The organism is Streptomyces sp. 35G-GA-8 (assembly GCF_023534745.1).
Lineage (GTDB): Bacteria > Actinomycetota > Actinomycetes > Streptomycetales > Streptomycetaceae > Streptomyces.
This window is the reverse complement of the sequence record NZ_JAMHJQ010000016.1, coordinates 115,344-203,207: the sequence shown is the minus strand read 5'-3', so window position 1 is coordinate 203,207 and position 87,864 is coordinate 115,344. Positions and strand designations below refer to the sequence as shown.

Annotated in this window: 72 protein-coding genes, 1 pseudogene and 1 CRISPR repeat array (1 of these 74 cut by a window edge); of the genes and pseudogenes, 46 read left to right on the top strand and 27 right to left on the bottom strand. The window is 69.5% G+C overall.

Annotated features, from left to right (window positions below; all coding sequences use genetic code 11):
* Window positions 1-367 precede the first annotated feature (367 nt).
* Window positions 368-946: a hypothetical protein gene (locus M1203_RS31680; protein ID WP_249953266.1), complete on the bottom strand. Its 579-nt coding sequence runs from the start codon at window positions 944-946 to the stop codon at window positions 368-370.
* Window positions 947-950: 4 nt separating this feature from the next.
* Window positions 951-1,433 (bottom strand): hypothetical protein, encoded by a 483-nt coding sequence (locus M1203_RS31675; RefSeq protein WP_249953279.1) that lies wholly within the window; start codon window positions 1,431-1,433, stop codon window positions 951-953.
* A 580-nt stretch (window positions 1,434-2,013) separates the two neighbouring features.
* Between M1203_RS31675 and M1203_RS31670 the strand changes: the two genes are divergently transcribed.
* From M1203_RS31670 to M1203_RS31660, 3 genes are read left to right on the top strand one after another with little or no spacing between them, the layout of a single operon-like run.
* Complete coding sequence (locus M1203_RS31670; protein ID WP_249953278.1) at window positions 2,014-4,518, top strand: YfhO family protein; 2,505 nt, start codon at window positions 2,014-2,016, stop codon at window positions 4,516-4,518.
* Window positions 4,512-5,513, top strand: a complete 1,002-nt coding sequence (locus M1203_RS31665; protein WP_249953265.1) for a glycosyltransferase family 2 protein — start codon at window positions 4,512-4,514, stop codon at window positions 5,511-5,513. Before M1203_RS31670 ends, M1203_RS31665 begins: the two co-directional genes overlap by 7 nt.
* Before the next feature lie 39 nt (window positions 5,514-5,552).
* Window positions 5,553-6,215: a GPP34 family phosphoprotein gene (locus M1203_RS31660; RefSeq protein ID WP_249953264.1), complete on the top strand. Its 663-nt coding sequence runs from the start codon at window positions 5,553-5,555 to the stop codon at window positions 6,213-6,215.
* Window positions 6,216-6,389: 174 nt separating this feature from the next.
* Here M1203_RS31660 and M1203_RS31655 read toward each other — a convergent pair whose 3' ends face one another.
* Genes M1203_RS31655 through M1203_RS31640 form a run of 4 tightly spaced genes read right to left on the bottom strand, consistent with a single transcriptional unit; the run spans window position 6,390 to window position 9,930 of the window.
* Window positions 6,390-6,995: a response regulator transcription factor gene (locus M1203_RS31655; RefSeq protein WP_249953263.1), complete on the bottom strand. Its 606-nt coding sequence runs from the start codon at window positions 6,993-6,995 to the stop codon at window positions 6,390-6,392.
* Window positions 6,995-8,179, bottom strand: a complete 1,185-nt coding sequence (locus tag M1203_RS31650; RefSeq protein ID WP_249953262.1) for a sensor histidine kinase — start codon at window positions 8,177-8,179, stop codon at window positions 6,995-6,997. Before M1203_RS31650 ends, M1203_RS31655 begins: the two co-directional genes overlap by 1 nt.
* Before the next feature lie 30 nt (window positions 8,180-8,209).
* The gene (locus tag M1203_RS31645) at window positions 8,210-8,977 is read right to left on the bottom strand and encodes an ABC transporter permease (RefSeq protein WP_249953261.1); all 768 of its coding nucleotides are present in this window, start codon (window positions 8,975-8,977) and stop codon (window positions 8,210-8,212) included.
* Window positions 8,974-9,930 (bottom strand): ABC transporter ATP-binding protein, encoded by a 957-nt coding sequence (locus M1203_RS31640; RefSeq protein WP_249953260.1) that lies wholly within the window; start codon window positions 9,928-9,930, stop codon window positions 8,974-8,976. Before M1203_RS31640 ends, M1203_RS31645 begins: the two co-directional genes overlap by 4 nt.
* Before the next feature lie 352 nt (window positions 9,931-10,282).
* Here M1203_RS31640 and M1203_RS31635 point away from each other — a divergent pair, with 352 nt between their 5' ends.
* The 9 genes from M1203_RS31635 to M1203_RS31595 all read left to right on the top strand — a co-directional run bounded on the left by M1203_RS31635 (window position 10,283) and on the right by M1203_RS31595 (window position 19,501).
* Window positions 10,283-10,486, top strand: coding sequence for a hypothetical protein (locus M1203_RS31635; protein ID WP_249953259.1), 204 nt, complete (start codon window positions 10,283-10,285; stop codon window positions 10,484-10,486).
* An 83-nt stretch (window positions 10,487-10,569) separates the two neighbouring features.
* Entirely contained in the window at window positions 10,570-10,755 is a 186-nt protein-coding gene (locus M1203_RS31630; protein ID WP_030350807.1) for a hypothetical protein, read from the top strand.
* 177 nt (window positions 10,756-10,932) lie between these two features.
* Window positions 10,933-12,744, top strand: a complete 1,812-nt coding sequence (locus tag M1203_RS31625) for an alpha/beta fold hydrolase (protein WP_249953258.1) — start codon at window positions 10,933-10,935, stop codon at window positions 12,742-12,744.
* Complete coding sequence (locus tag M1203_RS31620; protein WP_249953257.1) at window positions 12,741-13,349, top strand: hypothetical protein; 609 nt, start codon at window positions 12,741-12,743, stop codon at window positions 13,347-13,349. The genes M1203_RS31625 and M1203_RS31620 overlap by 4 nt, the downstream gene beginning before the upstream one ends.
* Window positions 13,350-13,490: 141 nt before the next feature.
* On the top strand, window positions 13,491-13,658 hold the full coding sequence (locus M1203_RS31615; RefSeq protein WP_249953256.1) for a hypothetical protein: 168 nt from the start codon (window positions 13,491-13,493) through the stop codon (window positions 13,656-13,658).
* Window positions 13,655-14,416 (top strand): class I SAM-dependent methyltransferase, encoded by a 762-nt coding sequence (locus M1203_RS31610; RefSeq protein WP_249953255.1) that lies wholly within the window; start codon window positions 13,655-13,657, stop codon window positions 14,414-14,416. The genes M1203_RS31615 and M1203_RS31610 overlap by 4 nt, the downstream gene beginning before the upstream one ends.
* A gap of 41 nt (window positions 14,417-14,457) precedes the next feature.
* Window positions 14,458-16,116 carry an ABC transporter ATP-binding protein gene (locus M1203_RS31605; protein WP_249953254.1) on the top strand — a complete coding sequence of 553 codons (1,659 nt, stop codon included), beginning with the start codon at window positions 14,458-14,460 and terminating at the stop codon, window positions 16,114-16,116.
* 121 nt (window positions 16,117-16,237) lie between these two features.
* Window positions 16,238-17,776 carry an NAD(P)/FAD-dependent oxidoreductase gene (locus M1203_RS31600; RefSeq protein WP_249953253.1) on the top strand — a complete coding sequence of 513 codons (1,539 nt, stop codon included), beginning with the start codon at window positions 16,238-16,240 and terminating at the stop codon, window positions 17,774-17,776.
* 165 nt (window positions 17,777-17,941) lie between these two features.
* Window positions 17,942-19,501 carry a PHB depolymerase family esterase gene (locus M1203_RS31595; protein ID WP_249953252.1) on the top strand — a complete coding sequence of 520 codons (1,560 nt, stop codon included), beginning with the start codon at window positions 17,942-17,944 and terminating at the stop codon, window positions 19,499-19,501.
* Window positions 19,502-19,579: 78 nt separating this feature from the next.
* Here M1203_RS31595 and M1203_RS31590 read toward each other — a convergent pair whose 3' ends face one another.
* Window positions 19,580-20,053 carry a carboxymuconolactone decarboxylase family protein gene (locus M1203_RS31590; RefSeq protein ID WP_249953251.1) on the bottom strand — a complete coding sequence of 158 codons (474 nt, stop codon included), beginning with the start codon at window positions 20,051-20,053 and terminating at the stop codon, window positions 19,580-19,582.
* A gap of 125 nt (window positions 20,054-20,178) precedes the next feature.
* Window positions 20,179-20,817: a CRISPR direct-repeat array (repeat unit 29 nt; unit sequence GGGACCAACCCCGCGTGCGCGGGGACCAC).
* A gap of 186 nt (window positions 20,818-21,003) precedes the next feature.
* Complete coding sequence (locus M1203_RS31585) at window positions 21,004-22,074, bottom strand: serine hydrolase (RefSeq protein WP_249953250.1); 1,071 nt, start codon at window positions 22,072-22,074, stop codon at window positions 21,004-21,006.
* A gap of 306 nt (window positions 22,075-22,380) precedes the next feature.
* On the opposite strand from M1203_RS31585, the gene M1203_RS31580 reads away from it, so the two are divergent.
* Window positions 22,381-23,592: a cytochrome P450 gene (locus tag M1203_RS31580; protein ID WP_249953249.1), complete on the top strand. Its 1,212-nt coding sequence runs from the start codon at window positions 22,381-22,383 to the stop codon at window positions 23,590-23,592.
* A gap of 65 nt (window positions 23,593-23,657) precedes the next feature.
* Here the strand turns inward: M1203_RS31580 and M1203_RS31575 are convergent, their stop codons facing one another.
* On the bottom strand, window positions 23,658-24,449 hold the full coding sequence (locus M1203_RS31575; RefSeq protein WP_249953248.1) for an SDR family oxidoreductase: 792 nt from the start codon (window positions 24,447-24,449) through the stop codon (window positions 23,658-23,660).
* Between the two features lie 347 nt (window positions 24,450-24,796).
* Here M1203_RS31575 and M1203_RS31570 point away from each other — a divergent pair, with 347 nt between their 5' ends.
* On the top strand, window positions 24,797-26,344 hold the full coding sequence (locus tag M1203_RS31570; RefSeq protein WP_249953247.1) for an alpha/beta hydrolase: 1,548 nt from the start codon (window positions 24,797-24,799) through the stop codon (window positions 26,342-26,344).
* A gap of 267 nt (window positions 26,345-26,611) precedes the next feature.
* Window positions 26,612-27,481, top strand: coding sequence for an NAD-dependent epimerase/dehydratase family protein (locus M1203_RS31565; RefSeq protein ID WP_249953246.1), 870 nt, complete (start codon window positions 26,612-26,614; stop codon window positions 27,479-27,481).
* Between the two features lie 44 nt (window positions 27,482-27,525).
* Here the strand turns inward: M1203_RS31565 and M1203_RS31560 are convergent, their stop codons facing one another.
* From M1203_RS31560 to M1203_RS31550, 3 genes are all read right to left on the bottom strand, one after another.
* The gene (locus M1203_RS31560) at window positions 27,526-28,062 is read right to left on the bottom strand and encodes an SUKH-4 family immunity protein (RefSeq protein ID WP_249953245.1); all 537 of its coding nucleotides are present in this window, start codon (window positions 28,060-28,062) and stop codon (window positions 27,526-27,528) included.
* 89 nt (window positions 28,063-28,151) lie between these two features.
* The gene (locus M1203_RS31555; protein ID WP_249953244.1) at window positions 28,152-28,307 is read right to left on the bottom strand and encodes a hypothetical protein; all 156 of its coding nucleotides are present in this window, start codon (window positions 28,305-28,307) and stop codon (window positions 28,152-28,154) included.
* The gene (locus M1203_RS31550; RefSeq protein WP_249953243.1) at window positions 28,307-28,504 is read right to left on the bottom strand and encodes a hypothetical protein; all 198 of its coding nucleotides are present in this window, start codon (window positions 28,502-28,504) and stop codon (window positions 28,307-28,309) included. The genes M1203_RS31555 and M1203_RS31550 overlap by 1 nt, the downstream gene beginning before the upstream one ends.
* 975 nt (window positions 28,505-29,479) lie before the next feature.
* On the opposite strand from M1203_RS31550, the gene M1203_RS31545 reads away from it, so the two are divergent.
* The 9 genes from M1203_RS31545 to M1203_RS31505 all read left to right on the top strand — a co-directional run bounded on the left by M1203_RS31545 (window position 29,480) and on the right by M1203_RS31505 (window position 41,510).
* Window positions 29,480-30,928 (top strand): MFS transporter, encoded by a 1,449-nt coding sequence (locus M1203_RS31545; protein ID WP_249953242.1) that lies wholly within the window; start codon window positions 29,480-29,482, stop codon window positions 30,926-30,928.
* On the top strand, window positions 30,925-32,967 hold the full coding sequence (locus M1203_RS31540) for an alpha/beta hydrolase family protein (protein ID WP_374404454.1): 2,043 nt from the start codon (window positions 30,925-30,927) through the stop codon (window positions 32,965-32,967). Before M1203_RS31545 ends, M1203_RS31540 begins: the two co-directional genes overlap by 4 nt.
* Before the next feature lie 241 nt (window positions 32,968-33,208).
* Entirely contained in the window at window positions 33,209-35,278 is a 2,070-nt protein-coding gene (locus tag M1203_RS31535) for a RiPP maturation radical SAM C-methyltransferase (RefSeq protein WP_249953241.1), read from the top strand.
* Window positions 35,279-35,316: 38 nt separating this feature from the next.
* Window positions 35,317-36,021, top strand: coding sequence for a DUF5825 family protein (locus tag M1203_RS31530; protein ID WP_249953240.1), 705 nt, complete (start codon window positions 35,317-35,319; stop codon window positions 36,019-36,021).
* A 147-nt stretch (window positions 36,022-36,168) separates the two neighbouring features.
* Window positions 36,169-37,965 carry an LPXTG cell wall anchor domain-containing protein gene (locus tag M1203_RS31525; RefSeq protein ID WP_249953239.1) on the top strand — a complete coding sequence of 599 codons (1,797 nt, stop codon included), beginning with the start codon at window positions 36,169-36,171 and terminating at the stop codon, window positions 37,963-37,965.
* A gap of 441 nt (window positions 37,966-38,406) precedes the next feature.
* Entirely contained in the window at window positions 38,407-38,919 is a 513-nt protein-coding gene (locus M1203_RS31520; protein ID WP_249953238.1) for a helix-turn-helix transcriptional regulator, read from the top strand.
* 53 nt (window positions 38,920-38,972) lie between these two features.
* On the top strand, window positions 38,973-39,479 hold the full coding sequence (locus M1203_RS31515; RefSeq protein WP_249953237.1) for a hypothetical protein: 507 nt from the start codon (window positions 38,973-38,975) through the stop codon (window positions 39,477-39,479).
* Complete coding sequence (locus M1203_RS31510; protein WP_249953236.1) at window positions 39,472-40,734, top strand: MAB_1171c family putative transporter; 1,263 nt, start codon at window positions 39,472-39,474, stop codon at window positions 40,732-40,734. Before M1203_RS31515 ends, M1203_RS31510 begins: the two co-directional genes overlap by 8 nt.
* On the top strand, window positions 40,731-41,510 hold the full coding sequence (locus M1203_RS31505) for an oxygenase MpaB family protein (protein ID WP_249953235.1): 780 nt from the start codon (window positions 40,731-40,733) through the stop codon (window positions 41,508-41,510). The genes M1203_RS31510 and M1203_RS31505 overlap by 4 nt, the downstream gene beginning before the upstream one ends.
* 39 nt (window positions 41,511-41,549) lie before the next feature.
* Here M1203_RS31505 and M1203_RS31500 read toward each other — a convergent pair whose 3' ends face one another.
* Together M1203_RS31500 and M1203_RS31495 are read right to left on the bottom strand one after the other, a co-directional pair.
* Window positions 41,550-42,782: a serine hydrolase gene (locus M1203_RS31500; RefSeq protein ID WP_249953234.1), complete on the bottom strand. Its 1,233-nt coding sequence runs from the start codon at window positions 42,780-42,782 to the stop codon at window positions 41,550-41,552.
* 195 nt (window positions 42,783-42,977) lie between these two features.
* Window positions 42,978-43,898, bottom strand: coding sequence for a hypothetical protein (locus M1203_RS31495; protein ID WP_249953233.1), 921 nt, complete (start codon window positions 43,896-43,898; stop codon window positions 42,978-42,980).
* A 449-nt stretch (window positions 43,899-44,347) separates the two neighbouring features.
* Here M1203_RS31495 and M1203_RS31490 point away from each other — a divergent pair, with 449 nt between their 5' ends.
* Window positions 44,348-46,687: an esterase-like activity of phytase family protein gene (locus M1203_RS31490; protein WP_249953232.1), complete on the top strand. Its 2,340-nt coding sequence runs from the start codon at window positions 44,348-44,350 to the stop codon at window positions 46,685-46,687.
* 336 nt (window positions 46,688-47,023) lie between these two features.
* Complete coding sequence (locus M1203_RS31485; protein WP_249953231.1) at window positions 47,024-47,581, top strand: DUF4232 domain-containing protein; 558 nt, start codon at window positions 47,024-47,026, stop codon at window positions 47,579-47,581.
* Between the two features lie 2,263 nt (window positions 47,582-49,844).
* Here the strand turns inward: M1203_RS31485 and M1203_RS31480 are convergent.
* The 3 genes from M1203_RS31480 to M1203_RS31470 all read right to left on the bottom strand — a co-directional run bounded on the left by M1203_RS31480 (window position 49,845) and on the right by M1203_RS31470 (window position 54,477).
* Window positions 49,845-50,978, bottom strand: a complete 1,134-nt coding sequence (locus M1203_RS31480; protein WP_308404936.1) for a WxL protein peptidoglycan domain-containing protein — start codon at window positions 50,976-50,978, stop codon at window positions 49,845-49,847.
* Window positions 50,979-51,138: 160 nt separating this feature from the next.
* Window positions 51,139-53,115 (bottom strand): metallophosphoesterase family protein, encoded by a 1,977-nt coding sequence (locus M1203_RS31475; RefSeq protein WP_249953230.1) that lies wholly within the window; start codon window positions 53,113-53,115, stop codon window positions 51,139-51,141.
* A gap of 132 nt (window positions 53,116-53,247) precedes the next feature.
* Window positions 53,248-54,477 (bottom strand): HupE/UreJ family protein, encoded by a 1,230-nt coding sequence (locus M1203_RS31470; protein ID WP_249953229.1) that lies wholly within the window; start codon window positions 54,475-54,477, stop codon window positions 53,248-53,250.
* A 176-nt stretch (window positions 54,478-54,653) separates the two neighbouring features.
* Between M1203_RS31470 and M1203_RS31465 the strand changes: the two genes are divergently transcribed.
* On the top strand, window positions 54,654-55,325 hold the full coding sequence (locus M1203_RS31465; protein ID WP_249953228.1) for a hypothetical protein: 672 nt from the start codon (window positions 54,654-54,656) through the stop codon (window positions 55,323-55,325).
* A gap of 35 nt (window positions 55,326-55,360) precedes the next feature.
* Here M1203_RS31465 and M1203_RS31460 read toward each other — a convergent pair whose 3' ends face one another.
* Window positions 55,361-56,143, bottom strand: a complete 783-nt coding sequence (locus M1203_RS31460; RefSeq protein ID WP_249953227.1) for a polysaccharide deacetylase family protein — start codon at window positions 56,141-56,143, stop codon at window positions 55,361-55,363.
* Window positions 56,144-56,233: 90 nt separating this feature from the next.
* The gene (locus M1203_RS31455) at window positions 56,234-56,779 is read right to left on the bottom strand and encodes a hypothetical protein (protein ID WP_249953226.1); all 546 of its coding nucleotides are present in this window, start codon (window positions 56,777-56,779) and stop codon (window positions 56,234-56,236) included.
* A gap of 636 nt (window positions 56,780-57,415) precedes the next feature.
* On the opposite strand from M1203_RS31455, the gene M1203_RS31450 reads away from it, so the two are divergent.
* Both M1203_RS31450 and M1203_RS31445 read left to right on the top strand, forming a co-directional pair.
* Window positions 57,416-59,209: a trypsin-like serine protease gene (locus tag M1203_RS31450; RefSeq protein ID WP_249953225.1), complete on the top strand. Its 1,794-nt coding sequence runs from the start codon at window positions 57,416-57,418 to the stop codon at window positions 59,207-59,209.
* Between the two features lie 250 nt (window positions 59,210-59,459).
* The gene (locus M1203_RS31445) at window positions 59,460-61,061 is read left to right on the top strand and encodes a hypothetical protein (RefSeq protein ID WP_249953224.1); all 1,602 of its coding nucleotides are present in this window, start codon (window positions 59,460-59,462) and stop codon (window positions 61,059-61,061) included.
* 125 nt (window positions 61,062-61,186) lie between these two features.
* Here the strand turns inward: M1203_RS31445 and M1203_RS31440 are convergent, their stop codons facing one another.
* Window positions 61,187-61,660 carry an ArsI/CadI family heavy metal resistance metalloenzyme gene (locus tag M1203_RS31440; RefSeq protein WP_249953223.1) on the bottom strand — a complete coding sequence of 158 codons (474 nt, stop codon included), beginning with the start codon at window positions 61,658-61,660 and terminating at the stop codon, window positions 61,187-61,189.
* A gap of 88 nt (window positions 61,661-61,748) precedes the next feature.
* On the opposite strand from M1203_RS31440, the gene M1203_RS31435 reads away from it, so the two are divergent.
* From M1203_RS31435 to M1203_RS31410, 6 genes are all read left to right on the top strand, one after another.
* Window positions 61,749-62,144, top strand: a complete 396-nt coding sequence (locus tag M1203_RS31435) for a helix-turn-helix transcriptional regulator (protein WP_249953222.1) — start codon at window positions 61,749-61,751, stop codon at window positions 62,142-62,144.
* Window positions 62,141-63,277 carry an ACR3 family arsenite efflux transporter gene (arsB, locus tag M1203_RS31430; protein WP_308404935.1) on the top strand — a complete coding sequence of 379 codons (1,137 nt, stop codon included), beginning with the start codon at window positions 62,141-62,143 and terminating at the stop codon, window positions 63,275-63,277. The genes M1203_RS31435 and arsB overlap by 4 nt, the downstream gene beginning before the upstream one ends.
* The gene (locus M1203_RS31425; RefSeq protein WP_249953221.1) at window positions 63,270-63,686 is read left to right on the top strand and encodes an arsenate reductase ArsC; all 417 of its coding nucleotides are present in this window, start codon (window positions 63,270-63,272) and stop codon (window positions 63,684-63,686) included. The genes arsB and M1203_RS31425 overlap by 8 nt, the downstream gene beginning before the upstream one ends.
* A 267-nt stretch (window positions 63,687-63,953) precedes the next feature.
* The gene (locus M1203_RS31420; protein ID WP_374404443.1) at window positions 63,954-64,640 is read left to right on the top strand and encodes a chorismate mutase; all 687 of its coding nucleotides are present in this window, start codon (window positions 63,954-63,956) and stop codon (window positions 64,638-64,640) included.
* Between the two features lie 54 nt (window positions 64,641-64,694).
* On the top strand, window positions 64,695-65,414 hold the full coding sequence (locus tag M1203_RS31415; RefSeq protein ID WP_249953220.1) for a DUF6232 family protein: 720 nt from the start codon (window positions 64,695-64,697) through the stop codon (window positions 65,412-65,414).
* Window positions 65,414-65,776 (top strand): hypothetical protein, encoded by a 363-nt coding sequence (locus tag M1203_RS31410; protein WP_249953219.1) that lies wholly within the window; start codon window positions 65,414-65,416, stop codon window positions 65,774-65,776. Before M1203_RS31415 ends, M1203_RS31410 begins: the two co-directional genes overlap by 1 nt.
* 321 nt (window positions 65,777-66,097) lie before the next feature.
* Here the strand turns inward: M1203_RS31410 and M1203_RS31405 are convergent, their stop codons facing one another.
* Together M1203_RS31405 and M1203_RS31400 are read right to left on the bottom strand one after the other, a co-directional pair.
* The gene (locus tag M1203_RS31405; RefSeq protein WP_249953218.1) at window positions 66,098-66,931 is read right to left on the bottom strand and encodes a PIG-L family deacetylase; all 834 of its coding nucleotides are present in this window, start codon (window positions 66,929-66,931) and stop codon (window positions 66,098-66,100) included.
* Between the two features lie 326 nt (window positions 66,932-67,257).
* Window positions 67,258-68,106, bottom strand: coding sequence for a LysR family transcriptional regulator (locus M1203_RS31400; RefSeq protein ID WP_249953217.1), 849 nt, complete (start codon window positions 68,104-68,106; stop codon window positions 67,258-67,260).
* Between the two features lie 70 nt (window positions 68,107-68,176).
* Between M1203_RS31400 and M1203_RS31395 the strand changes: the two genes are divergently transcribed.
* From M1203_RS31395 to M1203_RS31360, 8 genes and pseudogenes are all read left to right on the top strand, one after another.
* Entirely contained in the window at window positions 68,177-68,494 is a 318-nt protein-coding gene (locus M1203_RS31395; RefSeq protein ID WP_249953216.1) for a hypothetical protein, read from the top strand.
* 888 nt (window positions 68,495-69,382) lie between these two features.
* Window positions 69,383-69,835 (top strand): hypothetical protein, encoded by a 453-nt coding sequence (locus M1203_RS31390; RefSeq protein ID WP_249953215.1) that lies wholly within the window; start codon window positions 69,383-69,385, stop codon window positions 69,833-69,835.
* Window positions 69,832-71,223, top strand: coding sequence for a hypothetical protein (locus tag M1203_RS31385; RefSeq protein WP_249953214.1), 1,392 nt, complete (start codon window positions 69,832-69,834; stop codon window positions 71,221-71,223). Before M1203_RS31390 ends, M1203_RS31385 begins: the two co-directional genes overlap by 4 nt.
* A complete protein-coding gene (locus M1203_RS31380) occupies window positions 71,223-71,543 on the top strand; it encodes a hypothetical protein (protein WP_249953213.1) in 321 nt (106 codons plus the stop codon). The genes M1203_RS31385 and M1203_RS31380 overlap by 1 nt, the downstream gene beginning before the upstream one ends.
* Before the next feature lie 373 nt (window positions 71,544-71,916).
* On the top strand, window positions 71,917-77,079 hold the full coding sequence (locus M1203_RS31375) for a caspase family protein (protein WP_249953212.1): 5,163 nt from the start codon (window positions 71,917-71,919) through the stop codon (window positions 77,077-77,079).
* Window positions 77,076-77,936 (top strand): hypothetical protein, encoded by an 861-nt coding sequence (locus tag M1203_RS31370; protein ID WP_249953211.1) that lies wholly within the window; start codon window positions 77,076-77,078, stop codon window positions 77,934-77,936. The genes M1203_RS31375 and M1203_RS31370 overlap by 4 nt, the downstream gene beginning before the upstream one ends.
* A gap of 13 nt (window positions 77,937-77,949) precedes the next feature.
* Window positions 77,950-78,255, top strand: a pseudogene (locus tag M1203_RS31365) (transposase); the annotation flags it as partial.
* 693 nt (window positions 78,256-78,948) lie between these two features.
* Window positions 78,949-79,176, top strand: a complete 228-nt coding sequence (locus M1203_RS31360) for a hypothetical protein (protein WP_249953280.1) — start codon at window positions 78,949-78,951, stop codon at window positions 79,174-79,176.
* 3 nt (window positions 79,177-79,179) lie between these two features.
* Here the strand turns inward: M1203_RS31360 and M1203_RS31355 are convergent, their stop codons facing one another.
* Window positions 79,180-79,749 (bottom strand): hypothetical protein, encoded by a 570-nt coding sequence (locus M1203_RS31355; protein WP_249953210.1) that lies wholly within the window; start codon window positions 79,747-79,749, stop codon window positions 79,180-79,182.
* Window positions 79,750-79,849: 100 nt separating this feature from the next.
* Between M1203_RS31355 and M1203_RS31350 the strand changes: the two genes are divergently transcribed.
* Window positions 79,850-80,548, top strand: a complete 699-nt coding sequence (locus M1203_RS31350; RefSeq protein WP_249953209.1) for a TetR/AcrR family transcriptional regulator — start codon at window positions 79,850-79,852, stop codon at window positions 80,546-80,548.
* Window positions 80,549-80,742: 194 nt separating this feature from the next.
* Window positions 80,743-81,423, top strand: a complete 681-nt coding sequence (locus M1203_RS31345) for a hypothetical protein (RefSeq protein WP_249953208.1) — start codon at window positions 80,743-80,745, stop codon at window positions 81,421-81,423.
* A 402-nt stretch (window positions 81,424-81,825) separates the two neighbouring features.
* On the opposite strand, the gene M1203_RS31340 is transcribed toward M1203_RS31345, so the two are convergent.
* Window positions 81,826-83,040, bottom strand: a complete 1,215-nt coding sequence (locus M1203_RS31340) for a restriction endonuclease (RefSeq protein ID WP_249953207.1) — start codon at window positions 83,038-83,040, stop codon at window positions 81,826-81,828.
* Window positions 83,041-83,839: 799 nt separating this feature from the next.
* On the opposite strand from M1203_RS31340, the gene M1203_RS31335 reads away from it, so the two are divergent.
* The gene (locus M1203_RS31335; protein WP_249953206.1) at window positions 83,840-84,979 is read left to right on the top strand and encodes a hypothetical protein; all 1,140 of its coding nucleotides are present in this window, start codon (window positions 83,840-83,842) and stop codon (window positions 84,977-84,979) included.
* Between the two features lie 509 nt (window positions 84,980-85,488).
* On the opposite strand, the gene M1203_RS31330 is transcribed toward M1203_RS31335, so the two are convergent.
* The 3 genes from M1203_RS31330 to M1203_RS31320 form a co-directional block, all read right to left on the bottom strand.
* The gene (locus tag M1203_RS31330) at window positions 85,489-86,301 is read right to left on the bottom strand and encodes a hypothetical protein (protein ID WP_249953205.1); all 813 of its coding nucleotides are present in this window, start codon (window positions 86,299-86,301) and stop codon (window positions 85,489-85,491) included.
* A 140-nt stretch (window positions 86,302-86,441) separates the two neighbouring features.
* Window positions 86,442-87,350, bottom strand: a complete 909-nt coding sequence (locus M1203_RS31325) for a hypothetical protein (RefSeq protein ID WP_249953204.1) — start codon at window positions 87,348-87,350, stop codon at window positions 86,442-86,444.
* Window positions 87,347-87,864: the 3' portion of a hypothetical protein gene (locus M1203_RS31320; protein WP_249953203.1), read on the bottom strand. It continues 1,450 nt past the right edge of the window; the window shows 518 of its 1,968 coding nt (coding positions 1,451-1,968); its start codon lies off the right edge, out of view; it ends in the stop codon at window positions 87,347-87,349. Before M1203_RS31320 ends, M1203_RS31325 begins: the two co-directional genes overlap by 4 nt.

Genomic DNA, 87,864 nt, shown 5'->3' with positions numbered 1-87,864 from the left:
CGGGCCGCCCCCCTCAAAGCTGCACTTGCGGTGGAGGGGCGGGTGTCAAGGGTGACCGGAGGTCATCGGCTTGCCGACGCGACGAAGGAGCGCCCTTGATACCCGACCCGGAACCGCGAAACTGAAACCTAGGGGCGGCCCCCACCCGTCTCTGGACCCTCCGGGTAACCCCGGTTACCCCTCGGCACGAACCCCCACCCAACAACGCACCCCCACCAGCGGGGCATGAGTCCCGGCCTCCCACATGCCGTCAGTCGCTTTGCCGGTGCCGGGCCGCCCCACTCCACTTCCGCGCCCCGCAGGGCCCACCGGGCCGCAGGCCGGGAACCCACCCCCCCCCCGGCTCACCCCGATTACCCCTCGGTCCTCACGTCAGCAGGAACGCCGTTGCCGTCGCCGCGCCCAAGGTCGCTCCGGCGATTGTCTGGGCGGGGGTGTGGTACTTGAGGGCTATGCGGGACCAGCACACCGCCGTGGTCATGGCGTACCCCAGCAGCCACCAGGGGTGGTGGACCACGGCGAGCAGTGTCACGACGGCCGAGGCGACCGCCGAGTCGACCGAGATCTTCCATACGGTGTTCACGGCCAGGAGCAGGACCGTCATCGCCCAGAGGGCGAGCATCGTGACGAGGATGCCCGTCGGGGCGTTGCCGAGCAGCATGATGACGGAGCCCGTGCCGATCGAGCCGAGGATGACGAAGAAGATCGGCGCGCGTTTCGTACGGTCGACCACATGGCGATCGCCCCATCTGCCCCGCTTGCGTTCCCATTCGATATAGCCGGCGGGTATCAGTCCGGCGCACAGGGCGGCGAGCAGGCCCCAGGGGGCGCCGGTCCAGTCCCCTGCCGCGGCGAGGCCGATGGCGAGCATGCCGATCAGCAGGACGTTGCGGGGCTGGAAGATGTCGGTGACGGTGCGGGCCGCCGGGACGGTGGTGGTGCGCATGCCTTTACCGCGATTCCGGGTTCGCTTTCGCGTCCGTGATCCCGCCGACCGTGATCCCGCCGTCCGTGTTCCCACTGTCCGTGTTCCCACTGTCCGTGTCCCCGTCACTCGTCCCCCCGCCGCTCCCGCTCCGTCCGGCCTCGGTGTCCTCCAGCAGCGACAGTGCGAATTGCAGCAACTCCGGAGAGAGTTCGTCGTCGTGGAGACCGCGCGCCGCGATTCCGCTGATCTCTCCCGTGCGGCACTTCGCGAGGAACTGGAGTCCGGCCACGACATCGTCGACGACCTCGGACTTTTCCTTGAAGAAGCGCCAGTCCACGCCGAAACCCAGCCCCAGGGCCCGCAGGATCTCTTCCGACGGCCGAGTGACCTTCCCTGCGAGGATGTTCGAGAAGTAGCTGTGGGAAAGGGAGCCGCCGCGCTCCTTGACCAGGTCCGCGAAGACCCGGCCCGAGATCTTCTGGCCCGGGAAGGTCCTCTCCACCATGTACTCGACCTTCTGACGCAGCGTCCGCAGTTCCCCCACGCGCTCCTCGCGGCCGAGGTCGCCCTCGCGGCCGAGGTCGCCGTCATCGTCGCGGCCGAGGCCGCCGTCCCCGACGGCCGCAGGGTTGACATCGTTGTCCATACTGGCCCCCGATTTCGGTCAGCGGGCTCGTACTGTAACCGGCCCCGATGAGGACGACCCAGGGTCAGAACACGCTTGCACAACCACTTTACGTCACTGTTAACTCGAAAAAACATGGGCAGGGGGCCACGAGGGGAGTCCCCTGTCCATGCGACTCACCGTCGGCGAATTCCGTTGCGGCGCAGGTGAATCCGGTCGTGGCGAATAGGCGTAGCCCTTCACGACGGGGGATGCGCGAAGGGCTACGCGTCCCATTATGACCCCTCGTCAGGGAATTTCGACAGCGGATCGGCCGCGGACTCCCGGACGCGTGGTAGCGCGGGCGCGGTGTTGACGTCGGAATGTGCTCTACATCACGGCAACGCGTGGGGTTCCGGGGACAGATCCCTGTGTGAAACCTATCGGCCGCGCCGCATGTCTCGCCGCCCTGATCACCGCCATGGCACTGTGCGCCGGTGACGCGCTCGCGCGTGTCTTTCCGTTCGGCTCCCGGACCCGCAGCGTCAACGATCTGGGCAACCAGTACATCCCGTACCACGCCTATCTATGGGACCTGCTGCACGGCAAAGCCGACGGCGATCTGTTCGTCAACTGGCGCTCCGGCTTCGGCTCCAGCCTGCTGCCCGATCTCGGTACGTACCTCACCAGCCCCTTCGCCCCGCTGGTCGCGCTCTTTCCACGGGACGAGATCGATCTCGCGGTCTATGTGATCACCGTCGCGAAACTGGCCGCGGCCGGTGCCGTGATGGCCTGGCTGCTGCTCCGGCTGCGCCCCGGGCGCTGGTGGGTCGCGGGGGCGCTGGGCGGCTCGTATGCCCTGTGCGGGTGGGCCATCTCGGACGGCGTGTACAACACGATGTGGCTGGACGGCCTGATCGCCTTCCCGCTGCTCTGCCTGGTGGGTGAGTGGGCGTTGGCCGGCCGTCGGCCGGTGCTCGGCGCGCTGGTGGTCACGGTCGCCTGGACCGCCAACTTCTACACCGCGTACATGGCCACGCTCGGAGCCGGACTCCTGCTCCTCGCCCGGCTGTTGACCCACTCGGGGTCCGTCAGGGAGCGTCTTGTGGCGCTGCGGCGGGCCGCCCTGACCACCGCGCTGGGGATGGGCCTCGCCGCGCCGGTGGTGCTCGTCATCTACTTCGGGACGCGGCACGCGTACCCGGGCCGGACCACGGTGTTCTCCTCGGCCCATTGGACCGATGTCTTCGCCCGAATGCTGCCCACCACATACAGCTTCGGAAGCCCGGCCCTCTACCTGAACACCGCGGCGCTGCTGCTCACCCTCACCCTGCCGTTCAACCCGGCGGTGCCGCGCCGGGTGCGCCGGGTGCTGACGGTGCTCGTGATCGGGGTGGCGGTGTCGTTCCAGTGGGGCCCCACCCACCTGGTCTGGAACGCGTTCAGCACCCCCAACGGGAGCGCTTTCCGACAGGCGTTCGTCCTGTGCGGTCTGATGGTGATCGCCGCTTGGTGTTCGTTCGCCCACGGGGTTCCCGGCCGGCGTCCGATACTGGCCGCGAGCGGAGTGCTGGCGCTCGTCATGGCCGGTGCGAGCGTCAGCGGTCTGGTCAATCGGTGGACGATCCCGATCGCGCTGGTGGGCGCCGCCTCGGGGGCTGTCGTGCTGGCCCTCATGGCCGCCGACCGGCCCCGTCCACGGGCGGTCGTCGCCTTCTGCGCGGCCTTGCTGATCACCGTCCAACTGGCCCAGTCGGCGGGGACCACGGCCCTCGCCAACAAGCTGAGGCTGGCTCACGCGGACGACTACGCGCCGTGGGGCGAGCGGCAGCGCGAGCAGCGCGACGCCATCGCGGGGGCGGACGACTGGCCGCGCGAGCGCACCGAGCCGGGCCGTGGACAGACCGTCGCGAACGACCCGTTGCTCGTCGGCGGCCAGGGCGCTCAGTACTACAGCAGCATGACGTCCGACGTGCTCAGCCGTACGCTCACGGCGCTCGGCGGCGGCTGGACGTCGCGGGGACGGTCGGTGCAGAGCCTGGACAACCCGGTCACGGACGTCGTCTTCTCCGTGGGCGCCCGCGTGCACTCCCCTCCCGACCCGCACCAGTGGTGGAATCCCCAGGAGGGTGGTGCTCCGGTGGTCACGCGGCGGGAGGTACCGCCGCTGGTCACCGTCCGGCCCGCCGGTCCCGTATCGGAGTTCGGCGCCTCGGCCTTCCGCAACCAGGAGAAGCTGCTCGGCGCCCGGGTGTATACGGTGCCCCGGATCCGGCCCGTCACGACGCGCCCCGGTGTCGCCGCCCGGATCACCGCCTCCTGTCCGGTGGGCAGCGATGCGCAGTTGTGGGCGCCGCACTTCTCGGGCACCGCGCGCCTGAGGGAGGCGGCGTCCGCAACGGGTTCCTCGGCGGCGTCCGCTGCAGACTCCGGCGCCGGGTCCGCCGCCCCCGTGGGCCGGTTCGTGGCCGACGCCAACCCCGTCACCCAGATCGCCTCGATGCAGCCACTCGGCACCGTCCCGTCCTCCGGTCGCGTCACCATCGATCTCAGCCCCAACAAGGCGGGCACCGTCCCTGACGGCGCTCTCGGCTGTCTGGACACCCGCCGCCTGCGCGAGTCCGTGCAACGTCTCAGGACCACCGGAGCCACCGAGGTCGACGTCTCCGGCCACACCGTGACGGCCGTACTGCCGCCGGGCGCCGAGAGGACCGCCGTGCTCGCCGTGCCGCGTATCGCCGGCTGGCGGTGTGCCGCGGGCGGCTCCGCGCCGCGCCCCGCGGACTCGTACCTCGGCCTCGTCGCCGTACCACTCGCCGATTCCTCGGCCCCGACCACCGTCCGCTGTGACTTCCGGCCCCCGGGCCTGCGAATCGGCGCGCTCGTGGGCGGAGCCTCCCTGCTCGTCCTCATTGGCCTCATCGTCCACAGCGTCCGGCTCGCACGGGCGTCGCGGCGAGATACCCGTCAGGAAGCGTCATGCTGATCTCCATCGTCGTTCCGTGCTACAACGAGGAAGCGGTGATCGACCGTTTCCACGAGCGCGTCACCCAAGAGACCTCCACGCTCGACCTCGGCTCCGATTCCGACGTGTCCTTCGAATTCGTCTTCGTGGACGACGGCAGCAGCGACGAAACACTGCCCCGCCTCAGCCGGCTCGCCGACAAGGACCCCCGCGTCCGCTACATCTCCTTCAGCCGTAACTTCGGCAAGGAAGCCGCGATGCTCGCCGGTCTGGAACACGCCGCCGGTGACGCGCTCGTCATCATGGACGCGGACCTCCAGCATCCGCCGGAGCTCATTTCGCGCATGGTGGAACTGCACCGCGAGGGATACGACCAGGTCATCGCCCGGCGCACCCGAAAGGGAGACCGGTTCAGCAGGACCCTTACCGCGCGGGCCTATTACTGGCTCATCAACCGCTTCATGGACGTGGAGATCGTGGACGGAGTGGGGGATTTCCGGCTGCTCTCGCGCCGGGCGGCGGACTCCGTCGCGGCCCTCACCGAGTACAACCGTTTCTCCAAGGGTCTCTTCGCCTGGGTGGGCTTTCCCAGCACGACGTTCAACTACGAGAACGCCGTACGTGAGGAAGGCACCAGCAAATGGAGCTTCGGCAAACTCGTCAACTATGGTCTGGACGGCCTGCTTTCCTTCAACAACAAGCCCCTGCGCGCCGCCGTCCATCTCGGTGTCACCCTGATGGTGATCGCCGCCGTCTACGCCGTGTGGATCGTCGGCGGAGTTCTGACGCGGGGCGTCGACACCCCGGGTTACGCGACCCTGTTGGTGGTCATCACGGCTCTGGCCGGGGCGCAGATATCGATGATCGGGATCGTCGGTGAATACATCGGGCGCATCTATTACGAGGTGAAGCGGCGCCCGCACTATCTCGTGAAGGCGTCCAACACCCCGACGGTCGGCGTATCGCTGACGGAGTCGGCCAGGTCGGAGCGGCGAGTGAGCCGGCCCGTACGCTGATGGTGTTTACCCCCCACGGCACCCGGAGAGGCAACAGATATGGAAACCACGCTGGGCGAAGAGCTCTTACTGCTTGCGCTGGATGACAAATGGGGCTACGAGAAGGAGCCGGAGAAGGTCGCCTGGGCGATCGCCGCGGCGTCCCTCCTGGATCTCGCGCTGGCCGGGCGGATCGAGGTGGCCGATGAGGTGGTCGCCGTCCGTGATCCCGCGCCGCTCGGTGTCCCCGGCCTCGACGCCGCGCTCGCCGACATCGTCGGCTACGAAAAGCCGGGCAAGGTCAAGGACTGGCTGCGCCACCTGAAGAAGCCGGCCGTGGCCGGTGCGACGGACGGTCTGGTGGAGAAGGGGCTGGTCCGCAAGGAGACCAAGAAGGTGCTCGGGCTCTTCCCCGTGCGCCGCTATCCGGAGGCGGACGGGTCGGCCGAGGCGGCGGTACGGGAGCGGCTCGACGAGGTGGTGCTCCGGGGCGAGACCCCCGACGACCGTACGGCGGGGCTGGTGGCCCTGCTCCACGGCGCGAAGCTGCACAAGCTGGCGTTCGCGGAGGGCGACGCGCGCGCGATCGAGTCGCGGATGGCGGAGATCGCCCAGGGCCAGTGGGCGTCGCCCGCCGTACGGAGCATCATCGACGCGGCGCAGACCGCACTCACGGTGATGGTCACCTCGACGGCGATCGGGGCGGTCATGGGCGCCAACTGAGGCGCCCCCGCGCCCCGGAGGCCCGCGCCCCGGAGGCCCGCGTCCCGGAGGCCCGCGTCCCGGAGGCCCCGCGCCCCGGAGGCCCCGCGCCCCGTACGCCGACCGGAATCGGCGTACGGGGCGAGTAGGTCCTCGGCAGGGCCCGATAGGGCCCAGGAGCCCCGTACCGCTCGCTCAGATCCAGCCGCGCCGCTGCGCCAGATACGCCGCCGCGTGCCGGTTCTCCACCCCCAGCTTGGTGGTCACGGCCGACAGGTAGTTGCGTACGGTGCCCTGCGCCAGCGCCGCCCGTTCCGCTATGTCCTCGATCGGCGCGCCGTCCGCGGCCAGCGTGAGCAGATCGGCCTCCCGCGAGGTCAGCGGCGAGTCACCGGCGCTGATGGCGTCCGCGGCCAGGGTGGAGTCGATATAGCGGCTGCCGCCGTGCACGCTGCGGATGATCGAGGCGAGTTCCTGCGCGGACACGGTCTTGGACACGAACCCCTGGACCCCGGAGGCCAGCGCGCGCTTGAGATGGCCCGGCAGGCCGTGGCTGGTGACGATCAGCGTCTGACAGCCGGGCAGGCTCCGGTTGAGATCCTCCGCGACGGTGATGCCGTCCTTGCCCGGCATCTGGAGGTCGAGGACGGCGACATCGGGTTTGTGGTGGCGGGCCATGGCCACGGCCTCGGGGCCGGTCGAGGCTTCGGCGACGACCTCCAGGTCGTGTTCGAAGGTCAGCAGCGCGGCCAGCGCGCCGCGTATGAGATGTTCGTCATCGGCGAGGAGGACCCGGATCATTACGATTCCCCGTTCGGTATGCGCACAGTGAGGCGGTAGGTGTTCTTCGGCCCGTAGCCGTGACAGAGGTCGCCGCCGAGGGGCGCGAGCCGCTGCGTCAGCCCGTCCAGACCCGTCCCCTGGCCGGGACCGCCGCCGGCCGTGGCACCGTCATTGGTCACCTGGAGCTGGGTTCCCGCTCCGTCGCGGCGATCCACGGTGATGGTGCAGTGGGTGGCCTGGGAGTGCCGCAGTACGTTGGTGACGGCCTCCCTGACGGCCCAGCCCAGCGCGATCTGGGTCTTCTCCCCGAAGCCGCCCGGCGGCGGGGCGTGATGGATGACGCAGGTCGCGCCCGCCGCTTCCAGGACCGCGCGGGCGCCGTCGAGTTCGGCTTCCAGGTCGGTGGTGCGGTAGTTCCGTACGACGTCCCTGATCTCCTTGTGCAGTTCGCGCGCGAGGCGCTGCACTTCGACCATCTCCGCCTGCGCCTTGGGGTGCTGGGTGAGCCGGGCGGCCAGTTCGCCCTTGAGCGCGATGACGGACAGGTTCCGCCCGATCACATCGTGCAGATCGCGGGCGAACCGGAGCCGCTCCTCCGCCACGACCAGCCGGGCCTGTGATTCCCGGGCCGCGTCCAGCTGCCACATGACGGCCAGAAACCATACGGAGGAGTGCATGAGAAGGCCGATGACCGCCCATCCCGTCGCGGTGACGGTCAGAACGGGCAGGGCCATCCGCGGGTCGAGATAGAGACTCACGGTGGTGGCGGCGACGGTCTCGGCGAGCGCGGCGCTCGCGTAGAGGCGCAGATTGGCCGTGGGCGACAGCGCGAAGGCGAGCGGCAGCGCCAGGACGACCGACAGCGTGGCGATCGACTGCGTTCCGGTCAGCCATCCGGAGTCGTACAGGTAGGGCATCAGCGCGAGTTGGAGCGCGGTGAGCGCCCCGATCCCGAGCAGCAGTGGTACCGGGAGGATCTGCCGTCCCATGCCGTAGGCCACGGCTGTGGTCGCACCGATGCCCTGGACCGTCGTGAGCGCGGCGGCCAGGCCCACGACCGAGGTGGGGGTGCCGCCACGCTGGAGTTGGGCGAGTAAGGGCCAGAGGAGGGAAGCGAGCAGGAACCACGGCATGGAACAGAGCATCCAACGTGTGTAGACCGTGGCCTTGTGCACGTTGGTCTGGTGCAGCGAGGTCCCCATTTCGCTTCCTCTTCCCCGTTGGTCATGCTGTCAGTCTCTGGGCTCCCACCGGAACCAGCGCCGTACACCCCAGGTCGCCAGAGCGGTCCAGGCGAGGATCGTGGCGACCCTGATGAGCGCGGAGCCCAAACCCGCATCCTCTCCGGTCCAGCCTGACTGGACCAGGCTGACGGCGGGGGTGAGCGGGAAGTAGCCGAGGACGTCCCCGAAGATGTCCGGCAGAACACCCATGGGGATAAGGGTGCCTGAGGTCAGCAGGAGGAAGAGGAAGCCCATCGTGCTGACTCCCTGGGCGCTCTCCGCGGTGCGCGCCACGGCGGTGGTGAGCGCGGCCACGGCGGTGGTCAGGAGGGCGCCGAGCAGGATGCCGAGAAGCGCCAGATGGGGGGCCGCGGGGGCGCCGAGACCGGCGATGACGGTGACGGCCGAGGCGATCAGGGCGAACTGGACGACGGCGACCACGATCATGGGCACGGCCGGGCTGGCCAGGATGACGGTGTCGTGGACCTCACCGGTGCGCAGCCGCTTGAGGAGGTGGTCCTCGCGGCGCAGTACGTAGACGCCGGTGAGCGGCGCGTACAGGGCCATGACGAGGACGATGCCCGCGGAGGTGGAGATCATGACCTGGCCCATGGCGAGACCGGCGCCCGCCAGGTCGTACTGGTCCATGAAGGTGGTCGTGCCCATGGTGATCAGTACGGGGATGACCAGCACGTTGAACAGGTTGGTCTTGCTCCGGGCGAAGAGGCGCAGCTCGACCCGGCTGAGCGCGGTGAGGTGTGCGACGGCGGTACTCATTCGGTGCCCCTCGTGGCGGTCCGGGCGACGCGCAGGAACGCCTCCTCCAAGGAGGCGGAGCTGGCGTCGAGTTCCTTCAGGTCGATGCCCTTGTGGCGGGCCCAGAACAGGACTTCGGTCGTGGTGTGCTGCAGGTCCTCGGTGGACAGTTCCATCCGGCCGTCCTTGCCGGCGGTGACGGTGGCCCGCAGGTCGCCCGCCGAGGGGAGGTCGTCGGTGCCGAGACCCGGCGGGAGGCGGAAGGTGAGGGTGGAGGGGTGCGCGGCGACGATCTCGGGCACGGTTCCGGATGCCGCGATCTCGCCCTGGTGCATGATGGCCAGATGGTCGGCGAGCCCTTCGGCCTCTTCCAGGTAGTGCGTGGTCAGGACGATGGTGGCGCCTTCGTCATTGAGCTGTTCGATGATCCGCCAGGTGTCGTGGCGTCCCTCGGGGTCCATTCCGGTCGTCGGTTCGTCCAGGAAGAGGAGATCGGGCCGGCCGAGCGTGGCCATGGCGAGATCGAGCCGCCGCTTCTCGCCGCCCGACAGGCTCTTGACGGTGACATCGCCGCGGTGCCCGAGCCCCACCATCTCGGTGGCCTCCGCGACGGGGCGCGGGTCGGTGGTGACGGACGCCCACATGCCGACGGTTTCGTCGACCGTGAGGTCGGTGGCGAAACCGCCGTGCTGGAGCATGACACCCGTGCGCGGCCGGGTGTGCTTACGGTCGGAAAAGGGATCGTGCGCGCCGAAAAGGCGAATGCTGCCACCGGTGGGGCGGGCGAGACCTTCGAGCAGTTCGACCGTAGAGGTCTTTCCTGCGCCATTTGTCCCGAGCAGAGCGAAGATTTCGCCCTTGGGGACAGTGAAGTTGACGCCTCGAACGGCGGCGAAGCCACGCTTGTCATCCGGCCCGTATCGCCGCCAAAGGTCTGTGACCTCGATCACATTTTCTGCTCCATTGGCATCCATGGGCGAAATCGTCCCCGATGAATGACGTCCATCCCGATGAGAACTGTCATGGCCTCGGATGACGGACGTCATATCGACTTGTGACACATGTCAGAAGACGGACGATCCCATTCCGAATGCCACTGTGACCTACGTCATACTGGCCTTGTTGGCGCGGGTGCTTTCATCCAACCGCACAGCACGGGGGATCGCCGCTGCAGTCGCGGAGGTTTACCCGCGTATAACGCACTGAGGGCCACCAAATGACCGGTATCGGTCTTATGGATGGCCGAATTTCAGTGAGTGCGTCTCGCGCGTGCATCCAGTACGTGGAGCGTGTGCATCCAACACATAGCAGAAAGCGGAGCAGTTCATGGTGGAGATCGTCTCGTACTTCAACGAGAAGCTGGACCTCGGCGCCATCGACCAGGGCGAGTCCAACTCGGAGCAGGCCCCGGTCCTGGCGACCCCGGCCGCCGCCCTCGCCGCCATTGGTGGCGCCAAGGTCGTCGGCGCGTTCGTTGGTGGCGCGACCCTCGTCGGCGGCGCGTACGCGCTCGGCAAGGCTGTCGGCTAAACATTTCCGCCGGTGGTTTCACACCACCTGCGCGAAATCAGCTCATTCATTCACGAAATCGAACTGTTGGTAGGAGGAAAAGCATGAACAACATCATCGAGGCAGTGAACGAGATGGACATTCCGGCGGAGGGAAAGGTATTCCCCGACGCCACCCCGGTGCTGGCCACCCCGGGTGCGTTCCTGGGCGGCGTGGCGGTCTCTTCCGCCGTCATCGGCGCCTTTGAGCTCGGTCGCGGCGGCGGTTCGGCCCCGGCCACGCAGCTCTAGTCACAGGCAGTACCTGAATGCAATTCTGCCGGGCCAGAGATGCGTTCTGGCCCGGCAGAACCCTATCCACTCTACGGGAGCCGTCCCCAGGGCGGTTTTGAAAGGAACCCTGTGAGATTCGCACGAAGGATCGCTTCGGCAGTCTTCGGTCCTGTGCCGGTGTCCCGGGACGGGGCGATGGCCATGTCGGAACGGCTGGCCGCGGTCACCACACTGACCTCGTCGATCGAATATCTGTCCCAGCGCAAGGAATTGCGCAAGGGTGGGCTCAATGACTGGGACATCGTCAAGGATGTCCAGGCCGCCTCGACGCCGCTCGTACGGAAGGCGCTCGGCGCCGTCAGCGGACGGCGCACGACGACCGCCCTCCATGTCGCCCGCGCCGCTGTCAGCGCGGGCATGCTGCTTCCCGGCTCCTCGCGCTGGCGCGGCGCGGGAAGCCTCTTCCTCGGTACGACGTCCGCGCTGCTCTACCCGCGCCACCGCTACGGCACCGACGGGTCGGACCAGGTGGCCATTCTCGTGCAGACCGCCACGGGCGCGGCCCGGCTGGTGAAGTCGCCGGAGGCCAAGGACGCGTTGATCTGGTACGTCGCGCTCCAGTCGAGCCTGTCGTACGCGGTGTCCGGCTGGGTGAAGCTGCTCGGGGAACCCTGGCGGGACGCGTCCGCGCTCGGCGGGATCATGCGGACCAGGACCTACGGCCATGAGCCGATGTTCCGGTGGACACAGGACCATCCGCGGCTCTCGCGCTATCTCACCCACAGTGTGCTGGCGCTGGAGTGCCTCTTCCCCCTTGTCTATCTCGCCGGTGGCCGGCTGGCCCGCCCGGTGATCGCCAGCGCCGCCGCGTTCCATGTCACCAACGGGTTCCTGATGGGCCTGGGGCGGTTCGTCTCCTCGTTCGTGGCCATGCATCCGATGGTGGCGTACACCGCGACCCACCGCGGCCACCCCGCCGTCGAGGGCCGGGACAACCGCGCGCCGCTGACCGCCGCGAGCCTGCTGGCCGGCGCCGCAGCGGTGGCCGGTGTGGTCGCCGTACAGCGTCGCCTCCGTACGCTGGAGGGCTGGCACACCACCCGCACCCTCACCACCCGCAACGGCAACGAGCTCCAGTACGAGATCATGTCGCAGGGCGACGCCGACAAGCCCGTGATGGTGTTCGCCGCCGGGATGGTCGCCACCTCCGAGCACTTCTCCTGGGTCACGGAGAAGCTGGCCAAGGAGACCGGCTACGGCGTCGTCACCTACGCACGCGCCGGATACGCCGGCAGCCGCCGCGAGACCGACGCGCCCTACACCCTGGCCGAGTCCGTCGACGACCTGGTCGACCTCGTGGGCACCGTCTCACCGCGGCGCCGGGTCATACTCGTCGGCCACTCGCTCGGCGGCGAACTCGCCCGCCGTGCCGCGCTCCAGCTCGGGGAGCGGGTGGAGGGCGTGGTCTATCTCGACTCCTCCCACCCCGACGAGCTGAACCGCTCCAAGCAGCAGAGCGACACCGCGAAGCGGCTGAGCGAGTCCCTGACCCAGATGGTGTGGTTCCTGCGCGCGGGCACCGGCATCCTGATGTCGCGTCCCATCTGGGTGGACGCGCTGCCCGAGGCGTATCGCAAGAAGGCGTTCGCGCAGTACACGGACGTCCGGATGTGGAATGCCGGCCGGCGCGAATGGGCGGCGGTGGAGGAGGACTTCCGGGCGTTCGAGGGTGAGCTGGAGCCGCTGGAGACCCACGCGCTGGTGGTCTCCGCGCAGCAGACCGTCGACCGCGACCCCGACCAGCTGCTGATGCACAACGAGCTGGCGGGGGCGCACCGCGGCCAGGGCCGGCGGACGGAGGTGGTGGTGATCGAGGGCGCCGACCACGACACGGTGCTGACCCAGAGCCGCTTCGCGCATCAGGTGACCGAGCGCATCGTGGCGTTCTGCGACGCAGGACTGGTGACCGACGCGACCACGGACGAGCACGAGGGGGCGGCCAAATGAGCACATCACCGAAGGAGATCGGCAAGAGCCTGTTCACCGGGCCCGGCGCCGGCTGGCGCATCGCCGGGGCCGTGATGCTGGTCAGTACCGTCGCGACCCAGCACCCGAACCAGCTGTTCAACCGGCTCCAGCTGAAGGACACCTTCTCGCTGCTGCCCAACTGGCGCTTCTTCGCGCCGACTCCGGCCATGCACGACTACCACTTCCTCTACCGCACGCGCGGCACGGACGGCGTGACCTCCGCCTGGAAGGGCGTCGATGTCATCGCAGGCCGCAAGATGCGCCAGATCGTCTGGTTCCCCACGCGGCGGCCGGAAAAAGCGATCTTCGACATCTGCAGTGAGATCCTCCATGTGATCGACAAGGGGTTCTCCGTCATCGTGCGGACCTCCGCCTACCGGACACTCACCGAGTATCTGCGGGCCACGATCAACGAGCAGGAGGAGGCCCGGCGGATCACGGGATTCCAGTTCGCGCTGGCCCGTGCCACCGGATACGACGCGAGTCACGACCCCGAGGTCGTGTTCGTGTCGCCGTACACCCCGTTGGACCCCCACACGGACACGCCAGTGAAGTCGGACGTCAAGAAAGCGGTCAAGGCATGAGTGTTGGTGCGTACGTCATCGTCGCGATCGGAGCCGCGATCGCCGCGGCAATCGCGATCGGAGTTCTCAAGAGGTAGCCGCCATCGACTGCCGCCCCTCCCCCCACGAGGGGCGGCACCCGCAGTACCCGAGGAGCCCCTGATGAACAAGACCCCGGTCATTCTCTGCGCCCTCGCCGCCGTCGCCGTGCTGGTGTTCCTGGCGATCGGCGACGTCATCAACTATCCGTTCGCCGTCGGGATCGGCACGGCCCTTGTCCTCGCCGCCGGCCTGGAACTGCACAGGAACAGGAAGAGGAGTCACCAGTGAACGAGATAGCTGACATCGGGTACGGCCGCCAGTTCGACGGCTGGTACGACCGGCTGTTCCCGAAGGACGGCGCCGCGGCCGGGGCCGCCAAGAAGCTGGCCGGCCTCCACCCCGACCAGTCCACCGGCACCCTGGAGTTCGGCGTCGGCACCGGCCGTATCGCCGTACCCCTGTCCGGGCATGTCGGCCGGGTGACCGGGGTGGACTCCTCCGAGGAGATGCTGGCCACGCTGCGCGCCGAGCCCGGCGCCGCCGAGGTCGAGCCCGTCCACGGGGACATCCGTACGTACACCTCCGACGAGCGGTACGGCCTCGTGTACTGCGTCTGCGGAACGCTCTCCATGCTGCTCACCCCCGAGGACCAGCAGCTGGCCGTGCGGCGGGCGGCCGATCTGCTGCGGCCCGGCGGCCGGTTCGTCATCGAGACACACAACAAGCCCGCCATCCTCGCGCTCCACGACGGGCGCAGCCGCGACACCTATTTCACGCCATATCCGGAACCGGGCACCGGACTCCAGACCCACTCCACGCTGCTGCCCGAAGGCTCGCTCTGGCTCTGCTCCCACATCTGGTACGAGTCGGACGGCACCACCCGCGTCGGCTCCGAGGCGTCGCGCCTCACCACCCCGGACGAGATCGACGCGTACGCGCGCAACGCCGGGCTGGAGCCCGAGCAGCGGTTCGCGGGCTGGGACGAGGAGCCCTACAGCGAGCAGTCGCCGATGTTCGTCTCGGTCTACGTCAAGGCCGCGGCGTGAATGTCTGGGGGATAGCCCGCGGTCACCGCGTACTCCTGCTGGTGGGCACTCTTCTGGGACTCCTGGGATCCGCTGCCACGCTGGCGCAGCCGCTGGCCATCGGCGAGATGATCAAGGCCGTCGGCGGTGACCGCTCACTGACCGTACCGATCCTGCTGGCGGCGGCGCTGTTCGTGACGGACGCGGCGCTCGCCGCCGCCCACGCCTACGCGATCGGCCGGGCGGGCGAGAACATCGTCTTCGACATCCGCCATGTGCTGACCGCGCGGCTGCTGCGCTCCCGCACCGCCGCGTTCGCGCGCTGGGAACAGGGCGACGTCTTCACCCGCATGGTCACCGACACCTCGCTGGCGCGCATCTGCATGGCGCAGGCCCTGGCGCAGATCGTCACCAGCGGATTCATGGTCCTGGGCGGCATCGGCCTGATGATCTGGATCGATCCGCTGCTCCTCGCCGTGACGCTGCTGTGCCTGGGGCTCGCCAGCGTCGTGTCGCTGCTGCTGGCCCGCAGGGTGCGGAAGGTGGCGGTCGTCAACCGCGAGGACACCAGCGACTTCGGCTCCGCGCTGATGCGGGTGCTCGGCGCGATGAGCACCGTCAAGGCGTCCCGTGCCGAGGACCGCGAGACCGAGCGCATCACCGGCTTCGCGCAGAAGGCACGCCGCTCCGGGGTCCGCGTCTCGGCGCTGTCCGCGATGCTCACGCCCGCCATGAACGTCGGTACGCAGGTCGCCCTCACCGCCGTCATCGCCTGGGGGATGGCCCGGGTGGCGACCGGCGCGATGCCGCCCGCGGACCTGACCTCGTTCATCATGTACCTCTTCTATCTGGTGTCGCCGCTGGTGATGCTGTTCATGTCGATCGCGCAGTTCCAGCAGGGCCGCGCCGCCCTGGACCGGATCGGCGAACTGGCCGGCATCGAGCAGGAGGAACTCGACCCGGACGCCGCGCATGTCGCCACCCGGGGCCACGCGATCACCTTCGACCGCGTCTCGTTCGCCTACCCCGGCAGCGAGGAGCCCGTCCTCGACGAGGTGTCCTTCACCGTCCCCGAAAAGGGCCTCACCGCGATCGTCGGCCCCTCGGGAGCGGGCAAGACCACCATCTTCCAGCTGATCGAACGCTTCTACGGGCCCGACTCCGGCACGGTCCGGATGGGCGGTACGGACACGGCGACCATGCCGCTGGAGCAGATCCGCGCCCAGATCGGCTATGTCGAGCAGGACCACAGCCTGATGCGGGGCACCATCCGCGAGAACCTGACCTACGCCACGCCCGACGCGAGCGAGACGGACATCGCGGACGCGCTGCGCATGGCCCATCTGGGCGAGGTGGTCAGGGCGCTGCCCGAGGGCCTGGAGACCGAACTCGGCGAGCGCGGCGCGGGATTGTCCGGCGGACAGAAGCAGCGCCTGGCGATCGCGCGTACGTTGCTGCAACGGCCGGGCATCGTGCTGCTGGACGAGGCCACCGCCAATCTGGACAGCGAGGCGGAGGACGCGCTGCGGGACACCATCACCGCCATCTCCGGGACATGCGCGGTGATCGCGATCGCCCACCGGATCTCGACGATCACGCAGGCGGAGCAGATCATCGTGCTCGACCGGGGCGGTGTCCGGGCGACCGGCACGCATACGGAACTGACCACGACGGACGATCTGTACCAGCGGCTGTCGAGGCATCAGGAGGTCGCGGCGTGACGTGTGTACCGGCGGGTGTTCGGACATTGGGAGGTCGCGGCGTGACGTCTGTATCGGCGGCTGTTCGGACATCGGGAGGTCGCGGCGTGACGACGAGGACCGGAGACCTGGGGGTCGGGGCATGACCGCGGACGCCGCCGTCGTCGGGACCGGGCCCAACGGTCTGGCCGCCGCCGTCACCCTCGCGAGGGCCGGCCTCACCGTCGAGCTCTACGAGGCCAGGGACACCATCGGCGGAGGGCTGCGTACCGAGCCCCTTTTCGACGACGACGTCGTCCACGACATCTGCTCCGCCGTGCATCCGATGGCCGCGGCCTCGCGCTTCTTCCGCGAGTTCGACCTCGGCGCGCGCGGGGTCGAACTCCTCCACCCCGAGATCAGCTACGCCCACCCCCTCGACGCCGGTGACGCCGGGCTCGCCTACCGCGACCTCGACGCCACCTGCGAGCACCTCGGCCCCGACGGACGGCGCTGGCGCCGGCTCATGGCGCCATTGCTCAACCACAGCGAGGGCATCGTCGATCTGATCCTCTCCGGCGGGCGCGGGCTGCCGCGCGATCTGCTGGCTCCGCTGCTCCTCCCCACCAGAGCACTGGCGCACGGAACCCCGCTCGCCGCGAGGCGATTCGCAGGCGAGCGGGCGAAGTCCCTGCTCGCGGGCGTCGCCGCGCACTCCATCGGGGAACTGCCCACCCTCGCCTCGGCCGGGGTCGCGCTGCTGCTCGGCCATCTCGCGCACGGCACCGGCTGGCCGGTGCCGCGCGGCGGGAGCGCCCGTATCGCGGAGGCGCTGGCGGCCGACATCGCCGCGCACGGCGGTACGTTCCACACCGGCCGCCCCATTGGAGACCTGCGGGAACTCGGCGATGTGAAGGCGGTGTTCCTGGACACCAGTCCCAAGGGCTTCACCGCGATCGCCGGTGACCGGCTGCCCGCGCGCTACCGGCGCCGGCTCGACGCGTTCCGTTACGGGCCGGGGGCGGCGAAGGCCGACTTCCTCGTGTCGGAACCGATTCCATGGGCCCACCCGGAGGTCGGCAGGGCCGGTACGGTCCATCTGGCGGGCACCCAGGCGGAGATGTTCCGCCAGGAGACCCTGACGGCCAAGGGCATCGCCACGTCCGAACCCTTCGTCCTGCTGGTCGACCCGGCGGCCACCGACCCGGGACGCGCCAGGCCGGGCAAGCGGCCGGTATGGGCGTACGCGCATGTACCGAACGGCGACGACACCGATCCGCTGGAGATGGTGCGCGCGCGTATCGAGCGGTACGCGCCGGGGTTCACGGACACCATCGTCGCCCAGCGCGGGATCCCGGCGGCCGAGTACGAGGCGTACAACCCGAACTACGTGGGCGGGGACATCGGCGCCGGGGCGATGACCCTCAAACAGTCGCTGCTGCGCCCCACGCCACGGCTCGACCCCTACCGGACCCCGCTGCCGGGGGTCTATCTCTGCTCGGCGTCGACTCCGCCGGGGCCCAGTGTCCATGGCATGTCCGGCCATCTCGCGGCGCTTTCGGCTCTGCGGCGGGAATTCGGGATCCGGAAGAGGCCGGAGCTGGGGGTTGGGCGGGCGGGGTCAAGGTCTGGGTTGGGGTCGGCGGAGGATTCCGTTCAGCCGGTGTCCATATGGCCGGAGCCCACGTCTTCGCGGGATTGATGGCGGTCCGGGCCGTGCAGCGCGGCCCGAGCGCGCCCCTAGTGTCCGTATCCCGTCAAGGGAGACGGACACGAGGGAGGCGCGATGCGGGAGAGCACCTGGACGAAGCGACCAGCGACGAGAACTGCCGTAGGGGATGGGGCACGACGGCTGACCACGGCGGGGATGCTGCTCGCGCTGTTGGTCGCGCTGCTCGGAGTGGGCGGCCCGGGGTTTGTCTCCGAGGCGCGGGCCGAGGCGCGGGCCGAGGTGGGAGTCGGCGTGGGGGCCGAGGCGCCGACCGCGTCGCTCACCGAAGTCACGGGCTTTGGTACGAACCCCGGCGGTCTGCGGATGTTCCGGTACGTCCCGGACGGCCTGCCCGCCGGCCGGCCCCTCGTCGTGGCGATCCACGGCTGTACGCAGTCGGCGGCGGCGTACGACACGGAGACCGGCTGGACGAAGTGGGCGGACCAGTGGGGCTTCGCGCTGCTGCTGCCTCAGCAGCAGTCGGCCAACAACCTCAACTCCTGCTTCAACTGGTTCGAATCCGGTGACATCGCGCGCGGCGCGGGCGAGGCGTTGTCGATCAAGCAGATGACCGACCGGATGAAGAGCGATCTGGGCAGCGACGCCGCCCGGGTGTACGCGACGGGGCTGTCCGCGGGGGCCGCGATGACCAACGTCATGCTCGCCGCCTACCCGGACGTCTTCGCCGCCGGAGCACCGGTGGCCGGGCTGCCGTACGCGTGCGCGACGAGCGTGATCGGCGCGTACGGCTGCATGAACCCGGGGACGAACCTGTCGCCGGCGGCCTGGGCCGACAAGGTCCGTGCCGCGTACCCCGGTTACGCCGGACCCCGGCCCAGGGTCTCGGTCTGGCAGGGGACGGCGGACACGACGGTCGTCCCGGCCAATCTGACGGAGACGGTGGAGCAGTGGACCGCCGTTCACGGTACGGACGCGACGCCCGACGCCACGGACACCGTGGCCGGTTATCCACACGCTGTGTACCGCGACGGCGCCGGGCGGGATGTGGTGGAGACGTACTCGCTGACCGGCATGGGCCACGGCCAGCCGGTCGACCCGGGCACCGGCGCCGAGCAGTGCGGCACGGTGGGCGCGTACATCCTCGATGTCGGGCTGTGTGCCTCGTACCGGATCGGCCTGTTCTGGGACCTGGCGGGCGACGGAACCCCCGGCCCGGGCCCTGGGCCTGAGCCTGGTGGCGGCAGCGTCGTACTGCCGAGCCTGGCCGCGGACGACGGCTACGTGAAGGCATCCGCCACCGGAGCCGGCCCGGCCGTCGGGGCGCTCGAAGGAAGCCTGGGGGTCGCGGTCGGCCGGGGCACGGACGGGCTCCACAACCGGTCCCTGTTCTCGTTCGACACCTCGTCCGTCCCGGACGGCGCGCGCGTGAAACGGGCGTTCGTGACGGTGACCCGCGCGAGCGGCGCGGGTGATCCATGGGCGGCGGGCAACCGCCTGGTCGTCGACATCAGAACAGGCTGCTTCGGCGCGACCTGCGCGACGGCCGCCGACGACTGGTCCGCCCCGGCGTCGACCGCCGAGGCGGCGGAGATCGGCGCCTTCACCACGGGAACGAAGTCGTCCACGGCCTTCACCACAATCAATCCGACGGGCATCACCCAGGCCCGCCTGCGCCTGGCTTCCGCGCCGGCGGCGACGGCGTATGTCTTCCTCAGGTCGGGGGCGGGGGCGACGCTCACGGTGGAGTGGGAGTAGCGGCCACCGGCGGGGCCCGGGGGAAGGGCCCCGCCGGTGGCACGGTGCGGTCTCGGGCGCCGGGCCGGACAGTCCTCGCTATCCGGCCTGGCCGGGCTGATAGCTGCCGGCGGGCTGCTGGACGATGACGTTCCCGCGGTTGAAGGCGTTGATGACGGCGATGAGCGACACGAGAGCGGCAAGCTGCTCCTCATCGTGATGCTTGGCGGCATTCGCCCAGGCCGCGTCGGTAACGCCACCGGCCCCGTCGGCGAGACGGGTGCCCTGCTCCGTCAACTCCAGCGCCGCGCGCTCGGCCTCGGTGAAGACGGTGGCCTCCCGCCACGCCGCGATCAGATTGAGCCGCACCGAGGTCTCACCCGCTGCGGCGGCTTCCTTGGTGTGCATGTCGAGGCAGCCACTGCACCCATTGATCTGACTCGCGCGGATCTTCACCAGCTCCTGCGTCGCGGCAGGGAGCGACGAGTCGGCGAGCGCCTTGCCCGCGGAGATGATGTGCTTCCAGACCTTGCCGGCGATCGGGCTGTCGAACATGTTCAAACGGGCGCTCATGGCGAACTCCTCGGTCGTTGTCGATGCCTACACGGATCTGACGGGAGCGACCTGGCGGGATGTGACATGGGGGAACGTGACCTGCGTCTCCCCGGGGATGCCTGCGCGTATGGGCGACGGCGGCCCGGAGCAACCCCGCGCGTGCGGGGACCACTACACCGGGCCCTCGACGACGCCCTTGCCGGGGGGACCAACCCCGCGTGCGGCGGGGACTACGCGTGGCTCGACGAGCGCGGACCTCTGCTCGCGGACCAACCCCGCGTGCGCGGGGACCACGAGGACGGCGTCTCGGCTGAAGAGCGCCGCCTGGGACCAACCCCGCGTGCGCGGGGACCACCTGGCACTCCCGTGCGACCCCCGGACACCACAGGGACCAACCCCGCGTGCGCGGGGAACACGAGTACCTGCGCCGCGGCGGCCTCGCGGGAAAGGGACCAACCCCGCGTGCGCGGGGAACACACCTCCCCGCGCATCTCGTCGACGAGGGCCGCGGGACCAACCCCGCGTGCGCGGGGAACACGTCACGGGCCTGACGCTGGCGGCATCTGTCACGGGACCAACCCCGCGTGCGCGGGGAACACGGCGTCACGGGCGGCTCGCTTGACCGCGACCTGGGACCAACCCCGCGTGCGCGGGGACCACCATTCGGCGGGCCAGTTGGGGCGGCGGCTGCCGGGACCAACCCCGCGTGCGCGGGGACCACCCCGCAACCGGGCCTGACCTGCGGGTTTCCAAGGGACCAACCCCGCGTGCGCGGGGACCACAGGGGTCGACCTGGGCCTTTACGCCGTCGAGTGGCCGTTTTTGCTTACTTCTTCGAACTCCGGCATATGGGCGTTTCCTCGCTTCCGGGGTGGCGAGTTGGCGGCTCCGTCGGCTTGACCCGCATGCACCACCGTAGTTGCTTTGCCGTCCGCACGGGCGCGGCGCCGTTACTGAGGAGGCCCGGATCAGCGGCACAGGGCCGCGTCCACGACACCGTCGAGATGCTGCGTGGCCGCCCCGTCGGTCGGGATGCTGGTCACCGCGACGGCGGCGGCGCGGCCGTCGTCGGTGGCTCCGCCTCGGGTCTCGTATCCCGGGATGTCGCCGCCGTGGCCCCAGTAGACACCGCCGCACGACAGCGGCCTGCTCATGAGCCCTAATCCGTAGCCGACGCCCGTGTCTCCGACGGGGACCGTCGTGCGCATCTGCTTGAGCTGGGCCGCCGGGAGGAGGCGGCCGGTCAGGAGCCCGGTGAAGAAACGGTTCAGGTCGGAGTTGGTGGAGATCATCTGACCCGCCGCCCAGCCCGCGGAGGGGTCGATCTCCGTGACGTCGCGTGGAGGCGCGTCCGCTGAATCCCTGTGGTAGCCCGTGGGATGGGGCTCCCGGATGGTCATGTCACCGGGAGCGGGGAAGTACGTGTGCCGCAGCCCGATGCGTTTGATGACGCGCCGGTCCACCTCCTCGGCGAGGGGCCGGCCGGTGACCTTCTGGACGATCAGGCCGGCCACTACGTAGTTCGTGTTGCTGTACGCCCATTCCGTCCCGGGGGAGAACTCGGCCTTGCGCTGGAACGCGATGTCCAGAAGGTCGCGGGGTTCGAAGTACCGGTGCTGAAGGATGCCGTCGACGACGCGGTCTTCGTACTCGGGAAGCCCACTGGTGTGCTGGAGGAGCTGACGGACGCTGATGCGGCGTCCGTCGATGCCCTTCCCACGGACGACGCCCGGCAGATAGGTGTCGACCGTCGCATCGAGGCCGATCTTCCCTTCGCCGACCAGTTGCAGCACGACCACCGCGGTGAACGTCTTGGTGTTGCTGCCGATCCGCACCTGCCCGTCGGCGGGCACCCGCGCCTCGGTGGCCAGGTCGCCCACCCCCGCGGTGTACGTACGGGTGCGGCCTTCGCGATCGTTGACGCCGGCCAGCGCGGCGGGCAGGCCATCGGTGCGTACCAGCGCGTTCAGGCCCTGCTGGACGGTGTCCGGCCTGGCGGCGGCGGACGCCGGGGGCGGCGCCAGGACACCCAAGGTCATGACGCCCAGGGCCACCGTGGCCGCGACCAGAACGGCTCTGCGCCGACCACCCCGCTGCCGCCCGGAAGAACGAAACCTTTGCCATGCCTGCTCACGCACAAGCCAACTCCTACGGTCGCCCAGGGCGATCCTGCCACCCGTGACCCTGCCGTCCGCATGCGCGTCCGTACGCGCGTCCGTACGCGCGCCGATCGTCGAGGCGCGTCGAAGCAGGGGTGGCGGCCCGAAGCGTGGAGATGTCCCCGTTTCTTGGTACGCTCGGCAGTGGAAACGGGGGATGGTCCCCGATTACTCCAGGGAGTCACCATGCGCGCAGACCAGCTCACCGAACTCGCCTCCGCCGCCCCCGACTTCTTCGCCGACCCCTACCCCGCCTATCAGGCCCTCCGGGCCGAGGGACCCGTCCGGCGCGTACGGATGCCCGGGGGTGAAGGGGTCTGGCTCGTGCTCGGGTACGACGCCGTCCGGGCCGGGCTCGGCGACTCGCGGTTGTGCAATGACATCCGGCATTCCGCCGAGTTCGACAGCGACGGCGGTTACGCGATCGGCCGCAACATGCTCCAGGTCGATCCGCCCGATCACACCCGGCTCCGCGCGCTCGTCTCACGGCAGTTCACCGCCCGACGCATCGCGGAACTGGGGCCGCGTGTTCAGCGCGTCGCCGCCGGCCTTCTCGACGCCATGGCCCCCACCGGCGGGGGCGACCTTGTCGACGCGTATGCCTTTCCGCTGCCGATCACCGTCATCTGTGAACTCCTCGGCGTCCCGGCCGCCGACCGCGAGGCCTTTCACCGCTGGTCGAGCGCGATCGTCGCCGTCACCGACGCCGAGGCCGCGATGGCCGGTGCGGCCGCGATGACCGAGTATCTCGGCGGGCTCATCGAGGAGAAGCGCCGTCTCGCCCCCGGGGAGGACGCCGACCTGTTGCACGCCCTCGTCCGGGCTCATGACTCCGACGACGCGGACGGCGACCGGCTCGCGCCCGACGAACTCCTCGGCATGGCCTTCCTGCTGCTTGTCGCCGGGCATGAGACGACCGTCAATCTCATCTCAAGCGCCGTCCATCTGCTGCTCCGGCACCCGGATCAACTCGCCGCGCTGCGTGCCGATCCCGGGCTGATGGAGGGGGCGATCGAGGAGACGCTGCGGTACGAGCCGCCGGCGCAGATCGCCGCGTACCGCTACACCGCCGAGCCCGTCACGCTGGCGGGTACGCCGATACCGCGAGGCGAGCGCGTCGTGCTCTCCCTCGCCGCCGCCAATCGCGATCCGGCGCGCTTCGCGGACCCCGAGCGGTTCGACATCCGCCGTGACCCCGCCGTGAACCGTGCTCAGCTCGCCTTCAGCCACGGCATCCACCACTGCCTCGGCGCACCGCTCGCCAGGCTCGAAGCCTCCGTCGCGCTGCCCGCGCTGCTGGCGCGTTTCCCGGACCTCGCGCTCGACGACGCGTCCGCGGTCGCCGAGTGGCGACCGAGTCTGCTGCGCGGGCTGCGGACACTCCCCGTGCGCTGGTGATCACCGTGATCACCGTGATCACCCGAGCGTCCGCCGCGGCGCGCACCTGGCCCCATACGGGCAGGTCAGCTGGTCTGGCCGGTGGGCATGATGGTGACCTGCTGGAGATTGACCCGGGGCGGGAGCGTCGCGATGAAGCCGATGGTCCGCGCGATGTCCTGCGGGGTCAGCCAGTCCATGGTCTCCTTGGAGCCCTCCAGCCAGTTCAGGGCGCCGTCGTCGGTGACATGGTCCTGTAGTTCGGTGCCGACGATGCCGGGCTCGATCGCGGCGACCCGGACGTTCTTCGGGCCGAGTTCGACCCGTAGGTGCCGGGACAGGTGGGTGACGTACGCCTTGGTGCCCGAGTAGACGGCGAAGTTGGGGAAGATGTTCTGCGCCGCGATGGAGGCGGTGTTGATCAGGTCGGCCACACCGCGTTCGCCGGCGGCTTTCACCAGCTGGGGTACGAACGCGCCGATGACGTTCATCAGACCCGTGATGTTGAGGTCGATCTGCTGCTGCCACTGGTCGGTACGCCGTTCCTCGATCGGGGCGGGAAGCATGACGCCGGCGTTGTTGAACAGCAGGTCAGCGCCACCCAGCTCGGCGTCGATCCGGTCGGCCGCCGCCTGGACCGCGGCGGCGTCGGTCACATCGGCGGCGATCGCCAGCGCCGTGCCGCCGTCCTTGTCGATCCGGGCGACCAGTTCGTCCAAGCGGTCGGCACGGCGTGCCAGGACCGCGACGGTGGCGCCCAGGGCGGCCAAGTGCTCGGCGGAGGCCTCGCCGATGCCGCTGGAGGCGCCGGTGATCACCGCGATACGACCGTTCAGGGGCTTGGCGGAGCGTTCTGTGAACCTGGTTTCGGTGGACATGGAGCGCCACCTTTCAGGAGTGAATGGCAACGGAAACGGAAACGGAATGAAACAGGAGCGAACAGGGGCAAACAGGATCGAACGGAGCCGGGGGCCCGGCGGGGCCGGAAGGCTCTGAGGCCCGTTGCCCTCTCCTCTTCCAGGACACCACCGCACCGCCTTTCCGGCAGCCCGGTAGCGGGCCGGGCTGGGCCGGGCTGACGGGCGACACTCGCGGCCGGCGCGTGCCGCACCGGGGCGCGGTCGGTTGCGGTCGGTCGCGGTCGTACCGTCGCGGGGGCTACCCCCAGCCGCGCTGTCATGCCTGCCGCATGGGCAGCGGGTCCCGGCTCAACAACCCTTGGGGCATGACGACTTACCACCGCAGAGCCCTCGTCCTCGCCCTCTCGGCCGCAGGCGTCGCCACGACCCTGACCGCCGTCGTGACCCCGGAGGTCCGTGCGCAAGCGTCCACCGCCGTACCCGCTCTCAACTGGCGGCCCTGCGCCGAGCAGGCCGGGGCCGCCGAGCAGGCCCAGTCCGTCGACCCCGCCCCCGTCGCGCAGGAGTGCGCCGAGCTGCCCGTACCGCTCGACTACCGCGACCCGCACGGCCCTCAGCTCACCCTCGCCGTGTCCCGCCTCCGCAGCGAGCGGCCCGAGGCGCGGCGCGGGACGCTGCTGTTCATCCCCGGCGGGCCCGGCGGGTCCGGGGTGCGGCAGCTGGGGCAGAAGGGGGACGCGCTGCGGAGGGAGATGGCGGGCGCGTACGACATCGTCAGCTTCGACCCGCGCGGGGTCGGCGGCAGTACGAAGGCGAGCTGCGGCCTCGACGCGGCGGACCGGGACCTGGTGAACCTCCGCCCCTGGCCGGGGCCGGGCGGCGATATCACCGAGAGCGTCACCCGGTCCCGCCGTATCGCCGACGCCTGTGCCCGTAACGGCGGACCCGTACTGCGCAGCCTCACCACGGCGAACGAGGCGCGCGACATCGACCGCTTCCGGCGGGCGCTGGGCGAGGAGAAGCTGTCCGCCTGGGGTGTCTCGTACGGGACGTACGTCGGGGCCGTGTACGCGCAGAAGTACCCGCGGCACACGGACCGTTGGGTGCTGGACAGCAGCGGCGACCCGGACCCTGCCCGGGTCGCGCGGGGCTGGGCGGCGAACATGGCGGTGGGCGCGGACGACCGGTTCCCCGACTTCGCGGCCTGGGCGGCGGATCCGGCCCGCGAGCAAGAAGAGCCGGGACTCCGGCTGGCCCGACGGACCGAGGACGTAAAGCCGTTGTTCCTCGCGCTCGCGACGAAGCTGGACCGCGAACCGAAGGAGTCGACCACGCCGGGCACCCCGCTGACCGGCAACCGGCTGCGGCAGGCACTCCAGAACGCCCTCTACAGCGACGCCTCCTTTCCCCAGCTGGCGCGGATCATCCGGGCGGCGATGGCCCCGGCCGGAAAGCCGGTCCTGCCGGCCGACTTGGCGCAGCCGCTGCGGGACGAGGACGCGGCGGTGACGGCCGCGGTCATCTGCAACGACGTGCGCTGGCCGGGTTCCGTCCCCGCGTACGAGCGCGCCGTGGCCGCCGACCGCGTCCGGCACCCGCTCACGGCCGGGATGCCGGCGAACGCCTTCGCCTGCTCCTTCTGGAAGGACGCGCCGGCGGAGAAGCCCACCCGCATCACCGCCGAGGGCCCCTCCAACATCCTGATGATCCAGAGCCTCCGGGACCCGGCCACCCCGTACTTCGGCGCACTGAAGATGCGCGAGGCCCTCGGCGACCGCGCCAGGCTCGTGACGGTCGACCACGGCGGGCACGGTGTCTATCTGGGCAATGGCAACGCCTGCGGCGACCGTACGGTCACCGAGTTCCTCACCTCGGGGCGGCGACCGGCGCGGGACATGTACTGCGCGGACTGACGTTTCGCGCGTCAGCGGTACGTTGACGAATCCGTCGATCGCCGACATCACCCGCCCACCCCTTCACCTGATCGGCCGATCCCACCAGCAACCACCTGACCTGGCCTTATACCTGTCGGGTAGGACGGGCGGCGGATGAGGCGCTGGACCGCCGGTCCCGGTCGCGAGCAGAGTCGGTAGTACCGAGATCACCGCCGAGGAAGTCCACCGGTTCACCGGCGGCCGGTTCACCGGCGACCGGGTTCACCGGCGACGAAGGGAACGATCATGAAGGTCTTCATGACGGGAGGATCCGGATACGTCGGCCGGGCGACCATCGAGGCGCTGGTCCGGCGGGGTATCGAGGTCGCGGCGCTGGTCCGCAGCGATGCCGCCGACCGGGTCGTGACCGGCCTGGGTGCGAGCGCGGTCCGTGGCGAGCTGACGGACGTGGCCGTGCTCCGCGAGGCGGCGCGCGGGGCGGACGGTGTTCTGCACCTGGGGCAGCACGCCGGTGCGGACGCCGCCGAGGTCGACCGCGCCGCCGCCGAGGCGATGCAGGACGGCGCGGGAGCCCGCCCGTACGTGCACACCGGCGGGGTATGGGTCTACGGCGACACCGCAGGGGTCGCCGACGAGGACGCGCCGCTGAACCCGCCGAGGCTGACGGCCTGGCGCCTGGCGAACGAGAGGCGCGTCCTCGCCCGGACTGCCACGGGCGAGCGGCCCGTGGTGGTGATGCCGGGCCTGGTGTACGGGCGCTCGGCCGGTCTGATCGAGATGTTCTACGCGGCTCCCGGGCGGGAAGCGGGCGCTGTCCCGGTCGTCGGGGACGGTTCCAACCACTGGTCCCTGGTACATGTCGAGGATCTTGCCGAGCTGTACGTGCTCGCGCTGGCGGCCCCGGCCGGATCGGTCTACGCGGGCGTCAGCGACCGGAACCCCACCGCGCTCCAGGTCTCCGAGGCACTCAGCCGGGCCATGGGGAGGCCGGGCGCGATCCGCCGGCTGACCATGGACGAGGCGACGAAGGAGATGGGGCCGATCGCCGAGGCCTTCGCACTGGACCAGCGATTCACCGGCGCCCGAGCGCGCGGGCAACTGGGCTGGAACCCCGTACGACTGGACCCACTGACGGAACTGGCCGCCGCCCGCTGACGGAGCCCGCGACGAGTTCGTGGTGACCCAGGTCGAAGGTGAGATCAGAAGATTCCGTCCACGATCTCCTCGTACATGCGGTTCCACTCCGACGCTTCGTCGGAGAAAGGAAGCCGGTCGAAGGAATCGATCCTGGCCCGCAGCTCCTCCGGTTCCAGGTCCTCATTCTCCTCCCGCTCCTCACAGAAGTACTTGAGTGTGATGAGGGATCGAACGAGCGACTCAAGGTCACGGTGGATCAGGACGGGCTTGCCGTCACCGTCGTAGGAGAAGGCATAGACATGGTCATCCGCGGGATTCAGGGCCGCGGCCGCACAGGGGAAGTGCCCCACGATCAGCCAGGACCTGCATTCCTCCGGCACATCAAAACTGAAATCCTCGTCGGCGGCCCACGAGCCGACGTGCACGGACTCCTCGACCGCGCCCCCGTCTTCCTCCGGACCGCCCCTGGAGATGAAGAAGTAGTCGTTCGGGACTCCGACGCGACTCAGAAAGGACGACGCCGGAACAGAAAGCGGTGACGATTCCGCTTCCGCGTACGGGAAGAGCACGACGCCCTCCAGGCCGAATGCCGCAATCACGTCCGGCAGGAGGCGTGATCCCGCCCGCGACATCGGCGGCGAGCCTCCTCCGGTCGTCGCACCGCCTCCGCTCGCCGTCCCTCCCGGGCTCACCGACCCTCCCGCGCCTGCCGGGCGGCTTCAGTGATCAGTTCCTTGAAACCCGCCTCGCGCGACTCCGCCGTCTCTCCGTAGTCGAAGCTGTGGGTGAACTCCGCGTGCGGCAGCACCGTACGCAGCCACACCGCGCCGTAATGGCCCGGCATCAGGCACGGCCGTCGGCGGCGGCGATGCGCGGGAGGGCGCGGTCGAGGGCGAGGAGCGAACGGTTCAGGAGAGCCACCGAGGAACTGACATACATGTCCGGGATCACCTCCGACAGTACGACCGCCTGTACGGCGCCGTCGGGGCGTACGCGCAACTCCGCACCCTTGTCGTCCCCCAGCCGTAGCCAGCGCTGCAACTGGACGGGTGGCGCGGCCCGAAGTGGTCGATACCGGGGTTCGCAGGATCGATCGGCTCGTTCACGGGCTCGTACGCTCCCAGGCGTTGACGGTGGCAAGCGGCAGATCTCAAATCTAGTGCCCCTCCCGGCAATGGCGCCCGCCCCACCTGGGCCGGCCACGACCAGGTGCCGCACGCAGGGCATCGCGTTCGTTTCCGGCCAATAAGTTGGGCGCGTAGCGCGGGCCGGTCTCGATTCGGGGGGTGGGATTCCGGATATCGCGTGGGCCGGGGCGCGTCCGCCGGGCTCCTTTCCGTACGGTCGTGACGCGCGCTCGTGCGTGTCGTGCGGCGGGTCGGCGGGGTGGCTGCCTTCACCACCGGGAAGGCTCGGTACGGCGCCGGGGGCCGGGGGGACGAGGGTGCGCGGCGGTGGTCCCGACGGTGCGCGGCGGACGTGAGCGGGCGCTGTGGCGTGCCGTGTGGTCCGGGCCGTGCGACGGCCTCCCGGCTCGTTCCCCGCGCTGTTCAGACGCCGTACCCCGCGCGGAGCGGGGAATTCCGGCTTATGTCCGGTCCAGTCGTGGACGATCCGGCCGACGATCTCCACGCGGCTCCTTCCGCGCGGATGATTTCTCCGGCGCCGCGAATGCCAAAGCGAAGCGGGAACCCCGGGCGCCGTGCCGTCGTGATCCGAATTCCCCGTGCCGGACGCGTGGTCGCGGGCGCGGGACGCGGTAAGAACCGACCGTTCCGATGCTGCTGTACGAAGGCCCCGGCGTACCCCTGTGCCGGCCGTGCGAAATCGAACCAGCCCTCGTCCGGGCGTCCTTGTTCTTCACATCGGGGCCTGGTTAAGCTCCCGAGCGTTGCAATTCCTGCACGTTTTCTGCGCATCTTTCTCTGCGCATCTTTGTCGAGAACAGCACTGAGAACAGCACTGCTTCGCATGTGACTTCGAGTCTGACGACGGCGGAAACGGGGAGGGCTGCGCGTGGGATCTTCTGTGCCCGAAACGGGTGGCTCGCGCGTCCAGGCCGTATCTCCCGTCCGGAGCAAGGACATCGAGCGTGATGTCCGGCTCTTCTGGTGTGCGAACGCCGCCGACTCCCTCGGCAGCCAGGCGTCCGGCGTCGTCCTGCCCCTGCTGCTGCTCGGGCTCGGCTACTCGCCCGCGGTGGTGGGGCTGGTCGCGGGGGTGTCCACGGCGACCGGGCTGGTACTCGGCCCGCTCGTTGCCGTACCGGCCGACCGGGGCGCGCGAAAGCCGGTGATGTTCTGGTCGGCGGTGGTCTCGGCGCTCGCGATGGGCTCCGTGGCCGTGGCCCTCGCCGTCGCCGAAGGACGGCCGTCGCTGGTCCATCTGCTCGCCGCCGTACTCGTGGAACGTACCGCCACCGCCTGCTACGAGGCGGCGGCGCGCGGCACGGTGGCCCTGATCTCCGCGCCCGAGAACCTGCCACGCGTCGTGGCCGGGCTGGAGGCGGGCGACCGCGGCGCCCTGGTCGCCGGACCCGCCCTGGGCGGCATGCTGTACCAGGCTTCGCGCGCGCTGCCCTTCGTGCTGGACGCCGTCTCGTACGCCGTCACGGCCGTGTGCGTCCGGGCCATGCGCTCGAACCTCAAGGCGGACGGCGCCGCGCCTCGCTCCGGGCGTCCCCCCGCGCCTCGCTCCGGGCCTCGCTCCGGGGGGCCTTCCGCGCGTCGTTCCGTACGGGGCACCTGGTCGGCCCTGGCCGCCGAGGCGAGCGCCGGATTCCGGCTCGTCCGGGCAACGCCCCTGCTACGGCTGGTCCTTGTGTGGACCACCGCCGTCAACGGCGTACTGGCCGCGCTGTACTACGACGCCGTCTTCACCTTGCAGGAGAGCGGCCACGGCGGCACGCCCATGGGCCTGGTCCTGGCACTGTCAGGCGCCGCCGGACTCGCCGGTTCGCTCGCCGCGCCCCGGCTCGTCCGTCGGCTCAGCCCCACGTGGGCGGTCGTGGCGGTGTCGTGGCTGATGATCCCGCTCGCCGCCGCGCTCGCGACGGCCGGGGAACCGTGGACGTACGGAGCGCTGTTCGGCGGGTTCTGCCTGATCATGCCGCTCGCCACCGTGATCCTCCAGGCCCGCGCCATCCATGGGACACCGCCCGAACTCCAGGCCCGCGCCGGCTCCGTGCTCGCCACCGCCGCGGGCGGGGCCGCCGCCATGGCGCCCGCGCTGGCCGGGCTGCTGACGGCACACGCGGGGGCCGCCGTACCCGCTCTCGTGTGCGCCGGGGTGCTGGCCCTCCTGGCGCTCCACACGACGTTCGGCGCCAAGCGCGTACTGGCGCGGGGTGTGCCGACGAGCGACGTGCCGACGGGAGACGTGCCGACGGGGGACGTGTCTGTGAGCGACGTGCCGGTGGGAGACGTGCCGGTGAGCGACGTACCCACGAGGGGGCGAGGCGCGTGACCGGCTCCCGTTATCAGGTCTATCTCGCCGCCCTGCCCGAGGTCTGTGCCGCCGATCCCGCGCTCATGGCGTTCACCGCCGACGCGGACGGCCGGTGCGAGGTCTTCGCGTGGGACGCCGCGACCGGCCGCGCCCGCCAGGTCACCGATCGGCCGGGAGGCACGCTGCACGGGACGATCGACCGGGACGCGAACGTGTGGTGGTTCGACGAGGACGCGCACGGCGAGGGCCGTTGGCGGTTCCAGCCCTTCCACGGCGGACCCGACCTCCCCGGACTGACCGGCGTGCCCCAGGGGACCCCGCGCGGGCTGGCCGTGAGCGACGACGGGACGGTCGCCATAGGGCTGGGGGTGGGGGACGGGCGTACGACCACCGTCCATCTGGGCCGCCGCGGCGGTTCCGCACGCGAAGTGACGCGCGTCGACCAGCACGCCACACTGTCCGGGATCACCGCCACGGCCGGTCTGCTGGCGATCAGTGGCCCGGCCGGTTCCGCGCACGCCGTGACCGTTCTCGGCACGGACGGCACACCGCGCGCCGTGCTCTCCGGCTCCGGGGCACACGGCAGACTCTGGTCGCTCGGCTTCGCGCCCACCGCGGAACGCGACGAACTGCTGCTGGTACGTGAGGACGACGACCGCTATCTGCTGGCCAGTTGGTGCCCCGAGACCGGGATCCGTACGTACGCGTGGTGCGCGTTCGACAGTGAGATCACCGCCCGCTGGTACCCCGGGGAAGGGAGCGGGGGCCGACAAGGGGGCGGGGGCGAGGGGCGCTCCGTCCTGATCAGGGAGGACCGCCACGGCCGCAGCACCCTGCACCGGGCCCGGCTCGACACCGGCACGCTCACCCGTGTGCCGACGCCGCCCGGCAGTCTGCTGGACGCGGCGCCGCGCGTCGGCGGCGACGTGCACTACCTGTGGACGGATACGGCCCACCCGCCACGTATGCACTCCACCGCCGGTACCGCGCTGCCGGCCCTCGGCACCGTGCCGGGGCGCGTACCGGGTGACCACCGCGACCTGTGGACGCCGACCCCGGACGGTCCTGTGCACACATGGCTCAGCCTGCCGGAGGGCCCTGGCCTCGACGAGCCTCAGGATCTCGACGAGGGCCCTGGCCTCGATGAGCGCCGGGGCCCCGGGAAGGGGCGGGGCCCCGGGAAGGGCCGGGGCACGCCGCCACCCGTCGTCTTCCTCGTACATGGCGGTCCCGCCGACCACGACCGCGACGCCTACGACGGCGTCGTGCACTCGCTCGTGGCCTCGGGTTTCGCCGTCGCGCGCGTCAACTACCGCGGTTCCACCGGCTACGGACCACGCTGGCGCCGGGCCTTCGGCGCGGGCGTGGGGCTCACCCAGGTCGAGGACCTGGTGGCGGTCCGCGCCGATCTGATCGGCCGCGGGCTGGCGCGTCCCGACGCCGTCGGACTCTGGGGCACCTCGTGGGGCGGCTATCTCACCCTGCTGGCCCTCGGCACCCGCCCCGGACTGTGGCAGGCGGGCGTCGCCGTCAAGCCCGTCGCCGACGGTGTCGCCGCCTACCGCACGACCACCCCCGCGCTGCGCACCCTGGACGAGCGGCTGTACGGGGGCACACCCGACGAGGTGCCCGAGGCGTACGCCCGCAGCTCGCCGATCCAGTACGCGTCGCGGGTACGGGCGCCGCTGCTGGTGGTCGCCGCGACCCGGGACGCCAAGTGCCCGCCCGGCCAGGTACGCGGCTACCTCGCCGCCCTCCGCGCCGCAGGCGCGCGCCACGAGTCGATGTGGCTCGACAGCGGGCACGACGGTTACGAGGGCGGTGACCACGTCGCCGTACTGCGCCGTGCCGTGGTCTTCCTCGACCGCGAGTTGCGCGGCCCCCGCGCGCCACGGGCGCCGGGCGCCCCGTACCGCGACCCCAAGACGCCCCCCGCCGACCGGAGGGGGGATTCCGGCCGCGCCCGTACCGCGGCGGCGGCCGGGACAGGTACCGCCGGACACACCGAGAGGAGAACCGCCCATGCAGAAGGACATCATCCACAACGACCCGCTTGAGGGTGACGAGGAGAACCGGAAGCCGAGCGTCGGCGTCACGGTCACCATCCCGTTCCGTAACGCGGAAGACGCGGAAGAGGACTGATCCGATCCAGGCCGGCCGGCCCGGCGGCCACCGATGCCGGGCCGGCCGGTCGTACCGCCACGACCGCGACCGCGGTCGGTCGTCCGAAACGCCCCCTGCTTCCGCCCCCTGCTTCCGCCCCCCTTCCGTCTTCCGGCCGTCCCACGAGGAGCTGACATGCGCGTACTGCTGGTCAACATGCCCTGGTCGCCCATCGACCTTCCGTCGCTGGCCCTGGGAATCCTCAAGCGGAGTGTGGACGAGCACGTGCCGGGCGGCAGTGCCGAAGTCCTGCACGCCAACCTCGAATTCACCGACTGGATCACCCGGCGCATGGAATTCACCGCCGAGGACTACGAGTACTACGCGCTGGCCTCCTACTTCATGGGCTGCGGCGACTGGGTCTTCTCCTCCGCGCTGTACGACGACCCCGCCTGGCGGGACGCCGAGTTCGCCGCCGCGATGAAAGGGAAGCTCGGCGCGTCCCGGATGCGGATGACCCGTGAACTGCACCGGATAGTGCCGGAATTCGTGTCCGAGATCGCTCGGCGGATCGTCGACGAGGCCCCCGATGTCGTCGGCTTCACCTCCACCTTCCAGCAGAACACCGCCGCGCTCGCGGCCGCCCGCCAGGTCAAGCTGCTGGCGCCGCACATCGTGACCGTCATCGGCGGCGCGAACTGCGACGGCGAACAAGGCGCCGCGGTCCACCGCAACTTCCCGTTCGTGGACTACGTGATACGAGGTGAGGGCGAGGCCGCGTTTCCGCGGTTACTGGCGGCGCTCGGCGAGAAACACGCGGAACGCGAGAAGCACGGGGAACCCGCGGAAGACACGGGGCACGCGGCAGACAAGGGGCACAAGGAGGACAAGGCACACCCGGACCTCTCCACCGTCTCCGGGCTGTGCCACCGCGACCCGGACGGCGTGAGCACCGCCAACGCGATGGCCACCAGCCCGCTGCCGCCCGCGGCCATCCTGCCGCCCGATTACAGCGGCTACTTCGAACGCCTCGGCGCCTCCGTGGCCCGTAACTGGGTCGAGCCCAAACTCGTGGTCGAGGGCGCCAGAGGCTGCTGGTGGGGCGAGAAGCACCACTGCACGTTCTGCGGACTCAACGGTTCCTTCATGCAGTTCCGCAGCAAGAGCCCGGACACCTTCTACGACGAGATCATGGAACTCGCCCGCCGCCACCGCGTGCTGGACATGTACGTGGTCGACAACATCCTCGACATGGGCTACCTCTCCACCGTTCTGCCCCGGATCATCGAGAGCGGATACGACCTGCGGCTGCATATCGAGATCAAGGCCAATATGCGCCGCGCCCAGCTCCGTACGCTCTCCGACGCTGGCCTGATCTACGTACAGCCGGGCATCGAGAGTCTCAACAGCCGGGTGCTGGACCTGATGGACAAGGGCGTCAGCGGCTGCCAGAACGTGCGCATGCTCCGCGACGGCGCGGAGACCGGCCTGTCGGTGTCCTGGAACTATCTGCACGGCTTCCCCGGGGAGAGCGCGGAGGACTACGACCCGGTCATCGCGCAGATACCGGCGCTTGAGCACCTCAATCCGCCGGTCGACCTCTCCGCCCGTATCGCCATCGAGCGGTTCAGCCCCTACTTCAACCGGCCCGAACTGGGCTTCTCCGGGCTGCGTCCCGAGGCGCACTACCGCTTCACCTACGACCTGCCGGAAGAGGAGCTCCACGGTCTCGCCTATGTCTTCGAGGCGCCGGAGCGCGGCATCGGCAAACCCACGGTCACCGCGCTCAACGCCGCGCTCGCCGCGTGGCGCAAGCACCACGCCGACGCGCGCCTCACGCAGGCCGATCTGGGCGACCGTATCGTCCTGGTCAGCAAGCGCAGGGCGTTCCAGTGGCGGGCGATGGAGCTGACCGACCCGTACGAGATCGCCGCGTTCCGGCTGCTGGACCAGCCGCACGCGCCGTCGGCCCTCGCCCGCAAGGCGGCGGGCCGGGTGCCGGGCGGGGCGCTCCAGGAGGACGAGGTGCGGGAACTGCTCGATCGCTGGGTGGCGCTCGGGCTGGTCTTCACCGACAACGGGCAGTACGTGCATATCGCGCCGTCGGCGGTGAACGAGGACCTGCTGCGGCTGGACTTCATGCGGCACAGGCACGCGGCTCGGGCGGAGGGGGACGCGGCCGATACGGGGGTGCCGGTGCCTGACCCGGTATCCGCCTCCGCCTCCGCATCCGCATCCGCCGAGCCGCACATGACCGTTGTCTGATCCGTCGATTCGTTCAGGCGCACCAGGAGGCCAATCCGATGAGTTCCCGTTCCAGCTCCGGTTCCACCCTCACCCTCGCCCCGTCCGTCACCGTCTGGCGTGACTACGACCCCGTCGCCTGCGCGCTGCCGGGGATGTTCCTCGGCGACATCGCGCTGACCGGCCCCGTCCCCGAGGAGTGCGACCGGCTGTGGGAACTGGGCGCGCGCCGCGTCCGGCTGTCCGGCGTCGCTGATCTCACGGACACCGGAACGCCGGAGGGGGCGGCCCGTGCCGTACGTACCCTCAGCCTCGTGAGAGATCTGACGGCCCGTGCGGTACTGGTCGAGTGGGATCTGCGCCCGGATCCGGAGCGGGGGCCGACGGCCGCCGAGGAGATCGGCCGGCTCCTGAGCCATCTCCAGCCGCCGCAGCGGATCGAGGGGGTGGACCCGGCGGCGGCCGACGACGCGCTGCGGACCTGGCGCAACGGCCACTACCTCGGCAAGTGCCTCTGGCGGCAGGGGCCGGGCTTCGTCCAGATCCGCGACCGCCGCTGGGGGGATCTCCGCCGGTTCACCGTGGACGAGCCGCACTACCAGGAGGCGATCGAGCACTTGGCGTACGGCGCCCCCGCGGCCTCCGTGCCGGCGGACGCGCTCGCCGATTTCCGCGAGGAACGTCTCGTTCTCGCGGTGGGCGAAGTGGAGTGGTGGCTGCCGTACCGCGTCAACCGCTGGATACAGGAGGCGATGACGATCTGAGGGGAGGGGAGGGGAGGGGAGGGGAGGGGAGGGGCGGCGGGGCGCGGGGATACGGAGTGTTCACCTCCGCACAACCATTCATTGAGCCCGTCTGTCGCACAGGACATCTGGAAGCCAACGTCCGGTAAACGGAAAGGTATCCGCGAGATGTCACTCCTCAGTCGCCGTCGATGGCCGGGCACCCCGATCGCCGTCGGGGCCGCCCTCCTCGGCGCCCTGCTCGTCGGTGCCCCGGCCCAGGCGGACCCGGCGAACCCGGTGAACCCGTCGGCCCCGGCGAACCCGTCGGCCCCGGCGAACCCGGCGGGTCCGACGGGGCCCGCCCAGTCGACCGGCGCGCGGGCCGCCCAGGCGGACCGTCCCGTCCTGAAGTTGCACGTCGTCCGGAACGAGGTCGGGCTGCCGCAGCCCGCCGAGAGCGATCCACCGCAGATCAGTTGGGGCCTCCCGGGCGACCCCGGGGGCGGCACCGCCAAGGACGTGGTCGTCAAGATCGATGTGTCCGGCATCTTCGCCTTCACCGAAATCCTCGGCTCCGGCTGCCCGGACGACGTGTGCGCGTGGCCTGTCGGGGACCTCGCTCCGGACGGCTACGAGGGCGGGCTCATCGAGATGAGGGCCAAGCCGGGCGCCGCGCTCGGTACGACGGGTACCGCCCGGGTCTACGCGACGTCCTCCAACGCGACCGTCATCGAGACCACCGTGAAGGTCACCGTCGGCGCGGTGGATCTGGTCGTGAGCCGGCTCACCGACACGGAGACCGCCCGGCCAGGCAGCACGCTCGACGCCCCGATCACCGTCGCCAACACCGGCTCGCTGACGGCCCAGGGCGTGGAACTGCGGTTCGGCACCTCGCACGAACTCGCCTTCGCCCAGCGGTTCTCGAACTGCGTCTACGGCACCACCGACCTTCCGTCGGGCAACGGGCGGCAACTGCCCGAGGCGGTGTGCCGGATCAGCACACCCGTTGAACCGGGCAAGCGGTACCGGCTGTCCACGCCCGTGGGCTTCGACGTCAAGAAGACGGCGCTCTTCGAGTTCGTGGACTACGAGGTGACGCCCCTCGGCGCCACCGTGCCGACGAACGCGAAGAGCGGTGACGGCTCCGGCAACAGCAACAGCAACAGCAACGGCAACGGCAACGGCAACGGCTCCGGCTCCGGCAACGGCTCCGGGCCCGTGCTCGCGCTCGTTCCGGACGGAAGCGTTCCGCCCGGCGGGTCCTTGACGGACCGGTGGCGATGGATCGTCAACGCGGTCAACACCGCCGACCTCGATGTCACCGGGGACACCGTCACCGCCGATCCGGGCGACACCGTCACCCTGGCGGCGAAGATCCGCAACGACGGCCCCGCCTCCGTCGACCTCATCACCACCGATGGCCAGATCTCGCTGCTGGTCAACATCCCCAAGGGCACGACGGCGGTGAAGGTGCCGGAGCGCTGCCGCCTCTCGAACAGCGACGGCATGGGCGAACCTGATCCCGACGCCCCCGCCTACCTCTGCTGGATCGGTTCGCCGTTCCCCGTGGGCAAGGTCGCGACGCTGCCGTTCGTGTTGAAGGTCGACGAGGACGCGCCCGCGACGACCACCGGCGTCGTGCGTCATATGTCCGAGTGGGGCGCGGAGTTGACCTTCGACACCAACAAGGCGAACAACCAGGCGTTCTTCACGGTGAATGTGACGGACGCCGCCGGCACCGGCGATTCGACGGGCGGTTCGGGCGGCAACGAGCCCGAGCCCCAGACCACGGTGAGCGCGACCGCACAGCCGAACACCACCGCGGGCACGGCAGGCACCGCGGGCGGTGGCACCGGCGCCCTGGCCCAGACCGGTGGCGCCGGTACGCCGACGATCGCCCTGGCGAGTGCGGGCGTACTCGCGGCGGGCGCCGCGCTGTTGGTCGTGGCCCGCAGGCGCACGGCGGCCCGTACAGCGGTCTGACGCGCACAGTCAGGCCCCGGGCCCCGTAGCCCCCGGGCTCCGTAGCCCGCAGGCCCCCATAGCCCCCCAGGCCCTCATGGCCTCCCAGGCCCTCATGGCCGCCCTCGCCCGGCCGCAGCCGTGGCGAGCGCGCCATGAGGGCCTCAGGACAGGCCCTGGCAACCCGGCTCCGGGCACTGTTGCCCACCCCCGTGGGGCAGCGGTGCCCAGCGCCCGCGGTGTCAGGTCCCGCTTTGGGGTCTCCCATGACGTGCACGCGCCAGCGTCGTCGATCCTGCTACCTGCGCCGAGCAGAAGTCAACTATTGTTGATTACACGGCTGATGGACGACAGTGATTCCGCACGCGGTGCGCCTTTTGGCCCGCTTATTCGCAACGATCGTGTAAATCGGTACGACGGTGTGATCCCCGCCGATGGCCGAAGAGTTCTATGATCCGGCACATGGCCACCGATTCTCCACGCTCAGAAGCGTCGGCTCTGCGATCCGGCGACACTGGCGACGCCGGCAACAGTGGGGACAGCGGGGCCAGCGGCGAGCCGTCGGAGCCTCTGGACTTCGCCGCTCGCTTCCGGCGTGTGATCTCGGTGATCTACCCGAAGGATCTGGGCCGCCCCTGGCGCGACTCGGAGATCGCCGAGGGGACCGGCCTGAGCGGCACGTATATCGGGAACCTCCGCAAGGGCACACAGAAACCCAGCCTGGAGAACGCGGTGAAGATCGCCAAGTTCTTCGGCATCCCGCTGGACTACTTCAGCGACTCCGCCACTGCCCAGGCCGTCGAGCGGGACCTGCGGAAGATCGAGGCGCTGCGGGACGCCCGGGTGGAACGTATCGCGATGCGGGCGGCCGGCCTGCCGCCGGAAATGCAGGACGCCGCCCTCACTGTTGTGGAACAACTACGGAAGGCGGTCGGACTGCCCGACGGCCGCCCCGACGGCCGCCCCGACGCGTGACCGAATACCAGCAGACGCCATTGGGGCACTGGCGGCTGGCTGATGGGGAGATCGTGCGAGATCTTGGACGTACCCGCCGCCGGATGCGGGCCATGGTCAGAGAGCTGGATCTGCCGCGGCTGAGCACGGTCGAGGAGCTGTGCGCCGCGGTCGCCGACCGGTCAGGGCGTCCCGTACGGCTCGTTCCCCGGCGGATGCGGGTCGACGAGCCGTCGGGGTTCGTCGAACGCCGCGCGGAATCCGACGTGATCTACTTCGAGCAGGAGACCTCGGATCTGCACCAGGCCCACATCATCTGCCATGAACTCGCCCATCTCCTCTGCGGGCATCTGGCCGAGGCCCCGGCGGCCGACGAGGACACGGCCCATGTGGAACTGCCCACGATCGACGCCGACATGATCCGGCTGGTCCTCGGCCGCTCGCACTACGATGGTGCGGCGGAAGAGGAAGCGGAGATCCTGGGGGCCGAGTTGACGCGCATACTCGTGCTGGCGCCCGGTGCCGGGACGACGTCCCAGCTGGCGCCCGCGCTGGAGCACCGCAAGGGACAGCATGTCTGAGGGCGGCGCGTCCGGCATGTCCGAGGCGCCGTTCAACGCGGTCTACCTCGGTATCGGCACGGTCGCCTGGGTCGTGGCCGTACTGAAGTTCCGCGCGTGGCGGCGGGATCCGTCCCACGGTCTGCTCGTCGTCGCCGTGACCATCGCGGCCCCGGCGACCGCGTTCGTGGTGGCGTCCCCGGTGCTCTACCGGCTGATCGACCGCCTCACGGGCCGGGGCAATCTGGCGACCCTGCTCGTCTATCTCGGCATCACGGGCTTCTCCGCCGCCGCCGTGGTGCTGGCGCGGATGTGGACGCCGCCGAAGGAGCGCACCGGCGCACGGGTGTGGGACGGGGCGACCGCCGACACCTGGCGCTGGGTGCGACGGCGGCTCGCGGTGTTCGCGGTGCTGGTCCCGGTGATGATCGTCCTGTTCTTCACGGGGGGAGCGGTCAGCCCGGAGACGCCCCTCACGTTCGACACCACCTTCGCGACGATTCCGCGGATCGCGGTGTTCCTCATCATCTACCAGGCGCTGTTCGGCTTCGCGCTGATCGACATCAGCCGGGTGTGCTCCGGGCACGCCTCCGGGCTGCCGTACGGGTGGCTGCGCCGAGGCATCCGGCTGATCGCCGTCGGTGGGCTGGTGGCCTGCGGCTATGTGGTGTGCAAGCTCATCGCGATCGGTGCGGCCTTCGCGGAGGTCGACGGCGTGGAGTGGCTGAGCACCGCCGTGGGCCCCGCGTTCGCCGCGCTCGGGGCCGTACTGATCACCGCGGGGTTCGCAGGACCGGCCGTCGCCGCCTGGACCCGCCGGCGCCACGACTACCAGGCCCTGCGCCCGCTGTGGGATCTGGTGTACCGCGCGGACCGTCGGCTGGCCCTGGAGGCGCCCCCGTCGGCCTGGACCGAGCGGCTGGCGTTCCGGGACCTTGAGTGGCGTACCGCGCGGCGTGGACTGGAGATACGCGACGGGCAGTTGACGCTGCGGCCCTGGGTCGATCCGGCGGTGATCACCGCGGCCACCGCGGTCGCCGAGCGGGCCCGCCTCGACGACGGCGACCGGGCGGCGCTGATCGTCGCCGCCGCGCTGCGCTTCGCCGGCGAGGCGCTGAACGCCGGGACCCCGCCGCGCCCGCGCGAGGACCAGGCCCCACTGCCCGGCCTGGACGCGGAACCGGCCGAGGAGCGCGCGCACTTGGTACGGGTCGCCCGCTATCTGTACGCCCCGCTGACCCGCGAGGCGCTCGCCGTCGCCACCGCCGCCGAATGACCGCCGGAACGCGCGGCGATTACCGCGCCTACGCGCGACTCGTCCTGGAGACGATGCCGGAGGAGTCCCGGATCGGACTCACCCTCGGCTTCGTCCGTACCTTCGGCATCCCGGACATCGCCCACGTACTGGCTGCCACCGGCCGGATGACGAACGAGCCGCGCGGCCGGGCCAAGGCGACCGGCGTGGCCATGTTCACGCTGATCGGACTGGGCCTGGACAGTGCGGAGGGCCGGCGGGTCGTCGAGGGTCTGCGCCGGGTCCACGACCGGCCCGGCATCACGCCCGAGCTGATGCACTACGTACTGGCCTGCTTCACCGTCTGCCCGCTGCGGTTCATCGACACCCACGGCTCCAGGCCCGTCACCGAAGCGGAACGGGACGCGGCGTACACCTTCCACCTGGCCCTCGCGAACGCGCTCGGCCTGCCCGATCCGACCGGCGACGGGGCCGACGACGGGGACGGGGACAGGGCCGGGGGCCTGGCCGCCGTGGAGGGCTGGATGCGCGACTACGAGACCCGCCACTTCGCCCCCACGGAGGCGGGCCGCGCGCTCTGGGCCGCCACCAGCAAGGGCCTGCTGGCGGCCCGACTCCCGGCCCCCCTGGCCCCACTCGCCCCGGCGGTCGCCGCATCACTCCTGGACCAGCCGCTCCGCACGGCCCTGACGGTACGCCGCCCACCGGCCCCGATCCGCGCCCTGGTCACCATCGCGCTCCGAGCCCGCGCCCGCTCGCGACAACGCGGCGAGGGTGCCGGGAGCGTAGGGGGCTGACCAAGGGACCGCGACTACCTGCGGCCACCCCGAGGGGGCTCAGCGGCACAGCGCCGCGTCCACCGCCTCGTCCACCTCCATCGCCCCGGCCAGGTCCGTGGGCAGGACGGTGACGGAGACGTTGACGGACCGGCCCGAGTCCGTGACTCCGCCGCGGGTCTCGTAGCCGGGGATGTCGCCGCCGTGGCCCCAGGCGAGGCCGCCGCAGGACAGCGGCTTGCTCATCAGGCCGAGTCCGTAGCGGGTGCCGGGGACCGGGTCGCCTTCGGCCGGGACGGTGGTGCGCATCTCCTTGAGCTGGGCCGGCTTGAGCAGGCGGCCGTCGAGCAGGGCGGTGAAGAAGCGGTTGACATCGCTGTTGGTGGAGATCATGGCCCCGGCCGCCCAGCCCCAGGAGGGGTCCTGCTCCGAGACGTCGCGCAGCGGGGCGCCCGGCTTGTCGGCGTAGTAGCCCTTGGGGTGCTTCTCGCGGATCGTCATGTCACCGGCCGGCGGGAAGTAGGTGTGCCGGAGCCCGATCCGTTCGACGACCCGCTTGTTGATCTGCTCGGCGAGCGGACGGCCGGTGATCTTCTGGACGAGGAGCCCCGCGACGATGTAATTCGTGTTGGTGTACTCCCACTTGGTGCCCGGGGGGAAGGATGCCTTGCCTTCGAGGGCGAGGTCGAGCAGCTCCCGCGGTTCGGCGTAGCGGTGCTGGAACTCCGCGAAGTTCTCGGCCACGGCCTGGGAGTACTCGGGCAGCCCGCTGGTGTGCTGGAGCAGCTGCCGTACGGTGATCCGACGGCCGTCGACGCCCTCGCCGCGGAGGAGGTCCGGCAGATAGGTCTCGATCGGCGCGTCGAGGTCGATCTTTCCCTCGCCGACGAGTTGCAGCACCACGACCGCGGTGAAGGTCTTGGTGTTGCTGCCGATACGTACCTGCCCGTCGGCCGGGACCGGAGCGCCGGTCGCCAGGTCGCCGACGCCGGCGGCGTACGTGCGCGTACGGCCGTCCCGCTCCCGCGTACTGATGAGCGCGGCGGGACGCTTGCCGTCGGCCACGAGCCCGTCGGCTATCTTCTGCACGCCCTTCCGCGTGTCCTGCCGCGCCACCGTCTTCCCGGCCCCCGTGCTCTCGTCGGCGTAGGCCGCGCTGTACGCGGCGGGCAGACCCAGCCCGGCGACCAGCGTGAGGGCGATCAGGGCGGCCGTCCTGCGCCGGGGGGCACTTCGCCGGGGGTCACCGCGGCGGGCGGAAGCGGAAGCCGGGGCAAGGGTGTTGTCGGACATGCGGGGGCTCCTCCAGGGCTGACTGGCCGGCCGGACGCGTGTGCACCGGCATGTCCTCAGCTTGTCCGTGCCGGGCATGCCACGGGAATGTGGCCTGCTCCCGGAAGGGGGGTGGAGCAAGGACCACCCCCCAGGGGGTGCGATCCCCAGGCCGTGCGTACAGGGCGGTGAGCGCCGCCCGTCAACTCACGCGGCCTATCGACCGATGCACAGGACGAGCAGACAGAGCCGGTCCGGAGGCGTCGTCGTCGGCGCGGGACTCGGGGGCGGTGTGTCCGCCGCGGAGTCGTCGGCGGGCGGGGGAGGTGCGGGGGCACTGACAGGGGGAGGAGGCGTGGCCGTCTGCGAGGCCGGGGGAGCGGCGGCGGGCGGTTCGTCGGCCGTCACGGGCGTGGTGGTGCGCGGCGGCTGCGTGCTCGTCGTCGCTGTGGGGCGGGCGGCGACGGCGGTCGGACGCGTTTCCTTCGTAGCGGTCCTGGTCACCACGGTGACGGACTTCCGCGGTGGGCCGGTGATCGCGGACGAGTCGGCGCCGCCGCCGGATTCCCGCGGATCGCGGGTGCGCGGCCGTACGGACGACGAGTCGGTCTCGGTGGCGTCCGTCCCGATCGTGGCCGTGGCCTTCGGTTCCGGTGTCATGGACGCCTGTGCGTCGTGTCCGGTCGAAGGCCGGGACGGCAGCACGGCGAGGGTCAGACCGCCCCCGACGAGCGCGACGGTCGACGCGACCACGGCCCGGCGCCGCTGCTTCTTCCAGCGCGCCAGCTGGCGGCGCCGCTCGGCGCGGCCCTGTGGCGCGGGGATGGCGTGCTCCGGGCCGTAGGACGCCCCGGAGCCCGACGCGTCCGCCATCGGGTCCGCCATCGCGTCCCCGGAAGCGATGGGGGCGCCGAAAGCATCGGGAGCGGCCGGGTCGGCATCGGGGTGAGGAGCGCCGTAGTGGTCCGCCGAAGCCGGCAACTCCCGCGTCCGCCACGCCTCCGCCGCCGTCACGGTCGTGGGTGCCGCGACGCCCTGCCGGTGGCCGGGAGGCGCGATGTCCGGTGCGTACGCGCCACACCCGGGGCACACCAGGGCCCCGTTGAGGGTCCGACGGCACGAGGAGCAGTAGTCCATCCGCGATCTTTCTGTGCTGCCTGCGCCGCCAGGAGATCCGGCGGCCTGTTCAAGTTCGCACTCTTGATCGAGCGTGCAACAAGGTAACGGCACCTGCGGGAGGCTGTGCGAAGTCCGTGTGTTGCTCTCGCGAAGATTGTTCGCCGAGCACCATCCGGGCCCAGGCATGCCTCGCCCGGTAGTCGTTGTTGAGTCGGGGGTACCGCCCCCGCGTGAGCAGGGACAGCGCGCCGAGCGGCTGCCGTCCGGGGCGCGGGTGCAGCCACCGGCGACGGTGCCCACCGCCAGGACCACGACCCGCCACTCACCCGTCCGGTGCTGGGCCGCTCCAGCGGAGCGGGTACTCGTCGGCAACGACGATCCTCGTCGGCTGTTCATCCGAGCGCCGTTCCGTGCTCGCCCGCAGGTGGGACGATCCTGCCCGATCACTGTCGTGCAACGGAGAGATGATGCCCCCTAAGAGAACCTACGCCGCGCTCGCAGCCGTAGCTGTCGCCGCCGGCATGCTGGTCGGGACGGGCGCGGCGAGCGCACATCAGGAGTCGCGCCTGGACTCTCACCGGGATTCGCACCAGGAGTCGCGGCGGTCGGTCGCCTTCGACCGCACCGCGACCTTCCCGGTCTTCCAGAACCGGCCGGCCGGCGAGGACCCGGCCTCCCCGACCGTCGCCGAGATCTCGGCGGCCAGTGAGGACGGCCGGACCCTGGTCTACACCGACGCGTTGGCCCGGCGGATCGGCTTCCTCGACCTCAGCGACCCCGACAAGCCGCGCGGGCTCGGGACGCTGTCGCTGGCCGAGCTCGGCAACGTCGAGGACGAGCCGACCTCGGTGGCGGTGGTCGGCCAGTACGTTCTGGTGGTGGTGAACACCAGCGCCGACTACACCCATCCGTCCGGCCGGCTCGACGTCATCTCGCTGCGCGACCGCCGACGGGTCGCGAGCCATGACCTCGGCGGCCAGCCCGACTCCATCGCGATCAGCAAGGACAAGCGGTACGCCGCCATCGCGATCGAGAACGAGCGCGACGAGGAGGCGACCCCGCCCGGCGGTGAGGAGGGCGACCTGCCCCAGCTTCCGGCCGGCTTCGTGCAGATCGTCGACCTCAAGGGCGACTCGCCGAAGCAGTGGCGTACCCGGGCCGTGCCGCTGACCCAGTCGAACGGCAAGGCGCTGCCCGCCCTGGTCGCCGCCGGGATCACCGAGCCGACCGACCCGGAGCCGGAGTACGTCTCCATCAACCGCGACAACCAGCTCGTGGTGACGCTGCAGGAGAACAACGGCATCGTCACGCTGGATCTGCCGACCGGCAGGATCACCAAGGCCTTCAGCGCCGGTACGGCGTCGGTCGAGGGCATCGACACCGTCAAGGACGGCACGATCGACCTGACCGGCTCGATCACCGACGTACCGCGCGAGCCCGACTCGGTGGGCTGGATCGACGACCGCTACGTCGCGACCGCCAACGAGGGCGACTGGCGCGGCGGCACCCGGGGCTGGTCCATCTTCGACAGCCGGACCGGCAAGGTCGTCTGGGACGCGGGCAACAGCTTCGAGTCGATCGCCGTGCGCTACGGGCTGCACAACGAGGACCGGTCCGAGAAGAAGGGCACCGAGCCGGAGGGCCTGGCGATCGCCGAGTTCGACGGTGTGCGTTACGCCTTCGTCGGCTCGGAGCGGAGCAACTTCGTCGCCGTCTACGACCTGAGCCGGCCGACCGCCCCGGTCTTCCGCCAGGTGCTGGCCACCACCAACGGCCCCGAGGGGCTGCTGCCGATCCCGTCGCGCGATCTGCTCGCGGTCTCCAGCGAGGAGGACGACGCCTCCGTCAACGTGCGCTCCTCGGTGAGTCTCTTCCGGCTGGGCAAGGGCGCCCCCGCGTTCCCGAGCATCGTCTCGTCGTCCGACTCCACCGGCGCGCCGATCGGCTGGGGCGTGCTCGGCGCGCTCTCCGCCGTACCCGGGAAGGCGCACCAGCTCTACAGCGTCACCGACGCCGCGTTCTCCACCACCAAGATCCTGACCATTGACGCGGCGCGGCAACCGGCCGTCATCACCCGGTCGTTGACCGTCAAGGACGCCGACGGCCGACCGGTCGGTTACGACGCGGAGGGCATCTACGCCCGGCCGCAGGGCGGCTTCTGGCTCGCGGTGGAAGGCGCGACCGGCGCGGGCAACAAGCTGGTACGGCTCAACAGCGCCGGACAGACCCAGCAGGTCGTGCCCCTGCCGGCGGATGTCGCCGCCGGGCTCGGGAGCCAGGGCTTCGAGGGAGTCACCGCCACCACCGACCGCAATGGCCGCGAGGTGGTCTGGGCCACGCTCCAGCGTGAGGTCAAGACCGACCCGGCAGGGGTCGTCCGGCTCGGCCGGTACGACGTCGCGGCCGGCACCTGGAGCTGGTACGGCTACCGGATCGGCACCACCACGACCCCGGGGGACTGGATCGGCCTCTCCGAGATCACCGTGGTCGGCGACAAGCTCGCGGTCATCGAGCGGGACAAGCTGAACGGCCCGTCCGCCAAGATCAAGCGGATCTACACGGTCGACCTGCCCAAGTCCGCGGCGCCGTCGGGCCAGTTGCCGGTGCTGCCGAAGAAGCTCGCCCACGACGTGCTGCCCGACCTGCGCGCGACGAACGGCTGGACCCAGGAGAAGCTTGAGGGGCTGACCGTGGCCGGTGACGGTGAGGTCTACGCCGTGACCGACAACGACGGCCTGGACAACTCCACGGGGGAGACCGTCTTCCTGCACCTCGGCTCCAGCAGGAAGATCTTCGGGCGCGACTGATCCCACCGCGGCGCTCCCCGGCGCCGCCTCGGACAGCCGTCCCGCACAACAGAATCCCGAACGGCCGCCGGCGATCCGCCGGCGGCCGTTCGCGGTGTTCCCACCGTTTCCGTGTCCCCGCCGTTTCCGTGTTCCCACCGTTTTCGTGTCCCGACCATTTACGTGTCCCAGCCGCACGTCCCAGGCAGATGGCGTCTGTGCTGGTCAGAGGCCATTCCGGCATTCCAGCGTCCCGCAGTTCCTGGCTGTTGTGGCGGGCGGGACGGATCGCGGCAGAAGCTGTGGCCGTCCGGTCAGTCCGCCGGACGACCGCACTTCCACGACATGGAGCTCCCGATGCTTTCGCGCCTCGCCACCCGTACCGCCCGCATCGTCCTGACCGCCATCGCCGCGGCGAGCCTCACGGCCGCCGGCACCGCCACCGCCCTCGCGGACAACAGCGGAGCAGCCGGATCCACCGCCGACGCCGCTCAGAAGGACGGCTGGGGACAGGTCTGCGGAACCAACGACCTGACCTTCAAGGTCCGCGAGGAGACGCAGGCGGGCGGCTACTACCTCGTCACCGCCAAGGCCAAGCCCGGCATCACCTGCTACCTGGAGGGCACCATCCCCTCCGCCGCCTTCGGCTCCGCCCCCGACACCCAGGCATCCCCCGCCGAGCAGGCCGTCACCGACACCATCAAGCTCTCCGGCTCCACCGCCGCCTACGCCGGCATCAGCCCCAAGTCGACCAACACCGACTACGGCAAGGAGTTCCGCCGGCTCATCGTCGCTGTCTCGGGCGACGAGACCAACGCCGTCTCCCTCAAGCTCCCCAGCACCGTCCTGGTCGACGAGCCCATCACCACCAACTGGCACGCCAAGCGGGCCGACGCCGTCCCGTTCGTCAACTGACGCCCGTACGCCGGCCCCATTCCGACTCCGCGTCCGCGCCCAACCCCGCGCCCGCGTCCGCGCCGAGCTTCCCACCATGCAAGGGGGGGAAGCCCGGCGCGGAGGCGGTCTACGTGGGGATGGGCTTGGTCTGAGTGCAGTTCTTCCATTCGACCCAGGGCCGGGCGCCGCCGCTCTTGGGGCCGGTGGCGTAGGTGGGGTTGCCGGTGATCGTCTGGTTCTTGGACTCGTGGGTCATCTCGATGCCGAAGATCTTGAAGCCGAGGGAGATCTGTCCTGCGGAGAGCCCGAAGCCGATGCCGAGCGAGGCGTTCCACCAGTCGGTGTTGGCGTTGTAGTCGAGCCTGCTGAGCTTGCCCTTGTCGTGCAGGAGCCGTTCGAGGTCGCTGGCGTCGGAGTCGGGTACTTCGGCCGCGTCCGAGGGGGAGGGAAGCGGGTTCTTGGCGGGGTTCCCCTTTCCGCGCAGCCAGTCCTCGACGATGGTGCTGTCGGTGTCGTTGTCGAGGAGGAGTTCGGCCGACTCGGTGTGGATCTGCGATTTGGTGGATCCGCCGCCGCCACCGACGTCGATCGTCACGGGACCGGCGTTGGCGCCTCCTTCGATCTTGAGGCCCGTGCCGTCCCCGGCTTCCTGGCTCGTGGTGATGAGCAGTTTCTCCGGGCGGTGGGGGGCGCCGTCCTTCTCCTCCTGGTCGTAGGCCGCCGCGTCGTAGGTGACCGAGACCTGTTGCATCTTCTCGCCGGTGGCGACCCCGCCTATGCCGGCCGAGCCCTTGACGGTGAAGGTGTAGATGAAGGTGATCTTCCCGGCGTTCGGTCCGCTGTGGGACCGCATGACGACGACGTCCTCGGTCATCGTGCCGTTGAGTACTTCGCCGGAGATCTTGCCGAGGNAGCCCTTGACGGTGAAGGTGTAGATGAAGGTGATCTTCCCGGCGTTCGGTCCGCTGTGGGACCGCATGACGACGACGTCCTCGGTCATCGTGCCGTTGAGCACTTCGCCGGAGATCTTGCCGAGGTCCTTGGGGCCGTCGCTCTTCCCGGAGTCCTTGCCGCTCTTGCCGTTGCCCTTGAACTTTCCGCCGAAGCTGGCGTTGCCGGACGCCTCGATGGACGTCTTGGTGATGTCGACGTCCGGCGCCAACTCCGGGTCGAGATCGGGTTTTTTGGAGGCCGCGTCCTGGGTGCAGGCTCCCATCGCCGCCCCGGGGTTGTAGCCGCTCTGGAACTTGCAACCGTCGTTCGCCTTGAGGTACGCGGCGAACTGCTGCGCGTCCTTGAGATTGGCCTCCAGATCCGCCTGCGGATCGTCGCTCTTGTGCCCGTTGAAGAGCCACTGCCCGCCGTTGCCGCTGCCCGCCAGGAAGGTGCCGCTCAGCTTGGCGCTGCCGCCCCAGTCCTTCAGGCCGGGGATGCCGGCGGAGATGCTCGCCGTGACGCCGCCGGAAGTCTCGTTCACCCGCTCCAGGGTGACGGTGCCGTCGGACCACTGCTGGAGCTTGACGGTCTCCGAGCTGCTGATCTTGATGAAGACGATCTGGATGACGACGGTGTCCTTGGTCTGGTCCTGGGACAACAGACACCGCGCGGGCTCGAACGGGTCGCCGTTGGGTACGAAGGGATCGTCGGGACCGCCCCCGCCACCGCCGCCGTCCCCGCCGCCTTCGTCGCCCGCGTAGTCGCCGGAGGAGCACGCCTCGGCGCCGCTGAGGGGGTGAAGTATTCGGCACACCGCGCTCTTCAGTCCGGTCGCCTCGTCGGCGGGCACGCTCAGACCGACGATCGCCGCGATGACCAGTGAGACGACACCGACCATCGCGGCGTACTCGGCCCCGCCCTGCCCCCGGTCATGTCGCAGCCGGTCACTCCAACCGCGTTCGTGCGTATGCCGATGCCGACGTCGAAACCTACGGCCGCCCTTCACCTGTTCTCCCACCCCACGCCGTCGTTGCCCCCGACCGACAGCAGCCTAGGAACGGGCAGGGGCCCATACGCAGGGTCCACGGACCCACTTGAGGGCTCAGCCGGGGCCGCTCCGGCAGGCGTTCACTTGCTGGTTGACCAGCGAACTCTCCGAGGTCGCCTGCCGTTATCCGTACCGACGCCGCTCCCGCCCCGAGGGCCGGCCCGGCCCAGCCGACACCGTCGTCTCGACCCGGACCTGACGGTTCCGAAGGGCATGTCTCTCCGCTCCGGGGGCGGTGCACAGGTTCAGTCGGGCCCCGAGGTGGGTCTCTGGGCCCTGGACTGGGCGTCGCGCCGGTCAGCTCTGCGGGCCCTGCTCCTTGTCGCGGAGCGCCTGCTCGACGGCGTTCTGTACGCGGGCGTCCTCACGCGCCTTGCGGCGGGCGCGGGCGCGGCGGGTGAGGACGAACGTACCGATGACAGCCGCGAGCAGTACGACGATCAGCAGCAGCAGCGTCCAGGGGACGGCCCAGCCGTGTGCGGTGGCCTCGACCGGCTTGAGCGAGGACGTGGAGCCCGACGCGTCGGTGAGCAGGGGCGTGAGGGTCGCTGTCGCGGTCAGGCTGACTCCGGGTGCAACGTCGTGGACGGGCACCTTCATCTTCCAGCTCTCCCCCGGAAGCAGCTCAGGCGGCGGGGCGATGTCGCCCGCTTCGGTCCTGGCCCATCCGAACGGGCCCGAGACCGACACCGACTGCCGCGCCGACAGAAGGGCGTTGCCCGTGTTGTGGATCGTGTAGGTGACGGTGGCGTCGCCCGTGGCGAACGGGTTGGCCGTCCCGGCGTAGTCCACCCGGAGGTCCTCGATCGCGAGCTTCGGCTTGAGCTCGCCGCTGACCCGCAGTTTGACCCGGATACCGAGCCGCCGGTCGACGTTGATGCCCTCGGTCTCGTCGGCCTGCTTGAGGGAGGTGAGTATGCCGCCCACGTAGTCGCCGGGGGTGGCATTGCCGGGAACGCTGACCGTGAAGGGGACTTCGGCGGACTTGCCTGGCTTGATCACGACGCTGTCGCGGGCCGCGTGGGCCCAGGCGCCGATGCCGACGGACTTCTTGTTCTTGGTGAGCAGGTCGAGTTGGCCGGTGTCGGTCGTGAAGCCGTCGGCGGCGTAGACCGTGAGTTCCAGCGGGGACTTGCTGCGGTTGGCGACGACCATGGCGTCCTTGACCTGGCCACCGGGGTTGACGGTGTAGCTGTAGCTGGACCGGTCGTCGCCGTACCCGTTCGCGGCCGTCCTGACCGTCCAGGTGACGTCGCCGTCAGCCGCCTGAGCGGGGCCGGCACCCAGGCCGGCGATCGCGAGGGCCATGAGCAGGGGCAGGGCGGCGGCGCGGCGGGCGACGGTACGGACGAGGGCGGTGACGCCGGTCTTCCGGCTGACACCGGCCTTCCGGCCGACGCCGGTCTTCCGGCGCGTTACGGGCGTGAGCATGTCGGGGTTCTCCTGGAACGGGAGGCGGGGCAGATCACCCGAAGGCGTTCTGCCCCGCCGGTGGAACGGGTCAGATCAGCTGCTCGGATCAGCCGCTCGGAACGGCTGCTCAGGTCAGTTGCTCGGAGCGGCTGCCCAAGTCAGCCGCGCGGATCAGTGCTCAGCTGCTCAGCGCGGTGATCGTGAGAGTGGCGCGGTAGCCACCCTTCTCGACGCTGTCCGGGATCTTCAGCGCCAGGTCGGCGCCCAGCTTGGCCGTACCCCGGGCGTGGCCCTGCTCGGCCGAACCGAGGCCGCGCGAGACCGACAGACCCTTACCCTGGTCGTCGTAGCCGGAGGCAACCTTGGTGCCTGCCTTGGACCCCGCGCCGTTCACGAGCACACGCGGCGTCCAGCCGAGGTAGGAGCCGGAGAACGTCTTGGTGGCGTCCTTGAAGTCGCTCACATTGGCCGAGATCGACCAGGGAGCGAGCGAGCGGCGGCTGTCCGAGACGACGATCGGGTTGATCTTGCCGTTCGCCTCGAAGTGGGTGCCGTTGGTCTCCTCGGCGGTGCCGAGGTCCACCAGGCCGTTGTAGCCGTCGATGGTCCAGCCGAACTCGCCCGGAGCCGCGTTCGGCACGTTGACCTGGAGGTCCTGACCGTCGCCGTGGTACGGGTGCACCGTGACCTTGTCGACGAGCGAGCCGACCGGCTGGCCCTCAGCGGTGTTGTTGCACCAGTTGCCCCGCTCCACCGCGGCGTTGGGAGCCGCGCAGGTGCCGCTGCGGACGTTCTCGACGACGAGCTTGTCGTTGCGCACCTGGACCTTGACGTAGGTGCGGACGTGCTCCTGGTTCTGGACCGAGTTGTACCAGTAGCTGTCCGGGTTCAGCGGGTCCGCACCGTTGCCGGCGCCGCTCGTGCCGCTGTTGTCCGGCTTGGTGATGTCGTAGTACTTCGAGCCCGAGGCGGAGTTCCCCGTCACGTACAGGACACCGCCGGGACCGGCGTAGACGTCGGAGGCGCCGGGCTGCTCGGCCGGGTTCGCCTTCTCGCCGTTCTTGATCAGGTAGCTGCGGGAGTAGCTGTGGTCGTGGCCCTGGAGCACCAGGTCGACGCCGAGCTTGGAGAAGGTGGTCGGGAAGTCGACGCGGCGGGTCTTGTTGTCGGAGTCCTGGGCGTGGTCGGCCGGCGAGTAGATCGCGTGGTGGTAGGTGAGCACCTTCCACTTGGCCTCGGCGCCGTGCTTGTTGATGACGTCGGTCACGTAGGCGAGGTGCGCCGCGTCGCCGCCGCCGCCCTGGGCGGTGGAGTAGCTGTTGCTGTTGAGGTTGATGAACAGCACATCCTTGTAGATGTACCAGTAGTCACCGCCGGACGTGTTGGACGCCGGGTTGCCGTTGGAGTACAGCGGGGCCGAGCGGTCCGTGTTCGGGGTGGAGAAGTGCTGCTCGTAGGCCTTGCCGCCGACGTCGTGGTTGCCGATGGTGGCGGCCCACGGGTACTGGCGCAGCTTTTCGGGCGCCAGGAAGGAGTTCCACTGGGACTCGTTGTTGGCGCTCTCGACCTGGTCACCGCCCGACACCAGGAGTTCGGCGTTCGGGTTGGCCGCGAGGGAGACGTCCACGGTGTCCTGCCAGCCGGCCTGGTCCTTCGCCAGATCGCCCGAGGAGCCGATCTGCGGGTCGCCGTAGAACAGGAAGTCGTACTCGCCCTCGAAGTCCTGCGTCTTGAAGGAGTACGCCGAGGACCAGTTGCCCTCGGTGCCCACGCGGTACGAGTACTGCGTGTGCTCCTTGAGGCCGGTGATCGTGGCACGGCGGTTGAAGCCGCCGCTGGTGGCGATGTTCGCCCCGCCGACGGCGTCGAAGGTGGCGGCGCCGGCCGGGAACGCGCCGTTGACGAGCTCGGCGGTCGGGGCGACCTGGAGCTTCTGCGCGGTGTCGGCCGAGGAGTACCACGTCACCGTGCGCTGGGACTCGTTGGCGCCCACACCGAGGATGATGCCGGTGAGCGCGGTGGGCTCGGCGGCGCCGGCGGGGGACGTCATGCCGCCGCCGAAGGCCACGGCCAGGCCCAGGAATGCCGCCGCGGCACCGGTGGCCACGCGGCGTCGCGCAGGCCCGGAGGCCCGCACGGAAGGTCTGAGTATCATTATTTTGCGTTCCTTTTACCCACATTGGTGGATGTGTTCGGAATCCATAAGTTCCCGGTCGTTGGTGAACCGGATGCGAATGCGGCCTTCGCTAGGTTGAACTTTGTACTTTTGCGGGGGTGTCCGGCGGTCTCACACCCCGAACAGCCGTTGCGTGAACCACACCAGCCCCATGGCGCACACCCCCGCGGAGATCGCGCCGGTCGCCCAGAGGCCGGTTTTCGGCGCACGGCGCCGCAGTACGGTCAGCAGCGGGAAGACAAGGGCGATGATCGCCAACTGCACCGCCTCGATACCGACGTTGAAGACCAGCAGGGACCACAGCAGGGTCCACGAGAACGCCTCGTCGATCCCCAGCGCGCCCGCGAAACCCAGGCCGTGCACCAGACCGAAGCAGAACACGACCACGAGCCGCGTCCAGCCCGCACGGTCCAGGCCGAAGTGGCCCCGCCCCGCCGCCCCGTCCCGGTCGAGGTCGACGTCGAGTTCGGTGGCGTGGCCGCCGCGCCGCCCGATCCGCCAGAGGTACCAGCCGGCCACCACGGCGATCGACAGCGCGATGACGGGCTCCACGACACTCGACGGCACATCGACCAGACCGAGGGCGGCGAGCATGAACGTCACCGAGTGCGCCAGGGTGAAACTGGTGGCCGCGAGCACGATTTCGCGCAGCCGCCGTGACCCCGCGATGAGCGCCAGCAGGAACAGGATGTGGTCGATCCCGCTCAGCAGATGCTCGGCGCCCAGGCGGAAGAACTCCCAGAACCGCTCGTACCACGACTGCCCCATCGAGAAGGACGGATGACCGGCGTCGAGCGCGGCGCTGCCGGAGCGGCCGTCGATCTCGTAGGTGACGATCGTCTTGGTGCCGGTGACATAGGTCTCGGAGTCGGGGAACAGACCGCTGCGCACTTCGGGGTCGCCGCCCCCCTCGGGGCAGGACCAGTCGAGCAGCAGACCGGCGTACGGCACGCCCTCCCGCGGGCCTATCGTGAAGTCGCCGACCCGGGTCGGCGCGCAGGCGGAGCCGCCCGAGGTGACCGAAAATCGCCGGGTGACATACGAGACGGCCGACTTCGCGTGGGTGTTGAGCGCCGCGGCCTGTGCGTCGGTGTCACCGTTCTCGAACGCGGCGTTCCCCGTCCGGAAGAGAGGATCGTCCTTCTCGGAGTCGGCGGCGGATACGACGAAGAGATCGTACTCAAGCTCAAGTTTCGTCCGTATATGACCTCCTTCGCCCGGGGAGACGTCGGCGTATACGGTCGAGGTGAATCCGTGGGCCTGGGCCGGCTGACCGACGCTCAGGAGGGCGATCACCGCGGCGGTGACCCCGACGAGGGCGCGGCGGAGGTGTCGTGACATGTGACTGGCTCCTTCAGGTTGCCAGTGCACGGTGCATGTCATGGATGAACAGGTTCCGGCCACTTGACGAAGAACGGAAAAACAACCGCGAAGACGACACCCGAGAAGGAAGAAGGCAGAAACCGGGATAGGAGGATGTAGGCGCACCATCCACCACCACTCGGAGGAAGATCGCCTTGCGCTCCCCGCTTCTGGCCGTCGCCACGCTGGCCGCGGCCGCCGCGCTGGTCACCGGATGCAGCTCCGGCGACGACTGGTCACGGCCACACCCTGAGCCCACCGCCATCGGCACACTCGGCCAGGGGTTCGTCGACCCCTCCGCCTCGCTCGCCCCCGAGGCGACCGCGACGCCGCGGCCCGGCTCCTGGGCCGGGGTCCACCCGTCCGAGGACTACCGCGTGGTCCTGCTCACCACGGGTGACGACCGTCCGACCAAGGCCCTCGTGAAGGCGGTCGAGGACTGGGCCGAGGAGGAGCACGCCGACCTCAGAACGATCGTGGCCGACACCCCGCACGACCTCATACCCAGCATCAGCAAGGCCATGGAGATGCGCCCCGACCTCATCGTCAGCGCGGGCAACGGCCTCATCGACCCCCTCGCGACGGTCACCCCGAACCACCTGTCACAGCGGTTCCTCGTCGTGGGCGCGGAACTGGCCGAGCCCACCGACAATGTCACGGCGGTCGACTGGTCAGGCGCCTCGTTCCGTGGCGAAGGGCTCGGCGCGTCCTCGACGTACGACGCCGCCTCGTTCACCGCCGAGCGCTGCGCGGCCGCCATCAGGGCCGGGGTCGCGGCGGTGCTCAATGACCTGACGGGGATCGTGATCTGGCTCGACAAGATCTAGGACGGGGGGCCTGAACCCGGCCCCGGGGCCCGGGTTCAGCGGACCGGGAAGCCGAACGCGTAACCCTGCTCCTTGAGCCGGGGGAGGAGTTGGCGCAGGGCCTCGACGGTCTGCGTACGCTCCCCGCCCGCGTCGTGGAAGAGCAGAGTCGGACCGTTGGTCAGCTCCCGCTCGACGGTGGCGACGATGGCGTCCGTACCCGGAAGCTCGAAGTCCTTGGTGTCCACGTTCCAGCCCAGCGGGCGCATGCCCCGGGAAGCGGCGAGCTCGCGGCTGTACGGGGTGAAGGCACCGCCGGGCGCCCGGTAGTACATCGGCCGTACGCCCCCGGACGCCTTGGTGATCATGCGTTCGGCGTCGAGGATCTGCTGCGACTGATAGGTCTGGGAATCCTTGTCCATGGCGGTGTTGTGCGACACCGTGTGGTCGCACAGCCGGTGCCCGTCCGCGACGACCTTCTTCACGAGGTCCGGGTAGGCCTGCGCCTGCGTCCCCACCATGCAGAACGTGGCCTTCACCTCGTACTTCCGCAGCAGGTCGAGCATTTGAGGGGTCCACACGGGGTCGGGGCCGTCGTCGATGGTGATGTTGAGGCCGCGCTCCCCCTCCTCCGAGGCGTGTGCGATGGCCGCTGAGACCGGCTTGATGTCACTGCCAGGGGCGGTTGGGGCGCTCGGCGCGCTCGCGGCCGGTGACGAGGCGCCCGCGGTACCGGACTGCGTGGCCCACACCGAGGCACCCGTGGCGAGCATCGTCAACCCGAGCGCTGCCCCCATCACCTTGCCGTACCAGCCCCGCCCAGCGCCGTGCCGTGCCATGTCCGCCCCTTACGCCCAGTCCCTTGTCGATCTCCGGTCACCTCGCGACCACTTGCCAGGACGAGGCATGCGGGCCGAAGGATGCGCCCGTTACCGATCACGGACAATTCCGGGGGAGTTCGCGGACAACTCCTCGCGAGCGGCGGCTGACCCGGCTGACCCGGCTGACCCGGCTGACCCGGTCGATCCATCAACCGGCGGGTCCAGGTCACCGCGAAGGGCGCCGATGGCGAAGGCCACCATGGAGGCCAGCAGGAGGAGTGCCAGCGGCCCCCAGAGCGCCGGGATCGCCCACATCGGCCAGTCATTGTTCGCTTGCGCCCAGAGCGTCAGGATGGCCGCGACACCCATGCCGACGCCGTGCCACCGCACCACGGCCGCCGCCTTCGCGTGACGGCGGTCGCCGCGCGCGAAGAGCGGCCACAAGCCGCCGACGAGTGCGGCCAGGCCGAAGGAGACGCAGGCGAGCGCACCGCCGAGATGGTCCTCGGGCCACCCCACGGGCCCGGCGGACGTCTGCTGCCGGCGTCCGTCGGCGTCCCGTACCTCGACCACCCGCCCGTGCCAGATCAGCCCGACGACGTGGTCGCCGGGCCGCATCTCCGACAACACCGGATCGGTTTGCGGGAACGTCACGTTCCACGGCTCCCCGCTCGGAAGTGACAAGTCCGCTTCCGGCGACTTGTTTTTCTTGCCGCGGTTTGTGGCGGCCCTCCGAACGGTGAAGTCCTGTTCCCACAGGCACCCCGATGCCTTCACCGGAACGGAGGCGCACGCCGGCGCGGCCCGGAACTCCCGCTCCCGCGCCAGCGCTTCACGGACCCCGAAGGCCGATATCACCCCCACGACGAGAGTCACGACAGCGATGACCAGCCATCCCACGGCCCGCATCGTCCTGTGCCACGCCGACTCCATGTGTCCCCCAACCTGTCCGGCGAGTCCCCCGTACGCGTATGGGAACACAACGGCCGACGGCCGCCCATACCCGATTCCGGCAGCGCTCGACCCCTCAAACCTCCGAGTTCACGCTCCGCGGGGCCGTCGAGGGGCGGATATCTCACGACAGAAGAAAACATTTCGGTGAACACTTCGCCGAGGACACGGCAGGCGGTGGCAGGCCCCGCCGCCGGGGCCTAGCATCGCTCCGCCGGAGGGGGGCTCCGCGGTGGGGGGTCGGCCAAGTTGTCTGAGCCGCCGATTCATTGAGCGTTGCGAGCGGTGTGTCCCTCGGGCAGTCCGATGCTTTTTTCCTGGGGGATCCGGAGACACCGAGTGAGACCTGTCAAGCGCGGCTTCATACGCCGCGCGGCCCTTTTCTGCCTGTCGGGTGCGGCGCTGGTGCTCGCGCTGCCCGCCGCGGGCCCTGCCCAGGCGGTGGACGGCCCCGCCCGCGCGGGCGCCAGTACCGCCCGTGCCACCGTCGGTGACTCCGTCGCCGGCACGACCGTCACCGACCAGGCCACCCTGCGCGAGCGCGTGGTCTCGGCCGGCCGCGCGATCGCCGCCCAGCGGGCGGAGAAGTCGACGCCGGCCGCGCCCAAGAAGCCGAGCACGGCGGGTGACACGGGCACGCCGTCGCCGTTCATCATCGGCGGCACCGGAACCACCATCTCCACCGCGCCGTGGATGGTCCAGCTCTGGTACGCCGACGAGGCCAACGACGAGTACTACTTCTGCGGGGGCACCCTGGTCGCCCCCAACAAGGTGCTCACCGCCGCGCACTGCGTGAACGGACTCGACTGGCGCCGCCACGGCGTCGTCAACTCCGGGGTGACCAGCACCGAGTCGAACGGCGTCCTCACCGGCGTCACGCGCCAGTGGCAGCACGCCTCGTACGACGACGCGACGGTGCGCCACGACATCGCCGTACTCACCCTGGACACGCCGCTGAAGCGGCAGTGGCTGCGGCTGGCCCAGACGCAGGACAGCGCGCTGTACAAGGCGGGCACCACCGCCACCGTCTACGGCTGGGGGGTCACCTCGGGCACCTCGGACGCGTTGGCGACGAACCTGCGCAAGGTCAGCCTGCCGCTGGTCAGCGACACCACCTGCAACACCGCGATGCGGAAGATCCTGGGCAAGGACTACTTCGTCGAGGGCGGCATGATCTGCGCCGGCACCCCGGCCACCGGCTCCGACGCGGGCACCAAGGCCACCTGCAGCGGTGACTCGGGTGGTCCGCTGATCGTCGGCGGCAAGGTCATCGGCATCGTCTCGTGGGGTGTCGAGGGCTGCACGGCCAAGGGCGCCTACTCGGTGTTCACCAAGGTCTCGCCGTACACCTGGGCGGCCGAGCCGCGGATCAACGACACCGACTACAGCTACGACGGCCGTGCCGACCTGGTGGTGCGGACGTCGTCCGGGAACCTGTCGGCCCAGACCAGCAAGGGCACCTCTCTCAACCCGCCCACGACCATCGGGTCGGGCTGGCAGTCCCTCTCCTGGGCTCTTCAGACGGACATCGACCGGGACGGCGGCTGGGACTTCCTGCTCCGTGACAAGGCCGACGGCCGACTGCACCTGATGAAGGGCGACCCGGCCACCGGAACGATGAAGGACATCGTCGTGACGTCGGTGTCGGGCGCCTACGCCTCGTACGCCCTCCCCGGTGACGTCACCGGCGACGGCCACCCGGACCTGGTGGCCACCGACACGTCCGGCAACGGCTGGGTGTTCCCGGGCAAGGGCAACGGCGAGTACAACGCACGGGTCAAGTTCGCCACCGGCTCGCTGAAGGGCTACAAGATCTTCGGCCGCGGCGACTACAGCGGTGACGGCAAGACCGACCTCCTGGTGCGCGACACCTCCAACCGGGTGTACCTGTACCGGGGTACGGGCAGCGCCACCGCGCCGTTCTCGGCCCGTATCACCGTCCGCACCGGCTGGAACTTCACGTCGCTGATCGCCTCGGGCGATGTCAACGGCGACGGCCGCGCGGACATCATGGCGCGGGACCCCAACGGCACCCTGTGGCTGTACCCGGGCACCGGCAAGGCGAGCGTGGACATCTTCGGTCCGCGCAAGTGGCTGGCCGACGGCTACAACAAGTACAACCTGCTGTTCTGAGCGACGGTGGGCACCCTGCCGCCTCGGCGGAGCCGCCCACCGACTCCGGACGCGACGCCCCGGCGGGACAGGCACTCACGGCCTGCCCCGCCGGGGCTTTTCTCTGCCAACTCGACCTGGCGCGGCGCCCGTTGACGGCACGAGGGCGGCTGTACAAATCACCGAATTCCCGGTGCGGTCGGGCGACCGGCGCTGTTACAGTCCGGCTTCCCCGAGAGCGCGGGGGACGAAAACAGAATGAGGGGGAACAGTGCGCATACGGCTGAGACGGATGGTCGCGGCGATCGGAGTGGGGCTCGCGCTGGCCCTGACGCCGGTCACGGGGACCGCGGCGACACAGGAGACGGGCACCATGGCCGTCACCACCATGGACTTCACCCCGTCCGCGGTGGACGCGAGGGACGGCGGCAACACCGTCACGCTCCGCTGGACGATGACGGACACCACCCCGGAGACCGAGGGCATGAGCGCGCGGGTCCAGCTGCGCCGCCAGGGCGCGACGGCCGGCACATATGTGGGCGTGCCGCTGGTCGGGACCTATGACGTGGGCTCGTTCGGCCAGGACATCACGGTGCTTCCCGGTTCGACACCCCAAGAAGCCACCTACGAGTGGACGCTGGCCGTTCCGCAGTACGCGGCCGGGACGTCGGTCACCTGGGCCGTCACCCGGCTGGAGGCCTGGAACACCGCGGGCACCTCACTGGACCTGGGTGCCGACCGGCTGAGCGCGTTCCACAGCACGTTCAAGGCGAAGACGCTCGCCGACGCGCAGGGTCCGACGTACGGCAACCTTGCGGTGGGCAACGGCCGGCAGCCGTACGCCTACGTCGGCGAGAACGCGTCGAGCATGTCCTACGAGCTCGACGTGTACGACGCCCAGGCCGGCGTCTCCGGCGGCACCCTGACGCTGACCGGCCCCGGCGGCCAGCGTCTGACCGGCTCGTTCGCCATCGAGTGGACCTGGTACGCGGGCTATCAGGGCTGTGGCTCCATCGACTGGGGCCAGACCTACGCCGGATCCTGCCCCGTGTACGTGACCTTCCCCGCGCACGCGGCAACGGGCACCTGGACCGTCTCGAAGGTCGAGCTCACCGACAACGCGGGCAACACCAGCACCTACGACAACCTCTCAGCCGCGCCTGTCCAGGTCACCTCCAATGACATTCTCTCCGCGGACGGCTTCACGGCGACGCCGAACCCGGTCGACACCTGGCACGGCGCCCGGACCATCAAGGTCGGTTTCCGGCCGCACGGCGATCAGGGCGGGGTCGCGTCGGCGGTCGTCGGCACCAACAGCGTCCACGGCTGCCGGCAGACGTCCACCACGGCGTCGACCGCGGCGGACGGAACCGTCTCGGTGGACTACCAAGTGCCGCAGCGGGCGTTCACCTGCGCGATCACCAGCATGATCATCACGGACAACGCGGGGAACGTCGCCCTGTACGGCTCCGCGTTCGGCGCACCGGAGACCGGTCTGACGATCACTTCGGCACCCGTCACGGTGCTGCCGGAGATCGACCGGGCCACGCTCTCACCCACCACGATCGCCTCGACGGACCACTCCACGGACATCCGTCTCACGGTCAACGTCTCGGGCACCACCGCGGGTATCAACAACTTCGACCTCGCCCTGATCGACTCCTCGGGCCAGCGGATCGAGGCCGTGTCCGGCGGCGCCACACTGACCTTCAGCGGCCCCTTGACGATCTCGTTCCCGCTCCCCTCCAACGTGACCCCGGGGACGTACTCCATCGCCTTGCGCCTCTCCGACCAGGCGAGGAACACCTCGTCATTCGGCTTCCCGAACGGCACCCCGATGCCGGGCGGGCCGGTGACTTTGACGGTCACCTAGGTCCTGTCCGACCGGCACGGACAGGACCGACGAGGTCCTGTCCGTGTCAGGCGGCAAGAAACCCCCGACCACTCCCGGACGCTCCGCCGACCTGGGCGGATCGCTCGTCACCGATCGGGTCCCGCTCAGCCGCCGCAGGCGCAGCCCGCGGCCGTCGGCGCGGGCTGGGCGCTCTCGTCCTGCCCGGCGCGGCAGGCGTCGCCGTCGAGGGCGGGGCTCTTGCCCATTTGGTCGGCATCGGCCTTGACGACGTAGACCTCCCACGGCTCCTTGCCGGGGCCGTGGACCCAGACCTTGTCCTGGAGGGCGTAGCAGCAGGACGTGTCGTTCTCCTCGAACGTCGCGAGCCCGGCGTCCTTGAGCCGGGTGGCGGCGGCGGTGACCTCGTCGGTGGTCTCCACCTCGACGCCGAGGTGGTCAAGGCGGGTCTCCTGGCCGGGCTCGCCCTCGATGAGGACGAGCTTGAGCGGCGGGGTGGTGATCGCGAAGTTCGCGTAGCCGGGGCGCCGCTTGGCGGGCTCGACGCCGAACAGCCGGGAGTAGAAGGCGACCGACGCTTCGAGGTCGGCGACGTTGAGCGCGAGCTGGACGCGGGACATGGGGTCTCCCCGATCAGGTGGGAACGTTGAATCGATGCCTGTCGATTCAACGTTGCGCTCTTGGATCGAAGAATGTCAACATAGAAGCATGTCGAAACAAGAGCTGGTGATCCTCGGCCAGGACGGCGCCGACGGATGCTGCCCCACCCTGCTGGCCGCACCCCTGGACGAAGGCCTGGCGGAGACGCTGGCGAAGGTGTTCAAGGCCCTGGGCGACCCGGTCCGGCTGCGGCTGCTGTCGATGATCGCCTCACGGGCGGGCGGCGAGGTCTGCGTCTGCGATCTCACCCCGGCCTTCGACCTGTCCCAGCCGACGATCTCCCACCACCTGAAGCTGCTGAAGCAGGCCGGGCTGATCGATTCCGAGCGGCGCGGGACGTGGGTGTACTACCGGCTGCTGCCCGAGATGACCGACCGCCTGGCCGCGATCCTCACCCGCCCCGCCGGGGCACCGCCGGCCGAACCCGCCGGGGCCGCCTCGTGAGCACCGGCGCGGCACCCGCGGGGCCCGTCGCCGGGCGGCTCTCCTTCCTCGATCGGTTCCTCGCCGTGTGGATTCTGCTGGCGATGGCCGCGGGCCTCGGCCTGGGCCGTCTGGTCCCGGGCCTGGGCGACGCGCTCGCGAAGGTGACCGTCACCGGGGTCTCGCTGCCCATCGCGCTCGGCCTGCTCGTGATGATGTACCCGGTCCTGGCGAAGGTCCGCTACGACCGCTTCGACACCGTCACCCGCGACCGGCGCCTGCTGATCCCTTCGCTGGTGCTGAACTGGGTCGTCGGCCCGGCGCTGATGTTCGCGCTCGCCTGGCTGTTCCTGCCCGATCTGCCGGAGTACCGCACCGGCCTGATCATCGTCGGCCTCGCCCGCTGCATCGCCATGGTCATCATCTGGAACGATCTCGCCCGCGGCGACCGCGAGGCCGCCGCCGTCCTCGTCGCCCTGAACTCCGTCTTCCAGGTCCTCGCCTTCAGCCTTCTCGGCTGGTTCTACCTCTCCGTACTCCCCGGTTGGCTCGGCCTGGAACAGACCGCCCTCGACGTCTCCGTGTGGGAGATCGCCCGTTCCGTCCTCCTCTTCCTCGGCGTCCCGCTGCTGGCCGGGTTCCTCACCCGTCGCCTGGGCGAGAAGGCCAAGGGCCGTACCTGGTACGAGACGAGACTGATCCCGCGCATCGGGCCGTTCGCCCTGTACGGGCTGCTGTTCACCATCGTGGTCCTCTTCGCCCTCCAGGGCGACGCCATCACCTCCCGGCCGCTGGACGTCGCACGTATCGCGCTGCCGCTGCTCGTGTACTTCGCGCTGATGTGGGCCGGGTCCATGGCCGTCGGCCGCGCCGTCGGCCTGGACCACCCGAGAGCGACCACGCTCGCGTTCACGGCCGCGGGCAACAACTTCGAGTTGGCCATCGCGGTCGCCATCGCCACCTTCGGCGCCACCTCGGGCCAGGCCCTCGCCGGAGTCGTCGGCCCGCTCATCGAGGTCCCCGTCCTCATCGGCCTGGTCTACGTCGCCCTCGCCGCCCGCCGCTACTTTCCCCAGCCCACCACGGAGGCCGCTTCGGCCCCCACCACGGAGGCCGCTTCGGCCGCCGCCCCGGAAGGTCCCGCCCATGTCTGAGAAGTCCAAGCCATCCGTACTGTTCGTCTGCGTCCACAACGCCGGCCGCTCCCAGATGGCCGCCGCCTGGCTGACCCACCTCGCCGGCGACCGCGTCGAGGTCCGCTCGGCCGGATCCGCCCCGGCCGACTCGGTGAACCCCGCCGCGGTCGAGGCCATGCGCGAAGCCGGCATCGACATGTCCGCCGAGACCCCGAAGATCCTCACGATCGACGCGGTCAGGGCATCCGACGTCTGCGTCACCATGGGCTGCGGCGACACCTGCCCCGTCTTCCCCGGCAAGCGGTACCTCGACTGGAAGCTCGACGATCCCGCCGGCCAGGGCGTCGACGCGGTCCGCCAGATCCGCGACGAGATCGAGCGGCGCGTCCGCGGCCTGCTCGCCGAACTCGGAGTCCGGACGGCATGACCGCCGACACGAGGTGAGACGGCCGGGCGCCATGTCACCGTCCGGACCCGGGTGCGCGTGGAAAGCCACCCTCGGGCGGACTCAGCCGTCATGGACCTTGGCCACGACGAACGTGCTTCCTGCGAGCACCGCTCCGGCACTCGTCCTGGCCCACTCCCGGCGAGCGGTTCCGGCTCTTGACCGAGCCGGTTCCCTCGCCGCCCGGCGGCTGTTTGAGACCGCCGCGTCATCAATCAGGTGATCCCATAGGCGTTGACCACCCCCCTTATGGACAGGACACGCCCTGTGCGAATCCGACGTACGCGATCCGTGTTGGTCGCCTCATCCGCCGCGCTGCTGCTCTCCGGTGCCGCCGCCATGCCCGCCGTCGCCCAGCCGCGGCCCGCGGCGGCCCCGCCCTCCGCTGCTCATGGACTCACCCCGCTGACCGACCTGTTCGCCGAGCGACTGTTGATCGCCGACAAGGTGGCCGCCGCCAAGTACGGCACCGACCGGCCGATCGACGACCCCGCGCGGGAGCGGAAGATCCTCGACGACGCCGCCGCTCGGGCCGTCGGGCTCGGGCTGGATCCTGACGCGGTGGTCGCCGTCTTCGGGGACCAGATCGAGGCGAACAAGCTGGTACAGCGCGGGCTGTACACGCACTGGGACGCGCATCCCGAAGAGCGGCCCACTCAGCGGCCGGACCTCGACAAGGAGGTCAGGCCGGCACTCGACCGCATCACCACGCAGTTGCTCAACACGCTGGCGGCGACGGAGAGCGTGCGCTCCTCGCCGTCGTGCGAGCCGCGGTTGTACGGCGCGGCCGCCCGGTCGGCGTACGGCCATGAGCTGGACGTCCTTCATCTGAAGGGGATGAAGCGGGCGCTGCCCTCGGCGTGCACATCTGCCGTTCCTGGCCCGGCTTCGCGGTGGCACCATCACCAGCAAGGTGAAATGCACTTGCGCCAGTGACGCTTGACCAGGTGAATGGACGTCAGCCGGCATGGTGGACCAAAGGGGGCTTGCGTGACATCAGCAGACTCGGCGGGACAGGCATGGAACACGCCCTCCGACGCCGCATCCACAGTCGGGGGCCCGCCACCGCCGACCGCCCCGCCACCACCGCCGGTCGGTCCACCGCCCACTGCCGATCCGTACCCCGATGTGGCACCGGCGGCCTCGGCACAGCCGATCACCGGGGTGAACCTGCGGGTCAGCAAACGGCTGCTCTGGGTCGGTGACGCCTATTACCCGATCCAGAACATCGCCAGGGTGCACACGCTCACCATCCACCCCCGACGCAAAGAAGCCGGCCTGCTCTTCGTCAAGCGGCTGCTGGTCATTGGGGCGGTGACGACACTCCTCGGTCTGCTCGCTGCCGCGATCGACGCGTCCAGCGGCTTCGGAAGCGGCGACAACGGTGGTTCCGCCGGGCTCACCGCTCTCGTCCTGATCGTCGCGGGCGCGGCGCTGATCTACTCCCTCGTCGAGATGGTGAAGGTACTGGGCGCGCCCTCGCACTTCGTCCTGGCCGTCGAGACCTCCGGCCTCTCGGCCGCAGTGGTGACCAGCCCTCACCCGGACCAACTGCGGCGGCTCGCCCACCAGATCGCCGACGCGATCGAGAACCCGAAGGCGGAGTTCGAGGTGCGGGTGGACACCATCACGATCAGCCCCGCGCACTATTACTTCGGAGACAACGTCAACATGTACGGCGGCACCGGCAACGTAGGGATGGCGAGCTGATGAGCACCGGAAACCAGCACTACTACTTCGGAAGCGGCGACCACGTCTCCATGTACGGCGGCTCGGGCAACATCGGCATCGACAAGCGAGTCACTCCGGTCCAAGAACTGCCCCAGGCCGTCCAAGAAGCCCTCCGCGAGCTCCTCACCCTGATCCAGGAACTGCGCGCCCAGGTGCCGCCGGTCAGTTCCGACGCTCTGGACGACGCGCTGCCGGCACTCCGCGCCGACGCGGATGTCCAACCGCCTGAGCGGCACCGCGCCCTGCTCGCCGTCGCGGGCATCGCCGCGACCATCGGTGCGCTCGGCGTACCGGTCGTCGAGGCCGTCAACAAGGTCCTTGAACTCATGGGCGCGAAGTGAACACCTGACAGACACCGACTACCGGAAAGCGGCTCGGCCTAGCGCCTCTCGCTCAACGCGAACGTGCTGACACGCGTGCTGACACGAACGTGCAGACACGAACGTGCAGACACGAACGTGCTGACACGAACGTGCTGACACAGTGGGTTCTCGTGGGGTTCTTGTGCGGACCACGACCCTGCTACGCGCCCTCGGAGGCGGCTCATGGTCCGCGTCGCCGTGTACGGCCCCGCTCGCCCCGAAGAGCAAGCGGACCGCTGCGTACCGACAGCACGGGCACGTTGTGGCACGGCCCAGTTGTGCCGAGCCTTGGGAGGCGGATCAGCGCAGTCCGGCGAAGAGATCGTTCTCGGGTACGGCCGCCCCGGTGGCGTCCTGGACGCGTACGAAGGTCTCCACGCCCATCAGCTCCTCGAACCTCTCCCTGCCCATCTTGAGGAAGAAGATGTTCTCGCCCTGACTGGCGTGCGCGGCCAGCGCGTCGAACTTCTGACCGCTGAACGCGGTGGTGTCCACCCACGTGGTGACCTCGTCGTCGGGGAGGCCGATCTCGGCCATCGCGGCGGCCTCGGCAGGATCCGGCTCCGGCATGTCCTCCTGAAACTCGCGCATCGTCTCCCCGAACCGCCGCACCATCGAGCGGGGCATCGTCGTCCAGTACACCTTCGGTGTCAGCTCGGTCAGCTCCAGCGCCGCCATCGTGATGCGGTGCGCCTGGATGTGGTCGGGGTGGCCGTAGAAGCCGTTCTCGTCGTAGGTGACGACCACATCGGGTCGGTAATGCCGCATGAGTTCCGCGAGCCGGGCGGCGCCCTCCTCCACGGGGGTCTGCCAGAAGGATCCGGGGGCATCGTTGCTCGGCCAGCCCGTCATCCCGGAGTCGGCATAGTCCAGCATCTCCAGATCGCCGACCTTCAGGACGTCACAGCTCGCCTCAAGCTCTTGACGACGCATCGAGGCGACGGCCGCCGGATCGTGACCGGGATCGCCCGGCTTGACACCCCCCGGCCCGTCACCGCAACCGCCGTCGGTACACGTCACGAGAACCGTGCGGATGCCTTCCGCCGCGTACCGCGCGAGGACCCCACCGGTTCCGGTGGCCTCGTCGTCGGGGTGGGCGTGTACTGCCATGAGCGTCAAGGGCCGGTCAGTCATGAAACGAGTCCTCCAGCGGAAATTACGTCTTGATCCGTGTGCGCGGCGGGCGTACCGCGACCCCGAGACCCCGGATCCTGGTGGGGCGGACGACCTGGTGATCTCCGCTTTCCCCGCCCGTACGGCGCCGGTCCCTCGGTCGATGCAACCGTGCCGACCGGACCGGCTGTTCCCGGCGCGGCAGCTTGGATTTCCCGGCGTCGTCCCGCGGCATGCCAGTAGGCCCGCCGCATGCCAGTAGGCCGGTGTCATGTCAGTGGACCCGCGTCCGGCATCGGCTCGGCCAGCGCCGTCGGCCGTCGCGTCCCCGCTGCCGCTCCCCGTCGTCAGGTCCTGTCCCGGAGCGGCCCGAGTGCGGCGGCCACGAACGAGGCCACCAGCGGCCGGCGGTCCTGCTCGGCCCAGGCGAGCACCAGACGGCTGGGCGGCGCGTCGGCCACCGGGACGCAGACCAGGCCGGCCGGGACCGGTTCGACCAGTGAGCGGGGCAGCATCCCGATCATCCGGCCCACCGCGACCAGCTGGAGCATCTGGACCACGCTGGTGATCTCCGGGTCGGTGCCGTCGCTCCCGGATACCCCCTGCCAGCGCGGCAGCATCTCACCCTCCAGATCGGACATGCGCACCGAAGCGCGCCCGGCCAGCCGGTGTCCGGCCGGGACGACAGCAACGCGGTCCTCGGTGTGCAGCGTCTCGTGGGCCAGGCCGTCGAGGTTGTCGAACGGCGCGTAGAGCAGGCCCACGTCGGCTCGGCCGGAAAGCAGGAAGTCGGTACGGTCGGCCGGGCCGCTGAACAGGATGTCCACCTGGCGGGCGTCGGACTGGTTCGCGTATTCGGCCAGGAGCCCGGAGAGCAGGCCGGCGTCGCCGCCGCCTTTGAGTACGAGCCGCAGCGGGGCCCGGGTATCGCCGGCATGCTGGGCATGCCGGACGGCGGCGCTGACCGCGTTGAGCGCGTGCCGGCCATGTTCCTGCAACGCCTTCCCTGCCGAGGTCAGCTCGACGTGCCGGCTGGAGCGGATGAACAGCGGGACACCGAGCCGGGTCTCGACCCGTCGGATGGCCTTCGACAGCGCCGGCTGGGCTATCGAGAGGCGGACGGCGGCCCGTCCGAAGTGCAACTCCTCGGCGAGTGCGATGAAGTACTCAAGCTCGCGGGTCTCCAGTTCGACCATGCCTCCAGGTTATCGCCGCATGTCAAACCGGTCTTGGACGCGGGCGCCGTACGGAGCCAGCATTGACCGCATGATCAACCACACGATGATTGTCTCCTTCGAGCAGCCGCTGCCTGACGCGGAGCTCGACCAATACCTCGCGGATATCGAACAGGTCATGCTCGACTCCGGACTCGTGCATTCGGTCGCGACCCGGCGCCACATTCCCGTCCCCGGCGAGGAGGCCATTCCGGCCCTGATAGCGACCGCGATCGTCCGGGTGACCGTCGCCGACACCGACACGCTCGCGAAGGCGTTCACCGCGCCGGGCCTGCACGAGGTCATCGGCCGCTGGCAGTCCCGGCACCCGTACAAGGTCGCCTGGGCGAACCACACGGCGCTGGTATGAGCGACCCTCCTGTGACCGCCGTGGTCAGGGAGGCCGCCACCTGGTCCTGGAACGCGCCGAAGTCCGGGTGGTCGGGCGAGCGCTGTCGCCGCGACCTTGTGGAAGATCACCATTTCCCAGATGGCCGGAACGTGCCGCGGTCGGCAGGCGAACATCGCCCACATCGCGCTGAACGCGAGGTATCCGAAGGTCCGCCACCCCTCGACCGTCATGCGGTCGTCGCTCGCTTCCGCGATCAGGAAGAATCCGTTGATGAACACGGCGAAGGTGACGGCGGAGTTGAGACCCATCAGGCCCGCCCGATGAGATCCCAACGCCGGGACGGGGCCCTGCGAACCGTAACGCCTTCTGTGGTCACGACTGAGCTCCTTGTGGTGAGGGGGCGGAGAGAATCGAGAACACTGTTCTCGCTCGGTCGAGGCCGCGGGTGTGGCACGCAGGTGGCGTAGATCGGCAGTCGGGCGCGGGGGGTTGCCGGACGGCTTCCGCTTCTACGATCTCCGCCACATCGGGCGCACTCTGGTGCGAGAGCGGTCTGGCGGGTCTGGCAACGGATTTCGGCATCGATGTGGACGGTGCGTCCGAGGAAGAACCCGAAGCGTCGTAGTGGCGTCGGGGTGGTTGGTGTGGTCCGGCGGAACCGTGATTCATCGCTGTAAGAGGACGGGAATGGGGCACGCACTGCTTGTCCGGGGTAGAGAAGTTCTTTTTGAGGCGACCAGTTCAGTTAGCGCCTTCTGGGACTGGCTGTGGCGATCTCGGAAGTGCCGAATGCGCTGCCGAGGCGTGAACTCCGCACCGGGGGAAGTGGCTTGGCGCAGTGGCGTTCCCTGCTGATATGGTATATCGCTGCCTGTGCGGCAGAGCCCGGCAACGACAGGGGGATGTGTGTCGTTCGACGAGGAATGGGCCGAGTTGAAGGCCGAGGCGCTCGCTCGCCGGTCCACCAACATGCAGCTGAATCAACTCCCCGCGGAGCCGAGCCGTGGCCCGGGATCTGCCCCCGTCGGTGGAGCTCTGGAGTACAACACGGCGTCTATCAACGGCAATGCGAATCTGCTGATCGAAATCGCGGGTTTTCTCTATGAGGGCAGGCCGGATGGCGACGTGTGCACCATGGCCCGGGAACCCAGATCGCACGGCGACGTCGCCGCGCAGGTCGAGCGCTTCGGCAGGTTCGCCGACGATCAGTTTCAGGACGCGGTCGCGCTCTTCGCGGCTCTCGCCACGCGTCTCAAGACCACCGGGACAGACTTCGTGACCGTGGACGACGGCAATGCCCGGCGATTCCTCGACAACGTCCTGCGCTACGGCCAGTACGTGGCGCCGGAGGCGAAGTGAGCGGGCTGAGCTACCGCAAGGACGTCGAATTCCTGGAAGGCTGCAACCCGGCACTCGTCGAGCGGAACGCCGATGAGTTCCAGCGCGTACGCGACATGCTGGTGGAAGTCGACGAGCCCGCCGAGCGGGCGGAGAAGCGAACGCACTGGCACAGCGAGGGCAGCCGGCACTATGAAGCACGCGTCGCTGAGGCGCGCAAGCTGCTGACGAACATGGCGGAGGGGTATGGCAAGGCGGGCAGCACCCTGCGCAGCTACGCCTACGCGCTGGAGACCGCCAAGAGCCACTACTCCAACGGCAAGGCGAACGAACAGGCTCTGGCCGATCTGATCAGCACCAAAGGCACCGCGATCACCCGTAAGGCGCAGGAAGCGGAACCCATGCGCCAGTGGGAGGACATGCGGGCCACTACGGGTGTCCTCGACTTCTTCGCCGAACTCACCATGGACGTCGACGACATCAAGGAGGAGGCGAACCGGCTGCACGACGCCGCCGGCGGCGACTTCTACCTCGCCAAGACCGTGGAGAAGGAGGCCCGCGACATCTGCGTGCACGGAATGAAGGAGGCATACGATCTGCTACCCGAGTTCCGGATGGGCATCGTTGAACGTGTGGACGTTTTCTCGGCCATCGCCGCTATGCGAAGTGAGGCTCAGGAGGCGAGGGGTAACCCTCTCACCCATCTCCCTGGCACCGCTCCCAAGCAGGGCTATGCCGCGCAGGTAGGGGACGGCCCTGTCTCGCCGGCGCTCCGTGACATCCGCATGCAGGTGGCCAACTTGCCTGCTGCGAGGGACGGTTACTGGGACCCGCCGTCCTCGGACCAGGAACGGAGAGAGTGGATCAACGCGAACAAGGAGATCATCCAGGCCGCAGCGAGGAACTCGGGACTACCCGCGGACATGGTCGCGGGCATCGCCTGGCAGGAGATTGGCGGCCAACCGGGCTTCCTGGATGACATCACCGACACCATCCGTGAACAGGCCGACGCCCCCTGGGGGATGAGCCCTGTCTCGCCGGAGAACCTGCCATGGCGTCTCGGCGGAGCCCCGGACGAAACGTCCTTCGGCCCCATTGCGATCCAGGTACGGCGGGGCGCCGAGGTACTCGGCTACGATCCGGACAACCTCACTGAGCACCAACGGTCGGTCGTGGAGGAGTCCCTCCAGGACCCGGGACAGAACATCTTCATCGCATCCGAGTACCTGGCGCAGCTCAAAGCGGAGAGCGAGTTTGCCAACGTGCCGCCGGAGGAGATGTCACCCGCCCAGTACCAGGAACTCGCCGCGCGGTACAACGGCGGCCCGTACTGGGAAGGAAGTGACGCCCAGGCGTACGGCCGCGGTTTCAACAACGACCTCAACAACGCAAGGGAAGCACTGCGCTGATGCTCGACCGCCCCGAAGCCACGCGGACCACCGAGGACCAGGGCTGCATGCGCTGGGTCCTGGGCGTCCCGCTCGTGATCATCCATCTGATCGCGGCCTGGTTCTGCTACACGGCGCTGGCCATCCAGCCGGCGGGCATCTGGGACGACGACGCGCGCGCCGGAATCGTCCTGTCGTGCGTGCTCACGATCGGGGCAAGCGCCCTCGCCCTGCTGATCACGGTCGCGCCCTCGGTGCGGCGTGCCATGGGACCGTGGTGGCTGGCGCCGCCGCTGATCCTGGGCGTGGTAGCGGCGATCCGGTGGGCCTCGGCGGGCTGACGCGAACGGCCATCGAACACTGCTGAACGCAACCGCAACTGCAACCAGGGAGAAGAGGGCCGCCCTGGTTCAGAGCTGACAGCGCATCGTGGTCGACGCCCTCCAAACGTGCAGGGGGCCGTCCGGCCGAAGGATCGGGGGCCCGTAGAGCGTTGCCCTGCACGGCCGCTCCGCATGGAGGTGGTTCGGGTGCGTAGAGCCGATACGTCTCGCCAATCTTCGGCTCACATAGTGCGGTATGTGATCGTGTCGCTACAGTCTCCGCAGGATCGGTAGCACTTAGCAGTGGGGCGGTTGAGTGGGTCGGCGATTTTTTGTAGCGCTGGGGAGCGGTCGGTACCGTCATCTCCCCGAAGGCGAACAACTGCGATCCGTGCCCACCGACGTTCGCGCGACGACGGAGCTCTTCGCCACCTTCGGGTACGAGTCGGTGCTGTCCGGGCTCGGGGAGTACGACGGGGCTGAGCAGATCCGCCAGAAGCTGTCGCACTGGTCGGAGGACACCGCTTTGACCAGTGATGACGTGGTGGTTGTGTACTTTGCCGGCCACGGCTCGGTGGAGGAGCGCGATCGGCATTATCTGCTTTGCTGGGATTCGCGCGACGAGGACCTCGCGACCACAGCGCTGGCCACCGAGGACTTGGTGCGCATCCTGTGCAGGGGAAATCTGAGGCATCTCCTGTTGATTCTGGACACCTGCGCCGGCGGCGCGGGCGGCGCGGAGGCGTCTGCAATCGCGCTGCGAACGATCGCGTATCGCAACGCGCATGCCGACTCGACGGGGCTGTGGTTCCTCGCCTCTGCCCGCCGCAAGGACATTGCCGAGGACGGCGCGTTCGTGGCCGCCCTGGGCGAAGCGGTGGAGACGACGGCGCAGCGTACCGGCCAGCGGCAGCAGTACCTCGACCTCACCGAACTGGTGAAGGCGGTCAACGAGCGCTTCGAGGGCGACGGGCGTGGTCAGCGTGCCGAGTTGGCCAGTGGTCTCGTCACAGGGCTGGCACCCTTCCTGCCGAATGTCGGATACCAGGAAGAACTGCCGCCCCTCGGTACCGACCTCGAAGTGCAGCGCCGGGTGGTCGCGCGGGATCTCACCGAGCACTTCGGACCACGCTCGCGCGGTGTGGAGTTCGAGTCGGAGCAGGGCCTGTACTTCAGCGGACGTGTGCGCGTGTTGTCCGAACTGGTGGCCTGGCTGACCGCGGAGGTCGGGGACAGCCGGGGACGGGTGGTCACCGGCAGTCCGGGCTGTGGGAAGTCCGCGGTTCTCGGCAGGATCGTCGCGTTGTCGGACAGTCGGTATCGCTCACGGCTCGACCTCGGGGGTGTCGACCCTGGGACCGTAGTGCCGCCCGGATGTGTAACAGCGGCTGTGCATGCCCGTCACAAGCGGCTTGAAGAGGTTGTGGAACGTATCGCAACCGCCCTCGACATGGAGGCGGACGGCGCCGCCGCGCTGCTCCAGGAGCTCACCAGGCGAGGCCGCCAGGGACCGCCGTTGATCATTGTCGTGGATGCCGTGGACGAAGCCGGTTCCGACACCGCGGCGGACGCGGGTGGCCATGGCGAGCCGCGCAGGATCACTCGGGAACTGCTGCGTCCCATGTCGGAGATCCAGGGCGTACGGCTTCTCGTGGGGACCCGCCACGAACTGGTCGCGCCTCTCGGCCCCACCTTTCTCTGTATGGATCTGGACCGGTCCGAATACCGTGCGGGTGAGGGCGATGTGGCCGGGTACGTCACCCGAGTCCTTCTCGCCACGGAGGAGCCCGACGTACGCACTCCGTATCGCGGTCGGCGAGATCTGGCCGGGACCGTCGCGAAAAGCGTTGCGGAGAAGGCGGCAGGTGTCTATCTCTATGCGAGGACGACCGCACGCACCCTGCGGTCGGACGAGACTCCGGTGGACGTCGGCCGGCCCGGCTGGGCAGAGGCATTACCGAGTGAGATCGGCGAGGCGTTCGACGACTACCTGGCCCGCTTCGGCCCTGACGAGCCACGTGTGCGCCGTATGCTGCTCGCCCTCGCCTTTTCAGAGGGCAAAGGGCTTCCACGGGGCCGGGTCTGGACATCGTTGAGTTCGGAGATCTCGGGAGTCCGATCGACAGAGGAGGACGTTTCCTGGGTCCTGGATGTCGCCGAGGCGTACATCGCCGAAGTCATCGACGACGACAGGCGTTCTGCCTATCGGCTCTACCACAAGGCGCTGGCCGAGCACTTGCGTGCGACCGCCGACCGTTCGCCGGAAGAGATCCAGAAGTCAGTCGTCGAAGCGCTTAACTCGCTTGTCCCGGAGTCGTCGGACGGACGCCCCGACTGGTTCGTGGCTGTTCCCTATGTGCGTCAGCACATGGCCACACACGCGGCGGCTGCGGGCGTGCTTGCCGACCTCGTCGAGGATCCGGGATTCCTTCTGGCCAGCGAACGCCTCGCATTGCTGGGGGCGTTCGCGTCGATCGAAGGCGAGGGACCGAGACGGATCCGCGGCTCGTACGAGCAGGTCGCTCACCGACTGACAAGCGATCGTGCGATGGGGGAGAGGGCCGCTGATCTACAGCTGTCGGCCCGCCGATGTGAGGCCGATCAGCTGGCGGATCGCATCGACGAACTGGGCGTCTCACTTCCGTGGTCCGCATGCTGGGCGTGGTGGTCATCCAGCGGGGTGCACAGGCTGCTCAACGGCCACAACAAGACGGTTGGCTGTGTTGCGGTCGGGAGTCTTGACGGGCGTCCCGTCGCGGTGACGGGAAGTGCGGACGGGACAGCCCTGGTGTGGGACCTCACCTCGCAGCGCCAGATCGGCGATCCGCTGTCCGTGGGCATCGCGGTGAGCGCCATCGCCATCGGAGATTTGGGCGATTACACCGTTGCGCTCACCGGCACGGAGGACGGCACCGTGACGATCTGGGACCTGTCGGCGGGCCAGGAATACGGCCGAGCGCTGATGGGGCACACGAACCGGGTCGAGAACATCGTGGTGGGGGCTGTCCATGGGCGCCCGGTGGTGCTGACAGCGAGCGCAGACGGTACGGCACGCATCTGGGATCTCGTCAGCAGACAGCAGCTCGGCTGTGATCTGAGCGCGCACAAACGAACGGTCTGGGACGCTGACCTGGGCGAGCTCGACGGACGCCCCATCGCGGTAACGGGAGGAGAGGACAAGGCTGTCTATGTCTGGGACCTGAGCGAGCTATTCGACGGCGGTGACGCGCGCATCGACGGCAGCCCGCTCATTGGCCCGGCGCAAGCGGTCACCGCGGTCAGCGTGGCACGACTCGACGGCAGGGCCGTGGCGCTCGTCGGAGACAGGGCGGGAATGCTCAGCCGTTGGGACCTGAGCGACCGCCGCCAGATCGGAGAACCGGTCGCGGCCCACGTCTACTGGGTGGGGAGCGGAGTCACCTCAGCCATGATCGGAGAATCCGACGGTCGTCCGGTCGTGCTGAGCAGTGGCCGTCACGAAGCCCGTCTGTGGGATCTGCGTACGCTTCAGCCACTCGGACATCCGCTGCGCGGTCATGTCGAGCGCATCACCGCCGCGGCTCTCACCAACCGCGGAGACGCATCCTTGGCGGTCACGGTCAGCGAGGACCGCACCGCACGCATCTGGGATCTGACAGCGGACCAACCCGACAAGGGCCACACACGCCCGGTGTGTTCCATGGCGTTCTGCGACATCCAAGGTCGCCCGATGGTCGTCACCGGCGGAGAGGACGCCACCGCCCGGCTTTGGGACCTGCGGACCCGTACACCGGTCGGCAGTCCTATGGAGGGGCATTCCGGTGAGGTGTCCGCTGTGGCTTTTGCCGTCATAGGGGGGCGGGCGGTAGTCGCGACGGGTGGGTCCGACACCACGGTCCGGCTTTGGGATCCGCTCCGGGGGGCTGCTCTGGGCCCGCCTCTGACGGGACATACCAACGCGGTGCGCTGTGCGGCGTTCGGCGAGTTGGACGGTGAGCCGGTCCTGGTCAGCGGTGGTGAGGACGGCACGGTTCGGATCTGGGACGTCACCTCCGGAGAGGCGGTCGGCCCTCCACTGGTGGGGCACATCGGAGGCATCTACCACCTTGCCGTACGCAGTGCGGGTCGTGGGTTGGAGATCGTCCTCGCGACGTCGTCGGATCACGCGTATGTATGGCACGCGACCGGTCGTGGGGCCCAATGGCCGGCCAGACCCCACGCGCATTTCAACGTAGAAGATCTCACCCCCTCCGCTCTGGCCGTCGGGGTCTCATTCCATGGGACGCGACCAGTGGTGCTGTCCGTGCTTGAGGGCAACAACGTCCATGTACACGACGTAGTGAACCGCTCACTCGCCGGTGGCCCGTTTCTCGGGCACACCGAGTACGTGATGGTGGGAACTCTCGGCCGGCTCGGCAGGAACGCGGTCGTGGCGACCATGGCCCGCGACAACACCGTCCGGATCTGGGATCTGGAGACAGCCGCACCATTGGGGTCGCCGTTGGAAGGCTTCACCGGGGGCTTAAGCGGGACACGCGCGGCGCCGTTGTTCGCCCAGGTCGACGGGGCGTCGGTGATGCTGATCGCCACCTCACGCGAAGTACGGATCTGGGACGCGGCCGCCACACGTCCCTTCGGGGAGCCGCTCTGCGGTGAGAACCAGAGCCTGGTGTCGGTCGACATCCTTCGGCCGCCGGAAGGCAGGGCGGTTGTCGTCACAGGAGCCACCAACGGCGTCGTACGCACACATGATCTCGACGACGGACGCCAGATGGCGGCCCACCTCACTTCGGCGGCACAGCAGATCACGGACTCGACGACCGTTCGGCTGAATGGTGACAGCGTGGTGGTACGCAGCAGTTGGCACGAGGCGGAAGTGTGGAGTCTCGGATCCCGAAGGCGTCTCGGTAAGCGTTCGGGTATTTCCTGGCGGGCTTGCCTGCAGACGATGGACGGCAGCGCCGTCGTGGTGTCGGTCGCGGGTGATTATGCGCTCCACGCCTGGGATCTGCACACACAGGCCCCCGTATGTCCCCCGATGACCGGCCACACCGCCGACGTGATGACTGTACGGTCGGCAGTGGTCGACGGTACCCCGGTCGTGGCGAGCGCCTCCCGTGACGGGACAGTACGGCTGTGGGACATAGGCACGGGCAGCCTGTTCGCGGAGCCGCTTCGCGGTCATGAGAGGGGTGCGTTCGGTTTGGAGATCGCGCACTTGGACGGCCGGGACGTCATCATCTCCGGAGCGGGCGACGGACACCTGCGGTTCTGGGACATAGCCGACGGGCAGGACGCCGGAGTGGAACTCGCGCCCTTCCCCTCGGCGGTCCGGGCGATCCGCGCCGCAGACGTTGACGGCACACTCACCACGGTCGCAGCCGACCGCTACGGGCTGATGCGCGTCTGGGAAATGAACTCCTCCCCCGTATGGACAGCTGAACTCGACATCGGCAGTGGCATCAACGGCCTCGCACTCGATGGTGACGGGCGGGTCTGCGTGGCGACCGACATGGGAGTTGTGGCGCTTCGCCTCAACCCCTCCCGACTCGCGAGGCAGCGGGGTGCCCTGTGACCCGTATCGTCCTCGTCCACGGCATCGCCCAGGAAGTCAAAGGCCCCGAGACGCTCCTCGCCGACTGGTATCCGGCCTTGTGTGACGGCCTCGCCCTGGCGGCCGACACGCATGTGGCGCGCGACGAGGTCTCCATGGCTTTCTACGGTGACCTCTTCCGCACTGCCGGTCACCGTGGGCTCGGCGCCCCGGAGCTGGACGCTTCCGATGTTCAGGACGGTCTTGAGCGCGAACTGCTACTCCGCTGGTGGGAATTCGCCTCAGAACAAGAAACGGGTGTCGCGGGCCCGGCCGCCCCGGCGCGGCTGCGTACCCCTTACCTTGTGCAGCGAGCCCTGGACGCACTCAGCCATTCGTCCTTCTTTGCCGGGCTCAGCGAACGCATGATGATGTCCAGTGCCCGGCAGGTACGCCGCTACTTCACCGAGCGCGAGGTACGTACCGGCGTCCATGACAGGATCGCCCGGCGCGTCACGCGTGAGACCGAGGTGATCATCGCCCACTCACTTGGGACGGTCGCCGCCTACGAGACGTTGCACGCGCTCCATGACTGCCCGGATCTGACGCTGGTGACACTGGGCTCACCCTTGGCCGTACGCAACCTCGTCTTCGAACGCCTCATGCCCCGACCCGTCAAAGGTCGCGCCCGCTGGCCGGCTCCAGTGAAGCGCTGGACCAACATCGCTGACGCGGGTGACGTCGTCGCGCTGGCAAAAGAGCTGGCCCCATCGTTCGGGGATCGTGTCCGTGATCTCCGAGTCCATAACGGTGCCAAGGCGCACGACGTGCGCCCGTACCTTACGGCTCATGAGACTGGCCAGGCCATTGCCGACGCACTGCGCTCAGGCGCTAAGTGAGAGGTCTGTAGTGCTGTCGGTCGTGGTTTCGATTGTTGAGCGGCTGGTGCCGGATGATTGTGGGAGTTGATCCAGCGGGTGGTGCCGGAGGCTCCGCCGCGGCCCCAGGGCGGCGGGCCGCGTCGGCACGGTGACCGTGAGGTGCTGGCGGCGATCGTGTGCGTGGCGACGTCGGGTTGCACATGGCAGCAGTTGCCCACCACAGCTGACAGGTCCGAATCCTGTCGACCGGGGCAAGTACGGGTCGGAGATCCACCTGGTCACCGAGCGGACCGGTCTGCCCCTGTCCGTCGGAATCTCCGGCGCCAACGTCCACGAACCGCCAGGCCCTGATCCCGCTCGTGAAAGGGACACCTCCCGGTCGGGCCGGCGTGCGAACTCATCGACGGCCGAAGACGTGCACGAGGGCCGACTCCGCGAGCCGGGGGACGGCTTCTGGAGCCGGGCCGCTGCACGCGCTTCCGGCGGCCTGGTACGCGAGGCAATGGTCCGCTCCGCCAGCCCGTGGAGCAGGACCGCGGGTACGTCCCAGCCGAGGATGTTCTCGTCCACGCGGGCGCACAGAACGCCGAGCGCCGCGTGCAATCCGGTGCTGGGGCGTCGTGGATCAGGCAGCGCGAGCAGCGGGCCCAATGTCCGGGACAGATGCCTCTCCCGGCCCGGCAGGCCGGCCATCCGGTTCACTCCTACGAGCTGCTCCTCGACAATCCGCGCTGCGGCCTCGGGGTCGTGTGCGGCGAGGCCCGCGGCCACAGCGGCCTGTGACCGCTCGACCTGCTCGCGGTCTTTGCCCTTCGGGCGGTCCCAGCCGGCCCATTTCTCCGCCGCCTCGACCGCCCCGGCGTGGGCGAACGCCTGGGCGACGAGACCGCGTACGGCCGGAACGCGGAGGTCTGTGGCTGACCTGGCGGCGACGGCCACGCAAGGGGTGGGTCTTCAACGCCTTCTCGATTTCGTGGAATTCGTCATCCTCCGGTGCTCCGGTCTCTTCGGACGCCGAGGTGCCGGTGGCTTGTCCCCTCACGGTCCGGGCCTGTTCCCGGACGACCAGGCGATCCTCGCCCAACGGCTCTGCGGCGAGCGCGAGAAGACCGCGCAGCAGACCGCCGGGTTCATCACGTACCGGCCCGGTTCACGCTGTACGGACATCTCGACGAGGCAAGGACCGTCCCTCGCCGGCAGTTCGATCGTCCGGTACGGGTTGTTCGGCGTCGGCCGCCTGCTGTGGTGCTCCCGATGACGGTCAGCGAGACGCCATCGAAGCCGAGCGGGGCAGGCGGAACGCCGAGACGAGGAAGAAGATCCCTCCGAGCGTGGCATAGCCGGCGAGGGCGGTCAGTGAGGGGTCGTCCTGGGAGGCGCTTCGGAGGAAGGTCGCGCCGGCCAGCACCGAGATACCGCCGCTGATGATCATGGCCCACTGTCCGCCCATCGGCCGGCGCGCGATGCCCACGAGGAGCTGGACCAGCCCGGAGAGCACTGCCCACGCGCCCCAGACGCGCAGCACGTCGGCGACGCCCGAGGTGCCGGCGACCGCGATACCGACGGCTGCGAGCGAGCTGACGGCGATGTTGACGTACAGGCCCCTGACCGGTCCGCCGGCGCGCGCGGACCGGGCGTCGACGACAGCCGCGGCCACGTCGAAGGCCGGATAGAGAACCAGCAACAGCCGGGCGCCGAGGGTGAGGTCCGAGCCCGAGCCGGACACCATCAGGAGCACGGCCCACGCGGCGGCGAAGGCGAAGCGGATGACGTACAGCCGCCGCAGGGCGGGTGTGGCGGTGGCGTGCTCGGCGGAGGCGGTGGATGCCATGGGATTCTCCAGTGAGTGTGGGTAGAGAGAACGTTCTCTCTGGGCCGCAGCCTGGCACACCTCTTCGGCGAAAACAAGAGAGAGCGTTCTACCCGCTACCATGGGTGGCATGACACGGACGGAAGCCGGCACAGGCACTGGCGGGCGGGTCTCGGCGGCCCGGGAGCGGCTTCTGAGGACCGCCGGGCAGCTCTTCTACGCGGAGGGCATCCACACGGTGGGCGTCGACCGACTCGTCGCCGAGGCGAAGGTCACCAACGCCACCTTCTACCGCCACTTCCGAAGCAAGGACGACCTCGCCCTCGCCTACATCGGAAGCGTCGACCAGGCGATCCGCGGTCAGATCGGCTCTCTGATGTCCACGGACGTGCCGACCGACGCCATCCTCCGAGGCATCGGTACGTCCCTGGTCGAGCAGATCCGCTCACCCGGCTACCGCGGATGTGCCTTCCTCAACGCGGCGGCGGAATTCCCCGACCCCGGCAACCCGGTCCACCGCGCCGTCGTACAGCACCGCGAATGGTTCCTGCGGACGGTCACCGCGCTGTTCGCCACGATCACGGCCGAACAGGCCGAGCACGCCGGTCGGCACTTTGTCATGCTCCGCGACGGCGCGATGAGCGCCGGCTACCTCGGCGACCCCGTCCTGGCCGGCGAGACCCTGCTGCGCGGCATCGAAGGACTGCTGCGGATCCACACCGCCCGCGGGCTCGACGAGTCCGCGGGCTCCGCGCCCGGCCAGGCGCCTACGACGGTCACAGCGGTCGCCGACATCGAGTGCTCGCCATCCAACGTGTGACCCCGGGGCGCAAGGGGGCGCGGCACCTGAAACCCGATGTCGGGGCGGTCCGCTTCGGCCCGCCTGGGCCCGCCACGCAACCCGCGCGACGTAGGTAGCCCGGTTGGCGCGCATCCGTGATGGCGGGGCAACCGGCCATGATGCACGGCCCAGTTGAGACACCGACTGTCAGAGGCAGCGTATTGGATGAGCGGATGACCTCATACGACGTAGCGCGCCGACTGCCCGCCATCGGCGACCTGCGGAACCTGTGCCGTTCCTTGGCGGTGCTCGATGCGATCCTCAGCCCTGACTGGGAGTCCCGGTGCTACTCCTTCGGCTTCGCGTGGGCCGAGGGCGAGGAGATGGCCTCGATGCGCAACGGCTCGGGAGACGAGTACTCCATCGTCTTCTCGGCAGCAGGCGCCTACGTGCGCGGCTTCGACCACGAGTCGCCGATGAGCCCGTACGCCAACGACGGTGAAGTCTGGCCGGGCGTGATCGACAGTGTTCCCTCGGCCTTCCGCTCATGTGTGGAGGCACCCGTATTCACCGACGAAGACCACGTGCCGGTCGTGACGGCCTGCATGTGGCGCGAGACGGCTGAGACTCGATGGAGCCACGGAACAATTGACTTCCCCGCGGGCCACGACGATGCCGACGGCGCGGACCGGCTTTTCCGCCTCCTTGTGGACCCTTCCCCTGAGGAATACCAGCGGTTCGCCGAGGACTACTACGAGGTTCCCGTGAACCTCACAGCGGTGCGCCACGTGTACGCGCTGCGACCGCTGACCCCCGCGCTCGTCTCGTCCCTGAATGAGGCGACCAGCCTGTCGGACGTGGCTGAGGAAATCGGGGAGATCGGCTACCCGAGGCTGCAACGTAATCCGTCCTGAGCGCTGCACACATCCGGCAGAACTCCGCGAACGGCTCGCGTGTGCACGGCGCAGCCTGATAGCGGCGTTCGGCCTGGTCGGAGGGGTCGTTGTGGCACGCGAATGGCACGCGGCCGGAAAACGATTTAGACAACAAATGAGGCCCAAGTCGCTGACTTGGGCCTTCGTCGTGGAGAGGGTGACGAGAATCGAACTCGCGCTCTGAGCATGGGAATCTCCGACGGTTCACTAAGGAAGGGGCCGCTGACCTGCCGAGATGTCCGTGACGATGCAGCGGGCCGCTCTGCTGGGTGACCCGTCTTGCCCCTTGTTCACTGCCCCTTCTGGTGCCCATCTGGTGCGGAGACCGCGAGTGGTGACCTTCTGATCAGGGTCTCTGGCTGGGTAAGTCGGCGACGGTGGCTAGTAAGAGGGCGGGAAGCTCTGTGCAAGCCACTGCTGTACGGCAGCCGCGGTGGTGTGGCCTTGCTGGCGGAGGGTGTCTGTGATGTCGCGTCCGCTGATGAGGGAGATGGGGTGTCCGTCTTCCTGGACTTCTTGCTGTACCTGCGTGTGGAAGTGGGAGGTGGTGACGAGGACGCCGAAGTTGCGGTGGCGGATGCGGGAGATGAGGCGTGAGACGTCCCGGACGCCGACGGAGGTGGTGGGGGCGTAGCACTTGGCTTCGAGTGCGAAGTCGATGGCGATGCGGTTGGCTGTGGGGCCGAGGGTGTAGGTGCCGATGGCGTCGCGTCCCCCGTCGCGGCTGGGGCGGGTGACGTCAACGGCGCCTGTGTTGGGGGCCATGAGGCGCCAGATGGCGACCGCACAGTGTTCGAAGTCGTGCTCGCGCCCACGGAAGTGTTCGCGGATGGTTTCCAGCATGGCGGTGCCGGCGGGGTCGTTGGGGAGCTGGGCGGCTCTGGTGCGGATGGTGGTGGTGGCTGGTGCGAGGAGGGGGCGGTAGACGCGTCCGTTGATCCAGGTGCGCCACACGTCGGGGCAGCCTCCTTCGAGGGGGTTGCCTCCTGTGAGGAGGTGCTGGATCCAAGTGCGGGGGATGGTGGCGTGGTCGAGAACGGTGAACTGGGAGCGGTAGTTCTGGAACCGGTGGCCTGCGGTGGCGCGCCAGATTGCTGCGAGTTCATCGTCTGAGGTCATGGAGGGCCCGCCCGGGGCGAGCAGCCCCCGGAAGCGTACTGACCGTCCTGAGGTGCCGGCCTTCTCGAAGAGGAAGAACGGCCTTACCCCTGAGGCCCGTTCGGCCGCGGTGCCGTGGGAGGCGGCGAAGGCGTCGCGCAGCAGTGCATTGCCTGAGCGGGGGGTGCTGTGCAGGTCCTGGCCGGGCTTCTTGTTATCGCCGTAGTAGGTGAAGGTGCCGGTCTGCATGTCCAGGTGGTCGGGCCAGTCGACGTCATCGCCGCTGGTGTAGAGCACGACCAGCTTGACAGTGCCTTTGGCCGGCGAGCCGGCGTAACGGAATCCGCCCTGGTTGCCTATGCCCGGTATCAGCCTGGACATGGGGTCATCGCCCGAGTTGCCTCTTGTTCCCCCGGCGTACAGGGCGTCGACCACCAGGTCCGCGGTGCCAAGGTCCGAGAACGCCACGTGCGATTCAGGGGCGACAACGAAAGTCATACATGAAGATTTATCAGGTGCCACTGACAACCCTCGCAGCTGCGAACCAGGGCGAGCTGATACCCAGGGGCGTTGTCAGTGCCGCCCCTTAGGATCCAAGCCTGTTGGTGCCGGTGATCTTGGAAGACAGTTGATGCAGCCGCTGCGGGTGACGGACCTCTCTGCCGGATGCAGCGGTTTCGCCAAAGACTTCCGCTCCCTGCCCCCAGCGCCGCGGGCGGCCGTCCGCTGTTCCGTACGCCCGCAGCGGTTGATATCGACTACACGGCGCTCAGTACCTTCACCGCCAACCACCGTTCCGCAGTCCCCGTGTAAGTCGGTAAGCGGAGTGCTCCACACCGGCAGCTGGATCGCGCGTGAAGGTCACGAAGTCTGGGTTTGCCGCTCGTCCTGGTCCTCGGCGTCATCGCCTGGGCCACCGTCAAGTTCCTCGACGTCCGCCTCTGGGGGACGGCCGGATCCACGGGGCGCCCCAGCCGCCGGGCAAAGCATCCCCGGCCTTCTGCGGCGCGGACGCGGCGTGCGACCTGTTGTGCCCGCAACCCGAAGCTGACCGTCCGCCGGCATGCGTAGTGATCCGACCCCACGCCCCTCCACCCCGCAGACAGTCTCGTCACGGCCATTCGGCCGCCACTCCGGCGCACCAGCGGTCTGCCTCGATCAGCGGCCCGGGTCACACATCCGGCTCTCTTTGACGTGCAATGCGCCACGGGGTTCGTTTATGTGATGACCGGCAACTCTCTGTGACCGTCGATGAGGCCGCCGGACGGCCCCACGACGCTGAGGAGGTAGGACTCTGATGAGGCTTGATTTCGGTTCGCGTCTCGCGGCGGTGGCCATCACCGCACTGACAGCGATTGTGACGGTGGGCCAGACGGCATCCGCCGCGCCGGTGGGCGGGGACGGGGAGCCGTTCCTCGGGCCGCTGCACACCGTCTCCACCGTCGCGTCGACGGTTCCGGCCAACGGTGACCTCAACCCGTACGGCACCGCCCTGGTCAAGAAGGACGCCGGTGATCTGCGCCGCGGCGACGTGCTGGTCAGCAATTTCAACAACGCCGCGAACGAGCAGGGCACGGGGACCACGCTCGTGCAGATCAGTCCCGAGGGCGAGACCAGACTGTTCGCTCAGATCGACCCGAGCAAGCTGCCGGGACCGTGCCCGGGAGGCGTGGGGCTGACGACCGCACTGTCCATCCTGCCGGGCGGCTGGGTGGTGGTGGGGAGCCTGCCCACGGCCGATGGCACGTCCGCCACGGCGAAGGCCGGGTGCCTGATCGTGCTGGACAAGCATGGCAAGGTCCGCGAGACCCTCAGCGGCAAGGGGATCAACGGTCCCTGGGACATGACCGCGACAAGCCACGGCGACAAGACCGATCTGTTCGTCACCAACGTGCTCAACGGTACGGTCGCCGGCGGCGGCGACGTCGTGCGGCGGGGCACCGTGCTGCGGATCACCCTGCAGCGCCACGACGACCGGCCGCCGACCCGTGTGGCCACGACCGTGATCGGCTCGGGTTTCGCGCAGAAGACCGACCCGGCGGCCCTCGTGATCGGGCCGACGGGTGTCGGCCTGCGGGATGGGACGCTCTACGTGGCGGACACCGAGGACAACCGCATCACCGCGATCCCGGACGCGGTGAAGCGGGACACCAGCGCCGGTACCGGCCGAGTGGTCACCACCGACCGGCACCTCAACGGCCCGCTCGGGTTGGCAATCGCTCCGAACGGCCACATCCTCACCGTCAACGCCGGTGACGGCAACATCGTCGAGACCACCCCGGGCGGCGCACAGGTGGCGGTGCGCACGCTCGACAACAGCGGTACACCGCCGGGAGCGGGCGCGCTGTTCGGGCTCGCGGTCGCCGAGAACCCCGACCGGGTCTACTTCGTCGACGACGCAACCAACACGCTGAACCTGCTGAGCCGACGACACTGAACCGCTTGCACGGGGCCGATCCGGCCCGCGCCCAGGCAGAAGACAACAAAGGAGGCCCAAGTCGCTGACTTGGGCCTTTGTCGTGGAGCGGGTGACGAGAATCGAACTCGCGCTCTGAGCTTGGGAATCCACGGCGTTCCGGAGCACCACAGGGCTCTGGCCAGGTATTACTTGGGTTTACGAGCCTGTGAACGGACGGATACGAAGACGGCTCGGGCGACCTCGGCCGGTACGACGAGGGACGTCCGTTCAGGGCCACGAAGCGGTGTACTCGCGCGAAGGATCGCATCCCTGTGACTGGCTGTTCGCCAGTCGCCCCAGACAGTCTCTCGGCGATTGTTGTGTGTATCGCATCTTCCGATGGTCCTGTCTGCTTCGATCGGGGATGGTCTTCGTCCCATGTCTGGCTCAACCAGCACCTCTCCTGGGAGCGGAAGAGTCGAGTTCTCAGCCCGGCGTTGGCCGTGTGCGCACGATCACTTGGCGGATGTTGTCGAGCACGGCGCTCCTCACGAGTGGGACAGGTACCCGATCCCGGAGTCCGTGACCCAGGTGGCAGCGCTGTCATCCAGCTTCCACGGGGCCTTCAACAACGTGGCTCGCAGTCCGCCGCGGTCCTGTACGGAATGCGGCTCGGCGCCAAGCTTTGTGCGCCATTCACCGCGGGGGCCCCAGTGAGGGTCAGTCGGGTTATCGAGGACGGAGACGTAACGCTCGACAAGAGCCGGCCAGGCAGGGTGTTTCCACCAACGCGAGCAGGCGAGAGCGCCATGGCACGCCGTGTGGAGCAGGCCGAATCGGATTCCCCGGTCTTCCATTTGCCCGGCGAATCCGCCAAGACTCAGATCTGCGTGGTCCTCGTACTCTCTGAGGTCTTCCGCAGTACGTGCCAGTTCACCGAGCGTGATGCCAGTGGTGAGCTTGCGCTTGGGGTTTGTCGTCCACCGGAAGAGGCGGATGGCGAAGGTGTCCACTTCTTCCATGTCGACCTCAGCTAGTGCGATGCCACTGGCTGAGGTGATTCCGATCTCGGTGGTCCACCTGGCCAGCCGCCGGCGGATGGCATCCGTGGTGTGGCTGTTGATCCGCATCATGTCTCCGTCGGACAGCCGCCCTTCGGCATGCCAGTTCTCGACGCAGCTATTGCGCCACGTGCTGTTGGTGATGCCGATCGCCACGAGATCCAGCAACGTGCCCAGATCGTCGGGCTCGAAGTTGATCTCGGCGTGGAGCGTTTCCTCGAAAAGCTCCTCCGTCATCCTGGCTTGAGCTTCTTCGATCCTGCGTCGCACTTCAGGGGACAGGCCATCCTCGTCGTCCATCTCGGCAGCCTCTCGCGCGTGGACAGGGTTGTCTGATCGAGCGTAGGCGGAGGCAGAGCAAAGCCCGTTGATACGTCGAGCAACTGCGCGCGGTTCCCTTCGTCCTCGTCCGGCACTCGACGGGCAGAACGCAGCCGGGGTTACCGTGGATTGTCGTACGATCCGTTCCAGTCCCCGGCCCCCGCGGCGTGGCCGAGCCGGTGCAGAATCTCGTCGCCCTGTGGGACCCCGATGTCGCTGAGGACACGCGCCAGGTTGACTCCGACGAAGCCCCGGTCCTCCGGTGTCAGCGACTGGAGCGTCGCTGCGAGGGTGTGTTCCCAACTGTCCGTGCCGGACAGGAGGTTGCGGTGGTTCACCGTCCAGTCGAGCACGTCCTTTGCCTGTTCCGGCTGGTTCAGGAGCCAGAGGGCGGCCAGGCCGACGGGGCCGCCCGCGATCACTTCCCGGTAGAAGCGGTACGCCTCACGGTGGGCCTCTCCGAAGCCCGACGGGAGGGCGGGTTCCGCACCAGTGCCGGGGATGGGCAGGAGTGCGGCCGGTGGATCCAGGAACCAGTACGTGAGGCCGAAGCCGTCGATCACGCGGGGCTGGCCGGGCGGTTCGACCTCGGTCATGCCGAAGTGAGGTGGCGGCTGCCGTAGCGGGGCGGCGGCGCCGGGCAGGGTGGCGTTCTCACTGATGTGGCCGACCACCAGGTGCCGTGCCCGTTCCTCCGTGATCCGGGCCCTCGCCGCGACGACCGGGTTGCTGATCCGCCAGGCGACCCCGTAGCGGGCAGGGGGTTTCGGGGGCCGGCGCGGGATGTCGACCGAGATCCGCCGTTCCGTGAGCGAGACCCACACGATGTCGAAATAGTCTTCCTGACGGACCGCGCGCAATGTCGGCCGAGGGTAGCCCCAGTAGTCGCCGCCACGGGGCGGCACCATTCCATCGGTGCCGCCGTCCGCGAGGAACACCAGGGCCCGGTTCTCCGGGGCACTGAAGCGGAGGCGGAGCAACTGCCAGACCGGCGAGGATGTCAGAGGTGCGATGAGCGGACTGGTCATGAGGCGAACCCTTCTGCTGAGGAGGCCGTACGTACGCGATGGCGGCGTAGGACGAATCGCAGGACGCCGCGGTTGGTTCGGGCCGTACCGGAGAGTGCGGTGAGGAAGTCCGGGAAGGCGGTCCGACGCCGTTGGACCGGCTCGCTCTCGATCAGGGACAGCCCCTTCGCCATCGCTTCGTGGGTGGCGGGGTCGTTCAAGGCTGTGACCACCAGATCGAAGGCCCGCTCGGGGTGGTCCGCGAGCAGGTCGGCGAGACGCACACGCCGTTCGCCCGGTGCTCCCGGCCGGGGGAAGGTCGAAGAGCTGACACATTCGACGATGTGAACCGCCAGGGCGTGGTGTTGTGTGCCCGGAGCGGCTCCTTGCCACTCACGTAGACGGTCGAGGACGAGGGGGTGGTTGGCGTCCTCGGACAGAAGGGTGCTCAGAGCGAAGGACACTGCGGCACGCAGGCTGTCCTCCAACTTCGTTTCCGGGCCGTTGAGTACGGAGTCCAGCAGTTTCAGGGCGG

Bases quoted from the DNA above. Each gene is read 5' to 3' on its own strand.
- M1203_RS31680 (WP_249953266.1), bottom strand. From the start codon at position 946: ATGCGCACCACCACCGTCCCGGCGGCCCGCACCGTCACCGACATCTTC.
- M1203_RS31675 (WP_249953279.1), bottom strand. From the start codon at position 1,433: ATGGTGGAGAGGACCTTCCCGGGCCAGAAGATCTCGGGCCGGGTCTTC.
- M1203_RS31670 (WP_249953278.1), top strand. From the start codon at position 2,014: ATGGCACTGTGCGCCGGTGACGCGCTCGCGCGTGTCTTTCCGTTCGGC.
- M1203_RS31665 (WP_249953265.1), top strand. From the start codon at position 4,512: ATGCTGATCTCCATCGTCGTTCCGTGCTACAACGAGGAAGCGGTGATC.
- M1203_RS31660 (WP_249953264.1), top strand. From the start codon at position 5,553: ATGGAAACCACGCTGGGCGAAGAGCTCTTACTGCTTGCGCTGGATGAC.
- M1203_RS31655 (WP_249953263.1), bottom strand. From the start codon at position 6,995: ATGATCCGGGTCCTCCTCGCCGATGACGAACATCTCATACGCGGCGCG.
- M1203_RS31650 (WP_249953262.1), bottom strand. From the start codon at position 8,179: ATGGGGACCTCGCTGCACCAGACCAACGTGCACAAGGCCACGGTCTAC.
- M1203_RS31645 (WP_249953261.1), bottom strand. From the start codon at position 8,977: ATGAGTACCGCCGTCGCACACCTCACCGCGCTCAGCCGGGTCGAGCTG.
- M1203_RS31640 (WP_249953260.1), bottom strand. From the start codon at position 9,930: ATGGATGCCAATGGAGCAGAAAATGTGATCGAGGTCACAGACCTTTGG.
- M1203_RS31635 (WP_249953259.1), top strand. From the start codon at position 10,283: ATGGTGGAGATCGTCTCGTACTTCAACGAGAAGCTGGACCTCGGCGCC.
- M1203_RS31630 (WP_030350807.1), top strand. From the start codon at position 10,570: ATGAACAACATCATCGAGGCAGTGAACGAGATGGACATTCCGGCGGAG.
- M1203_RS31625 (WP_249953258.1), top strand. From the start codon at position 10,933: ATGGCCATGTCGGAACGGCTGGCCGCGGTCACCACACTGACCTCGTCG.
- M1203_RS31620 (WP_249953257.1), top strand. From the start codon at position 12,741: ATGAGCACATCACCGAAGGAGATCGGCAAGAGCCTGTTCACCGGGCCC.
- M1203_RS31615 (WP_249953256.1), top strand. From the start codon at position 13,491: ATGAACAAGACCCCGGTCATTCTCTGCGCCCTCGCCGCCGTCGCCGTG.
- M1203_RS31600 (WP_249953253.1), top strand. From the start codon at position 16,238: ATGACCGCGGACGCCGCCGTCGTCGGGACCGGGCCCAACGGTCTGGCC.
- M1203_RS31595 (WP_249953252.1), top strand. From the start codon at position 17,942: ATGCTGCTCGCGCTGTTGGTCGCGCTGCTCGGAGTGGGCGGCCCGGGG.
- M1203_RS31590 (WP_249953251.1), bottom strand. From the start codon at position 20,053: ATGAGCGCCCGTTTGAACATGTTCGACAGCCCGATCGCCGGCAAGGTC.
- M1203_RS31585 (WP_249953250.1), bottom strand. From the start codon at position 22,074: ATGACCTTGGGTGTCCTGGCGCCGCCCCCGGCGTCCGCCGCCGCCAGG.
- M1203_RS31580 (WP_249953249.1), top strand. From the start codon at position 22,381: ATGCGCGCAGACCAGCTCACCGAACTCGCCTCCGCCGCCCCCGACTTC.
- M1203_RS31575 (WP_249953248.1), bottom strand. From the start codon at position 24,449: ATGTCCACCGAAACCAGGTTCACAGAACGCTCCGCCAAGCCCCTGAAC.
- M1203_RS31570 (WP_249953247.1), top strand. From the start codon at position 24,797: ATGACGACTTACCACCGCAGAGCCCTCGTCCTCGCCCTCTCGGCCGCA.
- M1203_RS31565 (WP_249953246.1), top strand. From the start codon at position 26,612: ATGAAGGTCTTCATGACGGGAGGATCCGGATACGTCGGCCGGGCGACC.
- M1203_RS31555 (WP_249953244.1), bottom strand. From the start codon at position 28,307: ATGCCGGGCCATTACGGCGCGGTGTGGCTGCGTACGGTGCTGCCGCAC.
- M1203_RS31535 (WP_249953241.1), top strand. From the start codon at position 33,209: ATGCGCGTACTGCTGGTCAACATGCCCTGGTCGCCCATCGACCTTCCG.
- M1203_RS31530 (WP_249953240.1), top strand. From the start codon at position 35,317: ATGAGTTCCCGTTCCAGCTCCGGTTCCACCCTCACCCTCGCCCCGTCC.
- M1203_RS31525 (WP_249953239.1), top strand. From the start codon at position 36,169: ATGTCACTCCTCAGTCGCCGTCGATGGCCGGGCACCCCGATCGCCGTC.
- M1203_RS31520 (WP_249953238.1), top strand. From the start codon at position 38,407: ATGGCCACCGATTCTCCACGCTCAGAAGCGTCGGCTCTGCGATCCGGC.
- M1203_RS31510 (WP_249953236.1), top strand. From the start codon at position 39,472: ATGTCTGAGGGCGGCGCGTCCGGCATGTCCGAGGCGCCGTTCAACGCG.
- M1203_RS31505 (WP_249953235.1), top strand. From the start codon at position 40,731: ATGACCGCCGGAACGCGCGGCGATTACCGCGCCTACGCGCGACTCGTC.
- M1203_RS31500 (WP_249953234.1), bottom strand. From the start codon at position 42,782: ATGTCCGACAACACCCTTGCCCCGGCTTCCGCTTCCGCCCGCCGCGGT.
- M1203_RS31495 (WP_249953233.1), bottom strand. From the start codon at position 43,898: ATGGACTACTGCTCCTCGTGCCGTCGGACCCTCAACGGGGCCCTGGTG.
- M1203_RS31490 (WP_249953232.1), top strand. From the start codon at position 44,348: ATGCCCCCTAAGAGAACCTACGCCGCGCTCGCAGCCGTAGCTGTCGCC.
- M1203_RS31485 (WP_249953231.1), top strand. From the start codon at position 47,024: ATGCTTTCGCGCCTCGCCACCCGTACCGCCCGCATCGTCCTGACCGCC.
- M1203_RS31480 (WP_308404936.1), bottom strand. From the start codon at position 50,978: ATGCTCACGCCCGTAACGCGCCGGAAGACCGGCGTCGGCCGGAAGGCC.
- M1203_RS31475 (WP_249953230.1), bottom strand. From the start codon at position 53,115: ATGATACTCAGACCTTCCGTGCGGGCCTCCGGGCCTGCGCGACGCCGC.
- M1203_RS31470 (WP_249953229.1), bottom strand. From the start codon at position 54,477: ATGTCACGACACCTCCGCCGCGCCCTCGTCGGGGTCACCGCCGCGGTG.
- M1203_RS31460 (WP_249953227.1), bottom strand. From the start codon at position 56,143: ATGGCACGGCACGGCGCTGGGCGGGGCTGGTACGGCAAGGTGATGGGG.
- M1203_RS31440 (WP_249953223.1), bottom strand. From the start codon at position 61,660: ATGTCCCGCGTCCAGCTCGCGCTCAACGTCGCCGACCTCGAAGCGTCG.
- M1203_RS31435 (WP_249953222.1), top strand. From the start codon at position 61,749: ATGTCGAAACAAGAGCTGGTGATCCTCGGCCAGGACGGCGCCGACGGA.
- M1203_RS31425 (WP_249953221.1), top strand. From the start codon at position 63,270: ATGTCTGAGAAGTCCAAGCCATCCGTACTGTTCGTCTGCGTCCACAAC.
- M1203_RS31420 (WP_374404443.1), top strand. From the start codon at position 63,954: ATGGACAGGACACGCCCTGTGCGAATCCGACGTACGCGATCCGTGTTG.
- M1203_RS31410 (WP_249953219.1), top strand. From the start codon at position 65,414: ATGAGCACCGGAAACCAGCACTACTACTTCGGAAGCGGCGACCACGTC.
- M1203_RS31405 (WP_249953218.1), bottom strand. From the start codon at position 66,931: ATGACTGACCGGCCCTTGACGCTCATGGCAGTACACGCCCACCCCGAC.
- M1203_RS31400 (WP_249953217.1), bottom strand. From the start codon at position 68,106: ATGGTCGAACTGGAGACCCGCGAGCTTGAGTACTTCATCGCACTCGCC.
- M1203_RS31395 (WP_249953216.1), top strand. From the start codon at position 68,177: ATGATCAACCACACGATGATTGTCTCCTTCGAGCAGCCGCTGCCTGAC.
- M1203_RS31380 (WP_249953213.1), top strand. From the start codon at position 71,223: ATGCTCGACCGCCCCGAAGCCACGCGGACCACCGAGGACCAGGGCTGC.
- M1203_RS31355 (WP_249953210.1), bottom strand. From the start codon at position 79,749: ATGGCATCCACCGCCTCCGCCGAGCACGCCACCGCCACACCCGCCCTG.
- M1203_RS31350 (WP_249953209.1), top strand. From the start codon at position 79,850: ATGGGTGGCATGACACGGACGGAAGCCGGCACAGGCACTGGCGGGCGG.
- M1203_RS31345 (WP_249953208.1), top strand. From the start codon at position 80,743: ATGACCTCATACGACGTAGCGCGCCGACTGCCCGCCATCGGCGACCTG.
- M1203_RS31340 (WP_249953207.1), bottom strand. From the start codon at position 83,040: ATGACTTTCGTTGTCGCCCCTGAATCGCACGTGGCGTTCTCGGACCTT.
- M1203_RS31335 (WP_249953206.1), top strand. From the start codon at position 83,840: ATGAGGCTTGATTTCGGTTCGCGTCTCGCGGCGGTGGCCATCACCGCA.
- M1203_RS31330 (WP_249953205.1), bottom strand. From the start codon at position 86,301: ATGGACGACGAGGATGGCCTGTCCCCTGAAGTGCGACGCAGGATCGAA.
- M1203_RS31325 (WP_249953204.1), bottom strand. From the start codon at position 87,350: ATGACCAGTCCGCTCATCGCACCTCTGACATCCTCGCCGGTCTGGCAG.